The 90,004-nt window shown below is 65.1% G+C and carries 74 protein-coding genes; 36 read left to right on the forward strand and 38 right to left on the reverse strand.

Annotated elements, in window-relative coordinates:
- Window positions 1-88: 88 nt before the first annotated feature.
- Window positions 89-1,729, reverse strand: a complete 1,641-nt coding sequence (locus DN387_RS23810; RefSeq protein WP_054915048.1) for a hypothetical protein — start codon at window positions 1,727-1,729, stop codon at window positions 89-91.
- Window positions 1,730-1,957: 228 nt separating this feature from the next.
- Here DN387_RS23810 and DN387_RS23815 point away from each other — a divergent pair, with 228 nt between their 5' ends.
- Entirely contained in the window at window positions 1,958-4,009 is a 2,052-nt protein-coding gene (locus DN387_RS23815; protein WP_054915049.1) for a PhoX family phosphatase, read from the forward strand.
- Window positions 4,010-4,030: 21 nt separating this feature from the next.
- On the opposite strand, the gene gspK is transcribed toward DN387_RS23815, so the two are convergent.
- Window positions 4,031-4,996, reverse strand: a complete 966-nt coding sequence (gene gspK, locus DN387_RS23820) for a type II secretion system minor pseudopilin GspK (protein ID WP_054915050.1) — start codon at window positions 4,994-4,996, stop codon at window positions 4,031-4,033.
- A 141-nt stretch (window positions 4,997-5,137) separates the two neighbouring features.
- Between gspK and tatA the strand changes: the two genes are divergently transcribed.
- From tatA to tatC, 3 genes are read left to right on the forward strand one after another with little or no spacing between them, the layout of a single operon-like run.
- A complete protein-coding gene (gene tatA / locus DN387_RS23825) occupies window positions 5,138-5,350 on the forward strand; it encodes a twin-arginine translocase TatA/TatE family subunit (protein ID WP_043860635.1) in 213 nt (70 codons plus the stop codon).
- Window positions 5,350-5,637, forward strand: a complete 288-nt coding sequence (gene tatB, locus DN387_RS23830; protein ID WP_054915051.1) for a Sec-independent protein translocase protein TatB — start codon at window positions 5,350-5,352, stop codon at window positions 5,635-5,637. Before tatA ends, tatB begins: the two co-directional genes overlap by 1 nt.
- Complete coding sequence (tatC, locus tag DN387_RS23835) at window positions 5,634-6,380, forward strand: twin-arginine translocase subunit TatC (protein ID WP_054915052.1); 747 nt, start codon at window positions 5,634-5,636, stop codon at window positions 6,378-6,380. The genes tatB and tatC overlap by 4 nt, the downstream gene beginning before the upstream one ends.
- Before the next feature lie 99 nt (window positions 6,381-6,479).
- On the opposite strand, the gene DN387_RS23840 is transcribed toward tatC, so the two are convergent.
- Window positions 6,480-6,791, reverse strand: a complete 312-nt coding sequence (locus DN387_RS23840; RefSeq protein ID WP_054915053.1) for a YqfO family protein — start codon at window positions 6,789-6,791, stop codon at window positions 6,480-6,482.
- 2 nt (window positions 6,792-6,793) lie between these two features.
- Window positions 6,794-10,693: a phosphoribosylformylglycinamidine synthase gene (gene purL, locus DN387_RS23845; RefSeq protein WP_043860639.1), complete on the reverse strand. Its 3,900-nt coding sequence runs from the start codon at window positions 10,691-10,693 to the stop codon at window positions 6,794-6,796.
- Between the two features lie 236 nt (window positions 10,694-10,929).
- On the opposite strand from purL, the gene mltF reads away from it, so the two are divergent.
- Entirely contained in the window at window positions 10,930-12,390 is a 1,461-nt protein-coding gene (gene mltF / locus DN387_RS23850; RefSeq protein WP_043860640.1) for a membrane-bound lytic murein transglycosylase MltF, read from the forward strand.
- A gap of 84 nt (window positions 12,391-12,474) precedes the next feature.
- On the opposite strand, the gene tadA is transcribed toward mltF, so the two are convergent.
- Both tadA and DN387_RS23860 read right to left on the reverse strand, forming a co-directional pair.
- Complete coding sequence (gene tadA, locus DN387_RS23855) at window positions 12,475-12,957, reverse strand: tRNA adenosine(34) deaminase TadA (RefSeq protein WP_054915054.1); 483 nt, start codon at window positions 12,955-12,957, stop codon at window positions 12,475-12,477.
- Entirely contained in the window at window positions 12,957-14,339 is a 1,383-nt protein-coding gene (locus DN387_RS23860; protein WP_054915055.1) for a multicopper oxidase family protein, read from the reverse strand. The genes tadA and DN387_RS23860 overlap by 1 nt, the downstream gene beginning before the upstream one ends.
- A 215-nt stretch (window positions 14,340-14,554) precedes the next feature.
- On the opposite strand from DN387_RS23860, the gene DN387_RS23865 reads away from it, so the two are divergent.
- Window positions 14,555-17,455, forward strand: a complete 2,901-nt coding sequence (locus DN387_RS23865; RefSeq protein WP_054915056.1) for a membrane-targeted effector domain-containing toxin — start codon at window positions 14,555-14,557, stop codon at window positions 17,453-17,455.
- Between the two features lie 131 nt (window positions 17,456-17,586).
- Window positions 17,587-20,517 carry a membrane-targeted effector domain-containing toxin gene (locus DN387_RS23870; RefSeq protein ID WP_054915057.1) on the forward strand — a complete coding sequence of 977 codons (2,931 nt, stop codon included), beginning with the start codon at window positions 17,587-17,589 and terminating at the stop codon, window positions 20,515-20,517.
- 95 nt (window positions 20,518-20,612) lie between these two features.
- Here DN387_RS23870 and DN387_RS23875 read toward each other — a convergent pair whose 3' ends face one another.
- From DN387_RS23875 to DN387_RS23895, 5 genes are all read right to left on the reverse strand, one after another.
- Window positions 20,613-22,037, reverse strand: a complete 1,425-nt coding sequence (locus DN387_RS23875; protein ID WP_054915058.1) for a gamma-aminobutyraldehyde dehydrogenase — start codon at window positions 22,035-22,037, stop codon at window positions 20,613-20,615.
- A 122-nt stretch (window positions 22,038-22,159) separates the two neighbouring features.
- Complete coding sequence (locus DN387_RS23880; protein ID WP_043860646.1) at window positions 22,160-23,491, reverse strand: APC family permease; 1,332 nt, start codon at window positions 23,489-23,491, stop codon at window positions 22,160-22,162.
- Between the two features lie 10 nt (window positions 23,492-23,501).
- A complete protein-coding gene (locus DN387_RS23885; protein WP_043860647.1) occupies window positions 23,502-24,659 on the reverse strand; it encodes an iron-containing alcohol dehydrogenase in 1,158 nt (385 codons plus the stop codon).
- 269 nt (window positions 24,660-24,928) lie between these two features.
- Window positions 24,929-26,386: a gamma-aminobutyraldehyde dehydrogenase gene (locus tag DN387_RS23890; RefSeq protein WP_043860648.1), complete on the reverse strand. Its 1,458-nt coding sequence runs from the start codon at window positions 26,384-26,386 to the stop codon at window positions 24,929-24,931.
- Between the two features lie 34 nt (window positions 26,387-26,420).
- Window positions 26,421-27,335, reverse strand: coding sequence for a LysR family transcriptional regulator (locus DN387_RS23895; protein WP_043860656.1), 915 nt, complete (start codon window positions 27,333-27,335; stop codon window positions 26,421-26,423).
- 198 nt (window positions 27,336-27,533) lie between these two features.
- Here DN387_RS23895 and DN387_RS23900 point away from each other — a divergent pair, with 198 nt between their 5' ends.
- Complete coding sequence (locus DN387_RS23900; protein WP_054915060.1) at window positions 27,534-28,082, forward strand: NAD(P)H-dependent oxidoreductase; 549 nt, start codon at window positions 27,534-27,536, stop codon at window positions 28,080-28,082.
- Window positions 28,083-28,084: 2 nt separating this feature from the next.
- On the opposite strand, the gene DN387_RS23905 is transcribed toward DN387_RS23900, so the two are convergent.
- From DN387_RS23905 to DN387_RS23935, 7 genes are all read right to left on the reverse strand, one after another.
- Window positions 28,085-28,438, reverse strand: coding sequence for a helix-turn-helix domain-containing protein (locus DN387_RS23905; protein ID WP_043860650.1), 354 nt, complete (start codon window positions 28,436-28,438; stop codon window positions 28,085-28,087).
- 103 nt (window positions 28,439-28,541) lie between these two features.
- A complete protein-coding gene (locus DN387_RS23910) occupies window positions 28,542-28,940 on the reverse strand; it encodes a heme-binding protein (RefSeq protein ID WP_054915061.1) in 399 nt (132 codons plus the stop codon).
- A gap of 81 nt (window positions 28,941-29,021) precedes the next feature.
- Entirely contained in the window at window positions 29,022-29,750 is a 729-nt protein-coding gene (locus tag DN387_RS23915) for an amino acid ABC transporter ATP-binding protein (RefSeq protein ID WP_054915062.1), read from the reverse strand.
- Window positions 29,747-30,409 carry an amino acid ABC transporter permease gene (locus tag DN387_RS23920; protein WP_054915063.1) on the reverse strand — a complete coding sequence of 221 codons (663 nt, stop codon included), beginning with the start codon at window positions 30,407-30,409 and terminating at the stop codon, window positions 29,747-29,749. Before DN387_RS23920 ends, DN387_RS23915 begins: the two co-directional genes overlap by 4 nt.
- A gap of 52 nt (window positions 30,410-30,461) precedes the next feature.
- Complete coding sequence (locus DN387_RS23925) at window positions 30,462-31,226, reverse strand: ABC transporter substrate-binding protein (protein ID WP_054915064.1); 765 nt, start codon at window positions 31,224-31,226, stop codon at window positions 30,462-30,464.
- Between the two features lie 31 nt (window positions 31,227-31,257).
- A complete protein-coding gene (locus DN387_RS23930) occupies window positions 31,258-31,614 on the reverse strand; it encodes a RidA family protein (RefSeq protein ID WP_054915065.1) in 357 nt (118 codons plus the stop codon).
- A 25-nt stretch (window positions 31,615-31,639) separates the two neighbouring features.
- Window positions 31,640-32,896: an FAD-binding oxidoreductase gene (locus tag DN387_RS23935; protein WP_054915066.1), complete on the reverse strand. Its 1,257-nt coding sequence runs from the start codon at window positions 32,894-32,896 to the stop codon at window positions 31,640-31,642.
- Window positions 32,897-33,129: 233 nt separating this feature from the next.
- On the opposite strand from DN387_RS23935, the gene DN387_RS23940 reads away from it, so the two are divergent.
- Window positions 33,130-33,969, forward strand: a complete 840-nt coding sequence (locus tag DN387_RS23940) for an IclR family transcriptional regulator (protein ID WP_054915067.1) — start codon at window positions 33,130-33,132, stop codon at window positions 33,967-33,969.
- A gap of 105 nt (window positions 33,970-34,074) precedes the next feature.
- Here the strand turns inward: DN387_RS23940 and guaA are convergent, their stop codons facing one another.
- The 4 genes from guaA to DN387_RS23960 all read right to left on the reverse strand — a co-directional run bounded on the left by guaA (window position 34,075) and on the right by DN387_RS23960 (window position 38,631).
- The gene (gene guaA, locus DN387_RS23945; RefSeq protein WP_043860651.1) at window positions 34,075-35,652 is read right to left on the reverse strand and encodes a glutamine-hydrolyzing GMP synthase; all 1,578 of its coding nucleotides are present in this window, start codon (window positions 35,650-35,652) and stop codon (window positions 34,075-34,077) included.
- Between the two features lie 79 nt (window positions 35,653-35,731).
- Window positions 35,732-37,201 carry an IMP dehydrogenase gene (guaB, locus tag DN387_RS23950; RefSeq protein WP_043860652.1) on the reverse strand — a complete coding sequence of 490 codons (1,470 nt, stop codon included), beginning with the start codon at window positions 37,199-37,201 and terminating at the stop codon, window positions 35,732-35,734.
- An 84-nt stretch (window positions 37,202-37,285) separates the two neighbouring features.
- Complete coding sequence (locus DN387_RS23955) at window positions 37,286-37,843, reverse strand: hypothetical protein (RefSeq protein WP_054915068.1); 558 nt, start codon at window positions 37,841-37,843, stop codon at window positions 37,286-37,288.
- A gap of 17 nt (window positions 37,844-37,860) precedes the next feature.
- Window positions 37,861-38,631, reverse strand: coding sequence for a sulfite exporter TauE/SafE family protein (locus tag DN387_RS23960; protein ID WP_043860657.1), 771 nt, complete (start codon window positions 38,629-38,631; stop codon window positions 37,861-37,863).
- A 124-nt stretch (window positions 38,632-38,755) separates the two neighbouring features.
- Between DN387_RS23960 and DN387_RS23965 the strand changes: the two genes are divergently transcribed.
- The 7 genes from DN387_RS23965 to DN387_RS23995 all read left to right on the forward strand — a co-directional run bounded on the left by DN387_RS23965 (window position 38,756) and on the right by DN387_RS23995 (window position 48,039).
- A complete protein-coding gene (locus tag DN387_RS23965; RefSeq protein ID WP_043860654.1) occupies window positions 38,756-39,637 on the forward strand; it encodes a LysR family transcriptional regulator in 882 nt (293 codons plus the stop codon).
- A gap of 113 nt (window positions 39,638-39,750) precedes the next feature.
- Complete coding sequence (xseA, locus tag DN387_RS23970; RefSeq protein WP_054915069.1) at window positions 39,751-41,130, forward strand: exodeoxyribonuclease VII large subunit; 1,380 nt, start codon at window positions 39,751-39,753, stop codon at window positions 41,128-41,130.
- Window positions 41,131-41,133: 3 nt separating this feature from the next.
- On the forward strand, window positions 41,134-41,958 hold the full coding sequence (locus tag DN387_RS23975) for a M23 family metallopeptidase (protein ID WP_054915070.1): 825 nt from the start codon (window positions 41,134-41,136) through the stop codon (window positions 41,956-41,958).
- 310 nt (window positions 41,959-42,268) lie between these two features.
- Window positions 42,269-43,942: a 2-isopropylmalate synthase gene (gene leuA / locus DN387_RS23980; protein ID WP_043860402.1), complete on the forward strand. Its 1,674-nt coding sequence runs from the start codon at window positions 42,269-42,271 to the stop codon at window positions 43,940-43,942.
- A 146-nt stretch (window positions 43,943-44,088) separates the two neighbouring features.
- Window positions 44,089-45,228 carry a hypothetical protein gene (locus DN387_RS23985; RefSeq protein ID WP_054915071.1) on the forward strand — a complete coding sequence of 380 codons (1,140 nt, stop codon included), beginning with the start codon at window positions 44,089-44,091 and terminating at the stop codon, window positions 45,226-45,228.
- On the forward strand, window positions 45,228-46,664 hold the full coding sequence (locus DN387_RS23990) for a DUF6384 family protein (protein WP_054915072.1): 1,437 nt from the start codon (window positions 45,228-45,230) through the stop codon (window positions 46,662-46,664). Before DN387_RS23985 ends, DN387_RS23990 begins: the two co-directional genes overlap by 1 nt.
- Window positions 46,665-46,668: 4 nt before the next feature.
- Window positions 46,669-48,039, forward strand: coding sequence for a hypothetical protein (locus DN387_RS23995; RefSeq protein WP_054915073.1), 1,371 nt, complete (start codon window positions 46,669-46,671; stop codon window positions 48,037-48,039).
- A 42-nt stretch (window positions 48,040-48,081) separates the two neighbouring features.
- Here the strand turns inward: DN387_RS23995 and DN387_RS24000 are convergent, their stop codons facing one another.
- The 5 genes from DN387_RS24000 to zwf form a co-directional block, all read right to left on the reverse strand.
- Window positions 48,082-48,816: a monalysin family beta-barrel pore-forming toxin gene (locus DN387_RS24000; protein WP_236172048.1), complete on the reverse strand. Its 735-nt coding sequence runs from the start codon at window positions 48,814-48,816 to the stop codon at window positions 48,082-48,084.
- 10 nt (window positions 48,817-48,826) lie between these two features.
- The gene (locus tag DN387_RS24005; protein ID WP_157811420.1) at window positions 48,827-49,561 is read right to left on the reverse strand and encodes a monalysin family beta-barrel pore-forming toxin; all 735 of its coding nucleotides are present in this window, start codon (window positions 49,559-49,561) and stop codon (window positions 48,827-48,829) included.
- 175 nt (window positions 49,562-49,736) lie between these two features.
- Window positions 49,737-50,411, reverse strand: a complete 675-nt coding sequence (locus tag DN387_RS24010; RefSeq protein WP_043860397.1) for a bifunctional 4-hydroxy-2-oxoglutarate aldolase/2-dehydro-3-deoxy-phosphogluconate aldolase — start codon at window positions 50,409-50,411, stop codon at window positions 49,737-49,739.
- A gap of 17 nt (window positions 50,412-50,428) precedes the next feature.
- Window positions 50,429-51,142, reverse strand: coding sequence for a 6-phosphogluconolactonase (gene pgl / locus DN387_RS24015; RefSeq protein WP_054915075.1), 714 nt, complete (start codon window positions 51,140-51,142; stop codon window positions 50,429-50,431).
- Window positions 51,129-52,595 carry a glucose-6-phosphate dehydrogenase gene (gene zwf, locus DN387_RS24020; RefSeq protein WP_043860395.1) on the reverse strand — a complete coding sequence of 489 codons (1,467 nt, stop codon included), beginning with the start codon at window positions 52,593-52,595 and terminating at the stop codon, window positions 51,129-51,131. The genes pgl and zwf overlap by 14 nt, the downstream gene beginning before the upstream one ends.
- Window positions 52,596-52,809: 214 nt before the next feature.
- On the opposite strand from zwf, the gene hexR reads away from it, so the two are divergent.
- Entirely contained in the window at window positions 52,810-53,670 is an 861-nt protein-coding gene (gene hexR, locus DN387_RS24025) for a DNA-binding transcriptional regulator HexR (protein WP_173925072.1), read from the forward strand.
- Here hexR and DN387_RS24030 read toward each other — a convergent pair.
- From DN387_RS24030 to edd, 10 genes are all read right to left on the reverse strand, one after another.
- A complete protein-coding gene (locus DN387_RS24030; protein ID WP_043860393.1) occupies window positions 53,663-54,517 on the reverse strand; it encodes a D-hexose-6-phosphate mutarotase in 855 nt (284 codons plus the stop codon). The genes hexR and DN387_RS24030 overlap by 8 nt on opposite strands.
- Before the next feature lie 111 nt (window positions 54,518-54,628).
- Window positions 54,629-55,975 (reverse strand): carbohydrate porin, encoded by a 1,347-nt coding sequence (locus DN387_RS24035; protein ID WP_043860392.1) that lies wholly within the window; start codon window positions 55,973-55,975, stop codon window positions 54,629-54,631.
- A gap of 53 nt (window positions 55,976-56,028) precedes the next feature.
- Window positions 56,029-57,189 (reverse strand): ABC transporter ATP-binding protein, encoded by a 1,161-nt coding sequence (locus DN387_RS24040; protein WP_054915076.1) that lies wholly within the window; start codon window positions 57,187-57,189, stop codon window positions 56,029-56,031.
- A 3-nt stretch (window positions 57,190-57,192) separates the two neighbouring features.
- Entirely contained in the window at window positions 57,193-58,038 is an 846-nt protein-coding gene (locus DN387_RS24045; protein WP_054915077.1) for a carbohydrate ABC transporter permease, read from the reverse strand.
- Entirely contained in the window at window positions 58,031-58,939 is a 909-nt protein-coding gene (locus DN387_RS24050; RefSeq protein WP_043860389.1) for a carbohydrate ABC transporter permease, read from the reverse strand. Before DN387_RS24050 ends, DN387_RS24045 begins: the two co-directional genes overlap by 8 nt.
- A gap of 127 nt (window positions 58,940-59,066) precedes the next feature.
- On the reverse strand, window positions 59,067-60,329 hold the full coding sequence (locus tag DN387_RS24055) for an ABC transporter substrate-binding protein (protein ID WP_054915078.1): 1,263 nt from the start codon (window positions 60,327-60,329) through the stop codon (window positions 59,067-59,069).
- Window positions 60,330-60,439: 110 nt separating this feature from the next.
- A complete protein-coding gene (locus DN387_RS24060; RefSeq protein ID WP_082405721.1) occupies window positions 60,440-61,858 on the reverse strand; it encodes an ATP-binding protein in 1,419 nt (472 codons plus the stop codon).
- 43 nt (window positions 61,859-61,901) lie between these two features.
- Window positions 61,902-62,657 (reverse strand): response regulator, encoded by a 756-nt coding sequence (locus DN387_RS24065; protein WP_054915080.1) that lies wholly within the window; start codon window positions 62,655-62,657, stop codon window positions 61,902-61,904.
- A gap of 88 nt (window positions 62,658-62,745) precedes the next feature.
- Entirely contained in the window at window positions 62,746-63,711 is a 966-nt protein-coding gene (locus DN387_RS24070) for a glucokinase (protein ID WP_054915081.1), read from the reverse strand.
- Entirely contained in the window at window positions 63,708-65,534 is a 1,827-nt protein-coding gene (gene edd / locus DN387_RS24075) for a phosphogluconate dehydratase (RefSeq protein WP_054915082.1), read from the reverse strand. The genes DN387_RS24070 and edd overlap by 4 nt, the downstream gene beginning before the upstream one ends.
- 252 nt (window positions 65,535-65,786) lie before the next feature.
- Between edd and gap the strand changes: the two genes are divergently transcribed.
- The 7 genes from gap to DN387_RS24110 all read left to right on the forward strand — a co-directional run bounded on the left by gap (window position 65,787) and on the right by DN387_RS24110 (window position 73,824).
- Window positions 65,787-66,788: a type I glyceraldehyde-3-phosphate dehydrogenase gene (gene gap, locus DN387_RS24080; RefSeq protein WP_054915083.1), complete on the forward strand. Its 1,002-nt coding sequence runs from the start codon at window positions 65,787-65,789 to the stop codon at window positions 66,786-66,788.
- 156 nt (window positions 66,789-66,944) lie between these two features.
- Entirely contained in the window at window positions 66,945-67,463 is a 519-nt protein-coding gene (locus tag DN387_RS24085) for an RNA polymerase sigma factor (RefSeq protein ID WP_043860382.1), read from the forward strand.
- A gap of 67 nt (window positions 67,464-67,530) precedes the next feature.
- Window positions 67,531-68,490 carry a FecR domain-containing protein gene (locus DN387_RS24090; RefSeq protein WP_054915084.1) on the forward strand — a complete coding sequence of 320 codons (960 nt, stop codon included), beginning with the start codon at window positions 67,531-67,533 and terminating at the stop codon, window positions 68,488-68,490.
- A gap of 119 nt (window positions 68,491-68,609) precedes the next feature.
- Entirely contained in the window at window positions 68,610-71,204 is a 2,595-nt protein-coding gene (locus tag DN387_RS24095) for a TonB-dependent receptor (protein ID WP_054915085.1), read from the forward strand.
- 141 nt (window positions 71,205-71,345) lie between these two features.
- Window positions 71,346-71,954: a biliverdin-producing heme oxygenase gene (locus tag DN387_RS24100; RefSeq protein ID WP_043860379.1), complete on the forward strand. Its 609-nt coding sequence runs from the start codon at window positions 71,346-71,348 to the stop codon at window positions 71,952-71,954.
- A 62-nt stretch (window positions 71,955-72,016) separates the two neighbouring features.
- Window positions 72,017-72,430: a YbaN family protein gene (locus tag DN387_RS24105; RefSeq protein WP_043860378.1), complete on the forward strand. Its 414-nt coding sequence runs from the start codon at window positions 72,017-72,019 to the stop codon at window positions 72,428-72,430.
- 35 nt (window positions 72,431-72,465) lie between these two features.
- Entirely contained in the window at window positions 72,466-73,824 is a 1,359-nt protein-coding gene (locus tag DN387_RS24110; protein WP_054915086.1) for a CoA transferase, read from the forward strand.
- A 94-nt stretch (window positions 73,825-73,918) separates the two neighbouring features.
- On the opposite strand, the gene arcD (DN387_RS24115) is transcribed toward DN387_RS24110, so the two are convergent.
- Complete coding sequence (gene arcD, locus DN387_RS24115; RefSeq protein ID WP_254506373.1) at window positions 73,919-75,346, reverse strand: arginine-ornithine antiporter; 1,428 nt, start codon at window positions 75,344-75,346, stop codon at window positions 73,919-73,921.
- A gap of 441 nt (window positions 75,347-75,787) precedes the next feature.
- On the opposite strand from arcD (DN387_RS24115), the gene arcD (DN387_RS24120) reads away from it, so the two are divergent.
- The 12 genes from arcD (DN387_RS24120) to DN387_RS24175 all read left to right on the forward strand — a co-directional run bounded on the left by arcD (DN387_RS24120) (window position 75,788) and on the right by DN387_RS24175 (window position 89,925).
- A complete protein-coding gene (arcD, locus tag DN387_RS24120; protein ID WP_054915088.1) occupies window positions 75,788-77,215 on the forward strand; it encodes an arginine-ornithine antiporter in 1,428 nt (475 codons plus the stop codon).
- A gap of 33 nt (window positions 77,216-77,248) precedes the next feature.
- A complete protein-coding gene (gene arcA, locus DN387_RS24125) occupies window positions 77,249-78,505 on the forward strand; it encodes an arginine deiminase (RefSeq protein WP_043862423.1) in 1,257 nt (418 codons plus the stop codon).
- A gap of 82 nt (window positions 78,506-78,587) precedes the next feature.
- Window positions 78,588-79,598 (forward strand): ornithine carbamoyltransferase, encoded by a 1,011-nt coding sequence (locus DN387_RS24130; protein ID WP_043862424.1) that lies wholly within the window; start codon window positions 78,588-78,590, stop codon window positions 79,596-79,598.
- A gap of 52 nt (window positions 79,599-79,650) precedes the next feature.
- Window positions 79,651-80,580 (forward strand): carbamate kinase, encoded by a 930-nt coding sequence (arcC, locus tag DN387_RS24135; RefSeq protein WP_043862425.1) that lies wholly within the window; start codon window positions 79,651-79,653, stop codon window positions 80,578-80,580.
- A gap of 54 nt (window positions 80,581-80,634) precedes the next feature.
- Complete coding sequence (locus DN387_RS24140) at window positions 80,635-80,994, forward strand: DUF5064 family protein (protein ID WP_043862426.1); 360 nt, start codon at window positions 80,635-80,637, stop codon at window positions 80,992-80,994.
- Window positions 80,995-81,133: 139 nt separating this feature from the next.
- Complete coding sequence (locus tag DN387_RS24145; RefSeq protein WP_054915089.1) at window positions 81,134-82,651, forward strand: sigma-54-dependent transcriptional regulator; 1,518 nt, start codon at window positions 81,134-81,136, stop codon at window positions 82,649-82,651.
- 254 nt (window positions 82,652-82,905) lie between these two features.
- Window positions 82,906-83,289, forward strand: coding sequence for a glycine cleavage system protein GcvH (gcvH, locus tag DN387_RS24150; RefSeq protein WP_043862428.1), 384 nt, complete (start codon window positions 82,906-82,908; stop codon window positions 83,287-83,289).
- Between the two features lie 10 nt (window positions 83,290-83,299).
- Window positions 83,300-86,155 (forward strand): aminomethyl-transferring glycine dehydrogenase, encoded by a 2,856-nt coding sequence (gene gcvP / locus DN387_RS24155; RefSeq protein WP_054915090.1) that lies wholly within the window; start codon window positions 83,300-83,302, stop codon window positions 86,153-86,155.
- A 100-nt stretch (window positions 86,156-86,255) separates the two neighbouring features.
- Window positions 86,256-87,632 (forward strand): L-serine ammonia-lyase, encoded by a 1,377-nt coding sequence (locus DN387_RS24160; RefSeq protein WP_054915096.1) that lies wholly within the window; start codon window positions 86,256-86,258, stop codon window positions 87,630-87,632.
- A gap of 29 nt (window positions 87,633-87,661) precedes the next feature.
- Window positions 87,662-88,786, forward strand: coding sequence for a glycine cleavage system aminomethyltransferase GcvT (gcvT, locus tag DN387_RS24165; protein WP_054915091.1), 1,125 nt, complete (start codon window positions 87,662-87,664; stop codon window positions 88,784-88,786).
- A gap of 340 nt (window positions 88,787-89,126) precedes the next feature.
- Window positions 89,127-89,339, forward strand: a complete 213-nt coding sequence (locus DN387_RS24170; protein WP_003175786.1) for a cold-shock protein — start codon at window positions 89,127-89,129, stop codon at window positions 89,337-89,339.
- Between the two features lie 97 nt (window positions 89,340-89,436).
- A complete protein-coding gene (locus DN387_RS24175) occupies window positions 89,437-89,925 on the forward strand; it encodes an RDD family protein (RefSeq protein WP_054915092.1) in 489 nt (162 codons plus the stop codon).
- The last annotated feature ends 79 nt before the right edge of the window (window positions 89,926-90,004 follow it).

The raw sequence follows: 90,004 nt of genomic DNA on the forward strand, positions 1-90,004 counted from the left end.
GGCTCGCGGGCGGCCAGCAGCACGCACTGCGCAGCCAGCCAGCCGGCCAGGCTCAACAGCACGCCGTCGAGCACGCGGCCCGGGCTGATCAACTGGCCAGCCCGCGCGGGTGCCAGCCAGGGTGGCCCTGGACGTAACGCACCTGCGGCAGGGCCAGCGGCGGCAATTGCCAGCCCGGTGGCTGCTGCACCAGCCATGCTTCCACCCGCTGCCACAGTGGCTCGCCGGCGTCGCTGTCGAATTGCAGGCCGAAGGTGCGGCACTGGCCATCCTGTGCGGCTACCCCGGAGACCCGTTTGCCGCCCGGGCTGTAGCTGACCTGCCAGGGCGCGCCAAACCAGCGCGGCAAATCCTGGCTGTTGTCGAGCAGCAGCGGCGTGCCGAACAGTTGCTCGGCAGCGTTTTCCAGCACCTGCTGTACCTGGCGTGCCGGCACCTGCACCACCGGGGCCGGGTAGCTGCCGGTGAGGCTGATCAGGTGTTCGCGGGTGATCGGCTGGCCGGCCGCCAGCGGGCTGTCGTAGCGCAGCCCCGGCAACAGCACCGGTGCCCCGCTGTCATCGGCCAGCGCCTGGTGCAGCAGGTTGTCCCAGCTGCCGCCACGGGTATCGCGTCGCCACAGGTTTTGCGGTGCCTGTGCCAGGGGTTGGTCGAGCCAGGCGGCATGCCCGGCGCGCTGTAGCTGCAACTGCGTGCGCAACGGCTCGACCCGCGCGCGGGCAGTCGGCGTGAGGCGGTGTTCGAAGGCGGGATGAAACTGCGCGGTGAACTGCCAGCGCCCGTCGCGATGCAGGCAGTTCACCGCGAACACGCCGCTGGCACGGTTGCCGGCCAGCAGCACCGGCACCTGCTTGCCGCTGGCCTGCAGTACCGAGACAGGCTGCGGCCACAGGTCCTGGCCACGGGCGCACAGCAGCAGGTCGGCATCGCTCAGACGCTCGGCCAGCCACAGCCCGGGGCCGGTGCCCACGTCCGCCAGGGCGATCACCAGGTCCGCCGCCTGGCGTGCCTGTTCGAAGGCCGGCAGCAGCGCCTGATACCACTGTTTGAGGGATGCGTTCTGGTCGCGGGCGTACGGGTCGGTAATGCCGACCACCGCCACCCGCACGCCGCCGCGGTGCAGCACAGTGAAGGCCGGCGTGCCCAGGGCCTGGGCGCGTTCGGGGGCCAGCCCCGCACCAAGCACGGCCTGACCGTACTGGCGATACAGGCCGGCGCACTGGCGCGGCCACAGCACCCGCTCATCGCTGCTCACGCGTACCTCGCTGCCCAGCATCCGGCTGCCCTGCACGCCACTGGCGCCCTGGGTCAGGTAGGCCAGGCCACTGCCGTTCCAGCCCTGGCCATTTTCCAGGGTCAGGCAGTTGCCCCGCCCCGCCGCCTCGCGCAGCTGTTCGAGCAGGGCACCCAACACCGCATACCCGCCGGTCTGTACGCCTTCGGCAAGGCTGGCGTCGAGCAGCGGGTTGAGCTCGGCACGCCCCTGGCGGGCATTGATACCGCTCATCCACGGTGCCTGGCCAAGGTGGCTGACCGGCCCCAGGCGCGTCGCCGGCACCACGGGCATGCCGGGCTGGCGCGCATCCAGGGTGTCGGCGAAATACAGCAGCTCCACCGTGCCGGCCTCTGCCGTCGACCGCGTGGCCAGGCTGGAACAGGCGGTCAGCAGCGGCGCCATTGCACCAACGCCCATCCAGCCCAACACATCGCGTCTGTACATGCTCGCCATCTACTCCATCGCCCTCGGGCTGATCAACTGTCGCAGCGGATAGTGCGGCGAGGGGATTACAGTTTGATGGCAGTTATTCGACAGGGCGTACAAAACCCCATCCAAATCAAATGGTAAGGATTCATTTCCTTAAAGGTCTGTTCACAAAACTGCCAATCAATCATCACACTCGCTCTCTACAGTGCCGGTTTCCGTAGAAGCCACTTCACCCAACAAGGATATGAAGAGATGAGTCGAGACACCGGCGACAACCTGGACCGCAACACCAGTGGCAACCTGCCAATGGCGACTGTCCTGGATGCCTACCTGAGCCGCCGCAGCGTGGTGCGCGGCAGCCTCGGTGCCGCGATCGCGATGATTGCAGGGACAGGCCTGAGCGGCTGCTTCGACAGCGGCGGGGGCTCGAGCCACAAGCCGACCCCTCCGGTGGAACCCGAGAAACCGAAACTCAAGCTGGGCTTCAACTCCATCGCCGGTTCGCGCACCGACGCCTGCGTGGTCGCCGACGGCTACAGCGCCTACGTGCTGGCGCCCTGGGGTACACCGCTGAACAGTGCGGGCAACCCGTGGAAAAGCGACGGCACCAACACTGCCGCCGATCAGGCCAACGCCATGGGCATGCACCATGACGGCATGCATTTCTTCCCCATCAACGGCAGCTCCGACGACGGCCTGCTGGCCATCAACTTCGAGTACATCGATGCCGACGCCCTGCACCCGGCCGGCCCGACCGTGGACGGCAGCGGCAAGCGCCCGGCCGAGGAAGTGCGCAAGGAAATCAACGCCCACGGCGCCGGCGTGGTGCGCCTGAGCAAGGTCAACGGACGCTGGCAAGTGGTCGACAACGACCCGCTCAACCGCCGCTTCACCACCGCCACGCTGATGGACCTGGCCGGCCCGCTGCGCGGCAGCGACCACGTCAAGACCGTGTTCTCCAACACCGGTACCCAAGCCCGCGGCACCAACAACAACTGTGGCAACGGCTTCACCCCGTGGGGCACCTACCTCACCTGCGAAGAGAACTGGCCAGGAATTTTCGTCAACACCAGCGGCGCCGTGCCGGACGATCAGCGCCGCATCGGGGTGAGCACCAGCAAGGGCAACTACGCCTGGGAAAGTGCCGCCGGCGATGCCAGCGAAGTGGACGGCGAGTTCACCCGGTTCATCCTTGACCCCACCGGCGCGACGGCCACCGACGACTACCGCAACGAAGCCAGCACCTACGGCTACATCGTCGAGATCGACCCCTATGACGCCAGCACCCGTGCGGTCAAGCGCACCGCCCTGGGGCGTTTCCGCCATGAAGGCTGCTGCCCGGCGCTGCCGGTAGCCGGCAAGCCGGTGGTGTTCTACATGGGCGACGACTCCAACAACGAGTACCTCTACAAGTTCGTCTCCACCGCCCTGTGGGACACCGCCGACGCCAACCCGAGCAACCGCCTGGCTACCGGTGCCAAGTACATGGACGACGGCAAACTGTACGTGGCGCGCTTCGACGCCGACGGCAGCGGCCACTGGCTGTTGCTGGACGTCGCCACCACCACCAAGGCCGGCACCACCCTGGGCGCGCTGTACACCGACCTGCCGGGCATCATCCTCAACACCCGTGGCGCCGCCGATGCCCTGGGCGCAACGCCTATGGACCGTCCGGAGTGGACCACGGTCAACCCGCTCAACGGCGACGTGTACCTGACCCTGACCAACAACAGCAAGCGCACCCCGGCCACTGTCGACAACGCCAACCCGCGCGGGCCGAACAAGCATGGCCACATCATCCGCTGGCACGACAGCGACGACCACCTGAGCTTTACCTGGGACATCTTCGTGTTCGGCGCCAACGCCGCCGGCAGCGCCGACATCAACCGCTCGGGGCTGACCGAACTCAACCAGTTCGCCAGCCCCGACGGGATGAGCTTCGATAGCCGCGGCATCCTGTGGTTCCAGACCGACAACGGCGAATCGACCCTGACCGACTACACCAACGACCAGATGCTGGCGGTGATCCCCACCGACCTGGTCGATGCCAGCGGCAAGCAGGTGCCGATCAATGCCCAGAACCAGGTCGACCTGCGCCGCTTCTTCGTCGGCCCCAACGGCTGCGAGGTGACTGGCATCGCCTTCACGCCGGACAACAAGTCGATCTTCGTCAACATCCAGCACCCGGAGAACTGGCCGTCGACCGACGTCGCAACCTCCGTCACCCCCGCCGGCACCACCGTGCGCCCACGCGCCTCGACAGTGGTGATCCAGCGCAACGATGGCGGTGAAATCGGCGTCTAGACCCGACCGGCACCGCTGCCCTTACCAGGGCAGCGGTTCGCGCCGGGTTACCCGCACCTGCTGCACCGGCACCAGGGCATGCCACTGCACCACGCCACGGGCATGTACCTGGTACTGGCTGCGCAGCACGTGAGCGTCCTGCTCGATCTCCAGCTGCAACAGAAAGTCCCCGCTGTTGAGCAACAACCCCTCACTCAAGCGTTCGAAGGTCGCATCGTCCAGCGCACCGAGTGCCTGGCGCAAGGCGCCGGCATCCCGGTAGCCGGTGGCCGGGCGTGCAGTGACCACCCGGCTCAGCAGTGAGCGGCTCATCCTTCCCTCATACAGCGCCTCCAGCAACGGCAACTGTTCAAGGCTCAGCGCATTCGCATTGAGCCGCCAGTGCGTGGTTTCGGGCAACGCACACAGCTGCGGGTAACGGGCCTGGCGTTGCGGGTCGGGGCCCAGCAGCAGGTTCAACTCGCTCATGTCCAGCATCAGCTGATTGGCCGCCAGGCGCGGCGGCGACTGGCGCAGGTAATGATCGTTCTCGGCGCCCTCGCGACGCGCCTGGTGATCGCTGTCGATCCAGTCGGCCAGGGCCTGGGCCAGCTGGGCGGCGGCCATGTCGCCGCCCAGCAGGTACTGCAGTTGGCGTTCGGCACGCTCGGCATCCTCGCCCACCAGGCTGTTGACGTTGAAACAGGTGTGCAGGTCGCGGATGCGCAGGGTCGCCGAACCGCCGTCGAACGCATACGGCAGCGCCTGGCCACGCAGCGCCTGCCAGAACAGCGGGCTGGCACGCCAACTGGGGTCTTGCAGGGCCTGCTCGGCAAAGGCCAGCCCGGCCCGCTCCAGCCCGCGCGCCTGCACGCGCTGCTGCACCAGGCGCACCGCATCGACCTGGGCGCGCCCCTCCTGTACCAGCCATGCCAGGCCACCGGCGATCATCGCCAGCACCACCAGCACCATCAGCAATGCCGCGCCCTGCTGTCGCTTGCCACCCATCGTCACGCTACCTCTGCCAAAGAGCGGCCAGTCAACACGGCGGATGTTTCAGGCACATGGCAAAGGCGTTGCCCGTCACCTTTGCGTCATAAAGCGCAGGCAGGATAAACCCTTCTTTTTCATGACCTTGGAGTGCTTCACATGGGCGGTATCGGGATCTGGCAACTGGTTATCGTGTTGATGATCGTGTTCATGCTGTTCGGCACCAAGCGCCTCAAGGGCCTGGGCGCGGACGTGGGCGAGGCGATCCAGGGCTTTCGCAAATCCATGGGCAACGGCCCGCAGGCCGACACCCCGGACGCCCCTGCCCCGGTGCAGCAGGTACAGCAGGGGCAACCGGAACAACGCAGCTGATGTTCGAGATCGGCTTTACCGAACTGCTGCTGGTGGGCGTGGTGGCGCTGCTGGTGCTGGGCCCCGAACGCCTGCCGGTGGCGATGCGCACCGTGGGGCGTGGCGTGGGCCAGGCCAGGCGTGCCATGGGGGCGCTGCGTGCACAGGTGGAGCGTGAGCTCGACACCCAGGCACTGACCCAGGAGCTGGATGCCGAGCCACTGCGGCGTCTGGAACAGGAACTGCGCCAGGGCGTGAGCCTGCAGGCGCAGCCGACCCCGACTTCGACCAATGGACCCTGCCCATGACTGATACCCAAGCGGGCATGCCCCTGACTGCCCACCTGACCGAACTGCGGCGGCGCCTGGTGCGCTGCCTGCTGGCCGTCACGCTGGTGTTCCTGGGTTTGTTCCCGTTCGCCCAGACCCTCTATACCGCCGTGTCCGAACCCTTGCGCCGTTACCTGCCCGAAGGCGCGAGCATGATCGCGACCAGCGTGACGTCGCCGTTCCTGGCGCCCTTCAAGCTGACCCTTATGGCTGCGCTGTTCGTCGCCATGCCGGTGCTGCTGCACCAGGTGTGGGGGTTCGTGGCACCGGGGATGTACCGCAAGGAACGGCGCATCGCCTTGCCATTGCTGGTATCGAGCATCGTGCTGTTCTATGCCGGCATGGCCTTCGCGTTCTTCGTGGTGTTTCCGATGATGTTCGGTTTTTTCGCCAGCGTGACCCCGGCCGGGGTGTCGATGATGACCGACATCAGCCTGTACCTGGACTTCATCCTGGCGCTGTTTCTGGCGTTCGGGCTGGCGTTCGAGATACCGGTGGCCACCTTCATCGTGGTGTGGGCGGGGGTGACGGATGTGGCGACACTGCGCAAGAGCCGGCCTTACGTGATCGTCGGATGCTTTGTGGTGGGCATGCTGCTGACCCCGCCGGACGTGTTTTCACAGACCTTGCTGGCGGTGCCGATGTGGATACTGTTTGAAGTGGGGTTGCTGGCGTGTGCGGGGGTGCAGCGCAAGCAGGAACAGACGATGGAGGTTGCCTGATCGGACCTCTTCACCGGCAAGGCCGGCGCCTACAGGGTGTTGCGTCGCACATGAACCCTGTAGGAGCCGGCCTTGCCGGCGAAGAGGCAGACCTGCCAATCAGAAATCAGCGAGCTGCCAGACCTCGTAGGCCGGGGTCTCGTAGGGGTGGCTCGCCTTCAGGGCCGCGACTACCGGCCCCACCAGCGCATCGTCCACCACCAGCTCGACCCGCCACTCCTCGACCTGCTCGACCACCCCGCTCTGCCCGATGAACGGCTGGCTGCCGCTCAACGGACGGAACTGGCCCTGGCCCAGCACCTGCCACGCACAGCTGTCGTAGGCGCCGATGCGTCCGCCACCGGCGGCGAACACAGCGGCCTTGACCTGCTCCACATGGCTGGGCGGCACGAAGAAGGCGAGTTTGAACACCCTCAGTTCACCCAGGCCCGCGCGTTGCGGAACATGCGCATCCAGGCGGCGTCTTCGTTCCAGTCATCCGGGCGCCACGAGTTCTGCACCGCACGGAATACCCGCTCAGGGTGCGGCATCATGATGGTGACGCGCCCGTCGCGGCTGGTCAGGCCGGTGATCCCGCGCGGCGAACCGTTCGGGTTGGCCGGGTAGGTCTCGGTGACCTTGCCGTGGTTGTCGACGAAACGCAGGGCCACGCAACCGGACAGGTCGGCTTCCAGCAGTGCCTCTTCGCTGGCGAACTCGGCATGCCCTTCACCGTGCGCAATGGCGATCGGCATGCGCGAACCGGCCATGCCCTGCAGGAAGATCGAGTTGGACTCCTGCACCTGGACCATCGCCACGCGCGCCTCGAACTGCTCGGAGCGGTTACGCACGAAGTGCGGCCAGAACTCGCTGCCCGGGATCAGCTCGTGCAGGTTGGACATCATCTGGCAACCGTTGCACACACCCAGGGTGAAGCTGTCGCTACGCTCGAAGAAGCCCTGGAAGGCGTCGCGGGCGCGGCTGTTGAACAGCGCCGACTTGGCCCAGCCTTCACCGGCACCCAGCACGTCACCGTAGGAGAAGCCGCCGCAGGCAACCATGCCCTTGAACTCGTTCAGGTCGACGCGACCGGCGAGGATATCGCTCATGTGCACGTCGATGGCGTTGAAGCCGGCACGGTCGAACGCCGCAGCCATTTCCACCTGGCCGTTGACGCCCTGCTCACGCAGTACCGCCACCTGTGGGCGAATGCCCTTCTTGATGTAAGGCGCTGCGATGTCGTGGTTGACGTCGAAGCCCAGCTTGACGCTCAGGCCCGGGTTGTCTTCCTCGAGCAGGCCGTCGAATTCCTGGTCGGCGCAGTCGGCGTTGTCGCGCAGGCGCTGGATCTGGTAGCTGGTCTCGGCCCACTGGCGCTGCAGCAGGCGGCGGTCGCCGGTGAACAGCACTTCGCCGTTCAGGCTGATGGCCACGTCGGCACAATTGACCGGCTTGCCGATCACCGCCACGCAGTCTTCGCCAAGGCCGGCAGCGCTGAACTGGGCCAGCACGTCCGGGGTGGCGTCTTGGCGCACCTGGATCACCGCACCCAGCTCTTCGTTGAAGAGGATGGCCGCGACTTTCTCGCGCTTGCCGGTCAGGGTGTCCAGTTCCAGGTTCAGCCCGCAATGGCCGGCGAAGGCCATTTCCAGCGCGGTGGCCAGCAGGCCGCCGTCGGAGCGGTCGTGGTAGGCCAGCAGGTGACCGTCGGCGTTCAGGCCCTGGATCACCGCGAAGAACGCCTTGAGGTCTTCGGCGTCGTCGACGTCCGGTGCCTGGCTGGCGAGCTTGCCGTGGGTCTGGGCCAGGATCGAGGCGCCCATGCGGTTCTGGCCGCGACCCAGGTCGATCAGGATCAGGTCGGTTTCGCCCTTGTCCATGCGCAGTTGCGGGGTCAGGGTCTTGCGGATGTCGGTAACCGGGGCAAAGCCGGTCACGATCAGCGACATCGGCGAGGTCACGGTCTTCTCGCGACCTTCATCTTCCCAGCGGGTCTTCATGGACATCGAGTCCTTGCCCACCGGAATGGTCAGGCCCAGCTCGGGGCACAGTTCCATGCCCACGGCCTTGACCGCGTCGTACAGGCGCGCGTCTTCACCGGGGTGGCCGGCAGCCGACATCCAGTTGGCCGACAGCTTGATGTCGGACAGCTTGCCGATGCGCGAGGCCGCCATGTTGGTCAGGGTCTCGCCGATCGCCATGCGCCCGGACGCCTGGGCGTCGAGCAGGGCCAGCGGGGTGCGCTCGCCCATGGCCATGGCTTCGCCGGTGTACACGTCGAAGCTGGTGGCGGTGACGGCCACGTCGGCCACCGGGACCTGCCATGGACCGACCATCTGGTCGCGGGCGACCAGGCCGGTGATGGTGCGGTCACCGATGGTGATCAGGAAGTTCTTGCTGGCCACGGCCGGGTGGCGCAGCACGCGCTGTACCGAGTCGGCGAGGTCCAGGGTGCTCGGGTCGAAATCATCGCCCAGCTCGGCTTCGCGGCTGACCGAACGGTGCATGCGCGGGGCCTTGCCCAGCAGCACTTCCAGCGGCATGTCCACCGGGCTGTTGCCGAAGTGGCTGTCGGTGACGGTCAGTTGCGGTTCGGCAGTGGCTTCGCCGACCACTGCGAACGGGCAGCGCTCGCGTTCGCAGATGGCGGTGAAACGCTCCAGGTCCTTGGCGTCGACCGCCAGCACGTAGCGTTCCTGGGACTCGTTGCTCCAGATTTCCAGCGGCGCCATGCCCGGCTCGTCGTTGGGCACGTTGCGCAGCTCGAAACGACCGCCACGGCCGCCGTCGTTGACCAGCTCGGGGAAGGCGTTGGACAGGCCGCCCGCGCCGACGTCATGGATGAACGCGATGGGGTTGGCATCGCCCAGCTGCCAGCAGCGGTCGATGACCTCCTGGCAGCGGCGTTCCATTTCCGGGTTTTCGCGCTGTACCGAGGCGAAATCGAGGTCGGCAGAGCTGGCGCCGGTGGCCATCGACGAGGCAGCACCGCCGCCCAGGCCGATCAGCATGGCCGGGCCGCCGAGCACGATCAGCTTGGCGCCGACGGTGATCTCGCCCTTCTGCACATGGCCTTCGCGGATGTTGCCCATGCCGCCGGCGAGCATGATCGGCTTGTGGTAACCGCGCACTTCTTCGCCATGGGGGGTGTTGATCGACTGCTCGAAGGTACGGAAGTAACCGGTCAGTGCCGGGCGCCCGAATTCATTGTTGAACGCCGCGCCGCCCAGCGGGCCTTCGATCATGATGTCCAGCGCGGTGACGATGCGCTCCGGCTTGCCGTAGGGCTTTTCCCAAGGCTGTTCGAAGCCCGGGATCTGCAGGTTGGACACGGTGAAGCCGGTCAGGCCGGCCTTGGGCTTGGCGCCGCGACCGGTGGCACCTTCGTCGCGGATCTCGCCGCCGGAACCGGTAGAGGCCCCCGGGAACGGCGCGATGGCGGTCGGGTGGTTGTGGGTCTCGACCTTCATCAGGATGTGCACCGGCTCCTGCACCGCGCCGTACTGGCGGGTTTCAGGGTTCGGGAAGAAGCGCCCGGCGGTGGAACCGACGATCACCGAGGCGTTGTCCTTGTAAGCGGACAGCACGCCTTCGCTGTGCATCTGGTACGTGTTCTTGATCATGCCGAACAGGCTTTTTTCCTGGCTCTGGCCGTCGATATCCCAACTGGCGTTGAAGATCTTGTGGCGGCAGTGCTCGGAGTTGGCCTGGGCGAACATCATCAGTTCGATGTCGTGCGGGTTGCGCTTGAGGCCCTGGAAGCTGGTGACCAGGTAGTCGATCTCGTCTTCGGCCAGGGCCAGGCCCAGCTCGACGTTGGCTTTTTCCAGCGCGGCGCGGCCACCGCCGAGGATGTCGACGGCGGTCAGCGGCTTGGGTTCGGCATGGCTGAACAGGCCGGCGGCCTCTTCGAGCCTGCCCAGCACGATCTGGGTCATGCGGTCGTGCAGCAGCTCGGCGACGGCGGCCACATCGGCCTCGCTCAGTTCACCGCCGACATAGAAGGCAGTACCACGCTCCAGGCGCTTGACGTTCTCCAGGCCGCAGTTGTGGGCGATGTCGCTGGCCTTGCTCGACCAGGGCGAGATGGTGCCGAAACGCGGCATGACCAGGAACAGGCGACCGCTGGGCTCCTGTACCGGCACGCTCGGGCCGTACTTGAGCAGGCGCGCGAGCACATGCTGTTGGTCGGCACTCAGCTCGCCGTCAACCTCGGCGAAATGGGCGAATTCAGCGTACAAACCACTAACAGCGGGGACTTTCTGGCTCAGTTGCTCGAGTAATTTACCGTGGCGAAAGGCAGAAAGGGCAGGAGCGCCGCGCAGGATCAACATCGTCGGGACAGCCTCAGGAAGGGGGTGTGCTTAGAGGCCGTGCATTCTAGCCTAAACCGCCGCCGACGGCACCCGAAACGCTGCATCGGCGACAGGCCGAATGTCGGCAAGCCGACAAGAGTGCTTCACGAGATGACAAAAACCCGTCCCGACGCGGTTTTATCGGGCTGTGCTAGCAGACAAGCCGGATGTTGTCGAGATATGGCGCGGCAGGTCCTTTGCGTATACTGCACCCTATGTTTGCCCAGACTGCTTTGCGCCAGCGTTGTGCCAAATGGCTCATCGCAACCGGACTCTTCCTGATGCTCGGTGCCTGTGTTGAAAAACCCAGCACCCTGGAGCGTGTCAAGGAGGACGGCGTGCTGCGCGTGATCACCCGCAACAGCCCGGCCACCTACTTCCAGGACCGCAACGGCGAAACCGGCTTCGAGTACGAGCTGGTCCAGCGCTTTGCCGACGACCTGGGCGTGAAGCTGCAGATCGAGACCGCCGACAACCTCGACGACCTGTTCAACCAGCTCGGCCAGCCGAACGGCCCGGTGCTGGCGGCAGCGGGCCTGGTAAGCAGCGAGCAGCGCAAGCAGCAGGTACGTTTTTCCCACCCGTATCTCGAAGTCACCCCGCAGATCATCTACCGCAACGGCAAGCCCCGCCCCACCGACGCCGGCGACCTGGTCGGCAAGCGCATTCTGGTACTCAAGGGCAGCAGCCATGCCGAACAGCTGGCAGAGCTGAAAAAACAGTACCCGGCCCTGCAATATGAAGAATCCGACCAGGTCGAGGTGGTCGACCTGCTGCGCATGGTCGACGAGGGCCAGATCGACCTGACCCTGGTCGACTCCAACGAAGTGGCGATGAACCAGGTGTACTTCCCCAACGTGCGGGTCGCCTTCGACCTGGGCGACGGGCGCGACCAGCGCTGGGCGGTGGCGGCCGGCGAAGACAACAGCCTGCTCAACGAAATCAACGAATTCATCGACAAGGTGCACAAGAACGGCACCCTGCAACGGCTCAAGGACCGCTACTACGGCCACGTGGACGTGCTCGGCTATGTCGGCGCCTACACCTTCGCCCAGCACCTGCAGCAGCGCCTGCCGCGCTACGAGAACCACTTCAAGACCTCGGCCAAGAAGGAACAGGTGGACTGGCGCCTGCTGGCGGCGATCGGTTACCAGGAGTCGATGTGGCAGGCCGAGGTCACCTCCAAGACCGGCGTGCGCGGGCTGATGATGCTGACCCAGCGCACCGCCCAGGCCATGGGCGTGTCCAACCGGCTCGACCCGCGCCAGAGCATCGAGGGCGGGGCCAAGTACTTCATGCATGTGAAGAAGGAGCTCGATGACGACATCGAGGAGCCGGACCGCACCTGGTTTGCCCTGGCCGCCTACAACGTGGGCAGCGGCCACCTGGACGATGCACGCAAGCTGGCCAAGCGCGAGGGGCTGAACCCGAACAAGTGGCTGGACGTGAAGAAGATGCTGCCGCGCCTGTCGCAGAAGCAGTGGTACAGCAAGACCCGCTACGGCTATGCCCGTGGCGGCGAGCCGGTACATTTCGTGGCCAACATCCGGCGCTACTACGACATCCTGACCTGGGTGACCCAGCCGCAGCTGGAGGGCAGCCAGGTGGCCGAGGGCAACCTGCATGTGCCGGGGGTCAACAAGACCAAGCCGGCCGACGCTTCGCCGCCGCTCTAGTTTGCAGCGCCTGTATCGCGGGCCAAGCCCGCTCCCGCAACAACGGGGGAGCGGGCTTGACCCGCGATGGTCACACCACGGTTATCAGGCCTTGGCCCGCCGAGCCCTGAAGAACTCGGTCAGAATCGCCCCGCACTCCTCGGCCAGCACCCCGCCCTCGAACAGCACCCGGTGGTTCAGAAACCCCTGGGTAAAGAATTGCCCCTGGCTCTGCACGATCCCGGCCTTGGGCTCCAGGGCCCCGAACACCACGCGGTTGACCCGCGAATGCACGATCAGCCCGGCGCACATGCTGCACGGCTCCAGCGTCACATACAGCGTGCTGCCCGGCAGCCGGTAGTTGCTGGCCGCCTGCGCCGCCGCGCGAATGGCCACCATTTCGGCGTGCGCGCTGGGGTCGCTGCCGCTGATCGGGCAGTTGAAGCCCTGCCCGATCACCTCGCCGTGCTGCACCAGCACCGCGCCCACCGGCACCTCGCCCAATGCAGCCCCCTGCGCCGCCAGCTCCAGCGCCAGGCGCATGAAGTGCTGGTCGCGGCTGCGGTCGATGATCTGCGGCTGACGCATCACGCCACCTCGATGGCGGCCATCAGGCCGGTTTCCATGTGATCGATCACGTGGCAATGGAACATCCAGGTGCCGGGGTTATCCGCCACCAGCGCCACCTGCGCCCGCTCGTTCTTGCCCAGCAGGTAGGTGTCGGTGAAGTACTGCTCCGGGATCTTGTGGCGATTGGAGCTGAGCACCTTGAAACTCATGCCGTGCAGGTGGATCGGGTGCTGGTACTGGGTCATGTTCTTGAGCTCGAAGATGTAGCTCTTGCCCTTCTTCAAGGTGGCAATCGGCCGGTCGGAACAGGTCTTGTCGGTGATGTCCCAGGCCTGCCCGTTGATCTGCCACAGGCTTGGCGGCTTGCCGTTCTCGGTATTGACCGACACCGAGCCTACCCACTCGAAATTGAAGTTGATCTTCTCGGCGTTGGCCAGGTCCGGCTCGGCGATAGGGTTGGCCGGCAGCGCCGGTGGCCAGTCGCCCGGTGCCTCGCTGCTGGCCACCGAACGCAGGGTGCCCAGGCGCACCGAGCCGTCGCGCAGCGACAGCTCCTCACCGGCTGCCGGCATGCGGATGGCCAGGCAGATGCGCATGCCGGGGCCCAGCCAGTAGTCCTTGCCCAATGGGCGCGGGGTGATCGGGTTGCCATCCAGCGCATAGATACGCGCCTCGAAGTCGCCCTTGAGGTTGATGCGGTAGGTCAGGGTGTTGTCCAGGTTCAGCAGGCGCACCCGCACGATCTGCCCGGCGGGCATTTCCACCACCGCGTCGGGCTGCCCGTTGATGGTGATCAGGCGCCCTGCGGTGCCGCCACGGGCCGCTTCGCGCGGCACGCTGAACTCGACGAAGTTGCCCTGCTCGTCCACGTGCCAGTTCTTCAGGCTCAGCGTGCGCTCGTGCTTGAAACCGGTGGGCTCGCGCTCCTCCACGATCAGCGGGCCGACCAGGCCGCGGCCCAGCTCTTCGCTGCTGTTGACGTGGGGGTGGTACCAGAAGCTGCCGGCATCCGGCACGCGGAACCTGTAGTCGAAGTACTCGCCCGGCAGCACCGGCAGCTGCGACACGTAGGGCACGCCGTCCATTTCCAGCGGCAGGCGGATACCGTGCCAGTGGATGGTGGTGGCCACCGGCAGGTGGTTGATGAACCGCACCCGCAGCCACTGCCCCTGGCGCACCCGTAGCTCGGTGCCCGGCGCGGACGGGCCGAACGCCCAGGCCTGGGTGGTGTGCCCGGCCACCAGCTCGACGTCCAGCGGCGCGGCGATCAGTTCATAGTCATGCCCGGCCTGCTCGTCCTCGACCTTGCCCATCCAGTAACGTGCGGCGCCCCCGGCGCCCAGGCCAACCACCACCAGGCCAGTCAGCCCCTTGAGCATTTGTCGACGGGTAAAGGACATCGGAACAGGCACCTCGTATCGCGAAAACAGCCTGCCAGCCATGACCGGGCTGGCGGTAAGGGCGAATACGATACACCTGCATTTGCGAAACTTTAAGTGAAGAGTTGCCCCGGCAGCGGCACACGATGCCGCACCCACCCGCGCAGCACTATCTACCGCACCTGCCCGCTGGAGCCAGCCCATCCTGCCATGGCCCAGACCAAGGAAGGATCGCCATGCCCCAGCCCCCCAACCCACAACGCGCGCAGCTTCAGGACATTGCGCGCCAGCTCGTCGTCAACTGCCCGGACATGCGCCAGATGGCCCGTGAGGTGGCCGTCGACGCCCTGAAGAAGTTCGCCCGCAGCAGCCTCGATCCGGACACCGTGTACCTGCACCGTTTCAAGGCGGCCCAGTCCAACCCCAGAAGCTTCAGCGGCTGGGAGCACCGTGAGCTGCCCTACCAGTCGCTGACGTTGCCGCAACTGGTGATGCAGCGCTTCGACGCCAACGACCAGGACAACGCCGACCTGCTCGGCTACCGCACCGGCTTCTACCGCGAAGGCGCGCATGCCGGGGTGTTCGATGAACGCAACGAAGTCCCCATGGCACCGGCCGATGTGCTGCGCTACTTCTGGCAGATCGACTTCAGCTCGGTCTTCAAACAGAAGATGCAGGCGTTCTGGGCCGACAGTGCAGAGGCGTTTCGCAGCATGGCCAAGGCCAACTTCCTGAGCAAGGTGGTGGAAGCCTGCGAACACGCAGACCTGCCCGAACAGCGCAAACGCTACCGCCTGCTGGCCCGGGCACTGGCCGGCGTCACCGACTGGCCGCCCACCCTCGAACAACTGCAGCAAACGCATGTTCCCGACCAGGGGGTGCGCCTGCATGCCTTCGACATCGGCGGCTACGTCGCCAGCGACATGCTGCGTGCCGTGCTGCCCGATGGCTACCAGGTGCTGTACATGCCCGGCGAGGTCACGGCCGTGCACCTGTTTGCCAACCCTGCGCAGCTTTACTGGTGGGTGCTGCAGAACACCAATGCCGCAGATAACCGCGCGCGCCTGATGGCCCACTTCGCGTTGTCCAGCCATGCCGAAAACCCCGCCGGGGTCGGGCTCGAGCATCTGATCGACCTGCTGTTCTCCAACTGGGCCGGCAGCGCACACGATGCCATCAACCTGCTGGACAAGCCGGTCGAGCAGGATGCATTCAGCTACCTGCGCGATGCGGCGCGACAGCGCATGAGCGACGACGCGCACTTCGCCCTGCGCTCCAACGCCGACCTGCGCAAACAGATGTGGGTGGCGGACCTGCATGCCTTTACCCGGTTCGCCGGGGCAATGGCCGCCTTCGACTGGCCGGTTGCACTGGCTGCCGTGGGCGCAGGGCTTGGCGAGACCGGCCTGTCCATCGACGAGGCGATCAACGGCCACACCACTGCCGAGCGCCAGGCGGGCGTCATCGGCGCCGTACTGGCCTCCATCGACACGCTGTTCAACGCGACGCTGCTCGGCGAGGAGACCGGTGAAGCGATACGGGTCGACGGCGAGGTGCCCGCCGTCGCCGAGCCCTATGTGGAGGCCGAGGACGAACCCCTTGCCACTGCCGAGGATATTGACGCCCAGGTGCCCGCCCCCCTGCGACCGACACCGGCTTCCCAGCGCCTGGCCACCTTCGAGACCAATGCCCTGCTCGATGGCGAAAAACCCGGGGTTGGCAAGATGCAGGGCATCTACTCGCTGGCCGACGGTTTCTATGTAGCGATCGGCGATTTCGCCTACCAGGTGCGGTACGTGGGCGAGCTCAAGAGCTGGGTGGTGATCGACCCGAATGCGCCCTTTTCGTTCTACCGCAACGTGCCCATCCGGCTCACTGCGCAACAGCAGTGGGAGCCCGTCGCACAGGGCCGCCTTCTGGGGGGTACACCGCGCTTTCGCCTGAAACTGTGGGGCCGCAGCGACTACGCGCCACCCCCTGCCGAACGTATCCCCACGCCCTACGAGCTGCTCCCGCGCCAGCAGGCACAGCTGCGTTCGGTGGATGACGAACAGCTCAGCGGCATTACCTATCGGGCCAATCAGCCACACCTGGAAGAAGCCTGCGACCTGTTTCGCAAGCTGCGCAGCAAGCTGCTGAACGATGCCAAGGAGTATCTGAGCACGGTGGAGCTGCCGCCACGCCCGCAACTGCCGCTGTTCGAAAGCAACCCGGCGCCCAAGCAGATCCTGCGTGGTTGCTACTCCCGCTGCGACGGCGTGGTGATCGGCGAATGCCACGCACACCTGGGCAGCAAACGCTTTCTGATCGACAACATGGCGCAACTGCGCAAGCAGAAGGTCAAGGTGCTGTACCTGGAGCATCTGCTGACGGACTTTCACCAGGCCGACCTCGATGCGTTCAACCGCACAGGCAACATGAGCCAGCACCTGCGCGACTATGTGGCCGAACTGGACCGAAGCCAGGCCACCGACAGCAGCGGACGCTATACCTTCCAGCAGGTGATGCTCACCGCACAGGCCAACCAGGTCCGCCTCCAGGCCATCGACTGCATGGCCAGCTATCGTCAGGCCTGGCTGGCCACCCCGCCGGGCCCGATCCGCCAACAGATGATGAACTTCTTTGCCCATCGGGTCATTGCAGCAGACCAGGCCCTGCACCCCAGCAGGTGGATCGCCTTCGTGGGCAACACCCACACCAACACGTTTGACGGCGTGCCAGGGCTTGCCGAGCTGCAGGGCGCCATCGGCCTGCGCATCGAAGACATCGAGTGCGGGCTGCCTGTTCGATTCGGCGTGGACCCCGGTATCCAACCCGACCAGTCGGCCAACCTGGCGGCGGTCAAATGCGACCTGCTGCTGCAGGTGCCCATTGCTCCCGCACACGGCGTGGCACGCACCCTGGAAGAAAAGCTGCGCGCTGTCGGCTCCTTCAGTTTCACCCAGGTGGAGGGGACCTTGCAGATGATCCACCGCAGCAAGGACCTGACGCTGCACTACACCCCCATCCAACGGGACGGCACGTTCTACTACATCGATCGGGCGAGCTGGCCACGCGTGGACAAGCGCCGCATGCCAAGCCTGGCGCAACTGTCGACCCTGGTGACATCCAACGGGCTGACCTTCGTGCCCCTGTAACGGCGCCGCCCAGCTTTGCTTGCTGCCTGAGCGGGCCGGGCTGGCTGGGCGGCCCGCACTACTTACTTACCGCACGCTGCTCGCCGCCCCCGGCCAAGCTGGCCCCTCGCCCCTGACACGGAAGTACCGCCATGCCCCTGACCGCCCAACAGACCCACGACCACGAACAGCTGCAGAACCTGGCCCGACAACTGGTCAAGCATTGCCCCGACATGCGCCAGATGGCCCGCGAAATCGCCAGCCATATCCTGAAGAAACACACCCGCAGCACGCTGGACCCGGACGCGGTGTACCTGCACCGGTTCAACACCGCGCATAGCAGCCCGCGCACCTTCAGCGGCTGGGAACACCTCGGCCCGCCCAGCGAATCGCTGACACTGCCGCAACTGGTGATGCAGCGGTTCGATGTCAACGACCAGGACAACGCCGACCTGCTCGGCTACCGCACCGGCTTCTACAGCCGCGGGCCGGGTACAGGCCTGTTCGATGAGCGCGATGAAGTGCCGATGGCTCCGCGCGAGGTACTCGACGAGCTGTGGAAGGTCGACTTCTGCAGCGCCTTCCACCAGGACCTGACCCGCTTCTGGGCCCGTCATTCGGACAACTTCCGCACCCTGGCCAAGGCCAACTTCCTGAGCAAGGTGCTCGAAACCTGCGCGCACCAGACCGACCCCGCCCGCCTGGCACGCTTGCGGCGGGTGGCCACTGCCCTGGCCGGTGACGCCAGCTGGCCGCCCTCGCTGAGCCAGTTGCAACAACAGGCCAGGCCGGTGGCGGGGGTGCGCCTGTGCACCTTCGACATCGGCGGCCATGTGGCCACCGATATCCTGCGGGTGGAACTCGACGACGGTTACCAGTTGCTCTACATCCCGGGCGAGGTCGACGCCCTGCACCTGTTCGCCAACCACAGCGAGCTGTACTGGTGGGTGCTGCACAACACCAATGCGGCGCAGAACCGCGCACGCTTCATGACCCACTTCGCCCTTGCGGACCGCGGCGAAAAAGCCAGCGCGGTGGGGCTCGAGCACCTGATCGACGTGCTGTTCAACAACTGGGGCGGCAACGGTCACGACGCACTCAACCAGTCGAACACGACCGTGCATGGCGACGGGTTCACCCACCTGCGCGATGCAGCGCGTCAGCGCATGATCGACGATGCGCACTTCTCGCTGCGCTCCAACGCCGACCTGCGCAAGCAACTGTGGATCGGCTACCTCAAGGCCTTCGGCACGTTCGCCAGTGCCATGGCCGCGGTCGACTGGCCGGTAGCGCTGGCTGCCGTGGGCGCCGGGCTGGCCGAAACCGGCCTGAACATCGATCAGGCGGTCAACGGGCACACCACTGCCCAACGCAAGGCCGGCGTGATCGGCGCCGTGCTGGCGGCCATCAACACGCTGTTCAATGCCACCCTGCTCGCGGGCCCGGCCGTCACCGGTGAAATCGCCGAGATCGAACCCAGCCTGGACGCGGGCACGCACACTGCACCCGTCGAGCCCGAACACACGCCAATGGCCACCCCGGCGGAACTCGCCGAGTGGGCGCCTGCGCCGCTGATACCGGCCGAGCGCTCGCAACTGCTGGCCCCGTTCGAAACCAACGTGCTGCTGGACGGGCACGCCACCGGCAGCGGCAAATTCCAGGGTATCTACACCCTGGACGACGGCTTCTATGCCCAGATAGACGGGTTCCCCTACCACGTGCGCTACATCGGCGAGCTGCGTTCATGGGCGGTGGTCGACCCGCAGAACCCCTACTCGTTCTACCGCAACGTGCCCATTGGCCTGAACGACGAAGGCGTATGGCAACCGCTGGAGCAGGGTCTGAAAGGCGGGGCGCCACGCTTTCGCCTCAAGCTCTGGGGCCAGGCCCAGGTACCCGCGCCCGGCCCGGAACGCGTGCCCACCCCCTATGAAGTCGACAAGGCGCTGCAGCCCGAATTGCTCAAGGCCTCCAACGGTGGCGAGGAGTCGAACCTGAGCGGGCGCACGTTCTCCCCCAACAACCCCGCCCGCGAACAGGCCTACGCGCAATTTCGCACCTTGCGCGACCTGCTGGTCGACGACGCCGAAGCGTTTTTCAGCACCGCAAGCCTGCCGCAGCGGCCACCGCTGCCAACATTGGCTGCCGATGCCAGCGCCAGGCAGATCATTCGCAGCGTGTACGAAAACAGCGAGGGCCTGGTGGTCGGCGAAGCCCATTCACAACTGGGCAGCAAGCAGTTTCTGATCGAGAACATGGCCCTGCTCAAGCAGCAGAAGGTGCGGGTGCTGTACATGGAGCACCTGATGACCGACTTCCAGCAGGCCGACCTGGACCTGTTCAACCAGACCGGGCAGATGCCCCAGGCACTCAAGACCTACGTGACCGATCTGGACCGCGGCTGGCACACCGACCCCGCCCAGCGCTACACCTTCATGCAGGTGCTCAGGAGCGCGCAGAAACAGGGCATCCGGATACAGGCCATCGATTGCATGGCCAGTTACCGCCAGGCATGGATGGGCCCCCGACCACCCGCGATTCGCCAGAAGATGATGAACTTCTTCGCCCACCGCGTGATCGCTGCCGACCAGGCTGCCCATGGCGCCGGCAAATGGGTTGCACTGATGGGCAACACCCACGCCAACACCTTCGAGAGCGTGCCCGGGGTCAGCGAACTGCAAGGTGTGATCGGTGTGCGCGTCGAGGACATCGAAATCGGCAGCAGCGCAAGCGTGGGCCGCGACCCGGGGCTTTACGCAGTGGACGACGGTATCCGCGAAACCCGCGTGCAGGGCGACCTGCGCCTGCAGGTGCCGATTGCCCAGCCGCCCTCGGCCTCGGGCACGCTGGAAAGCCGGCTGGCCAAACCGGGGGCGTTCGGCTTCAAGGACATCGACGGCAAGATGACCCTGGTGCACCGCAGCAAGGACCTGGCGCTGCACTACACGCCCATCGCAAGGGACGGTGAGTTCATCTATATCGAACGCGCCAGCTGGCCATGGCTGGACAAGCGACGCCTGCCGGACCTGTCGGAAATGGCCTTCCAGCTGTCCCGGTACGGCTTGAAGTACGTGCCGCTGTGACGCCAGGCAGGCGGCGATGAAAAAAGGGCAAGGCCGCCTGGCCTTGCCCTTGCTTTCGCCTCGCGGCAACCGGGCCGCTAGGCCTGGTGCGTCAACTAGTGCTTGAACATCACATGGCGCACGGTGGTGTAGTCCTCCAGGCCATACATCGACATGTCCTTGCCATAGCCGGAGAGCTTGGCGCCGCCGTGGGGCATTTCGCTGACCAGCATGAAGTGCGTGTTGACCCAGGTGCAGCCGTATTGCAGGCGTGCGGCCAAACGGTGGGCGCGGCCCACGTCGCGGGTCCAAACCGAGGAGGCCAGGCCGTAGTCCGAATCGTTGGCCCACGCCAGGGCCTGGGCCTCGTCGTCGAAGGCGGTGACCGTGACTACCGGGCCGAAGATCTCATGGCGCACCACCTCGTCGTCCTGCCGGGCGCCGGCAAGTACGGTCGGCTCGAAGAAGAACCCTGGCCCGGCGACACGCTGGCCACCGGTCACCACCTCGATGTGCGACTGCTCGCGGGCGCGCTGCACAAAGCCTTCCACGCGCTCCAGATGCTGCTGGGTGATCAGCGGCCCGAGCTCGGTGTCAGGGTCGTCCTGCAGGCCGTAGCGGATGCTGGCCACCGCCTCGCCGAGCTTCTTCACGAACGCCGCGTACACGCCCTTCTGCACATACAGGCGGCAGGCGGCGGTGCAGTCCTGGCCGGCATTGTAGAAGCCGAAGCTGCGCACGCCTTCGACCACGGCATCGATATCGGCATCATCGAACACGATCACCGGGGCCTTGCCGCCCAGCTCCATGTGCATGCGTTTCACGCTGTCGGCGGTGCCGGCGATGATGCGGCTGCCCGTGGCCACCGAGCCGGTCAACGACACCATGCGTACCTTGGGGTGCCCGGTCAGGGGCTTGCCGACACTCGGGCCGCGGCCGAAGACCACGTTCACCACGCCTGCCGGGAAAATCTCCGCCATCAGTTGCGCCAGCTTGAGGGTGGTCAGCGGCGTCTGCTCGGACGGCTTGAGCACCACGGTATTGCCTGCGGCCAGGGCCGGCCCGAGCTTCCAGGCGGCCATCATCAGCGGGTAGTTCCACGGTGCGATGGAGGCCACCACGCCCACCGGGTCGCGGCGGATCATCGAGGTGTGCCCTTCCAGGTACTCGCCGGCGGCACTGCCTTGCAGGCAGCGGCTGGCACCGGCAAAGAAGCGGAACACGTCGGCCACGCCCGGCAGCTCGTCGTTGAGTGCCGCCGCGTAGGGCTTGCCGCAGTTGTCCGCTTCCAGGCGCGCCAGCTCCGGGGCGTGGGCGTCGATCGCATCGGCCAGTTTGAGCAGCAGCAGCGAACGGTCCTTGGGGGTGGTCTGCGACCAGCTGTCGAACGCCGCATCCGCAGCGCACACCGCGGCATCGACCTGGGCCAGGCTGGCCTCGGGGATCTCCACCAGCGTGGCCCCCAGGGACGGGTTGAGCACCGCCAGGGTTTCGCCTTCACCGGCGATGAGTTGTCCATTGATCAGCAGGCAGGTTTGCATGGGTTCTCCTGTGCGGCGAGGTTGGCCGCCGCCATAAAAAAGTCGCAAGCGCCCCGTGCCCGCAGCCGGGCTGCGCACAGGGGGAGCATTACAGGGGGGGCAGGCGCCGGGCGCCCGCAGGTTCAGAGTGCGGCTTCAGGCACTGCCGTGCTGAACAGCCGGGTGCGCCAGGCCAGGTACACCAGCCCCAGCAGCACCCAGCAACAGCCGAGAATCAGCGCGTCGGCATCCAGGCTGATCAACATCCAGCCCGAGGTGAAGGCGCCGGCCAGGGGGAAGATCACCCCGCGGACCACGCCGGCCTTGTCGCCGATGCTGCGGTCGAAGGTCAGTTTCAGTGCGCACAGGTTGACCGAGGTGAAGGCCAGGAAGGCGCCGAAGTTGACCAGCGAAGTAGCCGTGGCGATGGTCAGGCCGAACCCGACGAAACCGAAGGCCCCGCACAGGGCGATGTTGAATACCGGAGTCCTGTAGCGCGGGTGCAGCACGCCGAACAGCTTCTGCGGCAGCTGGTTGTCGCGGCCCAGGGCATACAGCAGACGCCCCACGCTGGCCTGGAACGACAGGCCGGCGGCGAAGTGGGCAATGATGATGCCGGTGAGCACCACGCCGAAGAACAGGTCGCCACCGATGGTCTTGGCGATTTCGAAGGCCGCGCCGTCGATGTTCTCGAACAGGCCCGCCGGGTGCGCCAGGTACATGAAGTACGAAGAGCCCACGTACAGGCTGCCGCCGATCAGGGCCACCAGCAGGATGGCACGCGGGATGGTGCGCTCGGGCTCGACGGTTTCTTCGCTCAGGGTCGACAGCGCGTCGAAGCCCAGGAACGAATAGGCGGCGATCGCGGCCCCGGCCATGGTGGCCGAGAACGGCACGTCGGCATTGAAGAACGGCTTGACCGAGAGCAGACCGCCCGGGCCGTTGATGGCCGACACGTAGTGCCAGCACAGCGCGATGAACACCGCGATGATGGTCAGCTGGATCAGCATCAGGATGATGTTGAAGCGGTTGGCGACCTGGATGCCCAGGATGTTGAGCAAGGTGGTGGAAACGATGAAGCCGGTGATCCAGCACCACTGCGGTACATCCGGGAACGCCAGGCTCAGGTAGCTGGCCCCCAGCAGCCAGATCAGCATCGGGATGAAGAAGTAGTCCAGCAGCGCGGCCCAGCCGACCATGAAGCCGATGCCAGGGTTGAACACCTTGCGGGTGTAGGTGTAGGCGGAACCGGCCGCCGGGAAGATCCGCACCAGGCGCCCGTAGCTCAGGGCGGTGAAGATCACGCCGATGGAGGCCACCACATAGGACAGCGCCACGGTGTTCTGGCTGGCCTGGGCGATCACGCCATAGGTGCCGAACACGATCAGCGGGGCGATGAAGGCCAGGCCGAACAACAGCACGGACACCGGCCCGAGGGTCCGGCGCAGGTGCGCGGAGGAAGTCGATGCGCTCATGGTTAGGGCCTCAGGCTGCGTAGGTGTAGGCGGCGCGGATCACGTCGAGGTAGCTCTCGACTGACATCTCCTTGGCGTTGCTCGCATCGGAAATGTTGCTCTTGGACTTCTCTGCGATGGCCAGGAAGTCCTCCTCGCGCACCCCGGCCACATCGGCGAAACGCGGAATACCCAGCTCGCGGTTCATGCGGAACAACTGCTCCACGCCCGCTTCGGCGGCAGCGCTGGCGCCAAGATTGGGGTCGATGCCCAGGGCATAGGCGACATCGGCATGGCGGCGCAGGTCGGCGTCGCGGTTATGGCTGAACACGAACGGCAGGAAGATCGCGTTGCCCACCCCGTGCGGGGTGTCGTACATGCCGCCGATGGCTTCGGAGATGCAGTGTACGCTGGCGATGTCGGCATTGCCGAAGGCCATGCCGGCAATCAGGCTGGCGATCAGCATCTGTTCGCGGGCCTCGCGGTTGTCCGGCTCCTGCACGGCGGGCTTGAGGTACTGCGCGATCAGGCGAATGGCATGCAGGGCCAGGCCGTCGCTGATCGGGTTGGCCGGCTTGCCGGTGTAGGCCTCGATGGCGTGGGTCAGCGCGTCCATGCCGGTGGCGGCGGCGATGTGCGGCGGCAGCGTGGCGGTGATGTCCGAGTCGAGCAGCGCCAGAACCGGGCCGATGCGGTAGTCCAGGATGCTCATCTTGAACTGGCGGCGGGTGTCGGTGATCACCGAGAAGAACGTGACCTCGCTGCCGGTGCCTGCGGTGGTCGGGATCGCCACGATTGGTAGCACCGGGCCCTTGAGGGTGAAGGCACCTTCGTAGTCCTCGACCTTGCCGTCGTGGGTCAGCAGTACGCTGATCGCCTTGGCCGCGTCCATCGCACTGCCGCCACCCACTGCCAGCACGCCGTCGATGCCCTTGCCGCGATACAGCTCGGCGGCGCGGTTGACGTCTTCGCTGCGCGGGTTGGGCTTGACGTCGACGATCTCGTCATAACGCACGCCGGCCTTGTCCAGGCTGGTATAGATGCTGTCGAGCAGGCCGGCGTTCTTCACGCCCGGGTCGGTGACCAGCAGCACGTGGCGCAGGCCCAGGTCGGTCAGGTGCTCGCCGGTACGCTGGCGCAGGCCAGGTTCCATGACGATCTTGGTAGGTAACAGAAACTGGAATTGCATCGGTAGGTTCCTCTCGCACTGGGGCGCACTTGCAATGTTGTAGTTATGGCAGACGAGTCAGAGGGGCCGCCTGGGCGGTGGGTGTCTGGTTATTGTTGTGGCGGTAGCCGATCGCCGAAGCCGATGGACCGCTTGTCCAGGCGCTGCACGGTGGGCACAGGCCGGTATGGGGCCAGACACTAAGACACGGGTAGCGGATCGACAATTACTAAAAACTCAAGGGAGCATTCGATTAAATCGAATGCTCCCCGTGCACCGGGGGTAGCGGCCTACAGGTGCTGCCCGTGGCGCGCCATGATGTGCCGCACCACGCTGTAGTCCTGCAGCGAGTCGCTGGACAGGTCCTTGCCGTAGCCCGAGCGCTTGAGCCCGCCGTGGGGCATTTCGCTGACCAGCATGAAATGGCTGTTGATCCAGGTGCAGCCGTACTGCAGGCGCGCCGCCACCTGCATGGCCTTGTCCAGGTTCTGGGTCCACACCGACGAGGCCAGGCCATATTCGGAGTCGTTGGCCCAGTCCACGGCCTGGGCCAGCTCGTCGAAACGGGTCACGGTGACGACCGGGCCGAACACCTCGCGCTGGACGATCTCGTCGGTTTGCCGGCAGCCTGCCAGCAGCGTCGGCTGGTAGTAGAACCCGGGCCCGGCATGCATCGCCGCACCCGTGACGCACTCCACGTGCGGCTGGCTGAGGGCGCGCTCGACGAAGCTGGACACCCGGTCGCGCTGGCGCGTGCTGATCAGCGGGCCGATCTCGTTGTCGGCATCGTGCGCGCCGGCATAGCGAATGCTGCTGACCGCAGCCCCGAGTTCGGCCACCAGCCGGTCGTGGATGCCGGCCTGGGCGTAGACCCGGCACGCCGAGGTACAGTCCTGCCCGGCGTTGTAGTAGCCATAGGCACGCACGCCCTCGACCACCGCCTGCAGGTCGGCATCGTCGCAGACGATCACCGGGGCCTTGCCGCCCAGTTCCAGGTGGGTGCGCTTGAGGGTTTTGGCCGCTGTGGAGAGGATCTTCTGCCCGGTGACGATATCGCCGGTCAGCGAGACCATGCGGACCTTGGGGTGGCCGACCAGGTGAGCGCCGACGTTCTCGCCACCGCCGCAGATGATGTTGATCACCCCGCGCGGCAGGATCCGCGCCAGCGCCGGCGCCAGGGCCAGGATCGACAGCGGGGTGTGCTCGGACGGCTTGAACACCAGGGTGTTGCCTGCGGCCAGGGCCGGCGCGATCTTCCAGGCGGCCATCATGATCGGGTAGTTCCACGGCGCGATCGATGCCACCACCCCGATCGGGTCGCGGCGCACCATGCTGGTGTAGCCGGGTACGTATTCGCCACTGAGCTGACCGGTCTGGCAGCGCACCGCGCCGGCGAAGAAGCGGAACACATCGACGGTGGCGCTCAGATCATCCTTGCGCGCCAGGTGCAGCGGCTTGCCGCAGTTCAGCGCTTCGAGCCGGGCGAAGGCGTCGGCGTGCTGCTCGATGGTACTGGCGATCTCCAGCAGCAGGTTGGAGCGCTGCTGCGGCGTGGTGCGGGCCCAACCGGCGAACGCGCGGTGGGCGGCCAGGATCGCGGCCTCGGTCTGCTCGGCGCTGGCTTCGGCGATAGGGGTCAGCACCTGGCCGGTGGCCGGGTTGAGGATCGGCTCGACGACGCCCTCGCCTGCGACTAGTTCGCCATCGATCAGGAGTGCGGTGGACAACGGGGTCTGCGCGACTGGCATGTGCAGGGTTCCTTCTTGTGGTGTGGCCATGCGGCTAAAGGGATGACTTGCGCCCGCCGTGGGGCTGCTCGCGGGCGACCGTCAGAAACGGGTCGACCAGCGCCGGGCGCGCCGTGCCGCGGCGCCAGGCCAGGCCCACGTCGAGGGTCTGGGTCAGGTCGGCAATCGGGCGGGCCTCGATGATGTCGCCTTCCAGCGACCACGGGCGGTAAGTCATGTCAGGCTGTATCGAAACCCCCAGGCCCGCTGCCACCAGGCTGCGCACCGCCTCGGTCGAGGCCGTGCGCAGGGTGATGCGCGGCTGCAGCCCGGCCTGCGCCCACTGGCGCTGGGCGGTGTGGTCCATCTCGTCGACGTTCAGCTGGATCAGCGACTCCCGGGCCACGTCGCCCAGGTTGATGCTGTCGTTTTCGAGCAACGGGTGCTGGGCCGGTAGCCACAGCCGGTAGGGCGAGTGGGTCAGCACCTCCGATTGCAGGGCGTGACGGTCTTCGAGGTTGGAGAGTATCAGCACGCCCACATCGATTTCGCCGCTGACCAGCAGGTGCTCGATGTACGGTCGCTCGTCTTCCATCACGCGGATTTCGACGTTGGGGTAGGCACGCTGGAAGCGCGTGAGCAGGTCGGCCAGGTAGTAACCCGCCACCAGGCTGGTCACACCCACCACCAGCTGGCCGGCGACCTGGTCGGTGCTCTGCTGCAGGCTGCGCTTGGCGTTGTCCACCGTGGCCAGGATCAGGTGCGCCTGGCGCAGGAACTGATGGCCCTGGTGGGTCAGGTGCATGCCCTTGGCGTGGCGATTGAACAGGCTCACGCCGATTTCCTGTTCCAGCTGCTGGATGGCCAGGGTCAGGGTGGACTGGGAGATGTACACCGCCTGGGCCGCAGCCGAGATCGAACCGGTCTCGGCCACGGCAATGAAGTGGCGGATCTGACGCAGAGTCATCATGGGCATTACCCGGTACGTTGTTTTTATAGATGCAGGCGAGTGTATATCTTTTTTATCGATGGCTTGGTGAAAACCGCCGCGCCTGCGGTTCAACGTGAAACCGCGTGGGCGGCCCCGGGTGGTTACAAAAAGGTGCGTACTTGTGGGGATCTGGCGCCCGCCCTAGATTGCCCGCCTCAATCACTGGAGTCCCGAGCCATGCGCACCCTGATCATTCTCGCCCACCCCAACCTGGAAAAATCCGTGGTCAACCAGGCCTGGTTGAAAGCCCTTGAAGCCAGCGACATGAACGTCACCCTGCACCGCCTGTACGAGGTGTATCCCCAGGGCGGCGCGCTGGACGTGGAAGCCGAGCAGGCACTGGTTCGCGCCCATGACAGCATCGTGTGGCAGTTCCCGTTCTACTGGTTCAGCACCCCGCCGCTGCTCAAGCAATGGCAGGACGAAGTGCTCACCCACGACTTTGCCTACGGCCACGGCGAAGGGCAGCGCCAGCTGGCGGGCAAACGCATTGGCATGGCGATTTCTGCCGGCATCGGGCAAGACGATTACAGGGCCGGCGGGCGTTACAGCTACAGCCTGGACGAACTGCTGCGCCCGCTGGAAGTCACCCTCCGCTACATCGAAGCACTGCCGGTACGCCCGTGGGTGTTCTATGGTGCCGAGTACGCCATCGACCCGGCGGAGCTGGAGGCCAACGCCGAAGGTTACCTGGATTACCTGCGCCAATTTGCCCAGGCAGCCTGAGTTCAGCCTTCGGCGGGCGCCGGCGGTGTCTCGGTGGCCAGCGCATTACCTGAATGCAGGGCACCCCACTGGCACATCGCATCGATGATCGGCTGCAAGGTGCGGCCGTGCTCGGTCACCCGATACAGCACCTTGGGCACCTTGCCAGGGAAGGCTTCGCGCTCGACCAGCAGATCGCCCTGCAACTCCTTGAGTTGCTCGGTGAGCACCTTCGACGACAAGGGGCGCATCAGGCGCAGCAGCTCGCCTGTGCGCTTGGGGCCTTCCATCAGGTGGCACAGGATGGAGCACTTCCAACGCCCGCCGATGGCCTCGATGGTAGCGTCGATGGGAAAGTTGAACACGCGGTTGACCATGACCGGTTCTCCTGGCTGGGGCGCAAAGGCGTGCAGGATAGCAAGCGCGCCTGCGGCCGGGGCAACTTGAGGCTACTCGACGCCTGGATACACCGCCAACGGATCACAGCGCTGCGACGCCCGCCTTGGCGACCTGCGCATCCTGCTGCGCCTTGACCCCGGACACCCCCACTGCACCGACCACCTGGCCGTCGACGATGATCGGCACACCGCCTTCGAGCGGCGTGATCAACGGGGCACCAACAAACGCCGTGCGCCCACCGTTGACCATGTCTTCGTAGCCTTTGGTCTCGCGCCGCCCCAGCGCCGCGCTCCGGGCCTTTTCCGATGCGATGTAGGCACCGATCGGAGCGCACCCGTCAAGGCGCGCAAGCGCGAGCGGATGGCCACCGTCATCGACGACCGCGATGGCGACCTCCCAATCGTTCTGTCGAGCCTGCACGCAGGCGGCGTCCAGGATCCGGCGAACATCTGTGTGGCTCAGTACGGCTTTGTGCTGCATGTCTGGATTCTCGTCTGGTCATGTTGAGGCCGCCACGCACCTGATGCGCGATGCCCGAAAATGCTTGAGCTACGCCCGCGATCAGGAATGGGATACCCGGCGCAGGAAGTCCTTCATGCGCTCGTTGGTCGGGTTGCTCAGGATCTGCGCCGATGGCCCTTCGGCGACGATCGAGCCGCCTTCAAGGAACAGCGTGCGGGTCGACACGGCGCGTGCGAAGCCCATCTCGTGGGTCACCACCACCATGGTCATGCCTTCCTGGGCCAGGCTCTTCATGACGGCCAGGACCTCACCGACCAGCTCGGGGTCGAGCGCCGAGGTGGGCTCATCGAACAGCATGGCCCTGGGTTCCATGGCAAGTGCCCTGGCAATCGCCACGCGCTGCTGCTGGCCGCCGGAAAGCTGCGGCGGATAGGCGTTGTACTTCGCGGCCAGGCCGACACGGTCGAGCAGTTCCTTGCCACGCTTGCGGGCCTTGTCGACGGGTTCACCCTTTACGTACACCGGGCCCTCGATCACGTTTTCCAGGACGGTGCGATGGGGGAAAAGGTTGAACCGCTGAAACACCATACCCACCGAGCGACAGATCTGGCGGATGTTCCCGGAGCTGGCGTCGACCGTGACGCCGTCAATGCTGATCACGCCGCCGTCGTAGCGCTCCAGGCCATTGATGCAACGCAGCACCGTGGACTTGCCCGAGCCCGAAGGGCCGATCAGGCAAACCACTTCGCCCTGGCGGATCTCTGCACTGATGCCATGGAGCACCTGGTGCGGACCAAACGACTTGGTGATGTTGTCGATGCGGATCATCGGGCACTCCTTTTGTATTTGCGTTCGAGCCAGCCGGCCAACCCCATCAGAGGCAGGCTCAGGCACAGGTACATCAGGGCAACCAGGGTGAAGATGTTGGCGTTGTTGAACGATGCTGCCGCGATCAGCTTGCCCTGCATCGACAGCTCGACCACGGTGATGATCGAGGCCTGGGAGGAGTCCTTGAGCAGCATGATCATGTTGTTGCTGTATGGCGGCAGCGCGATCTTCAACGCCTGGGGCAGGATCACCCGGCGCATGGTCATTGCGCGGCTCATGCCGATGGAGTGCGCCGCCTCGTTCTGACCGGGGTCGATGGCCTGGATACCCGAGCGAAACACCTCGGCCATGTAGGCGGAATAGGCAAGCCCGAGCCCCATGGCACCGGCCTGGAACGCACTCATGTCCACGCCCATTTCCGGCAACACGAAGTACAGGTAGAACAGAATGACGATGATCGGGATGCCGCGAATGGCATTGGTCAGGTAGCGCGAGCCTTCGGCCAGCCAGCGCACGCTGCTGACCCGCAACAGCGCCCAGAACAACCCCAGCAAGGTACTGATGAGCAGCGCGCACAGGGTGATGCCGATCGTTGTCCAGGCACCTTCCATCAGTATCGGAAAGTACTCGACTGCCTGGCTGAAAAAACCTTCGAACATAGGATTGCATCCTCACATGCGGGCACCGTCGGGCGGTGGCCGTGATCACGAATCAGAGTTTCTTGACGTTCCATTTGGTGAGGATCGCGTCGAGCGTACCGTCGGCCTTGAGCTTGGCTACACCGCCATTGATTCGGGCGAGCAGCTCGCTGTTGCCTTTGCGCACCGCCACGCCGATCGCGATACGGATCTGCTTCTGGTAGTCATCGGCAACGCGCAGCTTGCTGGAGCCGGACTGCTGCACGGTGTAGAGCATCACCGGGCCATCGCCTACGGCAACATCGATACGCCCCAGGGCCACCTCGCGAATCATGTCGGACATGCTGTCGTACATCCGCAGCTCCTTGATGCCCTGCTGGGCTTTCATCGGTTCCACCGACACGGTGCCAGTCTGCACGCCGACCTTCTTGCCGGCGAAGTCGGCGCTGCTGTGGTACGCCGTCGTGTCCTGGCTGTTGGCAATCACCTCCTCGCTGTAGGCGAACAGTTCGTCGGAGAAGTCGACCACCTGGGCGCGCTGGGCATTCATGGCGAAAGCAGAGCTGATCATGTCTATCTTGTCCGTCTGCAACGACGGCACCAGGCCACCGAAGGGGATCGGACGCAGCTCGGGCGTGAAACCAAGCTCCTTGCCCAGCGCCTGGGTGATATCGATCATCACGCCCCGAAGCGTGTTGGTCCTGGTGTCCAGGAAGTTGAAGGGCACCGCAGTGGGTGTGGCGCCGACGCGCAGTGTGTCCTGGGCCTGGGCAGTGCCCAGCAGGACGGGAAGAGTCAGTGCCGCACAGGTGGTCAGTTTGATCAATCGGGTGAGCATGGGACGTCTCCTGTTGTTCGCAGAGTGAAGGTCACACAGCTGCGGTAACGATGATTTCCACGAGCATGTCGGGGGCACCCAGCAGGGCCTGGCAAGTGGCGCGGGTGGGCGCGCAGCCATGCGGTACCCACGCATCCCAGGCCTCGTTCATGCCCTGGAAGTCGGTGGCGATGTCCTTGAGCCAGATCTGCGCAGTGAGCAGTCGGGTGCTGTCACTGCCGACAGAAGCGAGCAACGCGTCGATGCGCTTGAGAATCTCGGTCGTCTGGGCCTTGATATCGCCACTTCGCTCGGCGGCGACAACCCCGGCAAAGTAGGCGGTGCCCGCATGCACGACAATGCGGCTCATGCGGGCGTTGGTCTGGTGGCGCGTGATGGCGTTGTTCATGGTCATCTCCTGGGGTGTGAGTAGGTCAGAAACGGCTGATCGAAAAGGGCAACAAGTCGCGTTGGGCATCGACAGACCCTGACATGGCCAGAGCCAGCAAGCGTCCCGTGCCCGCCGATCCGGTCAACCCGAGGTGGCCGTGGCCGAACGCGCACCACAGGCCCGTGTGCCCGGGAAGCTCGCCAATCACCGGAAGCGAATCGGGGAGACACGGACGGTGGCCCATCCACTCGGTGGCAGCACGAATGTCCAGGCCTGGAAGCCCTGCCTTGGCGTGAGCGGCGAGCAACTGCGCGCGAGGGCTGCTTGGCGCTCGCTGCAGGCCGCCGAACTCGACGGTGCCGGCAACCCGCAGCCCTTGCTGCATGGGCGTCATGAACACCTTGCGGTCTGCGAGAACCACGATGCGCTGAAGCTCCACGCCGCCGTGGGGAAAACGCAGGTGGTAGCCGCGTTGTGTTTCCAGCGGAACCTTCACCCCCAGCGGGCGCAGCAGTTGAGCAGACCAGGCACCTGCAGCGACAACCACCTGCACCGCACAGTAGTCCCCGGACTGGGCGCCAACGCGCCAGCCGCTGGTATCCCGTGCCAGGCGTTGCACTCGATCGCGGATGAACCTCACGCCGCGCGTCTTCAGATGCTCTGCAATGACTGTGGCGTAGCGCTGCGGCTCCCGGACCCACAGCTGATCGGGCAGGTAGTAGCCGGTTTGATAGATCGGCCCGAGCGCAGGCTCCAGCGCTCGGATCTCTTCGCCCGTGACATGCCGGGCGTCGAGCCCATGCTGTTTTTTCAGGGCCCAGCCGGCGTTGTCTTTCTCCAGGCTGGCCTGATCGGGGTAAAGGTGCAGTTGACCCGTTTCCGCGATCAGTTCACGGCAGCCAGCCTTGGCGGCGATGGCCTTGTGCTGGGTTGTCGCATCCCCCAGCAATGCATGCAGGGCCTGGGCAATCTGCGCAACCCTGGCCGGTCGCGAGGCGGCAACAAAGCGCGCCATCCACGGCGCCACCGTGAGCAGGTAACTGGCGGGAAGGTACAACGGCCCCGTGGGGTCGAGCAGCATGCGCGGCGCCTGCTTCAACACGCCGGGCATGGCCAGGGGGGCCACGGCACCGGAGGCAATCGAGCCGGCGTTGCCGGACGAGCACTCCGCCCCCGGAGCACCGGGATCGATGACGGTTACCGAAACGCCCGTCGCAAGCAGATGGTAGGCGGTACACAGGCCGACTATTCCGGCGCCGATGACGATCGCTTCGGGTTTGCGAGCTTGAGTAGTGGGCATCTTGTACAGGGCTCTTGATGGATGAGTCCCCGAGAGGATGCAGAGCCTGTACCGAATCTGATATCAATGTATCGCACAGCAATACGAGCAAACTCGAGTGTGATATTTCACAACGGTATGAGCGGTTAGACTTGCTTCGTCAGGCAGCCCCCTCGGCGGGCCATTTTTCACCGTTACGCCCCAATTCAGTGCTCGGCACGCCACTGCTGCACCACGTTGGTCTGGAGAGTTTCATGGAGCCAAACGAGTCCCCCCTGTTTGTCCAGGCCCTGGCCACCGGCCTCGGCGTCCTCGATGCATTCACGGCCGAACGGCCGACGATGAACCTGAAAGAAATTTCAGAAGCTGCGGGTGTTACCAAAAGTGCGGCTCAGCGCTTCACTCATACCCTGGTCACATTGGGCCTGTTACGAAAGGACGCAGCATCCAAGCGCTACTCGCTGTCGCCTCGCACCCTGGATACCGGCTACCGCTACCTACAGGCGCACGTGCTGCTGGAGCGAGCCAACCCTTACCTGCTGGACCTGAACCGCCAGACCGGCGAGACGGTCAACCTGGCCGAACGCGATGGGCACGAGATGGTGTACATCGGGCGATTCCCCAGCCCGCATCGCGCCGTCGTGCACATGCCCGTCGGTAGGCGACTGCCGATCTTCTGCTCGTCGGCAGGCCGCGCCTTTCTCTCGGCGCTGCCCGATGAGCAGATCAGGCACATTCTCACCGGTGTGGATCGGCCCAGATTCACACCGCACACGATTACCGACGTCGAAACGCTAACGAGCATCATCGCCAAGGTTCGGGAGACTGGCTTCGCCTACAGCATCGAGGAGTTCTACCTCAGCGACCTGGCCTTTGCCGTGCCGGTGTACAACATTCGTGGCGAGGCGGTGGCGGCGGTGAACCTGTCGGTGTCGACGGCCTACTGGAGCTTCGAGCGAGCGGTTGCGGAGCTTGTGCCGAAGCTGATCCACACCGCCAGGATGATCTCCACGACGCCGCCTACCTTCCGTGCGATGGAGCCGTTCCAGATCGGCTATGGCAAGGTGCGGGATGTTCCTTATGACAAGCCGTGAATGAAGCGCATGGTGCAGATGCCGCCAGCCAGAAAGCCAAAAGCCCGCTATTAGGCGGGCTTTTGGCTTTCTGGCTGGCGGGTGCCGGTCAGTTCAGGGCGTGCATCATTCCCACTCGATCGTCGCAGGCGGCTTGCTCGATACGTCGTAGGTGACGCGCGAGATGCCTTCGATCTCGTTGATGATGCGGCCGCTGACGGTTTCCAGCAGTTCGTATGGCAGGTGCGCCCAACGCGCGGTCATGAAGTCGATGGTCTCGACCGCACGCAGCGCCACCACCCAGGCGTAACGACGGCCGTCACCGACCACGCCCACCGATTTCACCGGCTGGAATACCACGAAGGCCTGGCTGACCTTGTGGTACCAGTCGGCCTTGCGCAGCTCTTCGATGAAGATGTGGTCGGCACGACGCAGCAGGTCGGCGTATTCCTTCTTCACTTCACCCAGGATGCGCACACCCAGGCCCGGGCCCGGGAACGGGTGACGGTAGACCATGTCGTACGGCAGGCCCAGCTCCAGGCCCAGACGACGGACTTCGTCCTTGAACAGTTCGCGCAGCGGCTCGACCAGCTTGAGGTTCATTTCCTCCGGCAGGCCACCGACGTTGTGGTGCGACTTGATCACGTGGGCCTTGCCGCTCTTGGCACCGGCCGACTCGATCACGTCGGGGTAGATGGTGCCCTGGGCCAGGTACTTGATGTTGTGCAGCTTGTTCGACTCGGCATCGAACACGTCGATGAAAGTGCGACCAATGATCTTGCGCTTCTTCTCGGGGTCCGCTTCGCCGGCCAGGTTGTTCAGGAACTGGTCCTCGGCGTTGGCACGGATCACCTTGACGCCCATGTTCTCGGCGAACATGGCCATCACCTGCTCGCCTTCGTGCAGGCGCAGCAGGCCGTTGTCGACGAACACGCAGGTCAGCTGGTCACCGATGGCCTTGTGCAGCAGCGCCGCAACCACAGAGGAGTCCACGCCGCCGGACAGGCCCAGCAGCACGTTGTCGGTGCCGACCTGGGCGCGCACCTGGGCGATTGCGTCTTCGGCGATCTTCGACGGGGTCCACAGTGCTTCGCAGCCGCAGATGTCGAGGATGAAGCGCGACAGGATGCGACCGCCCTGCTTGGTGTGGGTCACTTCCGGGTGGAACTGCACGCCGTAGTAGCCGCGATCATCGTTGAACATGCCGGCGATCGGGCAGCTTGGGGTGCTGGCCAGGATGTGGAAGTCTTCCGGGATGCGGGTGACCTTGTCACCGTGGCTCATCCACACGTCCAGGCCGAATACGCCGTCAGCGTCGACGTGGTCTTCGATGCCGTCGAGCAGGCGGCTCTTGCCGACCACATCGACACGGGCGTAGCCGAACTCGCGCAGCTCGGAACCTTCAACCTTGCCGCCCAGTTGCTCGGCCATGGTCTGCATGCCGTAGCAGATACCGAATACCGGTACGCCCAGGTCCCATACGGCCTGTGGCGCGCGCGGGCTGTCGGCTTCGTGCACCGACTCGGGGCCGCCGGCGAGAATGATCCCGCGGGGGGCGAATTCGCGAATCGCCTCGTCGTCCATGTCGAACGGGTGCAGTTCGCAGTACACGCCGATTTCGCGCACGCGGCGGGCGATCAGCTGGGTGTACTGGGAACCGAAGTCGAGGATCAGGATACGGTGAGCGTGAATGTCGAGGGCCATGACTCAATCTCGTCAGTGGTAATCGGAAACGACGCGGGGCTGTCGTGAACAGCCCCGCTTACAGGTATTGCCAGGAGCATCAACCTACGCGGTAGTTTGGCGCTTCCTTGGTGATCTGCACGTCATGCACGTGGGATTCGGCCATGCCGGCACCGGTGATGCGCACGAACTCGGGCTTGGTACGCATTTCTTCGATGTTGGCGCTGCCGGTGTAACCCATCGAGGAACGCAGGCCGCCCATCAGCTGGTGGATGATCGCGGTCAGGGTGCCCTTGTACGGCACGCGACCTTCGATACCTTCCGGTACCAGCTTCTCGGCACCGGCCGAGGAGTCCTGGAAGTAGCGGTCCGAGGAACCCTGGGCCTGGGACATCGCACCCAGCGAACCCATGCCGCGGTAGGCCTTGTAGGAACGACCCTGGAACAGCTCGATCTCGCCCGGGGCCTCTTCGGTACCGGCGAACATCGAACCCATCATCACGGCGCTGGCGCCGGCGACGATGGCCTTGGACAGGTCACCGGAGAAGCGGATGCCACCGTCGGCGATCAGCGGTACGCCGGTGCCTTCCAGCGCGGCAGCCACATTGGCGATGGCGCTGATCTGCGGCACGCCGACGCCGGCGACGATACGGGTGGTGCAGATCGAGCCAGGGCCGATACCGACCTTGACCGCGTCGGCGCCGGCTTCGGCCAGGGCCTTGGCGGCTGCGCCGGTGGCGATGTTGCCGCCGATCACCTGCACGTCGGGGAAGTTCTGCTTGACCCAGCGCACGCGGTCGATAACGCCCTTGGAGTGGCCGTGGGCGGTGTCGACCACCACCACGTCGACGCCGGCAGCAACCAGTGCGGTCACGCGGTCGCCGGTGTCCTTGCCGGTACCCACTGCAGCACCGACGCGCAGGCGACCCTGGTCGTCCTTGCTGGCCAGCGGGTAGGCCTTGGCTTTCTCGATGTCGTTGACGGTCATCATGCCCTTGAGGGCGAACTTGTCGTCGACGATCAGTACGCGCTCGATGCGGTGCTTGTGCAGCAGCTCGCGGGCCTCGTTTTTGTCCGCGCCTTCGCTGACCGTGACCAGACGCTCTTTGGGCGTCATCACTTCACGCACGGTGGCGTCGAGGCGGTTTTCGAAGCGCACGTCACGGGAGGTGACGATGCCGACCAGGTCGCCGTTGTGCAGCACCGGCACGCCGGAGATGTTGTGCAGGCGGGTCAGTTCGAACAGGTCGCGTACGGTGGCGTCGGCCTCGATGGTGATCGGGTCCTTGACCACGCCGGCCTCGAACTTCTTGACCTTGCGCACTTCGGCAGCCTGCTGCTCGATGGTCATGTTCTTGTGGATGATGCCGATGCCGCCTTCCTGGGCCATGGCAATGGCCAGACGGGCTTCGGTCACGGTGTCCATGGCGGCGGAAACCAGTGGAATGTTCAGCTCGATGCCACGGGTCAAACGGGTCTTGAGACTGACTTCGTTAGGTAGCACCTCGGAGTAACCGGGTACTAGGAGAATGTCGTCGAAGGTCAGGGCTTCTTGGCTGATACGCAGCATCGCGGGGGCTCCCGGGCGGGAAAATGGAAGCGCGCCATTATACTCATGCGCGCCGTGTGACTCAATGTAAAGATGGGCCTTCGGTCAGTTGTCTTGCAGCTTTACCTGCACCACTGCCACCGGCTGGTCGAGCCAGTCGGCAAAGGCATCGATGAAAGACGGCTTGAAACCGGCCTCGCCCCAGTTGTTGAAGATGAACCCCAGGTTGGAAAAGGCACAGGGCTGCAGGTAAAGGAAGCCGTTGATGTCGTCTTCATGGCCGCAGCGCGGGCAGGTGAAGTTGTCGCTGATGCCGGGCATCCACTCTTCCAGGCTGGCGAACAGCTCCACCCCCACTTCCCGGCGGCACTCGGCGCAGCCGGCTTCTTCGAGAAAGCCTTCGGTGGGCGTATAGATGCAGCGCTTGTAGATGACTTCCAGGCCATTGACGGGCTGGCCGTACGGTAGCAGCTGCGGCCGCTCGACCACCTTGCGCGCACCCTCGGCGATGGCATAGCCCATGCGGTTGCCGGTGCGCCCGCAGGTGCTGAGCTGTTCCTCGATCACCTTTTCGCGTACCAGCCAACGCAGGATCGCGCGGGCGCGCGGCTCGTGCACCGGCACGGTGGAGATCTTGGGGACGATGATGCTCTGGAATGTCATGAAGGCGGCCGAACAGGTTAAAGGTGCCAGTTTACCTCACTCAGGTAGCGCGCGATCAGCGCGATGCCGCTGGCCAGCACCAGCCAGGTGACCAGCCGCACGAAGGTTTCGCGGGACATCTTCAGGGTCAGCCGGCGCCCCACCCACAGGCCGGCGAACATCATCGGCAGCAGGCACAGGGCAAGCAGCAGCAACGGCAGGTCGGCGTACACCCCGGCAATCAGGAACAGGCTCAGGCGCACCACGGTGCTGCAACTGATCAGCGCGCTCTGGGTCGCGCGCACCTGCTCCTTGGCGTCGAGCCGGGCATTGAGGTAGATGGCATAGAGGAAGCCGCCGCTGCCGAACAGCGCACCGAACAGGCCGCCGGTGATGCCCATCGGCACCGACCAGCCGGCATTCAGGCGCGCCGGCTTGACCTTCACCGCCAGGCTGTAGAGCGCATAGGCGCTGATGAACAGGCCCATCAGCAACAGCAGCAGGTCGGACTTGAGGTTGAGCAGGAACACCACGCCCAGGGTGCAGCCGATGGCCATGCACGGCAGCAGGCGCAGCAGTTCGCCGCGCACCACGGCCTTGCGCGCCGGCAGCCAGTTGCCGAAGGCAGCGACGAAGTCCAGCAGCACCAGCAACGGGATGATGCGCGACAGCGGCATGAAGTTGATCAGGACCGGCCCGGCGACCAGCGCGGTGCCGAAGCCGGCGATGCCGAACACGATGTAGGCGACGCCGATGCCAAGCAGTATCGGCAACCATTGGAGCGCAGTGAAAGGGAGCGAGTCGAGCAGTGTGGAGAGCATGGTGTATGCCTGAGTCGTGAGTGAGGCAGCGTTCAGACGAACTTTAGCCATTGGCCAGCCATGCCGACTAATATGCAATTGCGCCATCAGCCATCTCGAAAAGGCATCCCTCATGATCTCCACCCGACAATTACGCTACTTCGTCGAGATTGCCGAGTCCGGCAGTTTCAGTGCTGCCGCCGAGCGCCTGTTCGTCGCGCAGTCGGCGCTGAGCCGGCAGATAAAGGAGCTGGAGAGTCAGCTGGCCACCCCGCTGTTCGAACGCACCGCCCGCCAGCCGCGCCTGACCGCAGCGGGCCTGGCGTTTCTGCCGCGGGCCCGCAACCTGCTGGGCGAGCTGGAGAAGGCCTGCCGCCTGGCCACCGAAATCGGTCAGGGCCTGCGCGGCAGCCTGCGCCTGAGCCATTCGAGCACGGTGCCGCTGACCGGCGCGCTGCTGGATCGGCTCACGGGCTACCTGCAGCACAACCCCGGCGTGTCGATGGACATCGCGCAGCTATCTTCCGAGGCGCAACTGGAGGAACTGGCCGAAGGTCGCCTGGAGTTCGGCCTGCTGCGCCTGCCGGTGCTGCGCCAGCACGAAGGGCTGTGCGTGCAGCCGCTGTTCGACGAACCGCTGCTGCTGGCGGTGGCCGCAGACCACCCGCTGGCCGATGAGCCGAGGGTGTACCTGGCGCAGTTACGCGACGAGGCGTTCATTTCCATCCCGCACCGCCAGCGCGGTGGCTTGAGCTACCTGTCGGCCGAGCTGTGCATGCGTGAAGGGTTCTTCCCTCGGGCTGCGCGGGTGGTGTCGCGCAAGACCACGCAGTTGCAGTTGATCCAGGCCGGGTTCGGGGTGGCCTTGCTGCCACGGTGCATGCGCGATATCGCGCCAGCGACGCTGCGCTTCGTGCCGCTGGCCGACGCGGGGTGCGTGAGTACGGTGGCGCTGGCCTATCGACGTGATGCCGGGCCGTTGGTGCATCAGTTTGTGGAGCACATGCAGGGCTGAGCCGGCAACGTCGTCTCCTGCAAGAGACCGCGCATGACCTGTAGGAGCCGGCAAGCAGCGCCGCCACCTGCCGGGACTGCAAAGACCGCACGATTCCCTTTATGATGCCCCGCATGATCAAAGACCCTTTCGAAAGACTCGGCCTGGACCGCGAGGTCCTTACCGTCAGCCAGCTCAACGGCCGCGCCCGCGTGCTGCTCGAGGACGTGTTCAGCAACATCTGGGTCGAGGGCGAAATCTCCAACCTCGCCCGGCCCGCCTCCGGCCACGTCTACTTCACCCTCAAGGACAGCGGCGCCCAGGTGCGCTGTGCACTGTTTCGCAACAACGCCGCCCGCGTGCGCCAGGCATTGCGCGACGGCCTGGCGGTCAAGGTGCGTGGCAAGGTCTCGCTGTTCGAGGGGCGCGGCGACTATCAGCTGATCCTCGACACCGTCGAACCGGCCGGTGACGGCGCCCTGCGCCTGGCCTTCGACGCGCTCAAGGAAAAGCTCGGCAACGAGGGCCTGTTCAGCAGTGAACGCAAGCGCGCCCTGCCCGCCCACCCGCAGCGTATCGGCATCGTCAGCTCGCCCACTGGCGCGGTGATCCGCGACATCATCAGCGTGTTCCGCCGCCGCGCCCCGCAGGTGGAGCTGACCCTGATACCCACCGCCGTGCAGGGCCGCGAAGCCATCAACCAGATCGTACGGGCCCTGCAACGCGCCGATGCGCAAGGCTTCGACGCGCTGATCCTGGCCCGTGGCGGCGGCTCGCTGGAAGACCTCTGGTGCTTCAACGAAGAAGCCGTGGCCCGTGCCATCGCCGCCTGCGTCACGCCCATCGTCAGCGCCGTGGGGCATGAAACCGACGTGTCGATCAGCGACTTCGTCGCCGACGTGCGCGCCCCCACTCCTTCGGCCGCCGCCGAACTGCTGGCCCCCGACAGCAGCGACCTGGGCCGACGCCTGGAAAGCCTGCAACGCCGCCTGCTGCTGCGCATCCAGAACCGCCTGGCCCATGACCGGCTGCGCCTGGACAGCCTGGCGCGGCGTCTGCGCCACCCCGGCGAACGCCTGCGCCAGCAGGCCCAGCGCCTCGACGACCTGGACATGCGCCTGCGCCGCGCCTTCGAGCAGCGCCTGAACCAGCGCCGCGAACGCCTGGCACGCCTGGATACCCGCTTGGCCGCGCAGCACCCCGGGCGTGCCCTGGCGCTGCTCAAGCAACGCCTGGACAACCTCGCCGAGCGCCTGCCGCGAGCCATGCGCCAGACCCTCGCCACCCGCCGCCAGCACCTGCAGGTGCAGGTGCAGACACTGCAGGTGGTCAGCCCGCTGGCCACCCTCAGCCGTGGCTACAGCATTCTGCTCGACGAGCGCGGCCAGGCCATCCGCAGCGCCGCGCAGACCCGCAACGGCCAGCGCCTGACCGCCCGCCTGGGCGAAGGCGAGCTGCAGGTGCGGGTCGAAGACAACCACCTGACTCCGGTCACGCTCTCTCTACTGGACTGACTCATGCCCCGACTGTTTGCCCCGCTGCTCGTCCTCTGCCTGGCCTTCGCCGGCAGCGCCCAGGCCAGCTACATCACCCGCCAGTTGAACAAGCCGGTGCCCGGCGGCGTCGCGGTGGTCGACCTCGGCCCAGCCGCCCAGGCCCCTCAGGCACGCTTCGACGGCAAGCCGGTGCTGGTGGTACGCGAGCAGGACACCTGGCTGGCCATTGTCGGCCTGCCGCTGACCCAGAAGCCCGGCACCGCCAGCCTGACCCAGGGCGAGCGCACCCTGAGCTTCACGGTCGCCAGCAAGAAGTACCCCGAGCAGCGCATCACCCTTAAGAACCAGCGCCAGGTCAACCCCAACCCGGCCGACCTCAAGCGCATCGACGCCGAGCTGGCCGAGCAGCTCAAGGCCTACCGCAGCTTCAGCCCCAACCTGCCGAGCAACCTGCTCCTCGACAAGCCGGTCAACGGCCCGCTGTCGAGCAAGTTCGGCGTGCGCCGCTTCTTCAACGGCGAGGAACGCAACCCGCATGCCGGCCTGGACTTCGCCGTGCCCGCCGGCACCCCGATCAAGACCCCGGCCAACGGCAAGGTGATCCTGATCGGCAACTACTTCTTCAACGGCAACACCGTGTTCGTCGACCACGGCCAGGGCTTCATCAGCATGTTCTGCCATATGTCGAAGATCGACGTGAAACCCGGCCAGCAACTGAGCCGTGGCGCCATCGTCGGACGTGTGGGCTCCACTGGCCGCGCCACCGGGCCGCACATGCACTGGAACGTCAGCCTGAACGACGCACGGGTCGATCCGGCGATCTTCATCGGGGCCTTCCAGCCCTGATCAGCGTCTTGCGCCAATCAAAAAGACCGCGCAACTGGCGCGGTCTTTTTGATTGGTCTGCGCTATAAAATCACGACATTCTTCAGTTTTTAAGCATTCCTCTCAATTTTTTTGCAGTGCTTGCCATCGTTCACCCCACTGGTTAGGGTTGAACCCATGAAAACCACGCACACCCTCATCCTGCTTCGCCAACATCGCAGCCTTTGCCTGGTCAGTGCCCGACTACCAAGCTGAATCGCGTCGCCTCGCCCATTCATCACTTGTACGTTCGGCGGGCCCCTTTCAAGGCCGCACAATAAGGATTGCTTTCATGACCATGCTCAAAGACCCTTCGAAAAAATACCGTGCCTTCGCTCAGGTAAACCTGCCTGACCGCACCTGGCCCTCGAAGACCATCACGGCCGCGCCGATCTGGTGCAGCTCGGACCTTCGCGACGGCAACCAGTCGCTGATCGAGCCGATGGATGCGGTCAAGAAGCTGCGCTTCTGGAAGACCCTGGTCAGCGTGGGCGTGAAAGAAATCGAGGCCTCCTTCCCATCGGCCTCGCAAACCGACTTCGACTTCGTGCGCACCCTGATCGAAGACGGCCACATCCCGGACGACACCACCATCCAGGTGCTGACCCAGGCCCGTGAAGACCTGATCGCACGTACCTTCGAATCGCTGCGCGGGGCCAAGAAGGCCATCGTGCACCTGTACAACGCCACCTGCCCGGCATTCCGCCGCATTGTCTTCAACCAGGACAAGCAGGGCGTCAAGGACATCGCGGTGAACGCGGCCAAGCTGTTCGTCAAGTACGCCGCCCAGCAGCCGGAAACCCACTGGACGTTCCAGTACTCGCCAGAGACCTTCAGCGCTACCGAACTGGAGTTCGCCAAGGAAGTCTGCGACGCGGTGATCGAGGTGTGGAACCCGACCCCCGAACACAAGGTGATCCTCAACCTGCCAGCCACCGTGGAAGTTTCCACCCCGAACATCTATGCCGACCAGATCGAGTGGTTCGGGCGCAACGTGTCGCGCCGTGACAGCGTGATCATCAGCCTGCACACCCACAACGACCGTGGCACCGGCGTGGCTGCCACCGAGCTGGGCCTGATGGCCGGCGCCGACCGTGTCGAAGGCTGCCTGTTCGGCAACGGCGAGCGTACCGGCAACGTCGACCTGGTGACTCTGGCCCTGAACCTCTACACCCAGGGCGTGGACCCTGAGCTGGACTTTTCCGACATCGACGGCGTGCGCAAGGTGGTCGAAGAGTGCAACCAGATCCCGGTACACCCGCGTCATCCGTATGTGGGCGACCTGGTGCACACCGCGTTCTCCGGCTCGCACCAGGATGCGATCCGCAAGGGCTTCACCCAGCAGAAAGAAGACACCCTGTGGGAAGTACCGTACCTGCCGATCGACCCGGCCGACATCGGCCGCAGCTACGAGGCGGTGATCCGCGTCAACAGCCAGTCGGGCAAGGGTGGCATCACCTACCTGCTCGAACAGGAATACGGCATCAGCCTGCCGCGTCGCATGCAGATCGAGTTCAGCCAGGTGGTACAGGGCGAGACCGACCGCCTGGGCCTGGAAATGACCGCCCAGCAGATCTACAAGCTGTTGCAGAGCGAGTACCTGCAAGCCAACGCCCCGTATGCGCTGGTCAGCCATCGCCTGCAGGAAGAGAACGGCCACAGCGCCGTGGAAGTGGAAGTGGCCGGTGAAGGCGAAACCACCCTGCACTGGCGCGGCAAGGGCAACGGCGCCCTCGAGGCCCTGGTGGCCGGCCTGCCGGTAGCCGTGGAAATCATGGACTACAACGAGCACGCCATCGGTGCCGGCACCCACGCCAAGGCGGCGGCCTACATCGAACTGCGCGTGGCTGGCGGTCGTCCGGTGCACGGTGTGGGTATCGATGAAAACATCACCACCGCCAGCTTCAAGGCGCTGTTCAGCGCACTGAACCGCTCGCTGAGCCAGCAGGCTGCTAAGGCGGCGTAAACGCCAACTGACCCGCTGCTGCATGCAATGCCCGCCTCTGATACGGAGGCGGGCATTTTTTTTGGTTGTGCGAAAGCCTGCGGGGCGCTGGCGTGCTCGGTATACTGCCGGCCTCATTATTTTTGCCACACCTGTAAGGACACTCAATGAGCCACTACCTGGAACGGGCACTCACCAGCCTGCGCACCATCGGCATCAACTTCATCCAGCCCGTTCAGGATGCCCCGGTTCTGGTACTGCTGGACCGCGTGGCCCACTACGACACCACCAAGGTCACCTCCATCGCCACCGTGCTGCAGCAGGCCACCAGCTTCAACAGCATGGTGCGCGAGCAGATCGAAGGCATGGACATCTCCACGCGCTTCATGGACATCACGCAGAGCTTCACCTCCATCCGCGAGGACGCCGCCGCCATGGCCGGCTGGATGGATGACGGGCGCCTGGACGCGATGGAGAAGATCAAGCTGACCTGGATGAACGTACGTCGCGGCTCCATCCCCAGCCGCTTTGCCGATATCCGCGAAAACTACCTGAAGGTGTGCAAGTCGGCCAACGACCAGATCGCCCGCGAGAGCGTGATCCTGGAGTCGTACATGGACTTTCGCATGGCCATGAAAGCCGCCGAGGTGGAAGCCCAGCAGGTGCTGGCCATCGCTGGCGAGGCCCTGCAGCAGCGCACCCTGGCCCTGAACGAGGCCAACGCCCGGGTCGCCGACGCCGAAAGCGCCGAGCCCGCCGCACGCGCCGCGCTGGAACTGGGCCGCGATGAAGCCGTGCGCGCCATGCAGGACGAAGACAAGCGCTACCAGATCATCAAGGACATCGCCGATGACCTGAAGGTCGGCTACAACACCGCCGAAATGGTCTTTGCACGCATCAATCAGGTGCACGTGATCAAGGAGCGTCAATACCAGCGCATGGTGTCGTTCTTTTCCACCAACGAAGTGGTACTCACCGGGCTTGCCGTGTCGTTCACCGCCAACAGCGGCCTGGCCGAAGCCACCCACACCCTCAATGCCACCACCGACGGCATCAGCCAGGGCCTGGAGTCGCTGGGCAGCACCGGCAACCAGCAGCTCGAAGCCGCGGTCAAGGCCAGCTACGGCTCGACCATCAAGGTCGACTCGGTGCGCGCCCTGGCTGACGCCACGCTGTCGTTCCAGACCGACATGAAGCAGATGGCCGACACCTACCGCGCAGAGTCGAGCAACGCCGCCCGGGATATCGCCGAAGCTGTCGAAGAGGCCAAGCGCAAGTTCGCCGCCCTGCTGACCAAGGCCGCCTGATGAGCAGTGTTCCTCTGTCCGAACAGCTGGGCGCGATGGCGGTGGTCGACCAACTGCGCCATCAGCAGATGCAGGTGCAGGAGCACCTGAACCTGCCGCAGCGCCGCGCTGAAGTCGCCGAGCGTATCCGCACCTACTACCAGGCCCAGGGCATCGCCTATGACGATGCACTGATCGAACAGGGTGTGCGGGCGTTCTTCGCCCGGCGCCTGGCCTTCGAGGCGCCCGAACAGACCGCACTGCAACGCCTGACCACGCGCCTGCTGCTCAACCGCAGGAAGCTCATGCGCATCCTGCAACTGATCGTCGTCGCGCTGCTGGCCGTACAGTGCACTCGTGTGGTGAACGACACCGCCAAGACCTCCAAGGTGCAGGACAACGTCCGTACGGCCGAGTATCGCAGCAGCGATCTGAGCGCCGACCTTGCGCAGCACCAGTCGCGCCTCGATGCGTTGCAGCAAGCCGTCGCGCAACAGCCCGAGCCCGCGGCCACGCGCCTGCTGGGGCCGCTTGCCGAGCGGCTGACGCAGGTTCAGACACTGCTGACGCACCGACCGTGGCCGCAACTGATCGACAGCGACAACCGCGACAGCGTGCAGCAGGACCTCGATACCTACGAACGCAACACCCAGTCGGCGCGCGCGCAACTGAGGCAGGCCGACAAGGGCCTGAACGACGTCCAGGCCATTATCGATGCCCGCAGCCGCCTGCAGGCCGTACTGCACAACCCGGCGTTCACCGCAGGCGCCAAGCGTTTCGGGGTGATGGCGCAGCAGGCCCGGGTGGCCGACCAGGCCATCGGCAACGCCGACACCCAGGGCATCGAGGTGGTCGACCGTGAAGTCGGTGAGCTCGAAAGCCAGCTCGATCGCATTCAGCAAGTCCAGCCGCTGATCCGGCGCCTGGACGAAATCGAGCAGCAGTTGCCCGCCCTGCGCCTGCCGCCGAACGACCTGCGGGTGGTGCGTGCCCAGGCCGCCCAGGTCGACAAGGCCATCGACGCCCTGCAGGCACGTCAGGCCAGCGACCACCTGTCGACGCTTGACAGCCTGCTGGTGTTCGCCAGTCAGGCACTGGAGCTGCGGGTGGTGGACCGCTACGGCGTCAAGTCGGGGGTCGAGCGCTGCTATGACCAGGCGCTGTGCAACCAGGGCGGTGACTCCCTGCAGGGCAAGAGCTGGTACCTGGTGGTCGAGGCCGTGGACGCCGCCGGCAACCCGATCAGCGTGCCGGTCACCAGTTCGGAAACCGGCGAATCGCGCTGGGCGTCCTACTTTGGTGTGCGGGTCAGCCAGGCCGAGTACCTCAAGGTCAAGGAAGACAAACTCAGCGACGGCCACATCGACGACCTCGCCATGGGCAGCAAGCCTGCCAACATGCTGAGCCTGAAATTCAACCAACGTGTCGCCAAACCCGACATGATCCTGGACTGGTGATGACATGAGACCCAGCAAGCTCATCGGTATCGTCGCCGACAATGCACGCAGTTTCGAGCACGTGCTGCGCGACGCAGAACAACAACTGGCCAGTGCCACCGAGCGCCAGATGGCGCTCGAACAGGACATCCTGACCCGCCTGCGCAGCATCGCGACCCTGCAGCTGGAGCATGCCCCGTCGCTGCAGGACGAGGTGGTTCAGGCCCTGCACGAACGCCAGCTGGCCCAGGGGCAGTTGCGCCAGCAACTGCTGGAGGTCGAGCAGCAGATCGCCCAGTCGCTGGAGGCGACCGCGCAGGTACAGGAGCGCCTCGACGACCTCGACCGCCAGGCCCGCGACCAACTGGCCCAGGACCCGACCTACACGGCGCAGATGCACCAGCTGGAACAGGCCATCGCCGCCAACCTCGAAACCGTCACCGGGTATGCCGACATACGCCAGGAGTGTGCCGACAAGCTGCCGATGTTCGGCCGCAACCCGATCTACCACTTCCTGCGTGATCGCGATTTCGGCACCGAACAGTATCGGTTGGGCCGCATCAGCCGCTGGCTCGATGGTTGGCTGGCCAGGCAGGTCGACTACAGCGGCAACCGCAGCAACGAGCTGAACCTGCTCAACATGCAGCAGCGCAACGAGGCACTGCAGCTCGAACGCGACGCGCACATTGCCGCGCTGGAGCAAAGCACCGGCCAGCAACTGGCCGACGCCCAGCAGCAGGCAGGCATGGAGCCGCTGCGCGAAGCGCACAAGGCGTTGTACAAGCAGACCGTGGCCAGCAAGCAGCAGGCCAACGACATTCACGCGCAACTGACCGCATTCACCCACAACCAGGACCCGCACTACCTGCGTGCCCGCCAGTGGCTCACCGACCAGTTGCAGGCCAAGAGCATCGAGCAACTGCTCGAGCAGGTGAAGAAGACCCCCGATACCGCAGACGACCAGATCGCCTTGCAGCTGCAGCGGCTGTACCCGCAGGTCGACGGCGTGGAACGGGCACTGGCCGAGGCGCGCCAGACCCATGGCCTGGCCCAGCAGTCCTATGACCGGGCCAAGGAGCTGGAGCGCGCGCTGCGCACCGACTTCTTCCGTGACGACGGCTATCAGTACAAGGCAACGCTGGGCATCGAACGTCTGCTGTCGGACTACATGACCCGCGATGTCACCCTGGGCTATCTGGTCGGGACCATCCGCGAACACCGCGAACTGGTGCCGCGCGTCGCCGTCGAGCGCAGCTCGTACAGCAGTAGCAGCTCGGGGTCGAGCTGGAGCAGCTCCAGTTCCAGCAGTTCGAGCAGCAGCTCCAGCAGCAGTGGCGGCTTCTCCAGCTCCGACAGCAGCGGGGGCGGCGGCTTCAGGACCTCGGACAGCTTCTGATGGCATGCCCGCTGGCCTGCCGACGCAGGCCAGCGCGAAGCATCACCCGCGCGGGTAGCGCTCGTTCACGCTGAAATCGAAGCGCCAGCAGCCCGCGTTTTTCCGGGAACTGTAGTGCTCGAACAACACCTTTTTCTGCAGTTCGTCCCAGCCGAGCGGGTCCACCGAGGCCTCCTCCAGCACCGTGACCAGCGTGTCGGTGGCAACCGACGACAGGTAGATCAGGTCTTCGCGCATCACCTGCGCGTTGGCATCGAGAATCGGCAGCACCTTGTTGTGCTCGAAGTAGTAATCGATCTCCGACGCGCCCATCACACAGTGCGCATACAGGATGTGCACCTGATAGGCATAGAACACCCCGGGGCCGACCAGCTTGCGGGTGTGCTTCTGGGTGGTGGAGTCGTTCCAGCTTTGCGCAGCCTGGAACGATACCCGGACCTCTGAACTCACCCCCACGCCCTTGAATTCCAGCTGCACGCCACCGGACACTTCGGTGGTACGGCTGAAGCTTCGGGTAAAGCCATGGGTGACCTCGAAGGTGCGTTCATCCTCGCCGTTGCTCGGCACCTGAACGGTGCCGAAATGCTCCACGTAAGCGGCAACCGGCACCGAATACATGTCCCACCACCGCTTGCCGTCGTACATCTGGCCGAACTCGGTGGCATCCTTTATCCAGCAGGCCTGGCGTACCTTGTCACCGCCAAAGAGGTACTTGTCGATGTGGTAGCTCCCGCGCTGTGCGGGGGAGTCGGCGCCAAACACGTTGTCTTCACTCATGACGGTTCCCTCAGTACTTGTAGTGAATCTTCTGGCTTGCGGAAAAATCGAACGACCAGGCGCCGGCATTGCATTCAACCTCGTAACCTTCGGTCAGCACCTTGCGCTGCAGGGCATCCCAGGCAATCGGAGGGGTGGCCGCGGCATCGGCCACCGCCACATACACGGCCGTGCTGATGGCCGACAGGAAGTACAGGTCGGTACGCCCCTGCGTGGCCAGCGTCTTGCTGGTGCGAAACGCCTTGCTCAGCTGTCCGGCCGAGGTCGCGCAATGGGCATACACCAGGTTCATCTGGTAGATGGCGAACACCCCGCTGCCGGGCAGCAGCAGCGTCAGGCGGTTGTCGTTCGGCGCCCCCCAGGCGATGTCGTCGACAAAGCCGGTGTGCAGGCTGGACAGGATATTGACCCGCTCGATGGCCGACGACACCGAATAGGGCGCGTCCACTTCACGGATGAACTGCTTGCTGTGGCCCTGGGCAAAGGTGATGGCATGGCGCTGGTTGCTCAGGCCGTTGAGCCGCAGGGTATCCACCGCTGACAGGTAGGCGAACACCGGTCGGGTGTAGGTGGCCCAGGCACTGGAGCCAATGCGGATATCGCCGTAGACGGTCTTGCCGTTGACCCAGCAGCCGGGTGCCAGGCGCTTGCCGCCGATCAGGTGGCGCTCGAGCGAATAGGACCCGGTCTTGACCGCGTAGCCGCTGAGTCGCGGATTTGTAGCGTGTTCGATTTCGTCGTCCAAGGTATGCACTCCCTGCAGAAAACCCATGAGTTTTCGATACTAGGGAGGCCGCGACAGGCTCGGCAGCGGGACGTGCTTCCTGGATGGGCAGCGGCCTTGCCGGTCAATGGCGCCGGCAAAAAAAAGGTGCGCCGACCAAGCGCACCTCAAAGCCGTACAGCACACAACGAATTCTCTAGTCCAGCAACGCCAGCGCCTGGGCACTGCACGCCTGCACGCGTGCCCACTCGCCGTTCTTGATCCAGCTGCTGTCGAGCATCCAGGTTCCGCCCACGCACATCACATTGGCCAGGGCCATGTACTGCTTGACGTTGCCCGGGTTGACCCCGCCGGTGGGGCAGAAACGCACCTCGCCGAACGGCCCGCCGAATGCCTTGATCGCCGCCGCCCCGCCGCTGATCTCGGCCGGGAACAGCTTGAAGCGCCGATAGCCCAGCGCGTAGCCCATCATGATCTCCGAGGCGCTGCTGATGCCCGGCAACAGTGGCAACGGGCTCTCGACCCCCGCCTCCAGGATGTCCTGGGTGCACCCCGGCGTGACCACGAACTGCGCACCGGCCTGTTCCACCGCCGCCAGCATGCTGCGGTCCAGCACCGTACCGGCACCGACGCACAGCTCCGGGCGCTGTTCGCGCAGCAGGCGGATGGCGGTCAGGCCGTGTTCGGAACGCAGCGTCACCTCGAGCGTCTTCAGCCCCCCGGCCGCCAGCGCATCGGCCAGCGGCAGGATGTCCTGCTCGCGGGCGATGGTGATCACCGGCAGAATGCGCGCCTGGCCGCAGATGCGGTCGATCAGGGCAATCTTGTCGGCCATGGAAATGCCCGGCTGTGAAGGTTCAAGGGTTGTCATAACGGCGTGTCCTTGGTTCATGGGCACCAGTAGATTTCCAGGGGGTCTTGAAGAAAGGCGCGAATCGGCATCTGCGCCGGGTCGTCACCGCCCAGCGCGGCGCGCAGGGTAGCGAGTTTGCCTGGCCCTTGCACCGACAACAGTGTCGCACCTGCACCGGCCAGCACACGCCGGGTCAGGGTCAGGCGCTGATGCGGCACGCTCGGCGCCAGCATCGGCAGTACCCGGCGCTGGCTCTGGGCCTGCAGGCCCTCGGCCAGGTTGGGGCTGCCCGGAAACAGCGAGGCGGTGTGACCGTCATCGCCCATGCCCAGCACCAGCACATCGATCGGCGGCAGCTGGGCAAGCGCCTGGTCCGCCTGCTCGGCAGCGGCTTCGAGGCTCGCGGCGGGACGGTACAGGCCGACGAACCGCGCCTTGGCCGCCTCGCCCTGCAACAGGTGCTGCGCCACCAGGCCGGCATTGCTGTCGGCATGTTCCACCGGCACCCAGCGCTCGTCCGCCAGGCTGACCACCACCCTGGACCAGTCCAGCGGCTGCCTGGCCAGGCGCTGGAAGAACGCCACCGGGCTGCGCCCGCCCGACACCACCAGGGTGGCCTGGCCGTTTTCGTCCATCGCCGTGCGCAACCGCTGCGCCACATCCACAGCCAGGCCCTCGGCCAGGCGCGCCGCATCGGCAAACTCATGTGCCGTCACGCTCGCCGGCAGTTGCAGTTCAGATATCGCCATACCATGCCCTCCCATCGCGGGTAATCAGTGCTATCGAGCTCATCGGCCCCCAGGTGCCCGCCGCATACGGCTTGGGCGCATCACCGGCGTGTTTCCAGCCGGCGATCAACTGGTCGCACCATTTCCACGCATATTCGATTTCATCCTTGCGTACAAACAGGTTCTGGTTGCCGCGCATCACTTCCAGCAGCAGGCGCTCGTAGGCATCCGGAATGCGTGCGCTGTGCCAGGTATCGGAAAAATTCAGCTGCAACGGGCCGCTGCGCAGTTGCATGCCCTTGTCCAGGCCCTGCTCCTTGGTCATCACCCGCAACGAAATGCCTTCGTCCGGCTGCAGGCGGATGATCAGCTTGTTGCCGATCTGCAAACGTTGTTCCGCCGCGAAGATGTAGTGCTGCGGCTCCTTGAAATGGATGACGATCTGCGACAGTTTCTGCGGCATGCGCTTGCCGGTGCGCAGGTAGAACGGCACCCCGGCCCAGCGCCAGTTGCGGATATCGGCCCGCAGCGCGACGAAGGTTTCGGTGTCGCTCTGGGTATTGGAGTTGTCTTCCTCGAGGTAGCCGGGCACGGCCCGCCCCTCGCTGTAGCCCGCTATGTACTGGCCACGCACCACCTGGGTGCTCAGGCCCTCGCCGCTGATCGGTGCCAGTGCCTTGAGCACCTTGACCTTCTCGTCGCGAATGCTGTCGGCCGAGAGGTCGCTGGGCGGGTCCATGGCGATCAGGCACAGCAACTGCAGCAGGTGGTTCTGGATCATGTCGCGCAGTTGCCCGGCCTTGTCGAAGTAGCCCCAGCGGCCCTCGATGCCGACCTTCTCGGCCACGGTGATTTCCACGTGGGAGATGGAGTTCTGGTTCCACTGGGTTTCGAACAGGCTGTTGGCAAAGCGCAGGGCAATGAGGTTCTGCACCGTCTCCTTGCCCAGGTAATGGTCGATGCGATACACGCGGTTTTCGGGGAAGTACTGCGCCACCGCGTCATTGACCCTGCGCGACGACTCCAGGTCATGGCCGATGGGCTTCTCCAGCACCACGCGGGTGCGCTCGCTCAGGCCGACCTTGTCGAGGTTCTCGCAGATGCCGCCGTACACCGCCGCGGCGGTGGCGAAATAGGCGATCAGTGGCGCGTCGGGTTGTACCTGTTCGAGCAGCGCCGGGTAGTCCTGAGCCTGAAGAAAATCCACATGCAGGTAGCTCAGGCGCGCCATGAAGCGCTGCAGGGCCAGGGCCTCGATATCGCTGCCCACGTGCTTGTGCAGGTGCGCCTCGATCGTCGCCAGGTGCTCCTGGGGGCTGCCGGCTTCGCGGGCCAGTGCCAGCACGCGGGTCTGCTCATTCAGCAGGCCCGCGCGATCGAGCTGGTACAGCGCCGGGAACAGCTTGCGCAACGCCAGGTCGCCCAGGGCGCCGAACAGGGCAAAGGTGCAGGGTTCAACGGTGATCGAAGCCATGATGTTGGTTCTTTTATCAAGTTGACGTAGAAATACCGGTTTCAATCGCAGTTTTCAAGGACTAATGTAGTAAAACTAACAACATATTGCCGTGTATACAGAATCAAGTGGTGCGCCAACCGTGCCATCAGTACGATAGGCCACCGCGTAAAAAGCCGTCTGCCCGTGGCAGCCGGCGGCCTCCCCGACCCAAGGACATACCCCCATGGACCGCGTGCGAAACCTCCTGGAGCAGATCCAGGGCCGCCTCGACGAGCTGAACAAGGCTGAGCGCAAAGTCGCCGAAGTCATCCTGGCCAACCCGCAGCAAGCCACGCGCTTCAGCATCGCGGCGCTGGCCCAGGCAGCCAAGGTCAGCGAACCCACCGTCAACCGCTTCTGCCGTTCGTTCGGCGTCAGCGGCTACCCCGAGCTCAAGCTGCAACTGGCGCAGAGCCTGGCCAGCGGCGCCGCCTATGTCAGCCGTGCGGTAGAAGCCGACGACGACCCTGCATCCTATACCCAGAAGATCTTCGGCAGCGCCATCGCCTCGCTCGACAGTGCCTGCCAGCAGCTCGACCCGCAACTGGTCAGCCGCGCCGTCGACATGCTGATCCAGGCGCGCCAGATCCACTTCTTCGGCCTGGGCGCCTCGGCCCCGGTGGCACTGGACGCACAGCACAAGTTCTTCCGCTTCAACCTCGCCGTGTCGGCGCATGCCGACGTGCTGATGCAGCGCATGCTGGCCTCGGTGGCCCATACCGGCGAGCTGTTCGTGATCATCTCCTACACCGGGCGCACACGCGAACTGGTCGAAGTGGCGCGCCTGGCGCGGGAAAACGGCGCTTCGGTGCTCGGCCTCACCGCTGCCGACTCGCCACTGGCCAAGGCCAGCAGCCTGAGCCTGAACATCCCGCTGCCTGAAGACACCGACATCTACATGCCGATGACCTCGCGCATCATCCAGCTGACCGTGCTCGACGTGCTGGCCACCGGCATGACCCTGCGCCGTGGCGTGGACTTCCAGCCGCACCTGCGCAAGATCAAGGAAAGCCTCAACGCCAGCCGCTACCCGATCGACGACGAACTCAATTGAGCGAATGCGCCTGCAACTGCAGGTGCGCCCGCTCCCCCGGCGCCAGGCTGAGGCTGTCGCTGCTGCCACTGGCGGCCTCGACGCAGATGAAGCCCTGGGTCTCGCTGCCGCTCACGCCCATCAGCGGCCGGCTGCCCGGATGCCACACCACGGTGTCGTCGCTGTCGCCGGTATCGATGCACAGCTGACGCTGCCAGGCCGGGTCGTTGACCTGCAGGGTCGCAGCATTCTGGAACACCCGCTGACAGCCGCCCTGCACTTTCAAGGCGCCCTTCTGCTGGCATGCCTGACGCCTCAGATGATCGTACCCCCTCGCATTCTCTAGCCCAGATAGCGCTATCTCGGAAACGTCACTAATACGCCAGTAGGCCAGCAGAGCATGACTCAACTGGCACGGCAGGCTGTCCTGGTGCTCGGTGCTCAGTTGCAACTGCATGCGCTGGCCCAGGTTGGCCACCAGGTCGACCTGCCAGTCGCACAGTTGCAGGCGCCACGTGAGGGTCACACCCTCGTCGCTTTCGCTGCTGTCGATCAGTTTCCAGTCGAGCAGGCGCGCCCAGCCGTGGGCCGGCCACATGTCTTCACTGGGGTGACGGCCGTACCAGGGCCAGCACACCGGCACACCGCCACGAATGGCGCCGACCTGCGGCCACTGCGCCGCGCACCACAGCCACGGGCGTTCGCCACGGGGTTGGAAGTGCAGCAGTTGCGCGCCCTGGCGACTGAACACCGCCTGGCACTGGGGGTGATCGATGATCAGCACGTCGCGCTGCTGGTAACGCTCCCACTCGAAGGTCGGTCGCGGCCGCTGCGAGGTGAAGAAGCGTTGAAGCGGGTGCTCGGACATGTTTCGGGACTCTTGTTGTTAGGGGGGCCTGTTCGCCGGCAACGCCGGCTCCTACAGAAGTCGACCTTGCCGGCGAAACGCCGAATTGGCGTAAATTTACAACATATCCCCTCAGAACGACGACTGAATCTTCAGCCCGGCGACGACCGCGTTGTCCACCTCGCTCACCCCGCCCGGGTGACGGATGTACTGAAGGTTGGGGCGCACGGTCAGCCAGTTGGTCACGTGCACGCCGTAGTACAGCTCGGCGTTGTACTCGGTACGCTGGATCGGCACGAAGCCCATGTCGTTGTAGTCATCGATACCGCTGACCCCATTGAGCTGCTGCGCACGCTTCTTCACGTCATCGTTGACATGAATGCGCGCCACGCCGAAGCCGATGTCGTCCTTGGGCCGCGAATCGAAGGCGCCCTTGTACACCATGCCCACCTGCTGGTAGTTGTCGACCACGTTGGTGGCCTTGTCGTGCACGGTAAAGTTGGCGAACAGGCTCAGGCCGCGATTGGCATCGCCGTTGTGCGCAGTAACCTGCTGCTGCGCCACCACCCACCAGCCATGCTTGCTCGAATGCGACTTGGGGTCTGCGCCAGTCAGGCCCTGGGGTTGGCCATTGACGTCCTCGTAGATGTCATCGGCCTTGGCAGTGCTGTAGTAGTAACCCAGGCGGTACTCGCCGGGCAGGCCGTTGACCCTGGGGGCCCACACCAGCTCCACCGGCAGGATCATGCCCTTGGTGCCGCTGCCGCTGAGCTTGAAGCCATTGCCCGTCTCAAGGTTCGAAGGGTTCTGCTCGAACACCCCGACCTGGGCGAAGAACTCCGGCGTGAGGTTGTATTTGGCGCGCAACGCCCACTGGCTGACCGGCCAGTTGTACCAGATGCTGCCCACCCAGTTGCCCACCTGCGAGCCGCAGAAAGCCAGGTTCTGGAAATCGCAGGGGAAGCTGTTGAACTCCTCGCCCGGGCCGAAGCGCCCCGCCTTGAGGTCGAGCTTGCCGTCGAAGTAGGTCTGCTTGACCCACATCTGGGTCAGGCGCCAGGTCTGCCCGCGGCCCCACACCTCCTGCACCGAGCTGAACTGCCCGGCCCGAGGGTCGCTGATGCGGTCGTTGGACAGGTTGCGCCCGCTGCGCTCGGTGATCGCCAGCTTGAACTCGGCGTCGTGCCAACCCAGGATCTTCTCCAGGTCCATCTTCACGCCCAGGGCGAACTGGTCGCTGTAGCGCGCCGTCTTGTCGTTGTTGTAGCCACCCTTCAGGTTGCCGGCAACCTCGCCCACGTAATCCAGCGAAAAATCGTAGCCCTTGTCCAGCAACTCGGTGCGTGTGCCGCCCCAGTCGCCGCTCATCCACTTCGACTCCGGGTCGAAGGCGCCGGCAGCGTGCGCCCCGCAACTGACCCCGAAGGCCGCCAGCAGGGTCATGCAGCCCCGCGGCAAAACACGTTTGAAATGATCCATCCCCTGTGTCCTCGTCTTATTGTTTTCGATGGTGTCCATGCTTTACAACGAATTCAGCGGCCCCTGAATTGGGCAATGTTGTCGGTGCCGACCGTATCGAGCGGTGCACGCCCGCGCCCCAGCCGTTCGCCCGTTTCTGCATCGAACAGCAGCACCCGCGCAGGATCGAACTGCAAGCTCAGGCTTTCGCCGACCTGCGGCGCGAACTCCGGTGCCAGTCGGCAGCACACCTTGGTCTGGTTGAGGGTCACGAACACCAGGGTGTCCGGCCCGGTCGGCTCGGTGACCTGCACCTGGGCGCGAATGCTCGGCAGGCCATTGCCTTCGACCCCCGCCAGGCTGATCTGCTCCGGGCGAATGCCCAGGATCACCTCGCGCGCCTCCAGCCCCGCCTCGCCGATGCCCAGCGGCAGTTCGCAGCGCCCCTGGCCGCTGTCGAGCAGGGCCAGCAGGCGACCCTCCTGGCGTTGCAGGCGCAAGGGTATGAAGTTCATCGGCGGCGAGCCGATGAAACTCGCCACGAACAGGTTGGCCGGGTCGTTGTAGATCTGCTGCGGGGTGCCGAACTGCTGGATCAGCCCATCCTTCATCACCGCCACCTTGTCGCCCAGGGTCATGGCCTCGATCTGGTCGTGGGTCACGTACACCGTGGTGGTCTTCAGGCGCTGGTGCATCAGCTTGATCTCGGTGCGCATCTCCACCCGCAGCTTGGCGTCGAGGTTGGACAGCGGCTCGTCGAACAGGTAGATCCTGGGCCGACGTGCCAGCGCCCGGCCCATGGCCACGCGCTGCTGCTGCCCACCGGACAGCTGGCCGGGCTTGCGCCCCAGCAGGTGCTCGATCTGCAGCAGCTTGGCCACCCGCGCCACCTCCTCGTCGATGGCCGCCGGGGTCATCTTGCGAATCTTCAGGCCGAAGGCGATGTTGTCGCGCACGTTCATGGTCGGGTACAGCGCATACGACTGGAACACCATGGCGATGTCGCGATCCTTGGGGCTCATGCCACTGATGTCGGCGTCGTCCACCAGAATCGCCCCGCCGCTGATCTGCTCCAGCCCCGCGATGCAGTTCATGAGGGTGGATTTGCCGCAGCCCGAAGGGCCCACCAGGATCAGGAACTCGCCCGAGCCGATCTTCAGTTCGATGTTCTTCAGCGTGTCCGGCAGGCCGCTGCCGTAGGTCTTGTTGACGTTGCGCAATTCAAGCGTTGCCATGTTCTACCCCTTGACCGCGCCGGCGGTGAGCCCACGCAGGAAATACTTGCCAGCCAGCACATAGACCAACAGGGTCGGTAACCCGGCGATCATCGCCGCCGCCATGTCGACGTTGTATTCCTTGGCCCCGGTGCTGGTGTTGACCAGGTTGTTGAGGGCCACGGTGATCGGTTGCGCGTCGCCACTGGCGAACACCACGCCGAACAGAAAGTCGTTCCAGATCTGGGTGAACTGCCAGATCAGGCACACCATGATGATCGGGATCGACATGGGCAGCAGGATGCGCCCGAAGATGGTGAAGAACCCCGCGCCATCCAGCCGCGCCGCCTGCACCAGGGCCTGGGGCACGCTGGTGTAGTAGTTGCGGAAAAACAGCGTGGTGAAGGCCAGGCCGTACACGATGTGCACCAGCACCAGGCCGGTGGTGGTACTGGCCAGGCCCAGCTTGCCGAGGGTGAACGAGGCCGGCAGCAGCACCGTCTGGAACGGCAGGAAGCAGCCGAACAGCAGCAGCCCGAAGAACAGCTGCGAGCCACGGAAGCGCCACATCGACAGCACGTAGCCGTTGAGCGCCCCCACCAGGGTGGAGATCAGCACCGCCGGCACGGTGATCTTCACCGAGTTCCAGAAATAACCGCCCACCGCGTCCCAGGCCTTCACCCAGCCGATGCCGGTGATCACCTCGGGCCAGCTCAGCAGGTTGCCGGTGCGGATGTCGTCGGGGCTCTTGAAGCTGGTCAGCAGCATCACGATCAGCGGCACCAGGTACACCAGGCAGGCCGCGATCAGGGTGGCGTAGACCGCCAGGCGGCTCAGGCTCGGTCGACGAGCAGCGAGTGAATTACTCATGGCGCTTGCTCCTGAGTTCCGAGTACAGGTACGGCACCAGGATCGCCAGGATCGCCCCCAGCATCAGGATCGCGCTGGCCGAGCCCATGCCCATCTGGCCGCGACTGAAGGTGAACGAATACATGAACATCGCCGGCAGGTCCGAAGCGTAGCCCGGGCCACCGGCGGTCATTGCCGCCACCAGGTCGAAGCTCTTGATCGCGATGTGCGCCAGGATCATCAATGCACTGAAGAACACCGGGCGCAGGCTGGGCAGCACGATGCGCAGGTAGATGGTCGGCAGGCTCGCGCCATCGACCTGGGCTGCGCGGATGATCGACGGGTCTACCCCGCGCAGCCCGGCCAGAAACAGCGCCATGACGAACCCCGAGGCCTGCCACACGGCAGCAATCACCAGGCAGTACACCACGCGGTCGGGGTCGACCAGCCAGTCCAGGCGAAAGCCTTCCCAGCCCCAGTCGCGCAGCATCTTGTCCAGGCCAAGACCGGGGTTGAGCAGCCATTTCCAGGCGGTGCCGGTGACGATCATCGACAGCGCCATGGGGTACAGGTAGACGGTGCGGATAAAGCCTTCGCGGCGGATACGCTGGTCGAGCAGCACCGCCAGCAGCACGCCGACCACCAGGCTGATGCCGATGAACATGCCGCCGAACAGCAGCAGGTTCTTGCTGGCGACCCACCAGCGGTCGTTGTCCATCAGGCGGGCGTACTGGGCCAGGCCCACCCACTTGTAGCTGGGCATGAAGCTTGAATTGGTGAATGACAGGACGAAGGTCCACAGGATGTAGCCGTAGAAGCCCACCAGCACGATCAGCATGCTCGGCGCCAGTACCAGTCGGGGCAGCCAGCGTTGCAATGCATCGAGGGGTGAGGCCTTGTTGAGGACGGCGATAGTGCTCATCGGAAGGTTCTCGGTTGGAAAGGCGGCGCGTTGCGCCGCATCGCGGGTCAAGCCCGCTCCCACAAAGTCATCGCAGTACCTGTGGGAGCGGGCTTGACCCGCGATGAGGCCCGAAAGATTCAGCGGATCATTTAGCCGACTTGATCGCCGAATCCAGCTGCTTGACCGCCTTGGCCGGGTCGGCCTTCGGGTCGTTGAGGAAGTTGGTCACCACATCGAAGATGGCGCCCTGCACCGCCAGGCTGGTGGCCATGTTGTGCGCCATGCTCGGTTGCAGGCCATCGCCCTGCTCGGCCGCCTTGAAGTCCGCGGCGGACTTTTGCGTGCAGGCATCGAACGGGCCCATGTCCATGTCCTGGCGTACCGGCAGCGACCCCTTGTTCTGGTTGAACACGGTCTGGAACGCCGGCTCCAGCGCCACCTTGGCCAGGTCGTTCTGGGCCTTGATGTCGTTCTCGTCCTTGAGCCTGAACATCACCAGCGAGTCGATGTTGTAGGCAAAGCTGCCCTGGGTACCGGGGAACGCTACGCACTCGTAGTCCTTGCCGGCGATCTTGCCCGCAGCGGTCCATTCGCTCTTGGCCCAGTCGCCCATGATCTGCATGCCGGCCTTGCCGTTGATGACCTCGGCGGCCGCGACGTTCCAGTCACGCCCGGCACGGTTGGGGTCCATGTAGGTGCCCAGGCGCTGCAAGGTGCTGAACGCCTCGATCATCTGCGCACCGGTCAGGGTCTTTTCATCCAGCTCGACAAAGGCTGCGTGGTAGCCCTTGGGCCCGAGAATGCTCAGCACCACGTCCTCGAACACGGTGCTGTCCTGCCACGGCTGGCCGCCGTGGGCCAGGGGCACGAAGCCGGCAGCCTTGAGCTTGTCGGCGGCGGCAAACAGTTCGTCCAGGGTGGTCGGCACCTTGGCCCCGGCCTTGGCGAACACCTGCGGGTTGATCCACAGCCAGTTGACCCGGTGGATGTTCACCGGCACGGCCACGTAATGACCGTCGTACTTCATGATGTCGGCAACCTTTCTGGGCAGCAGCGCGTCCCAGTCGTTGGCCTTGGCCACATCGTCCAGGTTGGTCAGCAGGCCCAGCGCGCCCCAGTCCTGGATGTCCGGGCCCTTGACCTGGGCAGCGGCTGGCGGGTTGCCGGCCACCGCGCGGCTCTTGAGCACGGTCATGGCGGCCGCGCCGCCGCCCCCGGCCACGGCGTTGTCCTTCCACACAAAGCCGTCCTGTTCGATCTGCTTGCGCAGCGTGTCCACGGCCGCCTTCTCGCCACCGGACGTCCACCAGTGGGTCACCTCGACCGTGCCGGGTTCGGCAGCCAGGGCGCTCAATGGCAACAGGGAAGCAAGGGAAACAACGGCGGCGAGGCGATTGATCGCATTCATCAAGGGAAACCTTTCTTGTTGTTATGCCGGTGCAAGTCATGCTGCTTGCGCGTGAATCGAAGTCTAGCCACCCCCTGGGGCGGCAGAAGTAACGAAGGGATGCGCGAATGTCACCGACCTGTGACATTCACCCGCTGGCCCGCACTGCGCGGCAGGCTCAGGGTGACCCGCAGGCCGCCTTCGCGCAGGTTGCGCAGGCTCACCTCGCCGCCGTGGCTGTGGGCGATGTTGCGCGCGATGCCCAGCCCCAGCCCGTAGCCCTGCTGCTGGCCGGCCAGGCGCACATGTGGCTCGAACACCTGTTCCTGGCGCTGCTCCGGCACGCCGGGGCCCTCGTCGTCCACCTGCAGCACGAAGCCGGTGGCACTGTCGATGATGCGCAGGTGCGCACGCTCGCCGTACTTGAGCGCGTTGTCGATCAGGTTGCCGATGCAGCGCTTGAGCGCCAGCGGCTTGCCCGGATACGCCGCCAGCGCCCTGCCCTGCACTGTGACGCGCGCACTGGCCAGGTAGGGTTCCACCAGGCAGTCGAGCACCTGGTTGAGGTCGATGGGTTCGATGTTCTCGTGGATGTCGGTGTCCTTCACGCACTGCAGGGCGCCCTTGACCAGCAGCTCCAGCTCGTCCAGGTCACGGCCGAACTTGTGTTGCAGCTGTTCATCCTCCAGCAGCTCGACGCGCAGGCGCAGGCGCGTGATCGGCGTGCGCAGGTCGTGGGAGATCGCGCTGAACAGTTGGCTGCGCTCGGTCAGGTAGCGGCTGATGCGTTCGCGCATGGCATTGAAGGCGCGCCCCACCTCCACCACTTCGCTGCCGCCGCCCTCTACCTCCGGCGGCGCGTCGGCGCCCAGCGACAGCTCCCGCGCCGCGCGTGCCAGGCGCTTGAGCGGACGGGTCTGCCAATGCACCAGCAGGCCGATGAACAGCAGCAGAAAGAAACTGGTCAGTGCGATGAACCCCACCTGCTGGCGCGGCAGGCCCTCGGCCTCGAGACTGGTGTAGGGCTCGGGCAGCAGCGAGGCGATGTACAGCCATTCGCCCTCGCCCAGGCGGATCTGGGTCACCAGCACCGGCGGGTTGACCGGCTCCAGGGTCAGCGAGTAGTGCGCCCAGGAGCGCGGCAGTTCATCGAGCTTGAGCCCGCTGTTGAACAGACGCAGTTGCTCGGGGCCGACGAACTCCACCGAGATTTCCATCTGCTCGCCCAGGCGCTCGTGCAGTACCTGCTCGAACGCCTCGATCACCGCCTGCTTGCGCGGGGTCACCGGCAGCACCTGCATGTCCAGCGGCCGTTCATTGAGCGACACCACGAAGCGCGTGCCCCCCATGCTGCGCAGCTGGTCCAGCACCAGCGGCCGGTAGGCCAGCGGCAGCGAACGAAAGTAACTGACGCTGGCGGTCATCGAATGCGCCAGGCTGCGCGCGCTGGCCAGCAGCCCTTCGAGCTGGCTGGCGCGCAACTGCGACACCCAGATCACGCTGGACAACCCCTGGGCCGCCGTCACCACCAGCAGGGTCAGCAGCAGCATGCGCCCCAGCAGTGAGCGTGGCAGCGGCAGGCGCCAGCGCCGCTCAGTGCGCGGGCGCAACACTGGCCGCCAGCAGGTAGCCGCTGCCGCGTACGGTGCGGATCAGTCGCGGAGGTTTTTCGGTATCGCGCAGACGCTGGCGCAGGCGGCTGACCGCCATGTCGACGATACGGTCCAGCGGCATCGGCTCGCGACCACGGGTGGCATTGCCGATGGTGTCGCGGTCGAGGATCTGTTGCGGGTGGTCGAGGAACAGCTTGAGCAGGGCGAAATCGGCGCCAGACAGGATCACCTCTTCGCCGTCGCGGTGGAACAGGCGGTGGCTGACCGTATCCAGGCGCCACTCGTCGAAGGTCAGCACGTCACCGCCGGGGCGTTCATGCATGAAGCCGGCGCGGCGCAGCAGGGCCTTGATGCGGGCTTGCAGCTCGCGGGGGCTGAAGGGTTTGCCCAGGTAATCGTCGGCGCCCAGTTCCAGGCCGATGACGCGATCGGTTTCGTCGGAACTGGCGGTGAGCATGATGATCGGCACACGGGCCTGACGCGGGTGCTGTCGCACCCAGCGGCACAGGCTGAAACCGTCTTCGTCGGGCAGCATCACGTCGAGGATCACCAGGTCGGCGCCGTGTGTGTCCAGGGCCTGGCGAAAACCCTGGCCATCGGCCTGGGCCTGCACCTGGAAGCCGCATTTGCTCAGGTAGGCCTGCAGCAGTTCACGGATGTCCTGGTCGTCATCGACCAGCAGAATCGACTTGGTCACGGTTGTTGTCCTTGTCAGTGCATTCCTTGGCGGCCCCATCGCGGGTCAAGCCCGCTCCCACAGGTACGGCATCGAACCTGGTGGGAGCGGGCTTGACCCGCGACAGGGACCGGCCAGTCACTCCAACTCAGGCGTGCTGGGCCAGTGCCTGCTGCAACGCCACTCCCGCCCCTTCCAACCCGGAATACTCCGCCGTCACCAGCCACACCGGCACCCCTTCAAGGTAGGCGCTCATGCAGCCCTTGTCGGCAAAACTCGCGGCAAAGCCGCTGCGCAGGAACAGCTCGGCAAAGCGCGGAATCACCCCGCCCACGATGAACACCCCGCCACGCCCGCCCAGGGTCAGCACATTGTTGCCGGCCACCCGCCCCAGAAAGCGGCAGAACTGCTCGATCACCTCCAGCGCCACCGGGTCGCCGTGCAACGCCGCATCGGTGATCTGGGCCGGCGTGCCCAGCGTGGGGGCATGCCCGTCCAGTGCACAGATGGCGTGGTACAGGCGCAGCAGCCCGCCGCCACTGAGCACGGTTTCGGCGCTGACGTGGCCGGTGTCCAGCGCGATCGCCTGGCGAATCGCCGCCTCGCGCGCACTGCCCACCGGCAGGTCGACATGCCCGCCCTCACCCGGCAGCGCCAGCCAGCGCTGCTCGCCAAGGCCAAGCAAGGTCCCGACACCCAGGCCGGTACCCGGCCCGATCACCACCGCCGGACGGGTGGTGTCCGGGGTGCCGGCGCACACATTGCGTACTTCATCCGGCTGCAGGCGGGTCATGCCCAGCGCCATGGCGGTGAAGTCGTTGATCAGCAGCAGGTGCTCGACCTGCAGGTTGGCGCAAAATGCCTTGCGGCTCAGGCGCCAATGGCTGTTGGTAAAACGAAATTCATCGCCGCTGACCGGCCCGGCCACCGCCAGGCACACCGCCGCCACCTCGCCCTTGGCCAGGCCCTGCGCGGCCAGGTACACGCCGATGGCCTGCTCGGGGCTGGTGTAGTCAGCCGTGGGGAACACCTGCACCGCGTGCAGCGCGTTGTCGCGCCACAACGCGAAGCGGGCATTGGTGCCGCCTATGTCACCGACCAGTGCGACCTTCATTTGAAGTTCTCCAGGGCCGAGGTGAAGGCGCTGGCGCCCTGCTCGGCCGAGCTCAGCGCCACGCGCAGGAAGCCGAACAGCTCGCGCCCGCAGCCCAGGTCATTGCCCAGCGGCGCTGCCGGCAGCTCGCGAGCGGCCAGTTCGGCCGACTCGACGCGCACCTGCAAGGTGCCGGCCACGCCGTCCACGCGCACGATGTCGCCATCGCGCACCCGCGCCAGCGGGCCGCCATCGAACGCTTCCGGGCACACATGAATGGCCGCCGGAATCTTGCCCGAAGCCCCCGACATGCGCCCGTCGGTCACCAACGCGACCTTGAAGCCGCGGTCCTGCAGCACACCCAGGAACGGGGTCATCTTGTGCAGTTCGGGCATGCCGTTGCAGCGCGGGCCCTGGAAGCGCACCACGGCGACGAAATCGCGCTCCAGCTCGCCGGCCTTGAACGCATCGGCCAGTTCCTGCTGATCGTGGAACACCCGCGCCGGGGCTTCGACCACCTGGTGCTCGGCCGCCACCGCAGACACCTTCATCACCCCACGGCCAAGGTTGCCTTGCATCACCCGCAGGCCGCCCTCGGCGGAGAACGGGTTGGCCACCGGGCGCAGGATGCTTTCGTCAAGGCTGGCCTCGGGGCCTTCGCGCCATACCAGCCTGCCGTTGTCCAGGAACGGCTCCTGGGTATAACGGCGCAGGCCGGGGCCGGCCACGGTGTTCACGTCTTCGTGCAGCAACCCGGCATCGAGCAGCTCGCGGATCAGGAAGGCCATGCCGCCCGCCGCCTGGAAGTGGTTGATGTCGGCCTTGCCGTTGGGGTACACGTGCGACAGCGTTGGCACCACCTCGGACAGGTCGGCCATGTCCTGCCAGGTCAGCTGGATGCCGGCCGCCTGGGCAATCGCCGGCATGTGCAGGGTATGGTTGGTGGAGCCGCCGGTGGCGTGCAGCGCGACGATGGAGTTGACCAGCGACTTCTCGTCGACGATCTCGCCCAGCGGCATGAAGTTGCCACTGGCCCTGGTCAGGCGCGTGACCTGCTGCGCGGCCTCGACGGTGAGCGCATCGCGCAGCGGCGTGTACGGGTTGACGAACGAGGCGCCGGGCAGGTGCAGGCCCATCACTTCCATCAGCAACTGGTTGGTATTGGCCGTGCCGTAGAAGGTGCAGGTGCCGGGGCTGTGGTAGGACTTCATTTCCGACTCCAGCAGCTCTTCGCGACTGGCCTTGCCCTCGGCGTAGCGCTGGCGCACGTCGGCCTTTTCCTTGTTGGAGATACCCGAGGGCATCGGCCCGCCCGGCACGAACAGCTGGGGCAGATGGCCAAAGCGCAGCGCCCCCATCAACAGGCCCGGCACGATCTTGTCACAGATACCCAGCAGCAGCGCCGCGTCGAACATGTTGTGCGACAGCGCAATCGCGGTGGACATGGCGATCACTTCACGGCTGGCGATGCCCAGCTCCATGCCCGGTTCACCCTGGGTGACGCCGTCGCACATGGCCGGCACCCCGCCGGCAAACTGGCCCACCGAGCCGATTTCGCGCAGCGCCTGCTTGATCTGCTGGGGGAAGTGCTCGTAGGGCTGGTGCGCCGAGAGCATGTCGTTGTAGGCCGAGACGATGGCGACGTTGGCCGCGTTCATCATGCGCAGGCTGTGCTTGTCGTCGCTGCCGCAGCCGGCCACGCCATGGGCGAAGTTGGCGCATTGCAGCTTGGCGCGCATCGGGCCGTCGCTGGCCGCCCCGCGAATCAACTGAAGGTAGCGCTCGCGGGTAGGACGGCTACGGGCGATCAGCCGTTCGGTGACCTCAAGAATGCGCGGATGCATGTACTGGACTCCAGGCTAAGGGGCAGCAACCTCTGCGGCGGTTTCCCTTACAAACGATTGCGACCTAGGCTCAAGGCAGGGGCGCGAATGTCGGTGGGTAACGGCTTGGCCGGTCACTCGTTGTAGATTGAACAAAATACTGCCAGCAAAAAGGCTTGTTTTCTATTTTTTTACGAATAATCTTGTAATTCCAACAACAAAATCAGATTCAGGCTCTTTCCGGGGCTCAGACAGTCTGCCAGAGGTAGCTCCATGACATTACGTATCGCAATCAATGGTTTTGGCCGCATCGGCCGCAACATTCTTCGCGCACTGTATACCCAAGGCTACCGTCAGGACCTGCAGGTCGTCGCCATCAACGACCTGGGCGACAGCTCGATCAATGCGCACCTGCTCAAGTACGACAGCGTGCACGGGGCATTCGATGCACAGGTTCACAGCGATGGCGAGAGCATCACGGTCAACGGCGACCGAATTGCCGTCAGCGCGATTCGCAACCCCGCCGAGCTGCCGTGGCAGGCGCTGGGTGTGGACGTGGTGTTCGAATGCACGGGCCTGTTCACCGAGCGCACCCGGGCCGCGGCCCATCTTACTGCCGGGGCACGCAAAGTCATCATCTCGGCCCCTGGCAAGGGCGTGGACGCAACAGTTGTGTACGGGGTCAACCACGACATCCTGCGCCCCTCGCACCAGATCATCTCCAGTGCTTCGTGCACCACCAACTGCCTGGCGCCGGTGGCGCAGGTACTGCACCGCGAACTGGGCATCGAACAGGGCCTGATGACCACCATCCATGCCTACACCAACGACCAGAGCCTGACCGACGTGTACCACAGCGACCCGTACCGGGCGCGGGCGGCCACCCAGTCGATGATCCCGAGCAAGACCGGCGCAGCCGAGGCCGTGGGCCTGGTGTTGCCGGAACTGGCCGGCAAGCTGACCGGCATGGCGGTGCGGGTGCCGGTGATCAACGTGTCGCTGGTGGACCTGACCCTGAACGTGACGCGCGAGGCCAGCGTGGAAGAGGTCAATGCGCTGATGAAAGAGGCCAGCCAGCACTCGAAGATCCTCGGTTACAACACCCTGCCGCTGGTGTCGTGCGACTTCAACCACAACCCGCTTTCGTCGATCTTCGACGCCAATCACACCAAGGTTGCCGGCAAGATGCTCAAGGTGATGGCCTGGTACGACAACGAATGGGGCTTTTCCAACCGCATGCTGGACAACTGCCTGGCGCTATGGGAGGCGCAATAGTCTCAACCCGCAAGCTTCAGGCGGCAGGCAAGCCGGGGGGTAAGCCTGCTTTTCCTCCTGCCGCCTGGCACTAAAAGCTTGCCGCTGCTTTTCCCCTTGACCAACAGCATTGATGATAAGCATTATCATTCGCTGAAATCCCGGTCAGGTATCGCTGTGAGTCAGTCCCACTTCAACGCCGTCTTCCTCGCCCAGCGGGTCACCCTGCTACGCACCCTGCAGCGCATGGTCGACAACCCCAGCACCGCCGAAGACCTGCTTCAGGAAACCTACCTGCGCGTCACCCGCGCCCTGGGCGAACGCCCCATCGAGCACCTCGAACCCTTCGTGTTCCAGACCGCCCGCAACCTCGCCCTGGACCACCTGCGCGCCCGCCGCGTGCAAGCCCGCACCCTGCTCGACGATGTGCCCGAGGCGGTGCTGCACAACGTGGCCGCCAGCCACGGCAGCGCCGAGGACGCCACCCACGCGGAGCAGTTGCTGCGCCGCCTGAGCACCTCGCTGGGCGAGCTCAGCGCCCGCCAGCAGCGCATCTTCATCCTCAGCCGATTGCACGGCGCCAGCTATCTGGAAATCGCCGAACAACTGAAGGTGTCCGCCAGCACGGTTCAGAAGGAACTGAAACTGATCATGGCCATCTGTGTAGGCGTAGCCGATCGTCTCAATCGCGATTGAGCCTGCTTGCCTCACATGCCGATACACTTGATCATTACCTGATACACAAGCATGCCAAGGACCCTCCGTGACCGACAGTGCCCCTGACCGCCCTGCGCCGCCAGACCCGGCTGCCTGCGACAGCGCCATGGACCAGGCGCTGGACTGGCTGATACGCCTGCAATGCGCCACGCCCGAAGACACCCGGGCCTTCGAGGCCTGGCTCGAGGCCGACCCGGCCAATGCCCCAGCCTACGTGCAGGCCGAAGCCCTGTGGCACGGCGACAGCGTGCGCGCCGCCGCGCTGCAGCTGCAGCAACGTCAGCGCCCCTCACGCCTGGCCCGCCTGCGCCCGCACTGGAAGCCGCTGGCCACCGCCGCGGTGCTGCTGGTGGGTGTGTTCACGGTCGGCAACCTGCCCATGCGCCTGCAGGCCGATCACCTGACCGTGGTCGGCGAGCGCCAGCGCCTGGAACTGCAGGACGGCTCCAAGGTACTGCTCAATACCAATTCGGCGTTCTCCAGCAACATCAACGACCGCCAGCGCATCGCTCGGCTGTACCAGGGCGAAGCCTACTTCCAGGTCCCCGGCGGGCAGCAGCCCTTCGAGCTTCGCGCCGGGCCGTTGCGCGCCAGCGTGCGCGACACCGATTTCGCCGTGCGCTACCTCGACGGCCAGGCACAGGTGCGCGTGCAGCGCGGCGACGTCGACCTGCTGGGCAACAGCGACCAGCGCATCCGCCTGTCGGCCGGCGACAGCATCAGCCTCGGCCCCAACGGTTTCAGCCAGCGCGAGCGCCTGGACGGGCAAAAGGACCTGGCCTGGATCGAAGGCCGGCTAGTGTTCGAGAACTGCCCCCTGAGCCAGGTGCTGGCCGAGCTGGGGCGCTATTACCCGGGCTGGATCATCAACACCAGCGAGCGCCTGCAGAACGTCGCCGTCACCGGCAACTACCGCCTCGACCAACCCCTCGAAGCGGTGCGATCGCTGGCCCACATCACCTCCGCACGCCTGCAGGAGTACCCGGCACTGGTGATTCTGAACTGAGTCGGAATCTTTTTTTACGCGATGCCCCGTGGTCACACGTCTCGTTATAGCCAATGCAACTGATTCTTATTTTTGAATCGGCCGCACCTATAACATTCGCGCGACAGGGAGCGCTTTCGATGTCCAGAGGTTTCACCCGCCGGTCTACCGTCTCCACCCGCACAGCGGGCCTGCAACGTTGCACGCTGTCGCTGCTGACCCTGGCCATGCTGGCCGGCGGCGTCTGCAGCCTGCCGGCGCTGGCCGCCGAGCCCGCCCAGGCAGCCAACCCGCGCATGGGTGACTACCGCTTCGCCATTGCCCAGCAGCCGCTGGTGTCGGCGCTCAACGCGTTTACCGCCGTCACCGGCTGGCAGGTGGGGTTGTCCGCCGAGCTGGCCGAAGGTGTCGCCTCGCCAGGCGTGCGCGGCTCGATGCCGCCCGAGCAGGCCCTGCGCCAGATGCTCGCCGGCACCCAGCTGAACTACCGCAAGCTCAGTGCCGGCAATGTGGTGATCGAGCGCGCCGCCTCCAATGCCATCACCCTGCAGCAGGTGACCGTCAGCGCCACCCGTACCGCGCAGGACGTGAACCAGGTGCCAAGCACGGTGAGCGTGCAGACCCGCGAGCAGCTGGACCGCAGCAACGTCAACACCATCAAGGACCTGGTGCGCTACGAGCCAGGCGTCTCGGTCAGCGGCGTCGGCCAGCGCAGCGGCCTCAACGGCTACAACATCCGCGGCATCGATGGCGAGCGCGTACTGACCCAGATCGATGGCGTGTCGATCCCCGACAGCTACTTCTACGGCCCCTACGCCCAGACCCAGCGCAACTACGTCGACCCCGAGATCGTCAAGCGCGTGGAGATCCTGCGCGGCCCGGCCTCGGTGCTGTACGGCAGCAACGCCATCGGCGGCGCGGTCAGTTACTTCACCCTCGACCCGGACGACATCATCAAGCCGGGCAAGGACGTGGGTGCACGCCTCAAGGCCGGCTACAGCTCGGCCGACGAGAGCTGGCTGACCTCGGCCACCGTGGCCGGGCGCGAGGGCGATTTCGACGGCCTGCTGCACCTGAGCCAGCGCAACGGCCACGAGACCGAGTCATACGGCAGCCACAGCGGCGATGGCCTGGCGCGCACCGAGGCCAACCCGCAGGATGCGCGCACCACCAACGTGCTGGCCAAGCTGGGCTGGAACTACGCCGACGACGCGCGGCTGGGCCTGACCTACGAGCGCTACAAGGATGATCGCGATACCAACCAACTGAGCGCCGTTGGCGGGCCATTCATTCCAGGTTTTCCCGCGATGAATTCCTATCGCGCACGCAGCGGCAACGACACCGTCAGCCGCGAGCGTTTCGGCCTCAACCATGAGCTTGCCCTGGACAGCCTGCTGGCCGACAACATGAAGTGGAGCCTGAACTATCAGGTCGGCAAGACCGATCAGCGCACTGACGAGCTGTATGTGGCCGGTGGGCGCGAAGTGGCGCGCGATCGCAAGACACTCTACCAGGACCGCCAATGGATACTCGACGCCCAGTTCGACAAGGCCTTCACCCTGGGCAGCACCGAGCACCTGCTGACCTACGGCACCACACTCAAGCAGCAGAAGGTCACCGGGTCGCGCAGCGGCACCGCCACCTGCCTGAATGCCGGGGGCACTTGCGGCGCCATCGGCGATGCCAGCCCGCGCGACGCCCAGGTCAAGGTCAGCGACTTCCCGGACCCGACCATCAATACCTACAGCCTGTTCGCGCAGGACGAGATCCGCTGGAACGACTGGACCTTCCTGCCGGGTGCGCGCTATGACTACACCCAGCTCAAGCCGCACCTGACCGACGAGTTCCTGGCCACCCTGCCTACCGGGCCGACCACCACCGTCAACGACAAGCAGAAGAACTGGCACCGCGTGTCGCCCAAGTTCGGCGTGACCTATGCCTTCAACGACAACTACACCTGGTACGGCCAGTACGCCGAGGGCTTCCGCACCCCGACGGCCAAGGCACTGTACGGGCGCTTCGAGAACCTGGCCGGCAACTACGTGGTCGAGCCCAACCCCGACCTGGAGCCGGAGAAGAGCAAGGGCTACGAGACCGGCCTGCGCGGCAACTTCGACGCGGGCAACTTCGCCGTCGCGGTGTTCTACAACAAGTACCGCGACTTCATCAACGAAGACGCCCTGGTCAACGGCAAGGACGCGATGGACTTCCGTGCCGAGAACATCAAGCACGCCACCATCAAGGGCGCCGAATTCAAGGGCCGCCTGAACCTGGACCACTTCGGTGCACCGCAGGGCCTGTACACCCAGGGCTCGGTGGCCTACACCTACGGGCGCAACAACGACACCGGCGAGCCGCTCAACAGCATCAACCCGCTGACCGGCGTGGTTGGCCTGGGCTACGAGCAGGAAAGTTACGGCGGCCTGCTGAGCTGGACACTGGTCAAGCGCAAGACCCGTGTCGACGACAACCAGTTCAAGGCGCCCGATGGTGCCAGCAGCCACTTCCGTACCCCCGGCTACGGCGTTCTGGACCTGAGCGGCTTCTACAAGGTGAGCAACGACGTGACGATCAACGCAGGCATCTACAACCTGGCCGACAAGAAATACTGGCAGTGGGATGACGTTCGTGCCTACGACGGTGTCGGCGAGGCATCGGTGACCCAGCCGGCCAACATGGACCGCCTGACCATGCCGGGGCGCAACTTCGCCATCAACCTGGTGTGGGATATCTAGACGCTACGCCGGCAAGGCCGGCTCCCACAGGGAGCTGGCCTGCCGGCGAATGGCCCGCAACCTTTTTTACTATTTCCACGCCCCTCATTCGTCTAGTTACTAACGTCTAGTCACCCGCTCACCATTTCCCAAGGATGCCCCATGACCGCAACCGCCGAACGCCCTGCCCTGCGCTCGCAGCGCCTCAACCAGCTCACCCATGCGCCGCACAGCGAGCTCGATGCGCTGGTCAAGTCCCATGCCCCCTTCGACACCCGCGAAAGCTTCGCCCGTTTCGTGGTCGCCCAGTACCTGTTCCAGTCCGAACTCCAGGCGCTGTACAACGACCCGCAACTGATCGCCATCGTGCCCGACCTGGCCGAGCGCTGCCGCGCCGAACAGGCCCGCCTCGACCTCGCCGACCTCGACACCGCAGTACCGGCCGCCTTCCCCGGCGCCGTGCATAACCCAAGCCTGGGCGCCGCCATGGGCTGGATATTCGTCTCCGAAGGCTCCAAACTCGGCGCCGCGTTCCTGATCAAGCGCGCCGTCGGCCTGGGCCTGTCGGACAGCTTCGGTGCCCGTCACCTGGGCGAGCCGGCCGGTGGTCGCGCCGAGGGCTGGAAGCAGTTCACCCGCATCCTCGACGGTCTGGAGCTCAGCGCCGAAGAAGAAGCGGCCGCTGAACAAGGCGCCGTGGCTGCGTTCGAACGTTTTACCGAGTTGCTCAAACACGCCTACGCCACCGCGCCCAAGGCCGAGCTGGCCTGATGCGTGCCGGGCCGGCCAGCCGCGTTGGCAGCCGGCCCTCACCTGTGCAGTCAATGGACCCCATGACCCGCCCATCCACCTCCAAGCTGTCCCGCGTGCTGTTCGGCCTGCTTGCCTATGTAAGCCTGGGCATCGGCCTGGTGGCCATCGTGATCCCCGGCCTGCCGACCACCGAGTTCATCCTGCTCGCGGCCTGGGCTGCCACGCGCAGCTCGCCGCGCCTGAGCGCCTGGCTGGAAAACCACCGGTTGTTCGGGCCGATCCTGCACAACTGGCGCAACGGCAAGGTGATTCAGCGCCGGGCCAAGGTCAGCGCCACGCTCAGCATGCTGCTGTGCGCCGGCCTGATGCTGGTGTTCATCGGCCTGCGCTGGCCGGTAGGGCTCGCCATCGGCGGCATGGCCCTGGGCAACCTGTGGATCTGGTCGCGCCCCGAGCGCGTGCCTGCCGCCCCGCATTTGACCAATCAGCCCTGATGGTCTGCAATGGCCCACCAACGGGAGGGCCAACCATGAGTCATGTTCTCAACAGCATCGTCAGCGCCCTGGGGTTAGCCCAGGATGCGCTTGAGCACCTGCACCTGCACACTGCAGGAGCCCTGCCATCGACCTTCGAAGTCACCGAACTGGCCAGTGCCAGCATTGCCGCCACGGGCCTGGCCATTGCCGACCTGCTCGCCGGCCAGACCGGCACGCGCCCCGGGGTGCAGGTGGACCGACGTCTGAGCTCCCTGTGGTTCGCCACCAGCATTCGCCCCCAGGGCTGGAGCCTGCCGCCGCTGTGGGACGCCGTGGCAGGCGATTACCCGACCCGCGATGGCTGGGTCCGCCTGCACACCAATGCCGCGCATCACCGCGCCGCTGCCGAACGGGTGCTGGGAGCGGTACACGACCGCGATCAGATGGCCCGGCGGGTTGCCGAGTGGGAGGCAGAGGCGCTGGAAACTGCCGTGGTGGCTGCGGGCGGATGTGCCGCGCAGATGCGCAGCTGGCAGCAATGGTCGGCGCACCCGCAGGGCATGGCGGTCAATGCCGAGCCGCTGATCGATCGCAAGGCTGGGCCGGCTGGCGTACTCAAGGGCTGGACCGGCACCGCGGCGCAGCCGCTCAAGGGGGTACGCGTGCTGGACCTGACGCGCATTCTTGCCGGGCCCGTTGCCAGCCGCCTGCTGGCGGGGTTCGGTGCCGATGTGCTGCGCATCGATCCGCCGGGCTGGGAGGAGCCCTCGGTGGTGGCCGAGGTGACCTTGGGCAAGCGCTGCGCGCGCCTGGACCTGCATGCTGCAGAGGACCGCGCCGTATTCGAAGGCCTGCTGGCAGGTGCCGATATCCTCCTGCACGGCTACCGCGCCGACGCGCTGGAGCGCCTCGGCTATGGCGCCGAACAACGGCGCAGGCTCAACCCCGGGCTGATCGATGTCAGCCTCAATGCCTATGGCTGGAGCGGCCCGTGGCAGCATCGTCGCGGCTTCGACAGCCTGGTGCAGATGAGCAGCGGGATCGCTCGCGAGGGCATGCGCTGGCGTCAGGGCGAGCGGCCGGTGCCGTTGCCGGTGCAGGCCCTGGACCATGCCACCGGCTACCTGATGGCGGCTGCCGCGATCCGTGCACTGGATGAGCGGCTGCGCAGCGGCTGTGGCGGCTCGGCGCGTCTGTCGCTGGCGCGCACGGCCAAGCTGCTGGTGGACCAGGGCACGGTGATCGAGGACTTGCCGTTGGCCGGCGAAACCGAGGCAGACCTGGCCCCGGCCGTGGAGCAGACGCCGTGGGGGCCGGCCAGGCGCCTGCAGGCGCCGTTGCAGGTGCAAGGCGCGCCGCTGGCATGGGCGCGGGGGGCTTGCGAGCTGGGGTCGGCCGAGCCTCGCTGGTGACCGCCAGAGGCTCTTCGCCGGCAAGGCCGGCTCCTACAGAAGGTCGCACCAACCTGTAGGAGCCGGCCTTGCCGGCGAACACCTCGACACCGCTCTAAAGCGTCAACCACCCCGCATACAACGCATACGCCGCCACCCCCGCCCCCACCAGCACCGCCGCGAAAATCAGTTTCTCCCACCCGGTGAACAGCGGCTGCCCCTGCTCGTGCTTGGCGCGGTAGAACAGGATCACCCCCGGCGCGTACAACAGCGCCGACAGCAGCAGGTACTTCAGCCCCCCGGCGTAAAGCAGCCAGATCGCATACACCAGCGCCACCCCGGCCACCAGCAGGTCCTTGCGCCGCGCCCCGGGGTGGCGCTCATAGGTTTCCCCGCGCAGGGCCAGCAGAAACGCATAGGCCGCCGACCACAGGTACGGCACCAGGATCATCGACGACGCCAGGTAGATCAGGCTGGTGTAGGTGCCCGCCGAGAACAGCGTGATCAGCAGGAACAGCTGGATCATGCAGTTGGTCATCCACAGCGCATTGACCGGCACATGGTTGGCATTCTCGCGGGTCAGAAACCGCGGCATGGTCTTGTCGCGGGCGGTGGCGAACAGGATCTCGGCACACAGCAACGCCCACGACAGCAGCGCCCCCAGCAGCGACACCGCCAGCCCCAGGCTGATCAGCAGCCCGCCCCAGGGCCCGACGATATGCTCCATCACCGAGGCCAGCGACGGGTTCTGCAAGCCGGCAAGCTCCGGCTGGGTCATCACCCCCAGCGACAGCACGTTGACCAGCACCAGCAGCGCCAGCACCCCGAGAAAGCCGATCACCGTGGCCTTGCCCACGTCCGAACGCCTTTCGGCACGGGCCGAATACACGCTGGCGCCCTCGATGCCGATGAACACGAACACGGTCACCAGCATCATGTTGCGCACCTGGTCCAGCACCCCGCCAAACTTGGGGTTGCTCAGCCCCCAGATGTCGCGGGTGAAGATATCGGCGCGAAACGCCACCGCCGCGATCACGATGAACATCACCAGCGGCACCACCTTGGCCACGGTGGTCACCAGGTTGATGAACGCCGCCTCCTTGATGCCGCGCAGTACCAGAAAGTGCACCGCCCACAGCAATAGCGAAGCGCAGGCGATGGCGATCGGCGTGTTGCCCTCCCCGAACACCGGAAAGTAGAAGCCCAGGGTGCTGAACAGCAGCACGAAGTAGCCCACGTTGCCCAGCCAGGCGCTGATCCAGTAACCCCAGGCCGACGAAAAGCCCATGTACTCGCCAAACCCGGCCTTGGCATAGGCATATACACCCGAATCGAGCTCGGGCTTGCAGTTGGCCAGGGTCTGGAACACGAACGCCAGCGCCAGCATGCCCACGGCGGTGATGCCCCAGCCGATCAGCACGGCGCCGACGTCGGCCCGCGCGGCCATGTTCTGCGGCAGCGAGAAGATACCGCCACCGATCATCGAGCCCACCACCAGCGCGACGAGCGCACCCAAGCGCAGTTTCTGTCCTGGTTCGGACATGCAGTTCCCCTTTTCGTCCCGCGTTGTCATGGTGCTGTTACACACTAGGCCTAAATATAAGCACAGCCCTGACGTTTATAGTGGATTGTCTTCAAAACTATAACCTTCATAACTAGTACGTCTATGCCGAGGCGAACTAAACAGTGAGTTTTGCGTACCCCATCTACTTCATCAAGCAAACAAGATCTTTTCTCGTCAAAAATTTGCTAAACCCGTAAAAGCGACTAGCTTCAAATCTCGCAGCCATTCAGAGCGAATGCTCTAGAAAAAGGCTGGAGGTGCCATTGCACAAGGCTTGCGGGGTGTCGGCGAGGCGCCGGCTGCAGCGCTTCAAGTCCTTCAACAACAATGGAATGTATCAATGAACTGACCTGAATCAGCTCTCGTCACGCTTGCTGGATTTATTCTGGCATCTCTCTTCTCCTGGAATGGAGTTATCCAATGTCAGACACTCCCGGAAAACTACGACTGGGTGCGTTAGTCGCACTTGTAGTGGGTTCCATGATCGGCGGCGGCATCTTCTCGCTGCCGCAGAACATGGCCGCCAGCGCCGATGTCGGCGCCGTGCTGATCGGCTGGGGCATCACCGCCATCGGCATGCTGACCCTGGCCTTCGTGTTCCAGACCCTGGCCAATCGCAAACCTGACCTGGACGGCGGCGTATACGCCTACGCCAAGGCCGGTTTTGGCGACTACATGGGCTTTTCGTCCGCCTGGGGCTACTGGATCAGTGCCTGGCTGGGCAACGTGGGCTACTTCGTACTGCTGTTCAGCACCCTGGGCTACTTCTTCCCGATCTTCGGCGAAGGCAACACCCCGGCGGCGATCATCGGTGCCTCGATCCTGCTGTGGGCAGTGCACTTTCTGGTGCTGCGCGGCATCAAGGAAGCGGCGTTCATCAACCTGGTCACCACCGTGGCCAAGGTCGTGCCACTGGCGCTGTTCATCCTGATTGCCCTGTTCGCGTTCAAGCTGGACATCTTCACCGCCGACATCTGGGGCACGATGAACCCGGACCTGGGCAGCGTGATGAACCAGGTGCGCAACATGATGCTGGTCACCGTGTGGGTGTTCATCGGCATCGAGGGCGCCAGCATCTTCTCGGCCCGCGCCGAAAAACGCTCCGACGTGGGCAAGGCCACCGTGATCGGCTTCATCACCGTGCTGTTGTTCCTGGTACTGGTGAACGTGCTGTCGCTGGGCATCATGACCCAACCGGAACTGGCCAAGCTGCAGAACCCGTCGATGGCCGCCGTGCTCGAGCATGTGGTCGGTCACTGGGGCGCGGTGCTGATCAGCGTCGGCCTGATCGTCTCGCTGCTGGGGGCCCTGCTGTCGTGGGTACTGCTGTGCGCCGAGATCATGTTCGCCGCAGCCAAGGACCACACCATGCCGGAGTTCCTGCGCCGCGAGAACGCCAACCACGTGCCGGCCAACGCCCTGTGGCTGACCAACGCCATGGTGCAGATCTTCCTAGTCATCACGCTGTTCTCGGCCAGTACCTACCTGTCGCTGATCTACCTCGCCACCTCGATGATCCTGGTGCCCTACCTGTGGTCGGCGGCCTATGCGTTCCTGCTGGCACTGCGCAGCGAAACCTATGAACAGGCCCTGGCCGAACGCAAGAAAGACCTGATCATCGGCGGTATCGCACTGCTCTATGCCATCTGGCTGCTGTACGCCGGTGGCGTCAAGTACCTGCTGCTCTCGGCCCTGCTGTATGCCCCTGGCGTGGTGCTGTTCGCCAAGGCCAAGCGCGAGGTGGGCCAACCGATCTTTACCAACGTGGAGAAGCTGATCTTCGCCGCCGTAGTCATTGGCGCCCTGGTGGCGGCCTATGGCCTGTACGACGGCTTCCTGACTCTGTAACCCCCCGTATTCGCAACTTGGAGGAAATGAACCATGTCCACGGAAAAAGCTAAGTACGGCGTACATTCCGAAGCCGGCAAACTGCGCAAAGTGATGGTTTGCTCCCCAGGCCTGGCTCACCAGCGCCTGACCCCGAACAACTGCGACGAACTGCTGTTCGACGACGTACTCTGGGTCGCCCAGGCCAAGCGCGACCACTTCGACTTCGTGACCAAGATGCGCGAGCGCGGCATCGAAGTGCTGGAAATGCACAACCTGCTGACCGACATCGTCGCGATGCCCGAAGCACTGGACTGGATTCTGGAGCGCAAGGTCACCGCCGACTCGGTGGGCCTGGGCCTGATCAACGAAGTGAAATCCTGGCTGCGCAGCCTGGAGCCGCGACACATCGCCGAGTACCTGATCGGCGGCGTCTCGGCCGATGACCTGCCCGACAGCTTCGGTGGCAAGACCATCCAGATGTTCCGCGACTTCCTGGGCCACTCCAGCTTCATCCTGCCGCCGCTGCCCAACACCCAGTTCACCCGCGACACCACCTGCTGGATCTACGGCGGCGTGACGCTGAACCCGATGTACTGGCCGGCGCGTCGCCAGGAGACCCTGCTGACCACCGCCATCTACAAGTTCCACCCGCAGTTCACCAATGCCGATTTCGAGATCTGGTACGGCGACCCGGACAAGGACCACGGCAACTCCACCCTCGAAGGCGGCGACGTGATGCCTATCGGCAACGGCGTGGTACTGATCGGCATGGGCGAACGCACGTCGCGTCAGGCCATCGGCCAACTGGCGCTGAACCTGTTCAAGAACAAGGCCGTGGAACGCGTGATCGTGGCCGGGCTGCCGAAGTCCCGCGCTGCGATGCACCTGGACACCGTGTTCAGCTTCTGCGACCGCGACCTGGTCACGATCTTCCCCGAAGTGGTGAACCAGATCGTCGCCTTCACCCTGCAACCCGACGAAAGCAAGCAGGGCGGCATCGACATCCGCCGCGAAGAAGCCAGCTTCCTCGATGTGGTGGCCAAGGCCCTCAAGCTGCCCAAGCTGCGCGTGGTTGAAACCGGTGGCAACAGCTTCGCCGCCGAACGCGAGCAGTGGGACGACGGCAACAACGTGGTGGCCGTGGAGCCGGGCGTGGTCATCGGCTACGACCGCAACACCTACACCAACACCCTGCTGCGCAAGGCCGGTGTCGAGGTCATCACCATCAGTGCCGGCGAACTGGGCCGCGGACGTGGGGGCGGCCACTGCATGACCTGCCCGATCGTGCGCGACCCAATCGACTACTAAAACGACCATCGTCCGGCCGCGCCCACAAGGCGCCGGCCGGGCCGATCAGCCCTTTGCGTTCTAAAAGAACAGGAGCAACATCATGGCGTTCAACATCCACAACCGCAGCCTGCTGAGCCTGGAACACCACACCCCGCGCGAGCTGCGCTACCTGCTGGACCTGTCCCGTGACCTCAAGCGTGCCAAATACACCGGCACCGAGCAGCAGCACCTCAAGGGCAACAACATTGCGCTGATTTTCGAGAAGACCTCGACCCGCACCCGTTGCGCCTTCGAAGTAGCCGCCTATGACCAGGGCGCCAACGTCACCTACATCGACCCCAACTCCTCGCAGATCGGCCACAAGGAGAGCATGAAGGACACCGCCCGCGTGCTTGGGCGCATGTACGATGCCATCGAGTACCGTGGCTTCAAGCAGGAAGTGGTCGAGGAACTGGCCAAGTTCGCCGGCGTACCGGTGTTCAACGGCCTCACCGACGAATACCACCCCACCCAGATGATCGCCGACGTGCTGACCATGCGCGAGCATGCCGACAAGCCGATCCACGACATCAGCTACGCCTACCTGGGCGATGCGCGCAACAACATGGGCAACTCGCTGCTGCTGGTCGGCTCCAAGCTGGGCATGGACGTGCGTATCTGTGCGCCCAAGGCCCTGTGGCCGCATGACGACCTGGTGGCACGCTGCAAACAGTACGCAGAGGAAAGCGGTGCCCGCATCACCCTCACCGAAGACCCGAAAGCTGCGGTCAAGGGCGTGGACTTCATCCACACCGACGTGTGGGTATCGATGGGCGAGCCGGTCGAAGCCTGGGGCGAACGCATCAAGCAACTGCTGCCATACCAGGTCAACGCCGAGCTGATGAAGGCCACCGGCAACCCACGCACCAAGTTCATGCACTGCCTGCCGGCGTTCCACAACTCCGACACCAAGGTCGGCAAGCAGATCGCCGAGCAGTACCCGCACCTGGCCAACGGCATCGAAGTGACCGATGACGTGTTCGAGTCGCCGGCCTGCATCGCCTTCGAGCAGGCGGAAAACCGCATGCACACGATCAAGGCGATCCTGGTGTCGACCCTGGCCGACCTGTAACCCCGCCGGGAGCCGGTGCTGCCGGCTCCTGCACCCTAGAAAGGACATCATCATGCGTATCGTTGTTGCATTGGGCGGCAACGCCCTGCTGCGCCGCGGCGAGCCCCTGACCGCCGACAATCAGCGCGCCAACATCCGTATCGCCGCCGAACAGATCGCCAAGATCCACCCCGGCAACGAACTGGTCATCGCCCACGGCAACGGCCCGCAGGTCGGCCTGCTGTCGCTTCAGGCGCAATCCTACAAACCCGACGAAGCCTACCCGCTGGACGTGCTCGGTGCCGAAACCGAAGGCATGATCGGCTACATCATCGAACAGGAGCTGGGCAACCTGCTGGATTTCGAGGTGCCCTTCGCCACCCTGCTGACCCAGGTGGAAGTGGACGCCAACGACCCTGCCTTCAAGGACCCGACCAAGTTCATCGGCCCGGTTTACGGCAAGGAAGAAGCCGAGCGCCTGGCCAAGGAAAAAGGCTGGGTGGTCAAGGCCGACGGCGACAAGTTCCGCCGCGTGGTGGCCAGCCCCAAACCCAAGCGCATCTTCGAGATCCGCCCGATCAAGTGGCTGCTGGAAAAGAGCAGTATCGTGATCTGTGCCGGGGGTGGCGGCATCCCCACCATGTATGGTGAGAACGGCAAGCTGCAGGGCATCGAGGCGGTGATCGACAAGGACCTGTGCTCGTCGCTGCTGGCCGAACAGCTGGACGCCGACCTGCTGGTGATTGCCACGGACGTGAACGCGGCGTATGTCGACTTCAACAAGCCGACCCAGAAAGCCATCGCTCAGGCCCACCCGGACGAACTGGAGCGCCTGGGCTTTGCCGCAGGCTCCATGGGGCCGAAGGTGCAGGCCGCTTGCGACTTTGCCCGGCACACCGGCAAAGTAGCGGTTATCGGCTCGCTGGCCGATATCGAAGACATCGTCAAGGGCACTGCCGGCACTCGGGTGAGTACGTCCAAGCCGGGTATCGACTACCGTTGATGCAGTTGGGCGGATCTGCAGGTCCGCCCGTTTCAACCTTCCAGAGGAGCCGCCATGGCCATATTCGAACCCGGTCATCTGCACATCGAGCGCCATGCGCTGAACAAGGCCGATTACAGCTACAACCTGTGCATCGACTACAAGGTTGAGCAGGATCCCAAGGAAGGCAAAGGCATGAGTTTTCGCATGCATGGCACCATCGAGGACAAGCCGATGGACGAAACCTTCTTCATGCCCAAGGACCAGGCCTTCGACTTCGCGCGGCAGGCCTCGATCATCGCGCAGAAGTACGGCATGCCCAAAACCGCCAGCATCAGCTCGCTGCACAAGATCTACGACATGATGTTCGAGGATGTGCGCGCACAGCTCGATGTGAAATCGGGCGACCCGGTCAAGCCCGAGCACCTGGGCTAGCTCACCACGACCTCATCGCGGGTCAAGCCCGCTCCCACAAAAATCACCTGCGCCTGTGGGAGCGGGCTTGACCCGCGATTCGACCGCACCACGCCCGCCAAGGCATACTTGCCATCCCGGCAAGCCAGAACATCCCCCCATGCGTATCCACGTCAGCTTCATCGACCGCGTCGGCATCACCCAGGAAGTGCTGGCCCTGCTCGGTGCCCGCCACCTCAACCTGGACGCCGTGGAGATGGTGCCGCCCAACGTCTACATCGACGCCCCGACCCTGAGCCCCGACGTGCTCGAAGAGCTGCATGACGCGCTGTTCAACGTGCACGGCGTGCAAAGCGTGAAAGTGGTCGACATCCTCCCCGGACAGCGCCGCCACCTGCAGCTCGATGCCCTGCTCGCCGCCATGAGCGACCCGGTCCTGGCCCTGGACAGCGCCGGCCATGTGCTGCTGGCCAACCCCGCATTGATCGCCCTGTGCGGCCAGGACCCGGAGGGCCGCTCGGTGGGTGAGCTGTTCGGCAACCCGCAACTGCTCGATGCGCTGATCGAACAGGGTTTCCACCTGCCCCTGCGCGAAGTCACCCTCAACGGCCAGACCCTGCTGCTCGACGCCACCCCGATCACCAACGCCGGCGCCCTGCTGACGCTGTACCAGGCCAACCGCATCGGCGAACGCCTGTCGGCCCTGCACCACGACCATGCCGAAGGCTTCGACGCGCTGCTCGGCGACTCGCCGCCCATCCGTACCCTCAAGGCCCGCGCCCTGCGTGTGGCGGCGCTGGATGCGCCGCTGCTGATCCACGGCGAGACCGGCACCGGCAAGGAACTTGTAGCCCGTGCCTGCCACGCCATCAGCAGCCGCCACAACGCACCCTTCCTGGCACTGAACTGTGCGGCGCTGCCGGAGAACCTGGCCGAGAGCGAGCTGTTCGGCTACGCCCCCGGTGCCTTCACCGGCGCGCAACGCGGCGGCAAGCCGGGGCTGATGGAGCTGGCCAACCAGGGCACGGTGTTTCTCGATGAAATCGGCGAGATGTCGCCTTACCTTCAGGCCAAGCTGCTGCGGTTTCTGAGCGATGGCAGCTTTCGCCGCGTGGGCGGTGATCGCGAGGTCAAGGTCAACGTGCGCATCCTCAGCGCCACCCACCGCGACCTGGAAAAGATGGTTGCCGAAGGCAGTTTTCGCGAAGACCTGTTCTACCGCCTGAACGTGCTCAACCTGGAAGTGCCGCCGCTGCGCGAGCGTGGCCAGGACATCCTGATGCTGGCCCGTGCCTTCATGCGCCAGGCCTGCACGCAGATCCAGCGTCCGCTGTGCCGGCTGGCGCCGGGCACCTACCCGGCGTTGCTGGGCAACCGCTGGCCGGGCAACGTGCGCCAGTTGCAGAACGTGATCTTTCGCGCTGCGGCCATCTGCGAGAGCAGCCTGGTGGATATTGGTGACCTGGACATTGCCGGCACCTCGGTGGCGCGCCAAAGCGATGGTGAAGTGGCCAGCCTGGAGCAGGCCGTGGAGAACTTCGAGCGTGGCCTGCTGGAAAAGCTCTACGCCACCTACCCCTCCACCCGCCAGTTGGCCAGTCGCTTGCAGACTTCGCACACGGCTATTGCGCATCGGCTGCGCAAGTATGGCATTCCCGGAAAGGAAACCCTTCCGTAGCGAATTCGATACACCGTATCGATTTCGCTACATCGCCCGTTTGCCACTGTAATGCAAGGTTTTGATCCCTCTGCGCTTTTTCAATACTCGACAGGTGTAGCGATTTCGCTACGACTTGCATAACGAGCACCGCTGACAAATACATAACCAATTGATTTGTAAGCATTTTTTATAAATGGCCACGAACTTGCTAAGGAGATGTCAGTTCCGGGCTGGCCTGATGGTGAGCCCTACCGCACCCCTGAGGAGTTCCCATGAGCGAGTTGCGTTTTACCGAAGATCACGAATGGCTGCGCGCCGAAGCCGACGGCAGCGTCACGGTCGGGATCACCGCCTTTGCCCAGAACGCACTGGGTGACGTGGTCTATGTGCAACTGCCGGAACTGCAAACCTACGAAGCCGGGGCCGAAGCCTCCACCGTCGAATCGGTCAAAGCCGCCAGCGGCGTGTACATGCCGCTGACCGGTGAAGTGGTGGCAGTCAACGAACAGCTGCAGGACAGCCCCGAGCTGGTCAACGAAGATCCGCTGGGCGAAGGCTGGTTCTTCCGCTTCATCCCGGCCGATGCCGGCGCCGTCGCGCAACTGCTCGACCAGGACGCCTACGACCGTCTGATCAAAGCCAACGCCGACGCCTGAGGAAATCACCATGACCATCAACCTCGGCACCGCCAATCAGTTCATCGCCCGTCATATCGGCCCGCGCGACACCGACGAGCAGGCCATGCTCGCCACCCTGGGCTTCGACTCGCTGGAGGCCATGAGCGCCGCCGTGATCCCCGACAGCATCAAGGGCACCAGCGTGCTCGAGCTCGGTGACGGGCAGAGCGAAGCCGATGCCCTGGCTTCGCTCAAGGCCATCGCCGGCAAGAACCAGCTGTTCAAGAGCTTCATCGGCCAGGGCTACTACAACACCCACACCCCGGCACCGATCCTGCGCAACCTGCTGGAAAACCCGGCCTGGTACACCGCCTATACCCCCTATCAGCCCGAGATTTCCCAGGGCCGCCTGGAAGCGCTGCTGAACTTCCAGACCCTGATCAGCGACCTCACCGGCTTGCCGATCGCCAACGCCTCCCTGCTCGACGAAGCCACCGCCGCCGCCGAAGCCATGACCTTCTGCAAGCGCCTGAGCAAGAACAAGGGCAGCCACGCCTTCTTCGCCTCGGTGCATTGCCACCCGCAGACCCTCGACGTGCTGCGCACCCGTGCCGAGCCGCTGGGCATCGAGGTGGTGGTGGGCGACGAGCGCGAGCTGGGCGACGTGAGCGCCTTCTTCGGCGCCCTGCTGCAGTACCCGGCCAGCAACGGCGAGGTGTTCGACTACCGCGAACTGGTGGAGCGCCTGCACGCCGCCAACGCGCTGGTGGCGGTAGCCGCCGACCTGCTGGCGCTGACCCTGCTGACCCCGCCGGGCGAATTCGGCGCCGACGTGGCCATCGGCAGCGCCCAGCGCTTCGGCGTGCCGCTGGGCTTCGGCGGCCCGCATGCGGCGTACTTCTCCACCCGCGATGCGTTCAAGCGCGACATGCCCGGGCGCCTGGTCGGCGTGTCCATCGACCGCTTCGGCAAGACCGCCCTGCGCCTGGCCATGCAGACCCGCGAGCAGCACATCCGCCGCGAGAAGGCCACCAGCAACATCTGCACCGCCCAGGTACTGCTGGCCAACATCGCCAGCATGTACGCCGTGTACCACGGCCCGCAGGGCCTCAAGCAGATCGCCCAGCGCACCCACCAGCTGACCGCGATCCTGGCCAGCGGCCTCAAGGCACTGGGCGTGAACGTGCAGAACGCCGCGTTCTTCGACACCCTGACCCTGGCCACCGGCGGCGCGACTGCCGCGCTGCATGAACAGGCGCGCGCCCGCCAGCTCAACCTGCGCCAGATCGATGCCGAGCACCTGGGCCTGTCGCTGGATGAAACCAGCACCCAGGCCGATGTCGAGGCCCTGTGGCAGCTGTTCGCCAATGGCCAGGCCGTACCGAACTTCGCCGCGCTGGCCGCTGCCACGCCAGCACGACTGCCGGCCGCCCTGCTGCGCCAGTCGGCCATCCTCGAACACCCGGTGTTCAACCGCTACCACAGCGAAACCGAACTGATGCGCTACCTGCGCAAGCTGGCCGACAAGGACCTGGCGCTGGACCGCACCATGATTCCGCTGGGCTCGTGCACCATGAAGCTCAACGCCGCCAGCGAAATGATCCCGGTGACCTGGGCCGAGTTCGGCAACCTGCACCCCTTTGCCCCCGCCGAGCAGAGCCAGGGCTACCAGCAACTGACCGACGAGCTGGAGGCCATGCTGTGCGCCGCCACTGGCTATGACGCCGTGTCGTTGCAGCCCAACGCCGGTTCGCAGGGCGAGTACGCCGGCCTGCTGGCGATCCGCGCCTACCACCAGAGCCGGGGCGATGCCCGCCGCGATATCTGCCTGATTCCCTCGTCGGCCCACGGCACCAACCCGGCCACCGCACACATGGCCGGCATGCGCGTGGTGGTCACTGCGTGCGATGCCCGTGGCAACGTCGACATCGACGACCTGCGCGCCAAGGCCATCGAGCACCGCGACCAGTTGGCTGCGCTGATGATCACCTACCCGTCCACCCACGGTGTGTTCGAGGAGGCCATCGGCGAGATCTGCGCGATCATCCACGACAACGGCGGCCAGGTGTACATCGACGGCGCCAACATGAACGCGATGGTCGGCCTGTGCGCCCCGGGCAAGTTCGGCGGCGACGTGTCCCACCTGAACCTGCACAAGACCTTCTGCATCCCCCACGGCGGTGGCGGCCCGGGCGTCGGCCCGATCGGCGTCAAGGCGCACCTGGCGCCGTTCCTGCCGGGCCATGCGCACCTGCACAACCCCCAGGGCGCGGTATGCGCGGCGCCGTTCGGCAGTGCCAGCATCCTGCCGATCACCTGGATGTACATCCGCATGATGGGCGGCGCCGGGCTCAAGCGTGCGTCGCAGATGGCGATCCTGAATGCCAACTACATCGCCCGCCGCCTGGAAGAGCACTATCCTGTGTTGTACACCGGCGGCAATGGCCTGGTGGCGCACGAGTGCATCCTGGACCTGCGCCCGCTCAAGGACAGCAGCGGCATCAGCGTCGACGACGTGGCCAAGCGCCTGATCGACTTCGGCTTCCATGCCCCGACCATGTCGTTCCCGGTGGCCGGCACGTTGATGATCGAGCCGACCGAGAGCGAGGCCAAGGAGGAACTGGACCGCTTCTGCAACGCCATGATCTGTATTCGCGAAGAGATTCGCGCAGTGGAGAACGGCAGCCTGGACAAGGACGACAACCCGCTGAAGAACGCCCCGCACACCGCGGCCGAACTGGCCGGCGAATGGCCCCACGGCTATAGCCGCCAGCAGGCGGTGTACCCGCTGCCATCGCTGGTGGAGGCCAAGTACTGGCCACCCGTGGGGCGTGTCGACAACGTGTTCGGCGACCGCAACCTGATCTGCGCCTGCCCGTCGATCGAAAGCTATCAGGACGCCTGAGGGCTTCTTCGCCGGCAAGGCCGGCTCCTGCAGAGCCCGCGCGCATCTGTAGGGGCCGGCCTTGCCGGCGAAGCTTTTCAACCTGCACGAGGGTACGACCATGTCACTCAGCGTCTTCGACCTGTTCAAGATCGGCATCGGCCCCTCCAGCTCCCATACCGTCGGGCCGATGCGCGCAGCCGCGCGTTTTGCCGAGGGCCTGCGCCGCGACGACCTGCTGGCCAGTACCGCCAGCGTCAAGGTCGAGCTGTACGGCTCGCTCGGCGCCACCGGCAAGGGCCACGGCAGCGACAAGGCGGTGCTGCTGGGGCTTGAGGGCGAACACCCCGACAGCGTCGACACCGACACCATCGCAGCGCGCCTGCAGGCGATCCGCAGCAGCGGGCAGCTCTACCTGCTGGGCGAGCACGCCATCGAGTTCAACGAAAAACAGCACCTGGCGATGATCCGCAAGCCGCTGGCCTTTCACCCCAACGGCATGATCTTTCGTGCCTTCGACGCCGCCGGCCTGCAGGTACGCAGCCGCGAGTACTACTCGGTGGGCGGCGGTTTCGTGGTCGACGAAGGCGCCGCCGGGGCCGATCGTATCGTCGAGGACAGCACCACACTGCCCTACCCGTTCAAGACGGCCCGGGAACTGCTTGGCCACTGCACCACGCATCACCTGAGCATCAGCCAGGTGATGCTGGCCAACGAATCGGCCTGGCGCCCCGAGGCCGAGACTCGCAGCGGCCTGCTGCACATCTGGCAAGTGATGCAGGGCTGCGTGGCTGCAGGCTGTCGCAACGAGGGCATTCTGCCCGGCGGGCTCAAGGTCAAGCGCCGCGCTGCGGCCCTGCACCGCCAGCTGTGCGCCAACCCCGAGGCGAGCCTGCGCGATGCGCTGTCGGTACTCGACTGGGTCAACCTCTATGCCCTGGCGGTCAACGAAGAAAACGCCTCCGGCGGTCGCGTGGTCACCGCCCCCACCAATGGCGCTGCCGGCATCGTGCCGGCGGTGCTGCACTACTACATGCGCTTCATCGGGGGTGCCAGCGAAGACGGCGTGGTGCGCTTTCTGCTCACCGCCGCTGCCATCGGCATCCTGTACAAGGAAAACGCCTCGATCTCGGGGGCCGAGGTGGGCTGCCAAGGCGAGGTCGGGGTGGCCTGTTCGATGGCAGCCGGGGCCCTGTGCGAGGTGCTGGGCGGCAGCGTACAACAGGTCGAAAACGCCGCCGAAATCGGCATGGAACACAACCTGGGCCTGACCTGCGACCCGATTGGCGGGCTGGTCCAGGTGCCCTGCATCGAACGCAATGCCATGGGCTCGGTCAAGGCGATCAACGCGGTGCGCATGGCCTTGCGCGGCGACGGGCAGCACTTCGTCTCGCTCGACAAGGTGATCCGCACCATGCGCCAGACCGGCGCCGACATGAAAAGCAAATACAAGGAGACCGCCCGCGGCGGTCTGGCCGTCAACATCATCGAGTGCTGACAACCTCAAGCCTCTAGAAGGAGACATCAATGTCCACCGACACACTGCTGCAAACACCGCTTCATGCCCTGCATCTGGAACTGGGCGCGCGCATGGTGCCGTTCGCCGGCTACGACATGCCCGTGCAGTACCCGCTGGGGGTGCTCAAGGAGCACCTGCACACCCGCGAACAGGCCGGCCTGTTCGACGTGTCGCACATGGGCCAGATCCGCCTGGTGGGCGCCGATGCCGCCAAGGCCCTGGAAACCCTGGTGCCGGTCGACATCATCGATTTGCCGGTGGGCATGCAACGTTACGCGATGTTCACCAACGAACAGGGCGGCATCCTCGACGACCTGATGGTGGCCAACCTGGGCAACGACGAACTGTTCCTGGTGGTCAACGCCGCCTGCAAGGACCAGGACCTGGCCCACCTGCGCCAGCACATCGGCACGATGTGCCAGGTGCAGCCGCTGTTCGAAGAGCGTGCCCTGCTGGCCCTGCAGGGCCCGGCGGCAGTCAAGGTACTGCAGCGCCTGGCCCCCGAGGTGGCGGACATGACCTTCATGCAGTTCAAGCCCGTGGTGTTGCTGGGCGTGGACTGCTACGTGAGCCGTTCGGGCTACACCGGCGAAGACGGCTTCGAGATCAGTGTGCCCAACGCCAGCGCCGAGGCCCTGGCCCGTCACCTGCTGGCCGAGCCGGAAGTGGCCGCCATCGGCCTGGGCGCGCGCGACTCGCTGCGCCTGGAAGCCGGCCTGTGCCTGTACGGGCATGACATGAATGCCGACACCACGCCGATCGAGGCAAGCCTGCTGTGGGCCATCTCCAAGGTACGCCGCGCCGATGGCTCGCGGGCGGGAGGCTTCCCCGGCGCTGCTGCGATCTTCGCCCAGCAGCACAGCGGCGTGGCGCGCAAGCGCGTCGGCCTGCTGCCGCAGGAGCGTACCCCGGTGCGCGAAGGGGCCGAGATCGTGGATGAGGCCGGCACGGTGGTCGGCAGCATCTGCAGCGGAGGCTTCGGGCCCACGCTGGGCGCGCCAGTGGCGATGGGATATGTGGACCAGGCCCATGCAGCGCTCGATACACCGCTGTGGGCCATCGTGCGCGGCAAACGGGTGGCGATGAAAGTCAGCAAGATGCCGTTCGTTGCCCAGCGCTACTATCGCGGCTGATACAGCGCAATTGAAACAAGGTGTCATGGCGCGTTCGGGATATTCGTTTTCGAACGCGTTTTACAACTTTCGAACACGCCCGACAGCGGCCCGCAAACAGCCCCGGAAATTTCCCGCCAGGCCCCGTGGTGCGGCGCTCTGCGGGACTTGTTTTTGCAATCGAAATGAGTGTAGATTCACTGCACTGTGTTTGCATGGGTCGCTATGGTTCGTGACCTGGGCAGTAGCGCCGAGTTTTGCTACAACCCGTTCGACGTCTCTTACTTTCCTGCAACCCAGCCCAGTACTCTTTCAATGAAAGAAACTGTTACTAATTCTAAGTTTCAAAGGAAATAAGACAATGTCCCAACGTCAGAGCGGTACCGTCAAGTGGTTTAACGACGAGAAAGGTTTTGGTTTCATCACTCCAGAAAGCGGTCCGGATCTGTTCGTACACTTCCGCGCTATTCAGGGCAACGGCTTCAAGAGCCTGAAAGAAGGCCAGAAAGTGACCTTCGTTGCTGTGCAGGGCCAAAAAGGCATGCAAGCCGACGAAGTTCAAGCCGAAGCCTGATCTTCATCAACGAAAGAGCCCCTGCTGGCAACAGCAGGGGCTTTTTTGTGCGCGCAATTCCGTAGAATGGGCGCTTTGTCACCCGGAGCCTGAGCGCATGCCCAAGCAACTTCTTCAACCACAGGGCGAGTTCCCCGTGGTCGGCCTGGGCCGTCGCCTGGCCGCGATGTTCTATGACTTCCTGTTGTGCACCGCCCTGCTGATGGTGACCACGCTGGTGTACAAGATGGTGCAGATGGCGATCATCGGCGAGACGCGCATGCGCGCCCTGACCGAGGCGGGGGCGCTGGATGGCGATCCATTGCTGTCGACCGTTCTGCTGTTCATGCTGTTCGGCTTCTTCGCCAAGTTCTGGACCCACAGCGGCCAGACCCTTGGCATGCAGGTATGGGGCATCCGCGTGCAGAATGCCGACGGCAGTGCCATCAGCCTGTGGCAGGCACTGCTGCGCTTTGTGGTGTCGATTGCGTCGTGGCTGTGCCTGGGCCTGGGGTTTCTGTGGTCGCTGGTGGACAAGAAAAAACGCGCCTGGCATGACATGTACTCGGAAACCCAGCTGGTGCGGATTCCCAAGCGCAAGAAGTAGAACCGCAGCGCCCCGTTCGCCGGCACAGGCAACCAATGAAAAAGCCGACCCTGAGGTCGGCTTTTTTTTGGCCAGTGTG

The organism is Pseudomonas sp. FBF18, assembly GCF_024261405.1.
GTDB lineage: Bacteria > Pseudomonadota > Gammaproteobacteria > Pseudomonadales > Pseudomonadaceae > Aquipseudomonas > Aquipseudomonas palmensis.

Excerpts from the sequence above, each read along its gene's own strand:
- arcC (WP_043862425.1), top strand. The coding sequence starts at position 79,651 with ATGCGTATCGTTGTTGCATTGGGCGGCAACGCCCTGCTGCGCCGCGGC.
- tadA (WP_054915054.1), bottom strand. The coding sequence starts at position 12,957 with ATGCGTCAGCCGCAGATCATCGACCGCAGCCGCGACCAGCACTTCATG.
- DN387_RS23975 (WP_054915070.1), top strand. The coding sequence starts at position 41,134 with ATGCCCCGACTGTTTGCCCCGCTGCTCGTCCTCTGCCTGGCCTTCGCC.
- DN387_RS23940 (WP_054915067.1), top strand. The coding sequence starts at position 33,130 with ATGGAGCCAAACGAGTCCCCCCTGTTTGTCCAGGCCCTGGCCACCGGC.
- guaA (WP_043860651.1), bottom strand. The coding sequence starts at position 35,652 with ATGGCCCTCGACATTCACGCTCACCGTATCCTGATCCTCGACTTCGGT.
- DN387_RS23885 (WP_043860647.1), bottom strand. The coding sequence starts at position 24,659 with ATGCAATTCCAGTTTCTGTTACCTACCAAGATCGTCATGGAACCTGGC.
- gspK (WP_054915050.1), bottom strand. The coding sequence starts at position 4,996 with ATGGGTGGCAAGCGACAGCAGGGCGCGGCATTGCTGATGGTGCTGGTG.
- DN387_RS23990 (WP_054915072.1), top strand. The coding sequence starts at position 45,228 with ATGAGCAGTGTTCCTCTGTCCGAACAGCTGGGCGCGATGGCGGTGGTC.
- arcA (WP_043862423.1), top strand. The coding sequence starts at position 77,249 with ATGTCCACGGAAAAAGCTAAGTACGGCGTACATTCCGAAGCCGGCAAA.
- DN387_RS24030 (WP_043860393.1), bottom strand. The coding sequence starts at position 54,517 with ATGTCCGAGCACCCGCTTCAACGCTTCTTCACCTCGCAGCGGCCGCGA.
- tatC (WP_054915052.1), top strand. The coding sequence starts at position 5,634 with ATGACTGATACCCAAGCGGGCATGCCCCTGACTGCCCACCTGACCGAA.
- leuA (WP_043860402.1), top strand. The coding sequence starts at position 42,269 with ATGACCATGCTCAAAGACCCTTCGAAAAAATACCGTGCCTTCGCTCAG.
- DN387_RS24010 (WP_043860397.1), bottom strand. The coding sequence starts at position 50,411 with ATGACAACCCTTGAACCTTCACAGCCGGGCATTTCCATGGCCGACAAG.
- DN387_RS23870 (WP_054915057.1), top strand. The coding sequence starts at position 17,587 with ATGCCCCTGACCGCCCAACAGACCCACGACCACGAACAGCTGCAGAAC.
- arcD (WP_054915088.1), top strand. The coding sequence starts at position 75,788 with ATGTCAGACACTCCCGGAAAACTACGACTGGGTGCGTTAGTCGCACTT.
- DN387_RS24050 (WP_043860389.1), bottom strand. The coding sequence starts at position 58,939 with ATGAGCACTATCGCCGTCCTCAACAAGGCCTCACCCCTCGATGCATTG.
- xseA (WP_054915069.1), top strand. The coding sequence starts at position 39,751 with ATGATCAAAGACCCTTTCGAAAGACTCGGCCTGGACCGCGAGGTCCTT.
- gcvT (WP_054915091.1), top strand. The coding sequence starts at position 87,662 with ATGTCCACCGACACACTGCTGCAAACACCGCTTCATGCCCTGCATCTG.
- gcvH (WP_043862428.1), top strand. The coding sequence starts at position 82,906 with ATGAGCGAGTTGCGTTTTACCGAAGATCACGAATGGCTGCGCGCCGAA.
- DN387_RS23915 (WP_054915062.1), bottom strand. The coding sequence starts at position 29,750 with ATGATCCGCATCGACAACATCACCAAGTCGTTTGGTCCGCACCAGGTG.
- DN387_RS24140 (WP_043862426.1), top strand. The coding sequence starts at position 80,635 with ATGGCCATATTCGAACCCGGTCATCTGCACATCGAGCGCCATGCGCTG.
- DN387_RS24040 (WP_054915076.1), bottom strand. The coding sequence starts at position 57,189 with ATGGCAACGCTTGAATTGCGCAACGTCAACAAGACCTACGGCAGCGGC.
- DN387_RS23875 (WP_054915058.1), bottom strand. The coding sequence starts at position 22,037 with ATGCAAACCTGCCTGCTGATCAATGGACAACTCATCGCCGGTGAAGGC.
- DN387_RS24055 (WP_054915078.1), bottom strand. The coding sequence starts at position 60,329 with ATGAATGCGATCAATCGCCTCGCCGCCGTTGTTTCCCTTGCTTCCCTG.
- edd (WP_054915082.1), bottom strand. The coding sequence starts at position 65,534 with ATGCATCCGCGCATTCTTGAGGTCACCGAACGGCTGATCGCCCGTAGC.
- pgl (WP_054915075.1), bottom strand. The coding sequence starts at position 51,142 with ATGGCGATATCTGAACTGCAACTGCCGGCGAGCGTGACGGCACATGAG.
- purL (WP_043860639.1), bottom strand. The coding sequence starts at position 10,693 with ATGTTGATCCTGCGCGGCGCTCCTGCCCTTTCTGCCTTTCGCCACGGT.
- DN387_RS23910 (WP_054915061.1), bottom strand. The coding sequence starts at position 28,940 with ATGCAGCACAAAGCCGTACTGAGCCACACAGATGTTCGCCGGATCCTG.
- guaB (WP_043860652.1), bottom strand. The coding sequence starts at position 37,201 with ATGCTGCGTATCAGCCAAGAAGCCCTGACCTTCGACGACATTCTCCTA.
- DN387_RS23815 (WP_054915049.1), top strand. The coding sequence starts at position 1,958 with ATGAGTCGAGACACCGGCGACAACCTGGACCGCAACACCAGTGGCAAC.
- gap (WP_054915083.1), top strand. The coding sequence starts at position 65,787 with ATGACATTACGTATCGCAATCAATGGTTTTGGCCGCATCGGCCGCAAC.
- DN387_RS24035 (WP_043860392.1), bottom strand. The coding sequence starts at position 55,975 with ATGGATCATTTCAAACGTGTTTTGCCGCGGGGCTGCATGACCCTGCTG.
- DN387_RS24060 (WP_082405721.1), bottom strand. The coding sequence starts at position 61,858 with ATGCTGCTGCTGACCCTGCTGGTGGTGACGGCGGCCCAGGGGTTGTCC.
- DN387_RS23920 (WP_054915063.1), bottom strand. The coding sequence starts at position 30,409 with ATGTTCGAAGGTTTTTTCAGCCAGGCAGTCGAGTACTTTCCGATACTG.
- DN387_RS24100 (WP_043860379.1), top strand. The coding sequence starts at position 71,346 with ATGACCGCAACCGCCGAACGCCCTGCCCTGCGCTCGCAGCGCCTCAAC.
- DN387_RS24070 (WP_054915081.1), bottom strand. The coding sequence starts at position 63,711 with ATGAAGGTCGCACTGGTCGGTGACATAGGCGGCACCAATGCCCGCTTC.
- DN387_RS23865 (WP_054915056.1), top strand. The coding sequence starts at position 14,555 with ATGCCCCAGCCCCCCAACCCACAACGCGCGCAGCTTCAGGACATTGCG.
- tatA (WP_043860635.1), top strand. The coding sequence starts at position 5,138 with ATGGGCGGTATCGGGATCTGGCAACTGGTTATCGTGTTGATGATCGTG.
- tatB (WP_054915051.1), top strand. The coding sequence starts at position 5,350 with ATGTTCGAGATCGGCTTTACCGAACTGCTGCTGGTGGGCGTGGTGGCG.
- DN387_RS24170 (WP_003175786.1), top strand. The coding sequence starts at position 89,127 with ATGTCCCAACGTCAGAGCGGTACCGTCAAGTGGTTTAACGACGAGAAA.
- DN387_RS23890 (WP_043860648.1), bottom strand. The coding sequence starts at position 26,386 with ATGCCAGTCGCGCAGACCCCGTTGTCCACCGCACTCCTGATCGATGGC.
- DN387_RS23995 (WP_054915073.1), top strand. The coding sequence starts at position 46,669 with ATGAGACCCAGCAAGCTCATCGGTATCGTCGCCGACAATGCACGCAGT.
- zwf (WP_043860395.1), bottom strand. The coding sequence starts at position 52,595 with ATGGCTTCGATCACCGTTGAACCCTGCACCTTTGCCCTGTTCGGCGCC.
- DN387_RS23905 (WP_043860650.1), bottom strand. The coding sequence starts at position 28,438 with ATGGTCAACCGCGTGTTCAACTTTCCCATCGACGCTACCATCGAGGCC.
- DN387_RS24145 (WP_054915089.1), top strand. The coding sequence starts at position 81,134 with ATGCGTATCCACGTCAGCTTCATCGACCGCGTCGGCATCACCCAGGAA.
- DN387_RS23895 (WP_043860656.1), bottom strand. The coding sequence starts at position 27,335 with ATGATGACTCTGCGTCAGATCCGCCACTTCATTGCCGTGGCCGAGACC.
- DN387_RS24065 (WP_054915080.1), bottom strand. The coding sequence starts at position 62,657 with ATGGGGCCGCCAAGGAATGCACTGACAAGGACAACAACCGTGACCAAG.
- DN387_RS23955 (WP_054915068.1), bottom strand. The coding sequence starts at position 37,843 with ATGACATTCCAGAGCATCATCGTCCCCAAGATCTCCACCGTGCCGGTG.
- DN387_RS24045 (WP_054915077.1), bottom strand. The coding sequence starts at position 58,038 with ATGAGTAATTCACTCGCTGCTCGTCGACCGAGCCTGAGCCGCCTGGCG.
- gcvP (WP_054915090.1), top strand. The coding sequence starts at position 83,300 with ATGACCATCAACCTCGGCACCGCCAATCAGTTCATCGCCCGTCATATC.
- DN387_RS23965 (WP_043860654.1), top strand. The coding sequence starts at position 38,756 with ATGATCTCCACCCGACAATTACGCTACTTCGTCGAGATTGCCGAGTCC.
- DN387_RS23935 (WP_054915066.1), bottom strand. The coding sequence starts at position 32,896 with ATGCCCACTACTCAAGCTCGCAAACCCGAAGCGATCGTCATCGGCGCC.
- DN387_RS23880 (WP_043860646.1), bottom strand. The coding sequence starts at position 23,491 with ATGAGCGCATCGACTTCCTCCGCGCACCTGCGCCGGACCCTCGGGCCG.
- arcD (WP_254506373.1), bottom strand. The coding sequence starts at position 75,346 with ATGTCCGAACCAGGACAGAAACTGCGCTTGGGTGCGCTCGTCGCGCTG.
- DN387_RS24000 (WP_236172048.1), bottom strand. The coding sequence starts at position 48,816 with ATGAGTGAAGACAACGTGTTTGGCGCCGACTCCCCCGCACAGCGCGGG.
- DN387_RS24105 (WP_043860378.1), top strand. The coding sequence starts at position 72,017 with ATGACCCGCCCATCCACCTCCAAGCTGTCCCGCGTGCTGTTCGGCCTG.
- DN387_RS24175 (WP_054915092.1), top strand. The coding sequence starts at position 89,437 with ATGCCCAAGCAACTTCTTCAACCACAGGGCGAGTTCCCCGTGGTCGGC.
- DN387_RS23810 (WP_054915048.1), bottom strand. The coding sequence starts at position 1,729 with ATGGCGAGCATGTACAGACGCGATGTGTTGGGCTGGATGGGCGTTGGT.
- mltF (WP_043860640.1), top strand. The coding sequence starts at position 10,930 with ATGTTTGCCCAGACTGCTTTGCGCCAGCGTTGTGCCAAATGGCTCATC.
- DN387_RS23860 (WP_054915055.1), bottom strand. The coding sequence starts at position 14,339 with ATGTCCTTTACCCGTCGACAAATGCTCAAGGGGCTGACTGGCCTGGTG.
- DN387_RS23900 (WP_054915060.1), top strand. The coding sequence starts at position 27,534 with ATGCGCACCCTGATCATTCTCGCCCACCCCAACCTGGAAAAATCCGTG.
- DN387_RS23985 (WP_054915071.1), top strand. The coding sequence starts at position 44,089 with ATGAGCCACTACCTGGAACGGGCACTCACCAGCCTGCGCACCATCGGC.
- DN387_RS24160 (WP_054915096.1), top strand. The coding sequence starts at position 86,256 with ATGTCACTCAGCGTCTTCGACCTGTTCAAGATCGGCATCGGCCCCTCC.
- DN387_RS23925 (WP_054915064.1), bottom strand. The coding sequence starts at position 31,226 with ATGCTCACCCGATTGATCAAACTGACCACCTGTGCGGCACTGACTCTT.
- DN387_RS24130 (WP_043862424.1), top strand. The coding sequence starts at position 78,588 with ATGGCGTTCAACATCCACAACCGCAGCCTGCTGAGCCTGGAACACCAC.
- DN387_RS23930 (WP_054915065.1), bottom strand. The coding sequence starts at position 31,614 with ATGAACAACGCCATCACGCGCCACCAGACCAACGCCCGCATGAGCCGC.
- DN387_RS24095 (WP_054915085.1), top strand. The coding sequence starts at position 68,610 with ATGTCCAGAGGTTTCACCCGCCGGTCTACCGTCTCCACCCGCACAGCG.
- DN387_RS24110 (WP_054915086.1), top strand. The coding sequence starts at position 72,466 with ATGAGTCATGTTCTCAACAGCATCGTCAGCGCCCTGGGGTTAGCCCAG.